This is a genomic window from Afipia sp. GW821-FHT14H12, from assembly GCF_058803465.1.
Genome location: NZ_JBXAOZ010000003.1, coordinates 55,429 through 169,295, shown reverse-complemented (window position 1 = coordinate 169,295; position 113,867 = coordinate 55,429). Strand labels below are relative to the sequence as shown.

Here is a 113,867-nt window from a genome sequence, read left to right as displayed (position 1 = left end):
CCTTGCGTGTCGGAGCAGACAGGCGATGTTCGGGCGCTTCACAATGCTGATAGGCGCCGTATCCGTCGGCTACGATCAATCCAGTATCGGACGGGAAAAGATCGCAGGGCAATTCAGCTGGAAAAGCAAAAAACAGCCGGTCGCAATGTGCCCGGTAGATCTGCCATTTTCGGTCCGCGCGCAAATCCTCGCGAGAGGATTTGATTTCAACGATCCAGATATCGCCTTGCGCGTTCATCGACACTAGATCGGCACGGCCACCAGAAGGCAACGGCAATTCCTCAACGCAAAAAAAACCGAGCGAGGCGAGGAAGCGCGACGTACCCCGCGCCACCAGACGCGCAGTTTCGGATTGGCGGCCATCGACGAGAGGCACCACAGCATTGAAAGGGGGTTGGGACATTTCGCCATCATAAAGGCAGGCATCGCTGCGGCCCAGAGGGAACATCGGCGACATCACCACATTACTTTCCACCGCGAAGCACCTGCAAGCACAGCTTCGCGCTCGCTTGTTTGCCCAACCAACCTCCGGGACGCGAAAGCGGTTAGGTCAAACCGAGCCTGCCGTGGCTTCCTGATATCGCAAGCAGCATCGTCACCAGGGGCTCGCTGCAACGCGAAATTTAAACACAGTGGCAGACATTTCGCGCGGGACCGTGAGCGCCTTCTAAACTCCTTACGGAACCATCACACAGAAGAAAGGTTAACTCGCCGAAATCTACCAGCCTACTGCGAACAGTTTTACGGGAACGATCATGTCAATTTTAAAATGGGCACTGATTTTTTTAGTTGTATCTATTATAGCCGGATTGCTCGGCTTTACTGGAGTATCAGCTGCGAGCGCTGATATTGCGAGAATCCTGTTCTACGTTTTTGTGGTCATTTTCCTGGTATTGCTGATTTTAGGTCTTACGATATTTAAAGCGTGAGCCTTGCGAATCGAGACACCCGGACTCGGGATCGCTTTCCTGACAAGACCAATTTTCAAAAACAATCGTCGAGACTCCGGTCGCCGAATCTCATTCCTTGGCTTGATGATTGAGAGTCGACTTTCAGGGATAGATGATCAAGCGCCTCGCATCCGAGGGCTGATCGTTGTCATGCTTGCAACCGCTATTGCAACAAACACCCTTTGCTTGCTGGCTTACCTTTAACCCGTCAAGCAGGCATATCCGGATCAACGCTGAGCATCCTGAAAACAAAGATAGAAGAACAGACAGCCTAGCTGTGCTTGCCAAAGCAGAGCGATTTCCAGAGCCGATGGCTGGGGCCGCAGTGCTGATCAAACCGGGCTCCGCTGGAATTGCCTGCTAACAGGGAATTTTACAGGCAAATTCGCAAGTTTTGGCCCAAGCCAAAGGGGCCCTACCTATAGGAAAGCTCCATTGCATGGGTCTACTCGATGTTTCCCGAAGGAAGTTAACAGGGAAAATCTTTTCTAGATCAGGGATCTTCCGCAAGCTTTCAGAGGATCATTTTCCGCTTTCAGTGAAAATCCCGGGAAGCGGGAAGAACAGAAAATCCCTGCTCCCGACATAAGTAATGCCGATCTAGTCGCGTTACGCGTGCGGGTCATCGCGCTTGAGAATTTGTTGATTTCGTTACTCGCCACTGCATCGGACCAGCAACTTGATCTCGCGCGCGGAACGGCCGGTTACATATCGCCGAGGCCCGGCTTTACCAATCATCCGCTGACCGTACATGCCGCAGCCCACATGAGTGATCTCATCGAGCGATCTTCCCGTTTCCAATGATGCGAAAGCCCGGCGATCCAGTGTAACGGACGGTGTTGCACGCCGAACATAAAAGCTTTGACCACCGACAAAAGCGGTGCTCGCGATTCATGGCTAATTATCATTATCGACGCGGGCGTCTCGAAATTCTGTAGGCCCATCTATCAGTTGGCTCTTCCGGTCCTTGATAGCGGCACCGCTTGCGCCATGTTCACTCAGCTCGTCGATCACGTTTCTGGCCAACTCGCTCGCACGCTCGGTTTGTGTCGAGTATCCTTCGAGCCAATCTTGCTCACAGGCCAGGGAATTCCACGCCTTAGCCATACGCGTATATCGCGCTGCGGCTGGACCGGTGGTCGTTTCGGCGAGAACCAAACAGTTCTCTGCATTTTCACGGAAAGTTTCTGAAGTTTTTGCCATGTTGGACAACGAGCACCCCAGCAAGGCCGTTCCACTTTCGGCGCCCATAATTCGTCCGCCCACGAATGTTCCGACACGGAACAACATCGGGAGAGCTCATTAAGATCGTCGAATTAGTTCGCTTTAGTTTAGGAAGAAGCGCACTGTTCAACTACCATTCTCTTTTGGAGATTTAGTCATGGTTGAGCCAGAAAAGTTTCACCTTGGCGATTGGATTGTTCCTCCGGTGATTATTCCGGCTACGCTGGTCTTGATAATTACTGTATTCATGGCATTGCCGTGGCTGAGGTGAATGAGAACAGTCCACGTTGCGAAAGATTCTTCCAGATCACACTTGTGTGCAGCCGACTTTCCCAAGGCAAGTAACCCGTGTGCGCACCTGGCGATAGCGACAAAGGCAAGAGGACGGCTTCAGGAAAGAAATCCCCAGCGGACCGCTAAAGCCATCCCAACGAGGCAAAAGCCTACGCTTAGTCCAAAAATCACGCCGTGCAACCGTGCGCCAAACCCAGCGTCTTCCGACATACCGAGGACGGTACTCCCATGCTGCGGACAAAACCAACTTAAATGAGGAGAATTAATTCGAGCCGTTAGCCCTCACTTCGGCAATCAAGGCCATGCATGGCCACTGTTGGCGTCCTACGCCACCAACACCGAAGGACTGATGTCCATGCGCAATGTGAAAATGAAATGCGCTTGCTCGTTCAGGATCGCCAATTCCCACTCACGATCTTCTGAAATAGCCCGTCGATCATAGGCTGGGTTCCATTAAGATCGAAGGCATATGCCAAGATCACACTGGCGATGAAGATAGCCAGGCCTGTACTAACGCCAATCAGGAAGCCCTTCCCGAACCGGGCATTGTTGTTGATTGCATGTGAATAGACCTCCATTTTCATTTTAGGCCTCACAGGCATTCCGGAATCCTGTTGGGTCATGACCTGCTTCTAGCGTTTGGAGCGGGAGAATTTTGATTGTGCATTTCACCCGAACCATCCTGAACATATGAAACGGGTCAACCAGGATCGCGATTGTTGAAATAAAATCGTGCACGTCTGCACCGTGCCAACCTCTTATGCGACATGCAATTTGTCTGACGTCCGAAAATCAATGCTGCGCAGGATAATCCCTGGAGGCTTACCCTCGAACTCGGCATCGAGGATCTTCCGCGCGGCTCGCTCCTCGATGCGTGGACGCAATCGCATGAACTGAGCTTCGCGCTGGCTTTCGCTTACTTTTGTCGGCGAATCGAGATTGTCCATCGCCGAAGTGCTGATAGCGCAAGGCACCTCGGCGTCTCCATTCTTCATGGTGAACCGTACGACGTCTCGATCTGAATCGTAAGTTTTGAATTCGCCTTGAGCGAGTACCATGGCAACAATCCTCTTCTGCCGGCTCCCCTGCTCAGAGTCGATATCGGAGTGCCGTAACAGGGGCTCCGCAGGATTTAAGCTCACCTAATGGTGGCCGTGACTGCCACCACCGTGACCGCCGCCGCTATGACCTCCACCGCCACGAGCCCCGCCGCCACGTCCAACGGCACCGCGGTTCACACTTCCGCTACGCGATCCGCGTGTAACAGCACCGGCACCGACGCGCCCCGGAGACCCTCTATGCATGCTGGATGGATGTCGACCGCCGTGTCCGCCAATATGACCGCCTCCCCGATGGTGCCAGCCATGCCAACCTACGCCACCACCCCAACCTAGTCCCCGGCGGAATGCGTAGCCGCACCAATAGAACCCAGGGCCGTGCCAGCCATCGTCATACCAACAGTAATTTCTTCCACCGAAAAAGAACTGAATCTGCTGAGTATCGCTTGGCAGCGGCATCGACGCCGGACCGCTGGCAGGAATCGCCATCGCTGGACCCGAAAGGAGCGAAGCACCTAAAACAAGCGAGGCTGCGAATATGATCTTTCTCATGCAATCTCCATGCGAATTCTCGAAGCCAATGCGAGGCTTCACAAGAAGTTCCATCCGCGGCTTCAAATATCGAAATGATCCAGTATCGGGAGCGGCCTCTTCTGAAAAAGCCCTTCACCGAGCACGATCAGGCTGAGGTCCTTAAGGGCCTTCTGCCATACTGATTCACGAGCACTCAGGAAAACTTCGACCGAGTCTGCTTCTCGCCGTCATAGATTTCGATTAGCAGCATCGGGTATCGACCCAATAGCTCAGTTGCCGCGATTTTCGCCGCCGCTTCATCCGGGTACTCGTTTTTGTAATGGCCATCTACGACCAGGGAAAAACCACTGGCGGGTGCCCGATCGGCGCGCTGGGCTTTGCGCGGCTGCTCTTCAGGCAGCAGGAGAGGCTTTTTCATTTTGGGTTCCCTATGCCGGCGGAATCCGTATTCGCCGAAGATGCGGCCTAGAGGCCGATGTCGCGATGCTACTTTTGCGGGAGAGCAACCTCACGTCTTGTATATGGGTTCTTTTGTTGGAAAAGCTACTCAACGCCTTATCTCATTATGGATGTCCGGTGTGGCTTTTGGGCGCGGATTGCCGCTTATGGCAGTGTCGCTAAGTCGTGAAGGCGATGGTTCGGAACATTCAGGTCCATCGGGGAGTTGCTCCCGTTAACAACCGAAAGCACAAAATGAAAATCGCACAGATCGCGCCGCTTATGGAAAGCGTGCCGCCGCTCCTTTATGGAGGCACAGAGCGGATCGTGTCCTATCTGACCGAAGAGCTAGTGAATCTCGGTCATGATGTCACTTTATTCGCAAGCGGCGATTCGATCAGCGCGGCGAACTTGGTGCCCTGCGTACCGACGGCGCTCCGGTTGGATAGCAGGATACGTGACACTATTCCATATTACATGCTGATGCTGGATCGCGTCAGGCAGCTTGCGGACGATTTTGATATTCTACATTTCCATATCGATCAGTTTCAATTTCCGTTGTTCAGGTCGATTGCGGGACGAACAGTCACCACTCTGCACGGCCGTCAGGACTTGCCCGACCTGCTGCCACTTTATATCGGCTTCGACGATATGCCGCTGGTCTCGATATCCAATGACCAGCGCCGCCCGGTGCCGAAGGCTAATTTCGCGGCGACCATCTATCACGGATTGCCGATCAACGCGCATACACCGACCTTCCAGCCAAAAGGTGGATATTTGGCCTTCCTTGGTCGGATCTCACCTGAGAAACGCGTCGATCGCGCAATCCAGATTGCGCAGGCACTTGGTATTCCGCTCAAGATCGCAGCCAAAGTGGACCGTGTAGATGAAGTGTATTACCGGACAGAAATAGAGCCCCTCCTCAAAGAACCTGGTGTGGAATTCATCGGCGAGATTAATGAGCAGGAAAAGACTCGATTTCTTGGTGACGCGCTGGCGTTGCTGTTTCCCGTTGACTGGCCGGAGCCGTTCGGTCTTTCGATGATCGAGGCGATGGCTTGCGGGACGCCGGTTCTGGCATTTCGTTGCGGCTCGGTGCCGGAAATCATCGACGAAGGAGTAACCGGCATTGTTGTCGAGACGATGGAGGATGCAATTGCAGCGTTGCCTCGGGTCGTTGCACTTGACCGGCAAAAGGTGCGCCAGCGTTTCGAACGCCGCTTCTCCTCCACGCGGATGGCGGAAGATTATGTAGACCTCTACCGCACTCTGCTCCACAAGCCGAAATCGGCGAGTGAGTTCGGACGCCTCCTGCCGTTGCAGACCGATGACACTGTAGCGGAAAAGTTGGGACTTCACCTTGCATAGGCAAAAATCGGCTGAACCGCTCGTCGAGGAAGCCCAAGAGACGCCGTTTTATATTCCGGGGACGGACGCTTCCACGCGGCCTCGGCGCACTCTCAAGCACGGCGACTGTTTCGCGGTGCTGGATAGCCATGCCGACATCGGGACTGCCTTGGGAAGTCCCGATGGGATTTTCTATCGCGACACGCGTCACCTCTCGCGACTCGAGCTTTTGATAAACGATAGCCAGCCGTTGTTGCTTGGCTCCAGCGTTCGCGACGATAACTCCGTCCTCACTGTCGATCTCACCAATCCCGACATCGAGTTGAACGGACAGCTCGTGCAACCGAGGGACGTACTGCATGTGGTGCGCACATTCTTTCTCTGGGGCGGCAAGGCCTACCAGCGGCTGCGCATGCAAAACCATGACGACCGGCCTTTCGACGTGCGGCTCTCGCTCGCATTTGACAGCGATTTTGCCGACTTGTTCGAAGTTCGCGGGATGAAGCGGCCGCATCGCGGCATCGCTCGTGCGGTAGTCCATGGGATGACCGAGGTTTCATTGAACTATCTCGGCCTTGATGACCATCGTCGCCGTACTGTCCTGTTCTTCGAGCCCGCGCCGGAAAGTCTGTCCGGCAACAAAGCCTCTTATCGTTTCCAGCTTCTGCCTCAAGAATCCCGGTCGGTCTACCTGACGGTGAAATGCGATGACCCTATTGAAGCTGGGCCTCCCCTTCCCTTCCGGAAAGGTTTGCGCGCAGCGTTTCAGGAGCGGAAAAATGCGAGCCGCGGGGTGGCAACCATCACATCGTCGAATTCAATTTTCAACGAGATGATATGCCGGTCAATGTCGGATCTTGCGATGCTCACCACCGAGACGCCGCAGGGTTCCTATCCCTATGCCGGCATTCCCTGGTACTCGACCACGTTCGGACGTGACGGGGTTATCACCGCTTTGCAGATGTTGTGGTGCCATCCGAGTATCGCCAGAGGCGTATTGCAGCGGCTCGCCGCCTATCAAGCCAAAGATCACGATTTACTCGCGGATGCCCAGCCGGGGAAAATCCTGCATGAGATGCGTGGCGGTGAAATGGCCGCCTTGAACGAGGTGCCGTTCGGCCTCTATTACGGCAGCGCCGATTCCACGCCGCTGTTTGTGCTGCTGGCGGGACTCTACGTCGCGCACACCGGCGACATCGAAACCTTGCGTCATCTCTGGCCAAACGTGGAGGCCGCGCTCGGCTGGATTGATGGGCCGGGCGATCCCGACGGTGACGGCTTCGTTGAATACTATCGGACAAACGAAAACGGACTCGCGAACCAAGGCTGGAAAGATTCGCAGGATGCAATTTTTCATGCCGATGGATCGCTCGCCGAAGGGCCGATTGCACTGTGCGAAGTGCAGGGCTATGTCTACGCGGCAAAACGCTTGATAGCACAGGGCGCACGTCAGCTTGGCAAGCACGCCATCGCCGATACGCTCGATGCTCAGGCGACAGAGCTTGCCGAAAAATTTGATCAGGCGTTCTGGTGCGAGGAAATCGGCACCTATGCACTCGCCCTTGACGGCAACAAGCAGCCGTGCCGCGTGCGCACCTCGAATGCAGGCCAGGTATTGTTCAGTGGCATCGCGCCGCCGGAACGGGCCGAAAGGATCGTGGGCGGACTGATGAGCCCCTCATCCTTTTCGGGATGGGGCATTCGCACGGTCGCGCGCGAAGAGCACCGCTATAATCCGATGTCCTATCATAACGGTTCGATCTGGCCGCACGACAATTCTATCATCGCAGCCGGTTTTGCGCGTTACGGGCACAAGGGCGCGGTGGAGCGCATCTTCAAGAGTCTGTTTGACGCTGCGAGCTACATGGACTTGCGGCGGTTACCTGAATTGTATTGCGGTTTTCAGCGCGGCCGGCAGCGTGGCCCGACGCTTTATCCGGTTGCCTGTTCGCCCCAAGCCTGGGCGGCCGGCACACCACTTCTTCTTTTGCAGGCTTCGCTCGGACTCGAGTTCGACCCCGGGCGCAACGAAATCCTTCTCCAAAATCCCCGATTGCCGCACTTTCTCGAAGATGTGACCCTGCGCAATCTGCAGCTGGGACAGTCGTCGGTGGACCTGTTGGTGCGCCGTCACGGTACGGAGGTGTCGCTTCAGGTGTTGCGTAACGATGGCCAGATTAGGGTCGCAGCCGTGTACGCCTCATGCAGCACGCCAGGTTAAACAGTTCGGCTTTCTCATCCCTTTACTTGTTGATGCAAATAATGTCGTGATCGCCGGCATCCTGCTTCAATGACAAGCGCCCTCGTCTTGCATCTCTAGCCATTCGCCAATTCAAGAAGGCTATGATTATCCAATTTCTTATGACCGTTCGCCATCAGGTCGTCGACCAGCTTCATCGCACGCCATCTGAAACATCTCCTGAACATGTTAAGCGAGCCGAGGAATTCATCGAGGCGAACTGGGATCAGCCGATCACTATGGAAAGCCTGACCCAAGTAACCGGGGTCAGCGCCCGTACCTTATTCCGGACATTCGAGAAGCTTCGCGGTTATTCGCCAATGGCCTTCGCTAAGAAAGTCAGAATCGATCGCGCCCTCGCCATTCTCAGGAAACCGAATGCGTCTACCACGGTGACAGGCGTGGCTCTTGCGCATGGATTTCTTAACCCGGGACGTTTCGCGCACGATTACTGGACTATGTTCGGAGAGTTGCCATCGGAAACGCTCAATCGAATCTATCGGACCGATATCAAACTGGCGGTCCGAAAACCCTGACCGTGAGCTTCGCCCAAGTGCGGAGGGCACTAAATGAAAGTTAGATACGTAAACGATAAAGCGCTCCCTGATTGATATGGATCAATCAGTAGCCGAATCGACACGCTTTTATTTTCGGCGCGGAGAACTTGGCTATGAAATGCTCAAATTCAACTCGAGGACCGTTCGGGGTTGATGAGCTTAGGCGAGCGCTTGATGGTCTCGTCGATAGTCTCCCGCTCTCGCAACGAACTCCGTCCATAAAGGCTTGCCTAGCACAACAGCTTGCGTCACTGGCTATGGCCAACAAGATTCGTAGCATTGAAGATCTCTCGGAAGTGGCCCTTCGAGATATTGCTAATAAGTGCCAAGATTGCCACGGGTGCGATGGCATCAACGTCCAACGACCCGCTCCAGAAAATAGGAAAAAATAGATACGCTACGGGTAGAATGCGGAGCTTTTCACCTTCTAGGGGTAGAGAATTAACTTGAGAGGCCAGCTTCTTTCACGCAGTCGTTATTGGGGAGGTTTTTAAGTACCGATATCGTCCATCCTATCTCCTGAGCGGGTATGGGAGGTTTCGATGGATCAGTTCATTCACTTCGAGAACATCCGCCACTACCGAAAGCTGCTGGAAGAAGAGCGAAACGAGGAAAAGCGAAACATCCTCCATAAGCTTCTGGCAGAAGAAGAAGCCAAAGCTATTGCCGGTCATCCTGCGGACTCTGCCGATAAATCTGTGATGCCTTGATTGCGCGCAAGTAACGTAATCGCCCCATCGGCGCTGGCGCATAGTCTGGGTACGCGGTGTGACGCGTGCGTGTTTGAATATCAATACAGCGCAGATAAACGCGAGCATCGCGACAATCGCGCCTTTCATTAACATACCTCAATTTTGATGGTTGGAAGGTCGGTAACCTGGGCTCGCCGCTTGGGCATATGATGGCGGCTAGAGCCCGGCCGGGATTTAAAGGGTACCCCTGCTCGGCCGGGCTGACCTATCGCAGTTGCCGCGATTCGCATGGCTCCGACGGTGGCGATCCAATCCCGAAGCGCCTCGGCGACGAATTCAGGGCCATTGTCTGAACGTATGTGCGCAGGGATGCCCCGCGAGACGAACAACTCGCAGAATGCCTCGATGACGTCGGTGGCCTTGAGCTTCCGTGCCACACGGATGGCCAGGCTCTCACGACTGAACTTGTCGATGATGCACAACATCTGGAGCGCCTAACCATCGTCGGTGCGGTCAGCGACGAAGTCATAGGACTAGACATGGTTGGGCTGCAGATCCGACACCGCTCGTCGGAGACGATTGTTCTCAGTCTCCAGCTCTTTGAGTCGCTTCACCTGATCGCCCTTCAGGCCACCGTACTCGTTTCGTCATCGATAGTACGTGACTTCCGTCACGCCTATCGCTCAGACCGCGTCTGCGACCTGCCGGCCCTGTGCCATCAACACATCAACCTGCCGAAGCTTCGCAACGATCTCTTCAGCCGTATGCCTCTTTCTTGCCATCTATCTATCTTCCATCCGAAAATCATACTTCAGGGAGAACCACTTGATGATCCATGTCAGCTACGACTTCGATACCGCAACCTTACTTGGAATATCGACGCCTCACCTTTCATACCTCACTCGTTTCGAATAGAGCGCGGCGTCGACTATAGTTGCTTTCTCGTAACCCTAAGCTCAATCTGAGCTGCCAGCAGGTGCCTTGATTCTAGTCTACTATCGCCATCGAGGTTATTTCCGAGTTCGTTGCGCCAAGACCGTGCTCGTTCCAGTAAAAATAACGCAATAATGAGAATTCCCGCTAAGCTTAGCGCGCCTTGCCAGTAAGATAGGCCCGCGAGATCAGTAAAGATCAGCTTTGGTCCCGAACCGATCAGTTCGCGGTCAAGCCACGGTTGCATGTAGGAGAAAGCGACCGCGCCAAACAGTCCTCCCAGAAGCGTAAACAACGCGTCCTTGTAACCCGCACCTACTTGAGCGAGTGTTGTCCCAGGACAAGCACCTGACAGCGCAATTCCCGCACCGAGCAACAATCCTCCCACCAAATCTGCTGCATATAGCGTTGCTTTAGGTTGAAGCTTGACAAAGCCAAAACCATTGAGGACCGCGAGCACGACGGCTCCGGTGGCAACGGCGGAGAGGAATACCTTAAGCATGATGAAATTGCGGAGCTGCATTTGGCCGACAATCATCCCTGGTTCAAATACGCGCGATTTCTCCAAGGCAAATCCGAATACTATCCCCATTAAAATGCCAACCATGATAGCTGCTGTGATCGACATAATTGCCTCCTTTTTTCAAATGCGCCGAAGCGCGACCGATGCTGTCGCAATTCCGCCGACAAACATGGCAAACACTGCGATAGTTGATCCAACGGACAGCTGCGCAATTCCCGATAAGCCGTGGCCGCTAGTACAACCATCTGCTATGCGGGCGCCGAACAACATCAAAAATCCTCCCGAAAAGGCGACCGCGTAGCGCACGGCGCAAGACGACGAACCCAACGCACGTGTCCAAATTGGAGAAATTGGTTCTCGCTGTGCTCCTGACATCTTCATTGAAATAAAAGCACCGATCGCAATGCCGCCAACCATCGCAACTTGCCAAAGATTTTTGGCGGTAATGGCAACGTGCTTGGAAACGTAATCGTTCACCAGTAACGACGGATCGATCAGGCTGACAGCCGCTCCTCCCACTGTCACATAAGCCGACGAAGCGCCAAGCGCCGTTTCAATCAACAGAAATGCGGGGATTTGCAGCAGACCAATTATCAGTCCGGCTGCGTATGGCGACCAAGCCTTGGAAGTGAGCGCATACATATTTATGTCTCCCATTTGATCGATAAAAGCTAGGATGAATGCAGCGCCGCATGTTGACATAACTCAAATCAGAGCACCCCTAAACCTGTTGGTGTCCGGTGCCAAGTTTGCTGCAGGTTACGGCAGGCGCAATCGTATGGAATTTCAGTCCATCATGCTCTTGCAGAGCCTCGCGCGCGTCTCAGCCGTCAGCGAGCGAACTTTGGTGGCACGAAGCGGATATTGCTCTCTCCGCCATATATTAGGAGGCGACTGATCCAATTGAAGCAAGGTGGCGGGCCTACACTCCGAAGGGATAAGTATCTGGCAGGTCCTTGACGGCTTCTGTATCCAAAGCTGTTACAGCGTGCGTATTGTCGAACCAGACATATTCGTCGAACTGCAGCGGCAAATTTGCCCGGAAATAATGACTCTCCCGTTCTGTTTCAGGCCGATAGATTACGCCAATTGCACGCTCAAGGCGTTCCTTGCCAAGAGCTGTTGATCCACGCAAGTAACCCTCGTTACGCAGGCCCAGTGTAAACCGCGCTAGGCCGGTCGCATGACACAAGCGTTCGTAACTTTCAGGAATCGACGGTCGGATCGTTTTAATCTCCATCGGCCCATTCCAATCGGATGCCGCGGTCACCATCCCACTATGGGTACCGAATCCAATCAAGTAGGCCCGCGATCCAAACTTCTTGCGGCAGAGTTGCCCCAAATTATACTCGCCACGAGCGGCCATTTCAGTCGCTGCAGCATTGCCGATATGAGAGTTGTGCGCCCACACAACCACCTTGCTATCAGGGCCGTGAAATGAGAGTAAATTGGTTAGTGTTTCGAACATGTGGCTGTCGCGCAGATTCCAGGATGCCCGCGAGCCATAATACATAATGCGATAGTAGCGCTCCGCGTTTGCCACAAGGCGCGCATTCTGTTCAGCGTCGAGAAACCGCTCTCCATCATGTTCTGCGTATGCCCGGCGTTTTGCCAAAAGATCGGTAAGCGCGCGGACAACATGAGGTTCGCATAGCGGATAAGAGCCGGTTAGGGCTGCATGGCCATATGTTGCCGGATCATGCTGCCAAGGCGTCAAGCAACCATAGCGTTCGCGGGCAATCCGTGCCGAATCCGGATCGACCTCGTCGAGATAGTTCAGCACCGACCTAATCGAATCATAGAGGCTATAAAGATCTAGACCATGAAAAGCGATGCGCTTTTCATGGTCTAGCGTTCCGTTGTATTTCCGTAGCCAGCTGACGAAGTCGCGAACCTCAGTATTTCGCCACATCCAGGTGGGGAATCTGGCGAAAGCGGTCCATTCGGAAGGTGGGTACTGGAAGTGCCGCACATAATGATCGACGCGGGCGGCATCCGGCCAATCCGCCTCGACGGCGATAAAGCGAAATCCCTTCTTAATAATAAGATCGCGCGTGATTCTGTCGCGCATCCGATAAAATTCAGACGTGCCGTGAGTTGACTCGCCAAGCAGAACAATTCGCGCAGAACCAATTCTGCTCAGCATGGAGTTGAGATCGGCCGCCTCAATGGATGGAAATGATTCTGCTGCTTCCCCAATATGTCGGACCAGCATTTCGACTTCGGACGTTAGGGGCTTTGTTACGCCACCACGCAAACCTGCTGGTCTCTGTTCTTGCGCGCTTGTCCATCCTTCGTCACCGATCAATGGGACGAAACGGACATCCGCGATATCTTCGCTCAGGTATTCGTTTGCCGAAACGCGCGTAACCCGTACAAGCTCCTGGCCGGATCGGTCGCTGCCAACCGGCATCACAAGCCGGCCTCCTATTTTCAACTGATGTTTAAGCGATTCCGGAACTCTCGGCCCACCGGCAGCCACGACGATCGCATCAAAGGGAGCATGCTTTGGCCATCCTTTAGTTCCGTCCCCATGCAATACATGGACATTATGATAGCCTAACTCCGCGAGCAGTATGGCAGCCCTCTCAGCAAGCGGCCCAAGTCGCTCGACGGTGTAAACAGCCCCCGCGATCTCCGACAATACGGCTGCGGCATAGCCGGATCCAGCACCGATCTCGAGGACTCGCTCGCCGCCTTTGAGCAGCAATGCTTCTGCCATGAAGGCTACGATGTAAGGCTGCGAGATTGTCTGCTCTTCAGCAATCGGCAGCGGAGCATCTTCATAAGCAAATTCACGCAGCTTTTCTGGCAAAAACAGCTCACGCGGCACCCGCTCCATAGCTTCGAGCACCAATTTATCGCGAACGCCTCGAGCAGCAATATGGTGTTCGACCATCCATTTACGACGAGACTGAAATGAATCGCTGCCAGCATAAGCTTCAGTGGAGTCCGGGTGATTCATGGCGGTGCTCTTTGTGATTTGTGGAAGACTCAAAAAGTAATCCAGTAACCCCTGCCCTATTTCGTAGTGCGCCGCCAACGGCGGTACATTCGACATCCCGAATGAAGAATCAAAGAGCCAATCGGCATGAGACCAGTACTAGCTATAATTTCCCCATCAGCGGCCGAATGGCTTGATCGATATCAAGACAAGCCAGCCCGCGGTGCGCTTTATATTTATGTTGGATCGGAGACGACGATGGATATCAGCGAAGCCATTCGCGGCCGGCGAGCTGTTCGCGAATTCATGACTCAGCCCATGGACGACTCTACTCTACGCGAATTGGTCGACGCCGCGATTCAGGCTCCTAGTGCCATCAATCAACAACCGTGGTTGTTTACAATTATCCGCAACAAGGAATTGCTGGCGCGGATTTCCACTGAAGCAAAATCCTATATGCTTCAAAGATCTTCTACTGCGCTGGCTTCGCATCACTTCTTGAATATTCTCAATGACGAGACTTTCGATATCTTCTATGGCGCACCCACGCTGATCGTTATCTCTGCACCTAAAGGTCCATGGGCTGTCGAGGATTGTTCCTTGGCCGCAGAAAACTTGATGCTGGCGGCGCATGCGGCGGGGATGGGGACATGCTGGATCGGTTTTGCGCAGGGCTGGCTCGGAACTCGGAACGGAAATTCGGCAATAAAACTTCCGGACGGATATGCGCCTGTTGCTCCAATCATTGTGGGCCATCCGAAATCAGCCCCACCTGCAGTATTGAGAAAGACTCCGAGAATTGATTGGATATCATAACGAAACGCCACCATGCGCTTCGCCTGATCAATATATGGAGGGCTACTACCTTGCCCTATGCATCGGTCGACAAACTGCCCGCATCCATACAAGCGCATTTACCGTTCCATGCTCAGGAGATTTACCTGGCTGCCTTCAATAATGCCTGGGAGGAATACCAAGTGGGCAGTCTTAGGCAGCGCGAGCAAACAGCTCACCGGGTCGCGTGGGCGGCGGTAAAACACAAATATTTCAAGGACGATGACAACTGGGTTCCACGCGAATTCGGCTGAAGCGCACTTGAGGCAAGTGACAATGAACCGCACCAGCCGTCTTCCCCGCAATACTCAAAGGATCGAGCTCTCCGCCGCCCATCTCCTTTCGCCCGCGGCGAGCAACCGACTCATTGGGCAATGATCAAGCACTTCGAGTAAGACCGTGCGAATGATGCTTCGTCCAAATTCAGTTAGTGCACTAAAAATATGGAATACGAGCTTCCCGTCGGGCTCATCGTGCCGATGGCTTCCGTCAAAGAACGAAAACCGCATTCAGTGCGAATCTGCTCACTCTGTGCCATCAACGTGTATCGAGAGAGCGGATTGTTATTTTCCCCGCAGATCAACGAGCCAATGCAACCGATACTTGTCGAGACCACTTTCAACCCCGCCCCGCCTCCGATAATCTGATCAATTCATAAAGCGGGTGCAACCACACTACGGGAAATCGCTGAAGCCTTGAACACTCGCGATGTCCACACGGCCCGCGGGGGCCGGTGGTTCCCCACGACTGTCAAGAACGTCCTAGAGCGCTCAGTCTAGAGACGGAGGCATCTCGGCGTACTGATTGGGTGAAGTCGGTCGAGCGGAATTTGTCCTGTCTGCCCAGTACTCAGTGCTACCAACTTGTCTCCAGCCAAGTTTCGGCAAAACGGGAGTTTTTTGGGATCCGGCTGGAGATTTTCTAGAGATTTGGCGGCGAAAGTTGAGCATTGCAAGTGCGGAGACTTCACGACCTTCAGAAAGCCCGCCATTGGCGGGCCTTTCTCATTAAAAAAACAATATTCTCCAGAATCGATACTGTCTGGCTGGGGCCGCAGTGTCGTTCGAACCATTCTCCAGCTGAAATCGCCGATAACAGGGAATAAAAGCGAACTTTACGTAAGAATGCCCACTCGAGCGCATGTTGTCTGCGAAAAATGGGTGTTTATGGAGATATGCTAGAAAAATGGTCGACTGAAAACAGGGAACTACCTTTCACAAACAGCGATTTCCTCGCTCCCATTCAGGGATTTAGTTTGCGCCAAGCCTTTTTCTTCTCATCCCACACCATCATAGCCACTGCGCTGGCGTCGAACCGTTCAAGCGAAATTTGAGATTGATGGCCTCACCGCCGGTATCGCGACTTTTCAGAATCGTCCCGCTAGCGTTAAGCGAACCGCCAGCGGTTCAACGGGATGAAGCACGCGATCCATCACACCGTTACTGCAAACTGCCGCCGGCGGTGCACCTGACTTGCACATCGCGAACAGGTTGTCAGTCTTCAACATGGAGCCATAAGCATAGGTGATCTGGTCAGCTTTGGTATCAAACAGATTGAGGACATCTAACTGGATGCGCCAGCCATTCTCGAAACGATAACCGATCCGGCCATTGAACAAACTTGTCGCTGGCGAGCGAAACACATTGTCTTCTGTCAGTGGCCGCTCACCCAGATAGCGCCAGCGCAATCCACCAAACCACCCGGTCGCTTCTCCTAATGTGATCCCCGCCGAAGCAATCAATGTCGGAGATCCCGGAACACGATTTCCCGGCATGTTGCCGATTTGCGCTTCGGGATAACCCGCAAGTGAGATGTAAGGATGATGGCAAGTTTGCCTTACGTCGCGAGTGCCCGAAGATACCTCACCGTCCTTCCGTTCGATGCAGCTTGCGCCGCATGAACGATCGCATTCGTATCAATGCCGTAGTGATGATAGAGGTCGGAGATCGTCCCGGTCTGACCGAAATGCTCCACCCCGAGCGCCTTGACCCGATGCCCCTGCACGCTGCCCAACCATGATAGCGTCAGCGGATGCCCGTCGATGACGGTGATGATGCCGCAATTCCGGTCTAGTTTCGACAGCATGCGCTCGATGTGGCTCGCCGCACCGGCGTTCCCGCGCTGCCGCGCACGCTCCGCGGCCTGAGCGCCTGCATTAAGCCGGTCTGCGGACGTCACCGCGAGAATCGCCACGTCACGGCGGTCTTCCGCCAGCAGGCCTACCGCTGCGATGGCTTCCGGCGCGACGACGCCTTGATAGGCAATCATCACCGATGTATTCGGCGTCGGCGGCCGCATCCAGTACGCACCGCGAATAATGTCGTTCGCGAGCTCGTCTGTCATCTCCCGCACAGGCTGCTCCAATGGCCGGGTGGAGAGACGCAGATAGACCGAGCCGCCGGTCTGATCGCGCAGCCATGTCCTCTCGTCCGGATCGCCGTCGCCATTGCGCTGCATGTAGTCGAAGCCGAACCGCATGATGACCGCAAGTTCGTCGATGAACGCTGGCTCGAACGCACACAGGCCGTCCTGCGCCATGCCGATCAGCGGCGTGCCGATGGACTGGTGTGCGCCGCCTTCCGGCGCCAGCGCAATCCCCGACGGCGTTGCCACCAGCATGAAGCGCGCATCCTGATAACAGGCATAATTCAACTGGTCGGCCGAACGATAGATGAAAGGATCATAGACAGTGCCTATAGGCAGCAGCCGCACGCCATTAATGAAGTGCGACAGCCCGAGCGCCGACAGCATAATCATCAAATTCGATTCCGCAATTCCGAGTTCGAGATGCTGGCCGACGGGACCGAACTCCCAATTATAAGTCGATGGAATTCGCTCCGCCTTGAAGGTGTCGGCAAGCGCAGCACGCGCAAACAAGCCGCGACGGTTTACCCAGGGACCGAGGTTGGTCGAAACGGTAACGTCAGGCGACGTGGTGACAATATGCGACGCGAATTCACTATCCTCGCGCGCGATCTCGTTCAGGATCTGGCCGAAGCCCATTTGCGTCGAAACGACCTTCCCGGCATTGGCCGGGATCGCAAGCTTGTCCGGGACAGGAACATTGGGCGCAGAATGCCGTCGCCGCCCTTTGGCGAAGAATGGCGCGGCGCGCACGAAGGATTCCAGTTTCGCCGCATCCAGCGTCGCGCCTTCCCATTTGTCCCATTCATGGCCGAAGCGGACGCCCGCGCTTTGCTGGAAAGTCGCCAGCTGCGCAGGCGTCATCAATCCTGCATGGTTGTCCTTGTGGCCCGCGAGCGGCAGGCTGAAGCCTTTAATAGTATAGCAGATGAAGCATGTCGGCCGGTCATGCGATGATGCCTTCTCGAACGCGTCGAGAAGGCTAGGCATGTCGTGCCCGCCGAGATTGTTCATCAGCGCCGCCAGTTCGGCATCGCTGCGGCGCTCTATCAAGGCACTGACAGGCCCCTGATCGCCGATCTCGTCGAGCAATTTCTTCCGCCACGCCGCACCGCCCTGAAAGGTCAACGCCGAATAAAGCTGATTGGGACAACGGTCGATCCAGTTGCGCAGCACTTCGCCACCAGGCTCCGCAAACGCCTGCTGCTGCAGATCGCCATGCTTGAGAATGACGACATCCCAGCCGAAATTCGCGAACATCTGTTCAAATTTCTGCCACAACCCTTCGCGGATAACGGCATCGAGCGACTGGCGGTTGTAATCGACAACCCACCAGCAATTCCGCAGGCCATGCTTCCAGCCCTCGATCAGGGCCTCATAGATATTGCCCTCGTCCATTTCGGCATCGCCGACGAGCGCGACCATCCGCCCCTCGGGGCGATCCTTCATCCAGCCATGAGCCCGGACATAATCCTGCACAAGTGACGAGAACAACGTCTGCGCCACCCCAAGACCGACAGAGCCTGTGGAGAAGTCGACATCGTCGGTATCCTTGGTCCTCGATGGATAGCTTTGCGCGCCCTTGAAACCGCGAAAATTCTGCAGCTTCTCCAGCGACTGGTTGCCGGCGAGATACTGGATGGCATGAAAGATCGGCGAAGCGTGCGGCTTGACCGCAACGCGATCCTGCGGCCGCAACACATCGAAATAGAGTGCAGTCATGATGGTCGCGAGCGAGGCCGACGATGCCTGATGGCCCCCGACCTTCACCTCGCCAGGCTCCCGGACATGGTTGGCCTGATGAATAGTCCACGAAGCCAGCCACAGAACGCGTCGCTCAAGCTCGGCGAGAACTGCCAGTCGATCATCGTGGGCTGCCATCTGCCGCGTCCTATAATTTTACATCATGGCACTCAGCCTAATCCCATAGCGGGCTTCAAATATTTCAAAATATTACAATAAAACTCACAATATTGGGATATAATAATACTTTGACCATAAATATTATGGATATATTCCAATGTCGAAACTCGATGCGATCGACCGCAAAATCCTTTCAATTCTCCAAACAGACAGTCGGATTACAATGCAGGATCTCGCCGAGCGCGTGGGCCTATCGGTTTCGCCTTGCCATCGCCGCGTGAAGCTGCTCGAAGAAAACGGAATCATCACGCGCTATGGCGCGATGGTCGATCAGAAATCGCTCGGCCTGCACGTGAGCGTTTTCATCTCGATCAAGCTTGAGCGCCAGAAGGAGGAAGACCTCAATCGCTTCGCCAAGGCGATTTCGGGATGGAGCGAGGTGCTCGAGTGCTATCTGATGACCGGAAACCGCGATTATTTACTGCGCGTGGTTGCGGCCGATCTGGCCTCGTACGAGACATTCCTCAAAACCAAGCTGACACGGCTCGATGGAATTGCATCGATCGAATCGAGCTTTGCCCTCAGTCAGGTAAAATATTCGATCGCGCTACCGGTGTGAGATGAATCCCGCCTGAAAGAATTCGTCGACAGCATTCCAAAGCACGTGGCGATTTTTGCCGAGCGTGGCAACATGAGCGAGATGCGGTAGAACCGCAAACCTCTTATCGTTTGTCGACAAGCGATCGAAAAACGCCAGAAGATCGCTCATGGTGGCCAGACTGTCGTGCTCACCGCGCACGACGAAGGTAGGCGAGGAAATTTTCGCGGGATCGACCAGCGGCAGTTTGGTCGTCATGTCCAGATAGGTTCCTGTTGGAACGGAATTGTCGTACTTGAGTTGCGCAAGCGCACACGCCTCGGCGACGGCAGGATGGGTTGTCCCCGGCCCGTCACGCAGAAAAATTCCAACAAGATAATCCAGATCGATCGCGCGTCGGTTGGACGCCCTGAATTGCGCGACTCCCTCCTTGCGCTTCTCCAGCGTCGGCGAGCCCTCGCCCGTCCACACGAACGCATCCAGCACGATCCGCGCAGCGCGATCGGGCGCGGACTGTGCGAAGGCTGCAACCCGCAGCGAACCCGACGACAGACCGTACAAATTGAATGCCGTAGTACCTGTCTCGGCCGCAATCACGTTGCCCATCGCCTTGAGGTCTTCGACACTGGTCGCAATATCCGAATTGCCGGACGTAACGGTGGAACGGCCATATCCCTCATGGTCCATCGCCCAGACATCCCATCCGCGCAACGCCAGCCAGTCCATTAGCGAATAGTCAGGATGTCCGGGCACGGTGAGGTCGAACGTCGGCAGCGCCGAATTCGACGAACCATGCACCAGAATCACGGGGAGACGCTGTCTCTGATCCGCAGAGCGCTCGCGCAACCGCTTGCGCGCCACGAACAGCGACACATCCCCCTTCTGCGCCCAATGCTCTTCGCTGACGAGGTGCGGATCGGCGGTCATGTTGACCTACTTTGCAGGAAGGAAATCGTTGGTGAACGTCTTCTCGAACTCGATCTTCTTGTCGCCATTTGGCTGCAGGAAGTCGTAGACCTTTTTGCCGCCAGCAACGCTCATCCGTCCATCCTTGCTCCAGATCTGAGACAGAATTTCGTAAGACCGCTCATTGGTAGCAGCCTCCATCTGCGGAAATTCCTGAGCCATGATCTTCTTGCCCCGCGACGGATCAAGCAGGATCTGCTGGGCCTCGGCGAACACAGCCACCACTTTCTTCACGAGTGCCGGATTGCTCTTGATGAGATCGGGGCTTGTCGCCACGCCCATGAAATTCAGATCGCGGAACTGCTCGACGTCACCGCTCATCAGGTTGACGAGAATACCGCCGAGCTTCTTCTGTTCGAGCATGGCGCCCGCCGGTTCGAACGGCATCGCCGCGTCGATCATCTTGGCCTGAAACGCACCGACATAGCCGCCGGCATCCGCACCAAGATAGACAAGCTGGATGTCTCCCGGCAGATTCAATCCATACTTCTTGGCGAGAACGCCGAGCATCTTTTCTCCGGACCCGCCGGCCGAAGGCGTACCGACACGTTTGCCTTTCAAGGACAGAATCTTGTCCTTTAATGACATTTTGGCGTCAGACTTCAGCATATCGTTGTTGGCGATCACATTGTTGATCGGCCGCGTCGTAATATTGAAGACCTCCACGAGGTCCTTGCCCTGCGCTGCAGCCGTAATGACGTGCTCATAACTCAACACGCCGAAATCGGCATCCTTGCTGAGCAGCGACTGCAGCACGAGCGCACCACCCTTAACGAAGGTAACGTTGGCCTTCAACCCATGCTTCTCGAACAGCTTCTCGCGCATCGCCACGTAAAGCGGCCCTGCATAATAGCCGTGCCCGATATTGGTGATACGAACAGCTTCCTGGGCATTGGCACATGTCGCACCGATAACCGCAAACATGGCTAGGACCGCACACTTGATAATTCTCATCTTAGCGCCTCCTCCTGTTTCCACCCTTGAGGTGCTTTCTGTTTTATCGACTTACGATCTTCCAGCGTTCCAGCCGCGACTGCGCCGCCTGAACAAGTTCATTGAGAACAGCAGCGATCACCGCGATAATCGTCAGGGCGGCAAAAGCACCCGCCGTATCAAACTCGCTGCCCGCGCGTTGAACGAGGTATCCAAGCCCCTTGTTGGAAGCGATCATCTCTCCAATGATCACGCCAATCAGCGCGAAAGGCAGGGCCGACTTCAAACCAACAAAAATCCACGACATCGCCGAGGGCAGAATGACCTTCATCAGGATTTGCGAGCGGTTCGCCTTCATCAGCCGGACGCCGTCGATCAAATCTCGGTCGACCTCACGCACGCCGGAAAACGTGTTGACGAAAACCAAAAACACGACAAGTACCGCCGCGAGCGCGACCTTTGACTGGATGCCAAGGCCGAACCACAAGATCAGGAGCGGCGCCAGTGCCACCTTCGGAAGAGCGTTGAAGGCCCAGATATAAGGGTTTAGCAACCGACTGACGAACGGCGACATGCCGAGCCAGATTCCGCCGATCACACCGGCCACAGACCCAATGATGAAGCCGAGAAATGTCGCATACAGTGTCGCCCAGATATGAACGAAAATGCTGCCGTCGCGAGTCCAGGCCCATAGCCGTGCCAGCACCTCGGTCGGGCTGCTGATGAAGAACGGATCGATCAGCCAGGTGGATGCGGCTTGCCAGATCACCAGCAAAACAATGCCGAAGACAATCTGGCAGGCCGCCATCACCGGTGTACTGACAGCCGCGAGCCCGTCGCTCTGATCGGCATCAGTAGCCCCGGCTTGAACCTCGACGTTCTCAAGTGCGGCTTGCTCGCTCAAACCTTGTCCTCGTCATATTCCTCGCGAAGGCGATCCCAGATCGAATTGTGGATGTCGTGAAATGACTTGGTGAAACGAACCTCGCGAACATCGCGTGGGCGCGGCAGATCGACCGCCTGATCCATCGCCACCATCGCGGGCCGCTTGGTGAATACCACGACGCGATCCGCGAGCGTCACGGCTTCCACCAGATCGTGCGTAACGAGAATGATGGTCTGTTGCTGTTCCGACCACAGCTTGAGAAGAAGATCATGCATCGCGAGCCGGAGCTGCGCATCAAGCGCGGCGAAAGGCTCATCCAGCAGCAACGTCTTTGGCCGGTACAGCAGCATCCGTGCCAGAGAGACACGCTTGCGCATGCCGCCCGAAAGACTGCTGGGGAATTTGTCCTCGAAGCCTTCGAGGCCGACTTGGCGGATCAGTTCACTCGCCTGCTCGTACCGTGCCTCGCGTGCGGTGCCAATCAATTCAAGAGGTAGCGAAATGTTGTCGAGAACATTGCGCCAAGGCAGAAGGTTGTCTTTCTGCGTCATATACCCGACATCTGTGTTGACGTCGGATACGCTGCGGCCGTCGTATACAACCTGGCCGCTACTCGGCCTGTAAAGGCCCGCGACCATGTTGAGGAGCGTGGACTTGCCGCAACCGGACGGACCGATCAGAGCGACGATCGAACGCGGCTTGATCTTTAGGTTGACGTCGGCAACCGCCAGCGTCCTGCTTGCGCCGGCGCCGAACGTTTTCCCGATGCCCTGCAGTTCGATCATCTCACCGCTCGCCTCGCTTGATCAGGATAGACGGCCCGCTCACGGACCACCCACAAAAGCCTCTTACCAGAGCCCCTTCAACCGGCCTCCATCGACGTTGAGCGAAACGCCGGTGATGTAGCTTGCACGCTCCGAGCACAAAAACGCAATCGCGCTTGCAAGCTCTTCCGGCTTGCCGAAGCGTCCAAGCGCGTTTTTCTTCGCGGCCAAACGCCGCGCTTCTTCCTCGTCTTTGACGCCAAGCTCTCTCTGCAGGCCGTCCGCATGCTGCCGCCATAACGCGGTCGCCACCCAACCCGGACATACGGCGTTCACCATCACGTTGTCGGGACCGAATTCGGTGGAAAGCGACTTCGTCATGTTGAGCAACGCGCTGTTGGTAATAGCCGATCCGAACATGTACGGATCCGGCTCCTTGCCCGCCCCGCCGATCATGCTGATGATGCGGCCCCATTTCTTCTTCCGCATGATCGGGGCGACGGTGCGGATCATCCGCATGAAACCGAACAGCTTGGTGTCGAGCTGTTTCTGCAGGCCCTCATCGGTCATTTCCTCGAAACGGCCGGAATACATCGTGCCGGCGCAGTTGACGAGAATATCGATCGTCCCGAACGTCTTGACTGTTTCATCCACGACCCGCGCGATGTCGGCAGGCTTCGTGGTGTCCGCAACAATGCACTTGATCTCGCCGCCGGTCTGCTTGGCGAGTTCGTCACGGGTTTTCTCCAGCTCGTCCCTGGTGCGCGAGCAGATCATTACCTTGGCCCCGGCCTGCAGAAACTCGCGGGCACTTTCCCGGCCGATGCCGCGACTTCCGCCGGTGACGATGGCGACGCGATCCTTAATTCCTAAATCCATCGATGGCTCCTGATCTTTGACATTGCGTTCCGCCCGAGCGCTGGCCCAAGCGATCACGATCGGCTTTCGCTGGATCAGCAGCGCAAAACCGGCACGTGGATTCTCAAAGTGAATTGCGAGCAGTCAGAGGAGTTAGCCGCTGTCGGCGAGGCCATCCTTTCCTTGGTGTTTCGCTTCCCCGCGCAGGATCGAGCCTGCGTCTATTTTGTTCTACAAGATTGCCCTACACTATTTTCGGACCTTCCAGAGAGTCAAGCATTGGATATAGTCTTCACAACGCGACCCAAGGACCGGACCCATGCAGAGCGCGGATATCATCGTGAAGGAGGAACCCAATCAACGGCGCGGGCAAACCGTCGACGACATTATTGAGCGTGTCCGCAATGCCATTCTCGCGGGCCGCATCGTCCCCGGCCAACGGCTGGTCGCAAACGATCTGGTGGAGCAACTCGGTGTTAGCCGTGGCTCGATCCGCGAAGCGTTTCAACGCCTGTCAGCGGAAGGATTGGTCGACATCACACCCAACCGCGGCGCAATGGTGCGCCGGCTATCTCGCGAGCAGGTGCGCGACCTGTTTCAAATCCGCATCAATCTTGAAGGGCTCGGCGCAAGGCTCGCCGCGGAGCGCATCCATGATGCGGATCATCGCGAGCAGTTTCTCGCCGTCTGGGATGAAGTGAAGCCCGATGGATCTGCACGCGCCTGGCCGCTCTTCATGCGGCAGAACAGGCTCTATCATCGCACGATCGTAAGCCTCGGCGGCAATAAACAACTGACGCAGCTGATCGACAACCTGCAACTTCCCATCGTAATGTTTCAGGTGGGGCAATCGATGCAGCCGGAAAATTCCGCGCGTTCGCATCACGATCATGCTCAGATCGCGGAAGCTATTTTGGCCGGAGACGCCAAGGCCGCGCAAGCCGCTATGGAAAACCACCTCAAGGGTTCGGCGGACTGGATTCTTCAACTGCCCAACACGGCTTTTGGGTTGAACGCCTGACGCTGCATCCGCATTAAGAACGATAATCTGTTCGCTGACCCGGGGGCATTTAAACCAATTCGCCCGCTCTGGCCTTGGTAGAAACCCAGCCGCCATCGACCTTTAGTTCGGCGCCCGTGATGTAGCTCGATTCATCGAGTGCCAGAAAAACTGCGGCATTCGCGATATCTTCCGCTGTTCCCCAGCGGCCCATAGGCGTTTCCTTGCCCCAATCGTTCTCGGCGTCAGCTGCTTGACTGGCGTTCATTGGCGAGTTGATCGAACCAGGAGCAATGGCATTACAGGTAATGCCCATCGGGCCGAGATCAATCGCCATTGCTCGCGTCATGCCGAGAAGACCGGCCTTCGCCGAAACGTAGGCGACGCGGTTCGGTCGTCCGACGAAGCTCGCGATTGAAGCGGTATTGATGATCCGGCCCTTCCCCGCACGTTTCATGAACGGCACTACCGCGCGGGAGCAGAGAAATGGCCCGGTGAGATTGGTCTGGATCATCGTATTCCAGTCGGCATCGGTGTGATCCAGAAACGGCTTGGTAATGCGGACGCCAACATTATTAATGAGAATGTCGATACGTCCGAACTGACTCTCGACTTCTTCCGCCATCTTGTTCATGGAAGCGGAGCTGGTCACATCAGCCTGCAGACTGATGCTCTTTCCGCCGATTTCCTTCGCGGCCTCTTTACCCTTCTGTCCGTCAAGATCAACCACGACAACGTTCGCACCTTCTCCCCCGAGCGCCTTGCACATCGCTTTGCCAATTCCGCTGGCGCCACCGGTGACGATTGCTACCTTATCTTTTAGACGCATCTTCTATATCCTTCTTGTGTTGATTTTTATTGGTTGACTTGGAGTAAGAGCTTTCCGCGGGTCTTTCCGTCTTCGATGTAACGATGGGCAGCGGCCACATCGGCCAACGGGAAGACGGTATCGATCGCCATCGACAACCGCTTCTCTTTCACCATCCTGAAGAGATCTCCGGCCCGCCCACGGATTTCCTCGGCGGTCGCCATGTAGTCTGCTAGATGGGGGCGCGTAAAAAACACTGAGCCGGTTTCTGCAAGCGCAAGCGGTTCGATCGCATCCACAACACCCGAACTCGCTCCGAACAACACGCAAAGGCCTCTACGGCGGATACACCGGATACTATCGGTAATTGTCGTTTTGCCGACCGAGTCGTAGACCACATCGACACCCTTGCCGGATGTCAGCTTCATAATTTCTTCGCGGAAGTCCGTATCGCGGTAGAGAATGCAGTGGTCGGCGCCCCGGCTTCGGGCGATATCAGCCTTTTCCCGCGTGCTCACAGTTGTAAACACTGTGGCACCTAGATTTTTCGCGAGCTGGATTAGCAATTGTCCGACACCACCCGCTCCGGCGTGAACCAGACAGCTTTGCCCGTGCTGCAAAGGAAAGGCAGAGTGACTCAGATAATGCGCCGTACACCCTTGCAGCATGACAGCTGCGCCAAGCTCGAAGGAGATGTCATCAGGTAGCGGGACCAGTTTCCATGCGGGCACCGCGACATATTCAGCATACGAACCGCGCGACAAACAAAACGCGACGCGCTGCCCCACCTTCAAGTCGGCTACGCCCCTGCCAACCGCCTCGATGGTGCCGGACGCCTCCATACCGATGACCATCGGCAGAGGCGTTTTGTATGTATGAGATCGGGCATACGTCCCGTTCCGCATATAGATATCGATAAAGTTGACGCCGGCATAGGCCACGCGGACAAGCGCCTCGCCCTCGGCAGGTGTCGGAATGGCTATCTCCTGAATTTCACAAACCTCGGGACCGCCAAACTGATGGATATTGATTGCTCTCATTACTCCAAGCCTTCTCAAAAAAGCGACATCAGACCGCGCACGACGACCATGAACCCCGCTGCCGCAACACAAAACGTTGAAACACTCCGGTATCGTTTGCCATCAATGCGTACGAAGAGATGCGTACCGATCGCCTGGCCCAACAAAAGCCCGGGCACTGTAATGGTCGCGATCACCACACTCTCCCTGTTCACGATGCCGTGGATGGTTCCGAACGCCAGACTTGCCGTGCCAAGGAGAAGAAAAATAAAGGATAGCGTGGCGCGGCAACGCGCAGCATTCCATGATGATGACAGGATGAGCAGGATGATCGGCGGACCCGCCATTGCCACCGCACCCTGCATTAATCCGCTAAGGGCTCCTGCTCCTACCAGTTCATATGATTTTGGATCGCGTTCAAGTTTAGGAGCAAAGGCGAGCGCTACGGTCGAGAAAACAACTGCACCACCTACAATCAACCTCATAATGTCGGCCGGAACGACGCCGAGAAGAAAGACGCCCGGAATCAGAGCAGGCATGCCACCGATCCATGCGATCGTCGCCGCGCGAAAATTCGTGTCGCACCAGTCACGCAGAACGGTCGGCAAGCCGGAGGGAATTTGAAGCAGCGTGGCAACAGGGACTGCTACAACCGGCGGATAAACAAGTGCGAGCAGCGGCATCGCGACAATGGCAAAGCCAAACCCCGTCAGTCCGCGCACAAAGGATGCGACGGTGACCGCCAATACCGCCCCTGATACGGCCAGCCAGTCCATCTCGCTCGCCTTACGGCTTCCCGATCGCGACGTAAGTTTTGAACCCCAGCCGATCAGCCAACGCCCTGTGATAAGCTATCACCCGGTCGGCAAGTCCCGACGCCCCCAGCAACGAAACATAACGATGCAGCATGACCCCGACACAAACGTCGCCGGCCGTGACCTTGGAACCAGTAAGAAAGCCTTGATCAGGCAAGCTCTTTGCGAGAACTTCATTCAGTAACTTGTTTATCGTTGTCGTATTGTCCTCGACGACCTTTTCGTTTCGTTTGTCGCCGAGCTTGACGATCTGGGCGAACAGGACCTGCATGTGAGGATTGAGAGACGTCAGCTGCCAATCCATCCACTGCGAAATTTGCGCGGTGCTCGCGGCATCCCGACCGAAAAACCCGTCATTTGGCGTAACTGCTGCCAGATAGCGAATGATCGTATTGGATTCCCAGATCGCGGTTTCGCCATCGACGAGAGTTGGTACGAGTCCATTCGGATTCATTTTCAGATATTCCGGCGTATCGTTTTTTCCGAATGGGCCGCCGTAATCTTCCCGGTCAATACTCGTCCCAAGTTCGGATACAGCCCAGAGCACCTTGCGCACGTTCAGCGAGTCTGCCCGCCCCAATAACTTCATCGTCGTTTCCCTGTTCTTCCGCCCTTCTGATCAAGAGCGGTGTTATTTAAGCGCGAACGAACCACTCGCCGTTGTCATAGCGAATCTCGAAAATCTCCAGCGGAAGCTCTGCGAGGCCGATCTCCTCGCCCGTTCGGATATCCCACTGCCAAAAGTGCAGCGGACAGGTCAGGATCGTCCCATCGACGGAGCCTTCTGCGAGCGGCGTCTCTTGATGAGGGCAATCGGCGCAGACCGCATGGATTTTTCCTTCTGCCCTTATCAGTAGGATGATCTTTCCGGTCGGCAGCGTGACTTCTCGCCGTTCACCGTCCTCCATGTCATCGAGAGGCCCCAAGGGCAACCATATCTCAGCCGAAACGGTCATAACGAATCTCTGTTGGACTAATCTTGCACTCGGTGATCAACGCACGCATGGTTGCGTCCACCATTGGCGGCGGACCGCCCACGAAGAACAGAGGTTTCTGCACGTCGCTCGCCTTGACCACGCCTCGAACATAATCGCGCGCGACTTCATGAACCGGGCCAAAACTAAACCCGAGTGCCGGATATCGCGAAGTGACGGATTCGGCACTCAAAGCATCCGAAAACGCCACGGTAACCTGCAGTTTCCCGGACGATCTTTCGACAAACTCCGAAAGCTCATCGAGCAAATAGCTCGCATCGGGATGACGCAGACCAAAAAACAAATGCGAGGGATATCCATCAAAGTGACCGTCGGCGAGCGCATGTCGAATGATCGCCATCATCCCCGCGATGCCGGAACCTCCGGCTACCGCGATAAACGGCCGCTGTTCAGAGGTTGTAAAAGTCGCGCGGCCAAGCGGACCGAAAACCTCGACGTCCTCATCGCATTCGCCCTCGAATATTCGCGACGTAAACATGCCATCCGGGCTGCGTCGAATGAGCAGGCTCAAGCGCGCCTCATTCGGCTCATGGCTGATCATGGAGTAAGCGCGCGGCCCCTCAACGCCCGGAATAGACAGAAGAACGAATTGCCCCGGCTGGTATTTTATAGGGGACTCGTTAAGCGAGACATCGAACAAACCAACGTCAGGCGTCAGCATGCGCTTGAGTGTCAGGCGCCCGCTTCTGGTTGCGCAAGGTGGCTGACAGGGGGCGAGAAATGCCGAACTCAGCTTGACCTGCAGCGGACTGGTTGCCGCTGTCTGGCACAACAGAACCTCTCCCGAGCGGCGGCAAACCTTCGTGCCGGGCGCTTGCGGCCAGAGATTGCTGACCATACCAGTCACGACCGATGCCTTGCAGTTGCCGCAGGTCCCCGTTCCGCATTCATGCGGCAGACCGATCCCCTTCATCAGGCCGGCATGAAGTAGCCGTTGACCAGGTTCGGCTGTGAAGGCAGTTCGTTCGCCTTTCCCATCAACCACCTCAACCAACATCATGTGGTGACCACAACTTGATTGCCTTCGACGTGAACGTCGTAGATGCGCAGCTTCATCGGCAACTGGGTTGTGTCCCTCACTGTAGGTAGGCCATCGACGAGTGAGAACTCAAACCCATGCCACGGGCAGCGCAGCGTCTCGCCGTAGTTGCAGAATGTCATTTCATTCACAGCATCGCTTTCGGTCATCCCGGAGATGCAGCCGTGCTCTAGCTCGGCTCCCTGATGCGGGCAGCGCCCTCCGACAACCCGGATTTCTCCGGACGGCAGCTTGGAGACGATGATCGGCGAACGGCCAATTTTGGCTGGAACAATCTTTCCGATCTCGAGGTCCGATACCTCACAAACAACATGCTTAGCCATAAATCACTCTGCCGCCTGATTTGGAATTGCCGGCTCGCGGACGTCGAGACCATAAAAGTCTGCCGCATTTTTCCAAAGAATCTTGTCGCGCGTGCCAGTCGGCAGCGATTTCGGAATCGCCGCATTCGGATCGTCGAAATCGAAGTGTGGATAGTCGGTCGAGAACACCAGGATGTCATCGGTGCCCATCAGATCGATCAACTTCATCCAGTCCTCACCGTTTATGTCCTCGGTAGGCTGGGTTGAGAGCCGCAACCGCTCACGGCAATGCTGGCTCGGCAGCTTCTTGACCCACGGAATCTCGACGCGGCCCTGACGATATTCGCGATCCATGCGCCACATCACATGCGGCAGCCAGCTGAATCCGCCCTCCAAAATCATGAAGCGGAGATTCGGATAGGCATCGAACACGCCGTTAGCGATCAAGCTGATCACCTGCGGCATCAGCGAAATCGGAATCAGACAGTGCCGTTCCATGTAATGCAGGCCCATGCCGTAAGGCCCCTGAGCAAACGTCGTGTGATGGAAAGCGACCATCATCTTGTTGCGCTCCGCCGCGGCGAAGATCGGGCGATACATCGGATGGCCGTAAGCGATGTCATCCACCACCGGCAACATCACCTGCCGAATCTGCGGATGCGCGGCCATACGGTCGATCTCGCGCGCAGCCGCTTCGGGGTCACGCGCATTGATCTGTACACTGCCGAGAAAGCGTTTGTCCTTGGATATCCAGTGCTCAAGAACGTAGTCGTTGTAGGCGCTCGCCAATGCACTGGCGAGGCCATACTGCAGCTTCAGCCCGGTTGGGTAGAAGTAACCGGTCAGCACCGCATAGGTCAGCTTGTATGAATCGAGCAACTGATCGCGCATTAACCTGTAATCCGAGACAGAAGCAGATCCGTCGGCGCTCTTGACGTCAGCGCGATTGCCGTTGCCCGGCGATGTGTAGGCGAACGGTTGGCTAAAACCGCGCCACGCACCATTCGCAATCCAGCTTTTGTATGGCTCCGGAAGATACGGCACCAAGTCCTTTAAGCTGGCAAAGCTCTCGTGAACATCGGTATCAATGATGGGCATTATCGTCCTCGTTAGTTTATCGAATGCGCTTCAATCAGTTGGAATTCGCCGCTGCGGCCGCTTCAGCTATCTTCATGTCAGGACGCGTCTCTTTTGGAGAACGGAAAATCATCTTCTTCAGCGTCGGGAACACGAGCGATAGCAACGCCAGGAACATCAGCGTTGCGCTAATTGGCGACCGGAAGAACATCGTCCAGTCGTCGTGATAGGTGATCATGCTGCGCGTGAACGAGTCCTCGGCAATGGGTCCGAGAATGGCGCCGAGCACCATCGGAGCCACTGGCAGTTTGACCCGTTCCATGATCCAGGCGAGCACGCCGAAGATCACCACTACCCACAGATCTGACATGGCGTTGCGGTCGGCGAACGCACCAATCAGCGCGAACATAGCGATGATGGCGATCAGGATTCCCGGCGGGACCTTGAGCACCTTGATCACAAGCCGTATCCAGACAAAGCCGAGCAGGCACATGCCAATCACCGACACGAACATGGATGCCAGGATGGTGTAAACGGTGAGCGCCGATTCCGGATTCTTCAGCATGAACGGTCCGGGCTGCACGCCATGCAGCAGGAACGCCGCAAGGATCACCGCAGTCGCACCGCTACCCGGCAGGCCGAGCGTCAACAGCGGCACCATATGCCCGGCCACCGATGCAGTAGACGCGATTTGCGGAGCGACAATACCTTCCGGAATGCCGGTGCCAATCTGGCGGCCCCGCTTGCCGTACTGCCGTTCGACGCCGTAGGACACGAAAGAAGAGATCGTCGCGCCCGCCCCTGGAATGAGACCAAGCAACGTGCCGATGGTCGTGCTCCGCAGCAGGGTCGCACGCAGTCCCCACAATTCCTTCCACGACGGCAGGCTGGTCGCTGTGCTGCTGTTGCCCGGCAAAGAGACGGACTTCGAGCCTTGCCCGATCTTGTCGAGGATTTCGCCAAAACCGTACATGCCGACCAGCACCATCACGAACGGCACGCCATTGATGAGCACATCGGAGCCGAAGGTGAAGCGTTCCGAGCCGTAGGTGGCATCGATGCCGACCGTGGATACCAGCAGGCCAATGCACATGCTGATCAGCGCATTCGGCAAGGACTTTCCTGCCAGCGCGACCACGGTCGTCAATCCGAAGAAGACGGCCGCGAAATATTCCGGCGCACCGAAGCTCAAAGCAACTTTGCTGAGCGGGCCGGCGAGACTAACCATCACCGCCGAGGACACGAGGCCTCCGGTGAGAGCCGCGACCAGCGCCCAGCCGAGGGCCTTCGCGGCATCACCACGCATCGTCATAGCCCAACCGTCCCAAAGCAGTGGAACGTCCATCGGCTCGCCTGGAATCTTGTAGAGGATCGCCGTGTAACAGCCGGCATAGGTGCCGGACATGTAGATGGCAGTGAGCAGGATGATCGAGGTCTCGAGACTCATCGAATAGGTAAAGGGCAGCGCGAGCACGACACCCATGACAAGGCCAAGCCCCGGCAGCACGGACACGGCCATGCCGACGCACAAGCCAATCACCAGGGCAACCATATCCTGCCATTTGAAAACTTCGGCGAAGCCTGCGATCAGAAGGTGAAAGGTATCCATTCCGCTGCCCTCAGTTAGCGCCGACGAGTTTCATGACGATCAGGGAAATCCGGGCGAATGGCCCCTCCCCGAGCGGCAGGGCGACGTAGATCAGTTTCATGAAGAAGAATGAGAATGCGAAGCTGATCGCCAGCGACAACAAGCCGAGAAACACGGGCCTGCGAACCCCACCGATCCACATCACAGCGACGAGGTACAGGGCCGTCGCGACGAAGAACCCGACAAGGTCGAACAGCAGCAGATAGCCGACCGTGGCGGCAGTCGCAGCAGCGACCAGAAGCGGATGGGCTTCCATCTGTTGCGAGAAGCCTTCATCCGCCTCGCTCGCAGCATCCGAAACGGGACGCGGCCTGACCGACACGAAAATCCGACGCACAACCTCGAATGCGCAAACGGCGATCAGCAAAGCGATGATGATCTTGGGCCATCGCTCCGGTCCCATTTGGCCGGGAATCTCCGTATAGGAAATCTCGGACGCGACGCGATAGAAATAGATAGCGGCGCCGATAATGAGAATATAAGGCCCGAGTTCGCGGAGCCATTTCAGCGGAGACACAGGAGCGCCGGACTCGGCGCCCCCATGCATTGGTTTACTGGACATTGCGTCACCAGACATGGTTACAGACGCAATTACTTGGCAGCCGCGGTGGCGGCGTTGGACTGTGAGAGGGCATCCGCCTCGCTCAGCCATTCCTTCATGAACTTCACACTGTTCTCAGAACCGATGAAGCTGTCGGATTCGGCATACTGCAGCTTGAGATAGTCGCGGTATTCTTTGGCCTGCGCGACTTTGGCCAACGCATCCGACAAGGTCTTGACGATCGCCGGATCTGTGCCGGAGCGAACAATAACGACACGGAACTGCGGAAGCAGAACCTTGTGGCCGAGCTTGCCCGAGTAAGCGACGTCCTCGAAGCCCTCGACCGGTTTCTTGCTGAAGAACAGCACCGGCTTGATCTGTTTGCCGTCAATGAAACTGCGGACGTCACCAGCCTGTTCGTAAAGCAGATCGCTCTGCCCGCCGACCACCGATGCGTAACGCATGCCGGGCTCGGCAAAGCCAACGCTCTGGAATTTCATGCCCATGTTTTTGAAGAAGTTAACCGACATATCGTCCGGGCTGCCATAGCCCGTCACCGCCACGCGCATCTCCTTGTCCTTCACCGCCTTTTGCACATCGTCCCAGGTCTGCAATGGGCCGGTTGCGTTCGAGAAGAAGCCAGATGGCTGCTGAATCATCACCGCAAGCGGCGTGATCTGCTCAAGCTTGAAGCGAGAATTCTTCGCAGCGAACAATGCAAAGGTATCGCCGGTCATTACCTCGATGGTGTAGCCGTCCGCCGGCGAGGTCACGAGCTTGGTCAGGCCGGTTTGCCCGGTCGCGCCCGGCATGTTCACCACTGGCACGGAGGCCTTCAGCTCCGGCTCAATCAGTTTGCTGATGATCCGCGCCACCTGATCAGCGCCGCCGCCCGGCCCCCAAGGCACAATGAAGGTAATTGGACGAGACGGAAAATCGGCCGCCACAGATGCAACTGGCGAAGCGGCCACAATACCGGCCAAGCCTGCAGCGAAAGCCCACAGAAGACCCCTCATTAGCGTACTCCCTGATTTATTTAGGTTTTTTGGAAAGGCGTTTTGCCTCTTTTGATCTGGATCAAAACTTGACAGCAAATCTCCGGCGAGTCTACAAAAAAATGGTACGTTATATATTATAAAATGGAACGCTTAACTCATGTCCTCCGTCCTTTCCAATTCCAAAATCACCCTCGCCGCCGCCCGGTTGCGGCTTCCCCTCACGGTCCCCTATCGACTGGCATTCGGTGAGCAGACACATTTCGACGTTCTGCTCGTGGCAATACTCAGCAATGGCGCTGTGAGCTGGGGTGAAGCGACCATCCTTCCCGGCTATACCGACGAAACGATCGAACAAGGCTGGTCGCTGGCGAAAGATCTGACAGATCGCTGTAAAACGACCCACGAACTTATGTCGGCATGCGATAAAATGCTGGACAGCGCCCCTTTCACTGCGACGGCATTTCTAACCGCGCTCGATTGGTTGGCAGGAAATCCAATCCTGCAGCGTCGTGGCCGCTTCGAATTGCTCGGCACTGTCAACGGCAAGGCCGACTATCGCGACAAGCTCGAGCACGAAGTCGAGACGTTGCTCAACCGCGGCTACAAAACGCTGAAGGTTAAAATCGGATGGGAGCCCGAGACAGATCTCAGGCAGGTCAATGTGGTCCGGGATATCGTGAGTGGGCGTGCAAAATTACGCGTCGACGGGAATCAGGGCTACAATCGCGAACAAGCAATTCATTTTCTGAGCCGGCTCGAACCGGAAGATATCGAACTGGTCGAACAGCCTTGTGCCGCGGAAGACTGGGACTCGGCTGCCGCCATCGCAGGTGTCAGCAAAGTGCCGTTGATGCTCGACGAATCGATCTACACTCTGCGTGACATAGATCGAGCAGCCGGTCTAAAATGCGCCAATTACATCAAACTCAAACTCATGAAATTGGGTCGATTGAATACTTTGGAGAACGGGCTTCGGCAGATTTCCGACCATGGTATGACCGCAGTTCTCGGAAACGGCGTCGCAACAGACCTCGGCTGCTGGATGGAGCTTTGCGTAGCACTCGGCAACATCACAACTGCCGGTGAAATGAATGGGTTTCTCAAGACCCCTATCCAGCTTCTTAAGCCAGCCCTGAAATGCGAAGGTGCGTCCGTCGTTATCGATGGCAGCATGCCAGAGATTGATCTAGACGCTGTGAGGCACAATGCTGTTGAACGCGCCGGCGACTGGAAAGAATTGGGCTGAAGCAAAACTCTGATCCCGGCGTTAGGTGAACGATGGTGACAAAAGCGAACGACGACGCAGACAGCAAGATGACCGCGGTTCAAAAAGCCGCGCGTCTGCTTCAAGCCATTGCCTCCGCCGAAGAATCGAAATCACTCGCTGATCTCGCTGAGCAGGCGAAGATGCCGAAGCCATCGGTTCATCGCCTGCTCCTGCAACTTGAAGATGTCGGGTTCGTCCAGCGCGATCTCAGCGGCAAGGGCTACACAGTCGGAGCATCATGGCTCCGTCTCTCGGTCGATGCGCTCGTCGCTCAGGCTCGTCAGCCAATCGTTCGCGGTATCATGCAGAAGCTCGTCGACCGCGTGAAAGAATCCTGCAACCTTTCGGTTCTGCAAAATCACGAAGTGCTCTATCTCGAGCGCGTGGAATGCGATTGGCCGTTGCGCATGCAATTGCAATCCGGTTCCCGCGTTCCTGTCCACGCGACTGCATCAGGCAAGCTACTGATCGCCCAGATGTCGGAGAAAAACCGGCGGGCGCTCCTCAACAGCATTCACCGTGAAAAATTTACCGACTCCACTATCGTCGACCTGGATGAGATGGAAGAGGAATGCCGCACCATCCGAAAAAATGACCTGTCGATGAACAAGGAAGAATATCATCGCGGACTGATAGGCGTTTCCGTTCCATTACGACGTTCGGACAACACGGTCATCGCCACTCTTTCGATCCACGCGCCAAGTTTCAGAATGTCCGTTGAAACAGCGCTCAGCTATGCGCCGCTCCTGAAAGAATCGGCGAAAGAAATTGTTACCGAGCTTGGGCTGTAGCGATGTCGGTTCGAGCCCTGAAAACACTTCTGGCGATTCACGACGAGGGCTCATTCCAGGCAGCCGCTAGGCGACTGAATCTGACGCTGTCCGCCGCCAGCATGCAGATGAAGCAACTCAAAGAGACTTATGCGACGGCCTTTGACCTGCGCCCTTTGAAGTGGTCCTCCCTGAAGTATGGTTTTCGGATGGAGGATAAGATCGATGGCAAGGAAGAGGCATACGGCTGAAGAGATCGTAGCGAAGCTTCGGCAGGTTAATGTGCTGATGGCACAGGGCCGCAAGTAGCAGACGCAGTCCGAGCGATAGGCGTGACGGAAGTAACCTATTATCGGTGGCGCAATGAGTACGGTGGTCTGAAGGGCGATCAGGTCAAGCGCTTGAAAGAGCTGGAGACTGAGAACACCCGGCTTCGTCGTGTGGTATCGGATCTGACGCTGGACAAGCTGATCCTTGCGGAGGCCGCAAAGGGAAACTTCTAAGCCCCTCCTGAGGCCGCGCGTGCGTCGATCACGTGATCCAGTGCCACCTTGGGAAGAGCATTGAATGCCCAGATATAAGGATTCAGCAGCCGGCTGAAGAATGGCGATATACCGAGCCAGATGCCGCCGATCACGCCTCCCACAGAGCCGATCACGAACCCGAGGAATGTCGCGTAAAGTGACCGAATCCCCGAGACTCCGGTCGCCAAATCTCATTCTTTGGCTTGATGATTGAGAGTCGACTTTCAGGGATAGATGATCAAGCGCCTCGCATCCGAGGACTGATCGTGGTCATGCTTGCAACCGCTATTGCAACAAACACCCTTTGCTTGCTGGCTTACCTTTAACCCGTCAAGCAGGCATATCCGGATCAACGCTGAGCATCCTGAAACAAAGATAGAAGAACAGACAGCCTAGCTGTGCTTGCCAAAGCAGAGCGATTTCCAGAGCCGATGGCTGGGGCGGGAGGGATCGAACCTCCGAATGGGGGAATCAAAATCCCCTGCCTTACCGCTTGGCTACGCCCCAACAGACCCGGCAGAGCGCTGTCTATAGGCACCGCGCCGTGGTTTCAACCGGCAAAGCGGATTTTACGCGCGAAATTGCGCTGAAACATCAGGGAAATGAGCGGTTTAGGCGGCCAAACGGCAATCCTGCCAAGGCACCTGGCCACGGCGGAAGAGGTCAAAAACAATTGGGCCGCCCATGCATGATGGACGGCCCATAATGGTCTTGCGACCCGTAGATCGGGTGTCTTCAGACACCCTTTAAGGCTTGAGAAACTTGAAGTCGCATCCCTCGTCCGCGCCGAGAATTTCCTGCGCGTAGAGTTTTCCGTAGCCCCGCTCCGGCACCGGCGGCTTGAACGGGCCTGCGGCTGCCTTGCGCTTGGCGAATTCTTCGGGAGAGATCAGAAGATCGATCGCGCGGTTCTTCACCGAAAGCCGGATCCGATCTCCATTGCGAACGAAAGCCAGCGGACCGCCCGATGCGGTGTCGGGCGTGATGTGCAGAATGACGGTGCCGAATGCCGTGCCGCTCATGCGGGCATCGGACAGGCGAACCATATCCTTGACGCCCTTGGACGCAAGCTTCTTCGGAATTGGAATGTAACCTGCTTCGGGCATGCAGCTTGCCGAAAACGGCCCCGCGTTCTGCAGCACGAGATAGTCGTCGGGATTGACGTCGAGATTAGGATCATCAATCCGGTTCGCCATGTCTTCAAGCGAATCGAACACCACCGCCCGCCCCTCGCCTTCGAACAGCTTTTCGTCGGCCGCAGAGCGCTTCAGGATCGCACCCTTCGGGGCGAGGCTGCCGAACAGAGCAACCAATCCGCCGACCGGCTCGATCGGCTTGGCTGCGCTGGCGACCACCTCATGATCGACCCATCCGTCATCGGCTGCCAGACGCTCCCCGAGGGTTTCGCCGGTGATCGTCAGACAATCCAGATGAAGGCTATTCTTGATCTCACGCAGCACCGCACCGACCCCGCCGGCCGCGAAGAAATCTTCCATGTAATTGGCGCCGGTCGGCTTCAGATTGACCAGCACCGGCGTCGAGTCGGACAATTCGTTCAGCCGCTTCAGCGAAATCGGAATGCCCGCACGCCCCGCGATGGCGGTAAGGTGAATAATCGCATTGGTCGAACCGCCGACGGCGAGCAGCACGCGCAGCGCATTCTCGACCGACTTTGCGGTGATGATCTTGTCGGGCGTCCGTCCGCTGCCGATCAATCCCACGGCGGCGATGCCGGTCGCCTCCGCCGCGCGCAGGCGATCGGCATGCACGGCCGGGATCGCGGCCGTGCCCGGAATCATCATTCCGAGCGCTTCGGCGATACAGGCCATGGTCGAGGCCGTCCCCATCACCGCGCAGGTGCCGCTGGTGGTGGAAAGGCGGCCCTCGATCTGGTTGATCTCACGGTCGTCAACCGTGCCCGCGCGATACTGCGCCCAGAAGCGGCGGCAATCCGTGCAAGCACCAAGCCGCTCGCCCTTATGGCGGCCGGTCATCATCGGCCCGCCGACGAGCTGGATTGCGGGTCGGCCCGCCGACAGCGCACCCATCAACTGCGCGGGCACCGTCTTGTCGCAACCGCCCATCAGCACGACGGAGTCCATCGGCTGGGCACGGATCATTTCCTCGGTGTCCATCGACATCAGGTTGCGGAAGCGCAGGCTGGTCGGGTTGAGAAACACTTCGCCGAGCGAAACCGTGGGAAATTCGAGCGGCAGGCCGCCCGCCGCGATCACGCCCCGCTTCACGGCGTCGAGCATCTCGGGAAAATGCCGGTGGCAATTGTTGAAGCCGGATTGCGTGTAGGCGATGCCGACCGTCGGTCGCGCCAGCATCGCATCTGAATATCCCATCGATCGGGCAAACGACTTGCGGAGGTAAAGTGCAAAGTCCTTGTCGCCGTAATTCGTCAATCCGTTGGCCAGGCCACGGACGGTCTCGTCACTCATTGTCTTTTATATCCTAGATCAAGCGCGTCTTGATGAACTTGGCTTCGAGATAATCCTTGATGCCAATGCTGCCACCTTCACGCCCCATGCCACTTTCCTTGATGCCGCCGAACGGCGATTCCGCAGAAGCGATGCCGACCTCGTTCACACCCACCATGCCGACTTCCAGCGCTTCCGCAGCCAGAGTCGCCGTTCGCAGGTTTCGCGAGAAAACGTAGCCGGTCAGGCCGAAAGGTGTTGCATTGGCGCGTTCTATCACCTCTTCAAGAGTCTTGAAACGCGCAATTGGAGCGATCGGCGAGAACGGTTCGTCCTGCATGATCCGCGCTTCATCCGGCACTTCGCCGAGCACGGTCGGCTCATAGAAGTAGCCCCGCAGAAATCCCACAGGCACCCTGCCCCCGGTCAACAGCTTGGCGCCCTTCTCGACCGCATCCGCGACGAGCTTCTTGGCGTGATCCAGCCCGCGCGCATTCGCCATCGGGCCGAGCGTCACGCCGGCCTGATCGAAGCGGCCGATCTTAAGCTGCTTGGCGACATCGACGAACACCTTGGCAAAGCGATCATAGGCCGCATCCTGAACATAGAAGCGGCTCGGCGAAGCGCAGACCTGCCCGCAATTGCGGAATTTACCGCGCGCGCAGGCTTCGGCGGCGGCCTCGACGTCCGCATCCTCGAACACCAGAACCGGCGCGTGCCCGCCAAGCTCCATCGTCGCCTTCTTCACGCCGTCCGCGCACAGATGCAGCAACTGCTTGCCGACCGGAGTCGAGCCGGTGAGCGACACCTTCCGCACGATCGGCGACGCGATCAACTGCTGCGCGATCCGCGCCGAATTTCCGGTCACCATGTTGACCACGCCGGGCGGAATGCCTGCCTCGTGGCAGGCGCGCAGGATCGCCGCTGCACTCGCGGGCGTTTCACCGGCGGGCTTGAGGATCACCGAACATCCAGCCGCCAGCGCCGCTGCGATCTTGCGAGCGGGTAGAAGTGCCGGGAAATTCCAGGCCGAGAATGCCGCGACCACGCCGACCGGCTGGTAGATCACCGCCATGCGCGTGGCCGCATCGCGGCCATTGTAGGCCTGGCCGAAGATGCGCTTGGCTTCCTCGCCATACCATTCGAACTGTTCGGCACAGGCGAGCCATTCGCCCTTGGCTTCCGCGAGCGGCTTGCCCGCCTCGGTCGCCATCACGATGCAGAGTTCGTCGATCCGCTCGAGAAGCAGGTCCGAGACCTTGCGCAGCTTCACCGCGCGCTCCCATGGCGGGGTTTTCCGCCACGTCTCAAAACCTGCCTGTGCCGCCGCGAGCGCCTGATCGATGTCTTCCGGCGTTGCATCTGGAATGTGGCCGATGGTCTCGCCCGTTGCCGGATCGAGAACGCCCTTTTTCTGGGAGCCTGTTCCCCAGGTCCACCTGCCGCCGATGTAAAGTCCGTAATTGCGCTCGTGATACATGTTCGCTTCCGTCGAGTTATAAATCCTGCTGGAGCCACTGGTCCTGAACGTTCTCGCACCAGTTGCCGACATTCCATTCGCCCCACGCGCCAAGCTCGCCCAGCGGATCTTCACCCGCATAAACCGGCACATGCAGGACACTGAGACCCTGATGCGCGTGAGCCTTTTCGAGAGCTGCCTTGAGTTCATCCACCGTCCAGCCGCCGTGGATCGCCTTCACGCCCGTCACCGCCGATGCAAGCTGGACGTAATCGACCGCCACCGCATCGTTGGTGCGGAATTCCTTGCCGTACTGCGCGAGCTGCAAGCTGGTGATCGCCGCCATCCTGCGATTGTCGAAGATCACGACCATGCCGTGCACGCCATGCTCCACGGCATCGATCAGGATCTGCGGATTCATCATGAAGGAGCCGTCGCCCGTGAACGCAATTCCGTATCGCGGAGAGGACGCGCCGGCGGCGGCGAGCAGCGCGCTGGTCGCAAAGCCCATGTAGGACGCACCGCTTTCGGTGAAAGTGTCGCCGGTCCTGTCGTCCTCGACGATCTGGAAGCCGTTCGCCTGGACATTGCCCGCGTCGAAATACTTCGCAGCATTGATGCGCTTGGCGAAATCCGCGACCACCTTGATCGCAGCCGGCTGCGCCAGCGCAGGCCGCTGCCAGACGGCGTCCTTGATCGGCGCCGCCGCATAACGCTCTGCCTTGTAATCCGCCCATTCCTTCTTCTTGGCGGCGCACGCCTTCAGCCAGTTCTGCTTGGCGGCTGCATTGGCGGACGTGCGGCCTTCGAGGCGTTCGGACAGCGCATTGGAGATAACCGAGATGTCGCCGATCAGGGCCGTTGTGTGATTATAGTGCGTGGCGTCGGCGATATCGCCGTTGATGTTGATAACATGGCGCGCGGATTTGTAGCCAGTGCCCGAGCAATCGGCCTGGCACACCGCGCGTGACCCGATCACGATCACAAGGTCCGCATTCCGCATCGCGTGATTGCCGGAGATCGATCCCTTCGAGCCACCGACATGCATGTTCTTCGGATCATTGTCCGCCAGCACACCGGTCGAGCCCGGCGACACCACGACGACCGCACCCGCCGCCTCGGCAAGGCGACGGATCGCTGCATCGTGCCCGCGCGTGCCGCCGCCCGCCTTGATCATGACGCGGGCGTGCCCGTCAATAAGATCGCAAGCCTCGTCATAGGCGCGCGCATCCGTCGGCGCGACAAGCGGCAGCACCGGCCGTTCCGGCAACGAGGCAAGATTGACCTCCGTCTGCACAGGCTGCGTGTTGATCGGCAGCATCAGGTAGAACGGACCGGCCTTGTAAGGGTGGAACACGCGGTTCGCGCCCCGCCGCAAAGCCTCCCGCAACGCCTGCGGCGTATGCAGGGTGTAGGACTCACCCATATCCGCCGTCATGCGCCCGAACACGCCCTGCGCAGGCTTCGGCACCTGCTGCATGTTGTAGCCTTCGCCGTAAGTCGTCTCGTCACCATAGATGTGATAGACGCCCACGCCGTTCGACGCGGCGGCGAGCGATCCGGCCATCGCCTGCAACGCGCCCGGACCGATGGACGTGATGACGGCGGGCATCTCGCCATAGGTCCAGCGCAACGCGGTGGCCGCGTGCGCCATCTCGACCTCATTGCGGCAATTGATGGTGCGCGTGACGCCTTCCGCATCGTAGATCGCAAGGACGTTCGCGATATCGGTCGAACCATGACCGAAGATCGCGAAAAACGTCCGGACACCCTGCTTCAGAAGCCCCAGAACGAGGGCCTCGGACAGCGACAATACAGCCGACTTTTCGAGCGTGCCGTCAGCCAACGCATCGCTTAACGATCCGGCCTTCGCGATCGCGCGGGCGCGCATATGCGTGGCCGCTTCCTTCGACGATCCACCGCCGGTCTTCGCTGTTTCCGCGATACGTTCTGGCGTCACTACCGCAACGTTGCTCATGTTGCCGTCCTTTCACTTCCTGGCGCGCACTTATTCGGCCGCCTGCATCTCTGCATGAGGATTTTCCCAAGCACGCGTCTCGTCGGTCTCGACAAAGCCGGTGGCAAATTCGGCTTTCGCCACGTCCATATCGATGGCCCCAACCCAGCGGCCGACAACCAGCGTTGCGATGATGTTGGAGGTCAGGTTGGTCGCTGCGCGGATTTCGGCCATGAACCGATCGACACCCAGCAGCAGCGCGAGACCCGCTACAGGCACCGCGTTGACGACCGGCAGCGTCGCCGCCAGCGCAACAAAACCACCACCCGTCACGCCCGCTGCACCCTTTGAGGTGAAGAGCATCACGAAGAGTACGGCAAGCTGATGCCAGATGGTCAGTTCGACATTGAACGCATGAGCCAGGAAAAGAACGGACATTGTCATGTAGATAGCCGTACCATCCATATTGAACGAGAACCCGCCCGGCATCACCAGACCGACAACCTCGCGCGAGACGCCGAGCTTTTCCAGCTTCTGCATTGAACGTGGCATCATCGTTTCGGCGGACGTTGCCGCGAAGACGAACAGGATTTCATCCTTGAAATAGCTCAGTACGCGGAAAATGTTGAAACCGCATAACTTCAGAAAACCGCCGAGCACGATCGCCACGAACAGGATGCTGACGATATAGATCGAGACAACAAGCTCGCCGAGGTCGACAAGTGTTTTCGAGCCGTACTTGCCGATAGTGAATGCCATCGCGCAACCGGCTGCGATCGGTGCAAAGTACATGATGATCCGCACCATGCCGAACAGGGCGACGGACGCGGAATCGAGGAACGAGACGATCGGCTTGCCACGCTCACCTGCGAAGCTGAGAGCCACACCCAGCAGAATCGCAATGAACAGAACCGGAAGAATATCGCCGTGAACGAACGGATCGAGGAACGACTTCGGAATGATCGACATGAAGAAGTCGGTCAGCGTCAGGTTGTGGGCGACCTTGGCATAGGCCGCAACGGTACTCGGATCGAAAGATGAAGGATCGGCATTGATGCCCTGCCCGACCTTCCAGACGTTGCCGACGACCATGCCGATGATGAGCGCGATCGTCGAGGCAACCTCGAAATAGATCAATGCCTTCAGGCCAACATTCGCCACCTTGCGGATGTCGCCCATCTTGGCGATGCCGACGACGATGGTAGTAAAGATGATCGGCGCGACAACGACCTTGATGGCGCGAATGAATGCGTCGCCATATGGCTTCAGCGGCACCGCGAAAGACGGGTAGTAATGACCGAGCGCCGCGCCAAGAGCGACGGCGATCAGAACCTGAACATAGAGTTTGCGATAAAAAGGACGTTTTTCCGCCGCTTTCTTCGCAGCAAGCGCTTTTGTCATTGCGACGTTGTTATTTTCACTTTCAGCGAATGTTGCCGTCATCGACTTTCCTCCAATTCCCCAATCAGAGCGTTACGCACCGAACGGTGCTGCCTGGCGCTTCTTTGCGAGCGCTTCGAGTATTTTCTCCGGCGTTGCCGGGAGAGACGTGATCCGGACGCCGACAGCGTCGTAAATGGCGTTCATCACCGCTGGGATCGTCGGCACCATCGCGGGTTCACCGATGCCCTTGACCCCAAGCGGCCCGATCGGATCCGGGTCTTCGACGATGACGGACGTGACATGCGGCACATCGAGCGATGTCGGAAGGATGTATTTGGCGAAGCCGGGCGTCGTCGTGTGGCCCTGCGCCAGTTGGTAATGCTCCATCAGGCCCTGCCCGAGCGCCTGAACGATGCCGCCTTCGATCTGACCTTCGACGCCGCGCGGATTGACAGCGCGGCCGACATCGTGCGCGGCCCATATGCCGAGCACCTGGACTTCGCCGGTGAGCGTATCGACCTCGACCTCTGCGACCTGACAGCCGAACACATAAGACTGCCACGGCCTCCCGCTGCCATCGACTGGATCGAGGCCGGTGTGATGCGCGGTGAAATTGGCCGAGCCCACCACCACCACGCCGCGCTTCTTGATGTGCTCGACGGCTTCCGCCATCGTTTCGCGCAGGTTCGTCTCCGTCGCCCAGACGTAGCCATTGCCCGTCTCGATCGTCTCAGGCGGAACGTCCCACATCTCGGCCATCGCGCCGACGAAACGGCCTTTCGCCTCGCGGCACGCCATCGCCACCGAATTTCCGATCATGTAGGTCTGGCGGGTCGCACCCGCATGCGCCGCTTCCGGCGAGCGCGCGGTGTCGTTGTCACCGATCACTACGTTTTCGGGCTTGACGCCGATTTCTTCCGCCGCGATCTGCGCCAGTACGGTAAGGATACCTTCGCCGATTTCGGTGACGCCGGTCACGATTTTCACCGTGCCGCCGTCGTCGATCTCGACCCATGTCCCAGCCCGGTCAACCGCCGCGGTTCGCGCGATGCCATACCAGCCGCCGGCCATGCCGCGGCCGCGTTTCTTCACGCTCATGCTGCACCTCGCTGTTTCAGAGGCTCAGCTTCGGCAGGCACAGGTTCGCGTGGAGTCACGGTGCATGGACGGCGCGTTCCTTCGCCGCCGAGATCGGCGCGCTTGCCGCCGCGAACGGACGGCGTGCCCGCCTCCCAATGCGACGCATCACGCGCCGCCGTCAGCACGCGCTCCATACTGCAGGAGTTGAGAACCTGCTTGGTATGCGTGCGATCCCCCGCATGCATCGCATTCTTCAGGCGCAGCTCGAACGGGTCCATTCCCAGCCGCTCGGCGCAGATATCGAGATGCGTTTCGGTCGCGAACTGCGACTGCAACGAACCGAATGAGCGGAAGGCACCGGAGGGCGTGTTGTTGGTGTAGACGCCGTAACCATCGATCCGGAAATTCGGCACGTTGTACGGCCCGCCACCCAGGATCACACCCTTGCGGACCACACCTTCGGTCGACATGCCGTAAGCACCGCCGTCGTAGATGATGCTGATCTGAGACGCGAGAATCCTGCCGTCCTTCGTCAGGCCCATCTTGTAGGTGGTGCGGGACGGATGGCGCTTGGCGGTCGTCGCCATCGATTCTTCGCGCGTGAACACCAGTTTCACAGGACGGCGCGTCTTCATCGCGAGCAGCGCCAGCATGCCCTGATAGATCATGTCTTCCTTCCCGCCGAAACCGCCGCCGACCGGGCTCATGATCATGCGGACCTTGTTGATCGGCAGATTGAGAATGCGCGACAGCATGTGGCGGTGGTGCGTCACGTTCTGGCTCGGCGAATGCACCGTGACGACGCCGTCATGATCGACATAGGCGACGCCCGCCTCAGTCTCGAGGTAGGCATGCTCGACCTGCTGCGTCTCGTAGGTCTGCTCGACGATCAGGTCAGATTTGGCAAACCCCTCCTCGACGTTGCCGTTGCAGATCGGGATATGCTTGACCAGATTGTCGGGCGCGTAGTCGTGCAGCACCGGCGCACCGGAAACCAGCGCCTCCTCCGGATCGAACACCGCTGGAAGCAACTCGTATTCGATCTTGATCTTCTTGACCGCCTCACGGGCAGCAGCAAGCGTCTCCGCCGCGACGGCCGCGATCGCTTCGCCAACATAACGCACCTTGTCGCGCGCCATGATCGGCTGATCGGCGACGAACACGCCGAACCCATCCTGCCCCGGCACATCGGCGCAGGTGACGATCCCCTCCACACCCGGAACCGCCTCGGCGTCAGCCGTATCAATTGAAACTATCCGCGCATGAGGATGCGGGCTGCGCAAGACCTGCACATGCAGCATGCCCGGCAACACCATGTCGCCGGCATAGCGCAGCGCGCCGGTCACCTTGGACGGCGCATCGATGCGGCGAATATTGACGCCGATATACTTGCCGTCTTCCTTGTCCAGATCGTCGAACGCCGCCGCCGACAATTTTCCGTTGAGGAAGTCGCGCGCCATTTCCACGGCGTCGAAAATCTTCTGATAGCCGGTGCAGCGGCAGATATTGCCGCCGAGCCGTTCCCTGATCTCGTCGCGGTCGGCATCCGGGTTGAGGCGCAGCGCCGCGGTGGCCGCCATCACCATGCCGGGGATGCAGTAGCCACACTGGCTGGCGCCGGCCTTGTGAAAGGCTTTCTGCACGGCCGACATTTCGCCGGACTTCGCAAGGCCTTCGACCGTATCGACCGTCTTGCCTTTGAGCTTCGCCGCGGGCAGCAGACACGACTTCACCAGCGCCCCATCGACGAAAATAGAGCACGTTCCGCACTCACCGGCGCCGCAGCCTTCCTTGGTGCCGGTCATGTTCAAATCGTCGCGCAGGAAATCCAGCGCGCGCTGCGACGGATCGACATTCTTTTTGACGCGGCGGCCGTTGACGGTCGCCTCGATGGATAACAGGTCAGCCATTGGCGACCTCCTCTGCAATCGCGCAGGCGTTCTCGTCGGCGCCTGCTTTCTTCATTGCCTTCGCAAGCGCCCGCACCAGGAAGCCGGGCGTCACCTGCTTTCGATATTCCTGACGGCTGCGCGACTGAATGAATTCGTCACACATCGCCATGACGGCACGCAGCAGTTCGACCGACACTGCCTGCCCCTTCAACCGCTCCTCGATCGCGGTCATCCGCCGGGCCATCGGGCCGACGCCGCCGATCGCAAGCCGGACGTCCTGAAACGAGCGGCGCGAAGCGTCCATGCGGACCAGCGCGGAGAGACAGACCACCGAAATCACCAATGAGCGCCGGTGCCCGACCTTTTCAAAAGCGCCGCCATAACCGGGCAGCGCGTCGCACTCGACACCGAGCAAAATCTCGTCGTGCTCGGCCGACGTCAGACCGGGGCCTTGCAGGAATTCCGACAGCGGCATCCGGCGACGGCGAATCCCGCCGTCGCGCAAAGCAGCCAACTCGACGATCGCGTTGGCGGCGAGCAGCGGCGGAATGCCATCGGCCGCCGGAGAGGCATTGATGACGTTGCCGCCAATCGTCGCCGATTCACGAATCTGGCTGTCCGCGAACCAGATCGCGCAGTCGGGCATGCCCGGCGCCATCTCGATCAATTCGGCGCGATCGAGAAAACGCTGGAACGGCGTCGCCGCCCCCAGCCAAAGGCGATCGCCCTGCACCTTGATGGTCTTCAATTCCGGCACGCCGGCGATGTCGATCATCAAAGGCACATGAACGTCACCCGCGCGGCCTTCCCTCGCCCACGGCAAGAGATCGGTCGCACCGGCCACAAAACGGAACTGACCGGCACTGGCGGCAGCAGCCGCCAATGCTTCGTTCAGCGAACCGGGGCTAAGGTAGGTATCGCAGGTCAACATGACCGTCTCCGCTTGGCCTTACTCCGCAGCGATGCTGTTGAGCGCGGCATGTCCGCGGGTCTTCACCACAACCTTGATGGCATCCTCGACGCGCTCGCGGGCGTAACGCAGCGCCTCGGGAAGATCCTCGAGCGCGAAAGTGTGCGTATGCACCTTGGTCGCATCGAAACGCTTCTGCGCCATAAACGCTTCCGCGCGGTGCGTGGCACTCTTGCCTTCGCCGCGAATGCCGAAGACGTAGATGTTGTTGCGGACGAGGTGCGCGATATCGACTTCGGCCGGCTTGCCAGGGAAAGCCGCGAGGCAGATACGGCCGCCACGGTTGACCATGCGCGCCGCCTCGTTGATCGCGTTCGGCGCACCCGAGCACTCGACCACATAATCGACGCCCTTGCCGCCGTTCAGCTCGCGCACCTTGCCGACAACGTCAGATTCCTTGTTGACGTTGATGACGTAGTCCGCGCCCAGTTCCTTGCCGATCTGCAGGCGATTATCGCGCGTGCCGGTGAGAATGACCGGCTGCGCACCCAGCGCCTTGGCAACCGCGACGCCGAGCAGGCCGATCGGCCCCGGTCCCGTGACGACGACGCTCTCGCCCGCGATCAAGCCGCCAAGTTCGGTCAGGCCATACATCGCGGTGCCTGCCGTCACCACTAGCGTGGCTTCTTCATCCGACATCGCGTCGGAGACGCGCACCAGCGTGTTGATGTTGTTGACTGCGTATTCAGCGAAGCCGCCGTCGGTCGTGAAACCGTTAGCGCGATGTCCCTTGTCGAGATCGCCGTAGTTCAGGCCGTAGTTGTGGCACGAGGTGTACATGCCCTCGCGGCAGCGCTTGCACTGGCCGCAGCCCGCATGGATTTCCACCGTGACGCGCTCGCCGATCTTGTACTCGTCAACGCCCGGCCCGAGCGCCACGACCGTTCCCATGTACTCATGGCCCGGCGTGAAGTTCTTGTTGTACGGCAGGCCGCCCTGGATCATCGCAGGCGGACCGTGATGGATGATTTCAAGATCGGTCGCGCAGATCGCCACCGCGTCGATGCGCACCAGAACTTCCGCCCTCTTCGGCACCGGCACCGGCTTGGTGCCAAGCGAGAGCTGATCGGGGTCGCCGAGAATCCATGCGCGCATGGTGTCCGGGATCGGAAAATCGGGCGAGGTTTTGACCTTGTCGTGCTGATACATCGTTTTCTCCCTGAGATTGTTGTTGCTATTCGGCGGCGGCCGGTTTCGCGCCGCCATGAAGGATCGCACCCGGCGCGCCCAGTTCCATCGACAATTCATCGGTCACTGCGATGAGGTGGGTCCGGATCTGGTCAAGATATTCCGGTGTGGCGCGGAAGATCGGAGATGACACGCTGATCGATCCAACCACCGCGCCGGCATGGTCGCGGACGGCGGCACCGATGCAGATCACGCCCGGCTGGAATTCCTCACGATCGACGGCAAAGCCGTTGCGACGCGTCAGCCGCAATTCTTCCGTGAGATTTTCAACGCTGGTGATCGTGTTCGGCGTGAACGCCGTCAGTCCGTGAGTCGCAACGATGCGCTCGACTTCCGTCGGCGGCAGCCAGGCGAGAATGGCCTTGCCGGTGGCGGTCGCATGGGCGGCGTTGGTCTTTCCACCCATGCCTGCATCGACACGCACCGCATAACGGGAATCGCGGCGCAGCACGTTCATCAGATCCGTGCCCTGCATCACCGCGAGTTGCACTGCTTCGCGCGTCTCGTCGTTGAGGCGATCGACGTAAAGCTGCGCGCGGCGCGGCAGATCGACCTGGCGCAGACAGGCGGCGCTGAGATGCAGAATGCGAGAACCGAGCGTGTAGGTCCGGCTGCCGATCCCGCGCGCGACATAGCCCCAGTTGTAGAGCGTCGAGATCAGGTGGTGGCAGGTCGAGACGTTCAGACCTGCGGTCGCGGCGATGTCGGTGAGTTTTGCCTCGCCGCCGGCATCCGCGATGATGTCCAAAATCAGGAAGGCGCGGTCCAGTGCCTGGATGCCGCCCTTGTCCCGCCCGATGGGCGGACGGGCGGGCATGATCCCGCGAACTTCGGCGCGCTCCTCGTTCATGTGCTTCCCCGATTGCCTAGTTTGTTTTTTCTATTCAGGCCTCCGATAGCGCTGAGGGTCAAACAAATTTTCACATAGCAGAGCATGTTTTTATTAGATGAAATTTTTTGCTGAAAAGTTCCTTTGATGTTCGATTTTGGTGCATCGCAAAGATGCAATCGTTGGCGGTTCCCGGAAGCGCGTATACTCCCTCGGCAAATCATCAGGTGACGACATGCCCCAACTGCCCACCGCGGAAATTATTGAGCTCGCAATAGCTTTGATCGCGGGGGGGGCGCTGGCGGGATTTCTGGCAGGCCTGTTCGGCGTCGGCGGCGGCGCCATCCTCGTGCCGGTGCTCTACGAGCTGTTTCGAATCATGGACGTGCCGCTCGAAACGCGGATGCCGCTCTGCGTGGGAACCTCGCTCGCGATCATCATTCCAACCGCCGTCCGCTCCTATCTGGAGCATCGCCGCCACGGCAGCGTCGACATGAATATCTTGCGAACATGGACGATCCCGATTCTGATCGGCGTTACCGCCGGATCGCTCATTGCCCGTTACGCACCTGAGCAGGTCTTCAAATATGTGTTCGTCGCCGTGGCATGGTCGGCGGCCGTACGCCTGATTCTGGGCAAGGATAGCTGGAAGATCGGCGACGCATTCCCAACAGGCCCGTTGATGCGCATCTACGGATTCATCATCGGCATTCTCTCCACCCTGATGGGTATCGGGGGCGGCCTGTTCTCGAATTTGTTGATGACGATGTACGGCAGATCAATCCACCAGTCCGTTGCGACATCATCGGGCATCGCCGTCCTGATCTCGATTCCCGGCACGATCGGATACATCTACGCAGGCTGGCCGGCGGCCGCGAAATTCCCTGCGACCACCATCCTGCAGTTTCCGCTGGCGATCGGCTACATCTCGCTGATCGGAGCCATCATGGTGATGCCGAGCAGCCTGTTGACCGCACCCTTTGGCGCGAAGGCCGCGCATCTGATGTCGAAGCGGGCGCTGGAGATCGCCTTCGGCCTCTACCTTTTCATCATGGGCTCACGCTTCGCGATCGCGCTCGTTTACAAATAAGCCTGTGGCAATGGCACGGCATCAACTCGCGTCAAACAGGACAGCATAAAAAAAGCCGCCCAACCGGGCGGCTTTTTAAATCGCATCGAGAGCTTTTACTCTGCGGCAGTCCGGATATCGATCTTTTCCACGCGCGCGGCGCAGAACTTGAATTCCGGAATCTTGCCATACGGGTCGAGCGCCGGGTTGGTGAGCAGGTTGGCCGCCGCTTCCGCGTAACAGAACGGCATGAACACCATGTTCTCTGGCACGTCACGGTCGGAGCGCGTCTTCACCTCGATCGCGCCACGGCGCGTTTCAAGCCGGATGAAATCGCCCGGCCAGATCTTGAGGCGACGCATGTCCTTCGGCGACAGGAAGGCTGTCGCCTCCGGCTCGATGCTGTCGAGCACGCCGGCACGGCGCGTCATCGAGCCGGTATGCCAATGCTCGAGGATACGACCGGTGGACAGCACCATCGGATAGTGCTCGTCCGGAACTTCGTCCGGCGCCGTGACGCGTGCGGGCACGATCTTGGCGCGGCCGCTCGCGGTCGGGAATCCCGTGGTGAAGATGATCTCGTTGCCCGGCTTGTGCGGATCGTCCACCGGATAAGTGACCGCGCCTTCCCGCTCAAGGCGCTCCCACGTGATGTTCTTCAGCGACGGCATCAGTTGCGCCATCTCGTTGAAGACATCAGCCGCGCCGGAGTAAGTCCAGCCGCAGCCCATGCGGTTCGCGATTTCCTGGATGATCCACAAATCCTGACGCGCATCACCCGGCGGCTTCACCACCTGACGCGATATCTGGACACGGCGGTCGGTGTTGGTGAACGAACCGACCTTCTCCGCGAATGCGGATGCCGGCAGGATCACGTCGGCGTGGAAGGCCGTTTCCGTCACAAACAGATCCTGCACCACGAGATGATCGAGCTTGGCAAGCGCCTCACGGGCGTGCTGGAGGTCGGGGTCCGACATCGCCGGGTTTTCACCCTCGATATACATGCCGGTGATCGTGCCCGCATGGATCGCGTTCATGATCTCCACGACGGTGAGGCCCGGAACAGGATCGATCTCCTGATCCCAGACCTTCTCGAAGGCGCCACGCAGATCGGCGCGGCCGACCGGCTGGTAGTCCGGCAGCAGCATCGGGATGAGGCCTGCGTCGGAGGCGCCCTGCACGTTGTTCTGGCCGCGCAGTGGGTGCAGGCCCGTGCCCGGACGGCCGATCTGGCCAGTGATAAGCGCCAGCGCGATCAGGCAGCGCGAGTTGTCGGTGCCGTGAACATGCTGGCTGACGCCCATGCCCCAGAAGATGATCGACGACTTCGCCTTGGCGTAAAGCCTGGCAACTTCCTTCAGGGTCTCGGCCGGAATGCCGCAGATTTTTTCCATCTTCTCCGGCGGGAATTCCTGGATCTTCGCCTTCAGCTCCTCGAAGCCCTCGGTATAACCGGCGATATACTGCTTGTCCGTCAGGTCTTCGTTGATGATGGTGTGGAGCATGCCGTTCAGCATCGCCACGTCAGCACCCGGCTTGAACTGCAGATGCTTGTAGGCATGGCGCGACAGCGGCTGCTTGCGCGGGTCCATGATAATCATCTTCGCGCCCTTCTTGGCGGCGTTCTTGAAGAACGTCGCCGCGACCGGATGATTGGCGGTCGGGTTCGCACCGATGACAATAATGACTTCCGCATCGAGGGCAGCCGAGAACGGCGCCGACACAGCACCTGAATTGACGCCTTCCATCAGCGCCGCCACCGACGAAGCGTGGCACAGCCGCGTGCAGTGATCGACGTTGTTGGAGCCGAAGCCAGTGCGCACCAGCTTCTGGAACAAGTACGCTTCCTCGTTCGATCCCTTGGCCGAACCAAAACCGGCAAGCGCCTTGACGCCCTTCTCGTCGCGGATCTTCACAAGACCCTTGGCGGCGACGTCCAGCGCCTCCTCCCACGTGGCCTCACGGAAGTGAGTGAACGGATTGGCCGGATCGACCTGATCCATCGCATCCTTCTTCGCGTTCGGCAGCCGGATCAGCGGCTTGGTGATGCGATGGGGGTGATGGATGTAATCATAGCCAAAGCGTCCCTTGACGCAGAGGCGGTTATGGTTGGCAGGACCGTTGCGGCCTTCCGCGTAGATGATCTTCTCGTCCTTGACCTGATAGGTGACCTGACAGCCGACGCCGCAGAACGGGCACAGCGAGTCCACCTTCTTGTCCGCATAAACGGTACGGGTGATCTGCTGCTCATCGAGCAGCGCCGACGGCATCAGTGCGCCTGTCGGGCACGCCTGCACGCACTCGCCGCACGCCACGCAGGTGGATTCGCCCATCGGATCGTCGAAATCGAACACGATCTTGGCGTCATGGTTGCGATACGCCATGCCGATAACGTCGTTGACCTGGACCTCGCGGCAGGCGCGAACGCACAGGCCGCACTGGATGCAGGCATCGAGATTGACGCTCATCGCCGGATGGCTGTGATCGCCACTCCAGCGCTCAGCCGCCGGGAAGCGGCTCTCCGTCACCTCGACCTTGTCGGCCCAGTGCCAGAACTTGGAGTCCGGATCGTGCGAGGTTTCGCGCTCCGGCTGGTCGGCGACGAGAAGCTCCATCACCATCTTGCGCGCGGACTTTGCGCGTTCGCTGGCCGACTTCACCTTCATGCCAACCGTCGGCATCCGCATGCAGGACGCCGCGAGCACGCGCTCGCCCTCGATCTCCACCATGCAGGCGCGGCAATTGCCGTCGGCGCGATAGTCCGGCTCCGGCGAGTAACACAGATGCGGAATTTCGGTGCCTTCCCGTTTCGCCACCTGCCAGATGGATTCGCCGGGCGCTGCTTCGACCTGACGGCCGTCGAGTTCGAATTGAATCTTGTTCATTCTGCAGCCTCCTGAGGCGCGAATTCTTCAGGGAAGTACTTAATGACTGACGTGAGAGGATTCGAGGCCGCCTGGCCCAATCCGCAGATCGAGGCATCGCGCATGGTCTGGCTCAGTTCGTTGAGCAGATCGCGGTTCCAAGCGCGGGTTTCCATCAGAGCCGCAGCCTTCTGGGTTCCGACTCGGCATGGCGTGCATTGTCCGCAGCTCTCGTCCTCGAAGAACTTCATCAGGTTGAGCGCCGCATCTTTCACGTCGTCCTTATCGGACAACACGACGACGGCGGCGGAGCCGATGAAGCAGCCGTATTTTTCGAGCGTGCCGAAATCGAGCGGGATGTCATTCATCGAAGCCGGCAGAATGCCGCCCGATGCACCGCCCGGCAGATAGGCACGGAATTTGTGACCATCGGCCATGCCACCGCAGAACTCCTCGATCAGTTCCGTGATGGTGACCCCGGCCGGAGCCAGCTTCACGCCCGGATTCTTCACACGGCCGGATACCGAATAGCTGCGCAGCCCATGGCGGTCATTGCGGCCCTGCGCTTGCCACCATTCGCCACCCTTCTCGACGATGTCGCGCACCCACCACAGAGTCTCGACATTGTTGATGAGCGTCGGCAGTCCGAACAGGCCGACCTGGAACGGATACGGCGGCTTGTGACGCGGCATGCCGCGCTTGCCCTCGATGCTTTCCAGCAGCGCGGATTCCTCGCCGCAGATATAGGCACCGGCGCCGCGCCGCAGGTGCAGCGTCGGGCCGCCTGCCGGGAGCCTGGCAATTTCACGCGCCAGAATTTCACGGCTCGCCGGATATTCGTCACGCAGATAGATGTAGACTTCGGCCGCCTCGACGATATGCGCGCCGATCAGCATGCCTTCGATGAAGCGATGCGGATCGGTTTCGAGATAGAAGCGGTCCTTGAACGTGCCGGGCTCGCCCTCATCACCGTTGATCGCCATCAGGCGCGGGCCGGGTTCGCCGAGCACGGCGCGCCACTTGCGGCCGGTCGGGAAGCCTGCGCCGCCGAGGCCACGCAGCGAAGCGCTTTCAAGCGCCTTGAGGATGTCTTCCTTGGACGTTTTGCCGGAACGCAGGGAGTTCAGCAGCGTATAGCCACCCTGCGCGATATAGGATTCGTACTCGACATAGTCGGGCACATGAACATGGGTGTCGTGCTGCTTGAGCGCGGCCAGCACGTTATCGACCGTCGCGTGATCAACGAAGTTGTGTCCGACCTCCGCGGCCGGCGCCGTGTCGCAGCGGCCAACGCACGGCGCGCGAACCACGCGCACGCCGGGACCTGCCTTGTTCTTCAGCTCCTTCATCAGGGCTTCCGCACCAAGCATCGCGCAGGTCAGCGAATCGCAAACCCGGATGGTGACCGGCGCGATATCCGGCGCGCCTTCCTTCACCACATCGAAATGCGCGTAGAAGGTCGCGACCTCGAACACTTCCGCGAACGCGAGCTTCATCTCGTCCGCCAGAGCGGCAAGATGGGCTGCGGAAATCTGGCCCCACTTGTCCTGAATGAGATGGAGGTACTCGATCAGCATGTCGCGGCGGCGCGACTTGCCTTCAAGCAGGAATTCGATTTCCTCGCTCGCCTTCGGATCGATCTGGCGACCTTTTGGCGTTGGCTTTGCTCGCCGCCTTCCCTCACCGGGATGCTCGAACGGGATGACTTTCTGGGGTCCTTGGTCGTGGCTCATTAGAATGCCTCTATCTTTCAACAAGTCATACCGCTGCTGGGATACGATATGCAAGGAACTGTTGAGTTCCTCAGCTGTAAAATCGGCTGACAGAATGCCGCTACTGACGGCATCGCTAACCGGCGCGTTCAAAAGCGGCAGCACGCTATCCGGCGGCCGACACACCCTGACCCCCTTCGGGGTTTCGACGATCGGGTAAACCAACAACTCAGGTGCGCGGGACATGAAGTCGAGCAGCGCATCGTCGGTCCACTTCGGGTTGCTGAGGTTGAAGTCCGCGAACCGCACGGATTTGCGGAATAACCGTCGCACCGGCACGCCCATCTTGCGCGCCAGATATTTCAGGCGAGCGGGACTCGGCGGCGTCTTCAGATATTCGACGACAATCGGCGCTTCTCCGCTCGCAAGAAGCAACGCCAGAACCTGCCGCGAGATGCCGGACGCCGGATTGTGATAAATAGTCACAACCTTTGGCCGCCGACTGCCTTTTGTTTTTAAATTGACAACGTTACCGCCGGGCATGGAACCCTCAGGGAAGCCGACCCGGTCAGCATGCCAAACAGTTGATGTACCATCAATAACTTGCTCTACCGCGGACTCAAGAAAACGAGCCTTATTATTTGAATTGGCTATCGTAGACCCATCAATCTATCTTCGTTTATTCTGTTTTATGATCGACCCTATCTTCCCCCCCTTGTGGTGCGGATCGCGGTCGCGTTTATCTGGTTACGATGGCGGCTTTGGACCGTCTTTTGAGCCGCCGTGTTTGCCACCATGAACCCATGCGCCGGGAAGATCGTTTTCTCTTTCGTCATTCGTCATTTCTCTCACTCCGTGTGAACCGACGGCTGCGCCGCCAGGTTCCGTTTCAGTGTGCCAATGTCCAATCTCGCCTCCGCCTTTGAACTTGTCAGCTCGTTTGACGCCGGCCTGTTCCAGATTATCGGGCTGTCGCTGTTCGTGAGCCTGTCGGCGGTTGCATGGGCCGCGTTGATCGGCGTGCCGCTCGGAGCTGTCATCGCCCTCAACGCTTTCCCCGGCCGCACGTTCATTATCGTCGTCATCAATGCGTTGATGGGTCTGCCGCCGGTCGTCGCGGGTCTCGTCGTGTATCTCGGCCTATCCCGCTCGGGTCCGCTTGGCTCATGGGGACTTCTGTTCACACCCACAGCCATGATCGTTGCGCAGACTTTGCTGGTGACTCCGATCATTGCGGCGCTGACACGGCAAACCATCGAAGACGCATGGATCGAGTATCGGGACGAACTGATGGCAATGAATATCGGCGTCGCGTCTCGCGCGGCAACGCTGATCTGGGATTGCCGATTCAGCTTGACGACGGCGCTGCTCGCCGGGTTTGGCCGCGCCGCCGCCGAAGTCGGCGCCATCATCATCGTCGGCGGCAACATCGACGGCTTCACCCGCACCATGACGACGACGATCGCGCTTGAAACCTCGAAGGGCGACCTTCCACGCGCCATCGCATTGGGCGCGGTGCTGGTCGGCATCATCATTCTGGTCAACGCGCTTGCGTGGAGCACACAGCGGCTCGGCGCACGCTTCTCGGGTGTATGACGATGCTTGCCATGACATCCGATCTTCCCATCGCGCTGGAGCATGTCAGCGTCGTCGCGGGTGGCGTCCCGATCCTGACGGATATCACGCTGCAATTCTCCAACGGCGCCCCGACGGTACTGATCGGCCCGAACGGGTCGGGCAAGACAACACTCCTGCGCGTGGCGATGGGACTTCTGCAGCCTTCCAGCGGAGCCGTGACCTGGGGTGGACAGGAACGCGTCGCACCGCAACGCCGCGCCATCGTGTTTCAGCGCCCAGCCATGCTGCGGCGAACCGCCGCCGCCAATATCGAATATGCACTGGCAAGCGCAAATATCAGCCGCGATCTCTGGAAGCAGCGTACAGCGGAGCTTCTTGCAATGGTCGGGCTGTCCGGGCTTGGCGAGCGGCCCGCGCGCAAGCTGTCAGGCGGCGAACAACAACGGCTTGCCCTCGCCCGCGCGCTGGCGCGCAATCCCGAGGTGCTGTTTCTCGACGAGCCGACGGCCGCGCTCGATCCCTATTCCACCAAAGCCATCGAAGATGTTCTCGAAGCGATAGCGGCAAAGAATATCAAGATCGTCATGTCCACTCACGATCTCGGTGAAGCGCGCAGACTCGCGGGCGACATCGTCTTCCTCAATCACGGACGCATCGTCGAAACCGGATCTTCGGCAAATTTCTTCAACGCCCCGGTAACCAGCGATGGGCAGCGGTTTATCGCTGGAGAGCTTTTGATCTAGAAAAGGAAACCACATGAAACGATTGCATACGCTCGCTGCGTTGGCCGTCCTCGGCATTCTGTCGATGACGGTGGCTTCGGCCGAGGACAAGTCGATTGTCGTCGCGTCGACCACATCGACGCAGGATTCCGGCCTGTTTGGCCACCTGCTGCCCGCCTTCAAGCAGAAGACCGGCATCGACGTGAAAGTGATCGCACAGGGCACCGGTCAAGCGCTCGACACCGGCCGGCGCGGCGATGCCGACGTGGTCTTCGTGCACGCTAAATCCGCGGAAGAAAAATTCCTCGCCGAAGGACAGAGCACCAAGCGTTACCCGGTGATGTACAACGACTTCGTCCTCATCGGACCCAAGAGCGATCCGGCTGGCATCAAGGGCACCAAAGACATCGTCGCCGCGCTGAAGACGATCAAGGAAAAGGGCGCGCCGTTCATCTCGCGCGGCGATCGCTCCGGCACCAACATCGCCGAACTGAAGCTCTGGAAGGTCGCGGGCATCGACATCGCGAAGGACAAGGGCCCCTGGTATAAGGACATCGGCCAGGGCATGGGTGCGGCGCTCAACACCGCCTCGGCCTCGAACGCCTATGTAATTTCCGATCGCGGCACATGGCTATCGTTCAAGAACCGTGGCGATCTCGTCATCGCGGTTGAGGGCGACAAGCGGCTGTTCAACCAGTACGGCGTGATGCTGGTCAATCCGGCGAAGCATCCGAACGTCAAGGCCGATCTCGGGCAGCAGTTCATCGACTGGCTGGTTTCGCCGGAAGGCCAGAAGACCATTGCCGACTACAAGATCAACGGTCAGCAGTTGTTCTATCCGAACGCCAACGACCCGAACGCTTAAGATACGAATCACATCGCCCGAACAACAAACGGCGCCACCGGATCGTCCGGTGGTGCCGTTTTCTAGACCGGATGAAAACCCGCCTGTTCGAGTGCCGCCCTCGTCTCCTTGGCGCGGAGCGATTCCAGAAAAGCTGCGACGCCCGGCCGGTTCTTCCGGGCCGTGACCAGTGCGAAATCGTAGTGTTCCTCCGCGAACGGAATGAAGCCTAGTCCGGCGGCATACGCGACAGGCGCGATGGTCATGCCCCAGTCCGCGCGATGCTGCGCGACGGCGGCGGCAACCGCATTGTGTGATTTCGGCTGATTCCAGTAACCATCAGGTCGCGCGCCGCCCAACAGACGATCGATCAGGATGCGCGTTCCCGCGCCCTGATTGCGATTGACCATCATGCATGCGGGATCGGCGAGTGCGGCTTTCACCGCAGCCCTAGCATCAAGTCCCTCAAAACGGGAATCGCCCCGCCGGAACACGATGCCCTGCATGCGCCGATACCCCGGCACCAGTTCGAGACCGGGCTTGAGGAACGGCGCGTTGTAAACATCGGTCTTTTCATCCAGCAGATGGATCGGCGCCATGTCGCATTCGCCGCGGCTTGCCGCAGCGAGACCCCCGAGGCTGCCGACGGAAATCGAACGCACCGACAGATCGGCGCGCGCCAGCGGCGCCGTGACAATATCGAGGCCGGTGCAGTGGCTGCCGATAATCACCAGATCCGGCACGCGGACATGCGGCGTGAACAGCGTCACTTCCGCTTCGGTCCCAGCGGCCATCTGATCCGCAAGCGCATCGATCCGCAGGAAGCCATCGGCCTGCGCGAAGGCCGTGATCGCGCCGGAACCCTTGCCCGAAGGATAGGCGATCAATCCATCGTCGCCTTCCACCAGCGACACCATCACGAATTCGGTGCGGCCAAGCTCGGATGCGATCCGAACCGGCACGCGCGCCTGCACCTTGGCGTCCGCGCGCGGCGGAAGACCCGCCATGCGCCGCAGCACCGGTACAATCATGTCGTGGAAGGTGAACATCGCGGAAGTCGGAAAACCCGGCAGAACCACGACCGGCTTGCCGTCGCAGACCGCAAGACACAGCGGCTTGCCCGGCTTCAAGGCCACGCCGTGAGCGATGACGCCGGGCGGGCCGAGCCGCGACACGATACGATGCGAGACGTCGCCGGAGCCCTTCGACGTGCCTCCCGACAGCACCAGCATGTCACTGTTGGCAAGCGCCGCGCGCATACCCGCTTCGAGCTTAGCCTCGTTGTCGGGAAATGAGCCGGCGAACCACGGGATGCCGCCATTCTCGCTCACGGCAGCCGAGACGATCGGGCCGTTGGTGTCGTAGATCGCGGCAGGCCGCAGACTCTGCCCGGGCGCGACGAGTTCATCGCCGGTCGACACGACCGCCACCTTCGGCTTGCGCACGACAGAGATCTGCGGGATGCCGCAGGCCGCGAGCATGCCGATTTCGCGCGAGCCGATGATCGTTCCCGCGCGCAACAGCACTTCGCCGCGTGCGATGTCCGACCCCGCATAGGAGACGAACTGTCCCGGCGACGCCGTGCGGTCGATGTGGATCGCGCCTTCACCAGCAGGCTGGGTATGCTCGATCATCACCACGGCGTCCGCACCGCGCGGCACCGGCCCGCCGGTCGCAATCGGCGTCGCGGTGCCGGATGTGACGATCAATTGTGGCGCCACGCCACAAGCAATCACCTCGCCGTTCAGCGCGAGACGCGCAGGCCGGTTGCCCGTGGCGTCTTTCAGATCGGAAGAACGAACGGCAAATCCGTCGACATTCGAACGGTCGAAAGGCGGCACATCGATCGGCGCAGCGACGTCGTGCGCAAGCGCGCAGCCAATGGCATCCGCCAGAGCGCGTTGCTCCGTCACTGGACGCCGCGGGAAAAGTGCGGCCTCGAAGCGAGCCAACGCATCCTCGCGAGACAACACGGTCAGAAACTGTTCCTGGTCAACGCTCACGGCGCATACCTCGTCTGGCGGAAATCGTTATGCTGCATATCGGCTATATATGTCTTAGCCTAGCGGATAGGCAGGGCAAAGCGCTCCTGCAGGAAATCCTTCGCTGTTGCCGGGCACGAGCATCCACGCATCCGCGTTCGCAAGCGCCTGCAACGGCAGTTCCCCGACAGACAGCGGCATCCACGCTTCTTCTTCGCTTCCGAGCAAGACGATGTCGGCGACACCCGGCGCGGAGGCGATCTTTCGCGCGATGGGCCGGGCCGTGGTCGGCCGCTGCCGCATCGTTAACCGGTCCAGCACCGGCAGAGCCAATGTCCACCAGGCAGCCAGAGCATCTTCCAGCATTCCCGGCAGCGCGATGAGTGGCACGCTCCTCAAATAGCCGATCGCGGCGGTTCGTCCCGGCATCATGGCAATGCCGTGCGTGATGGCGACACCGGCGCTCTGAAGCGCATCGATCGTTGCGTCCGTCTTTCCCGTGCCCGTACCGCCGACAGTCACGATCAGGTCGGCTTCCGACGCATTCAACACTGAAGTGATCGCCGGCGCGGTTCGCGCATCGGAATCCGTTCTCGTCACAGCCGCGCCGGCCTGCTCCGCAAGATACGCGATGTACTGCGCCGTGGACGATTGACCGCTTGCGCTCGTCACATTGACGAGTTGCAGGCGCGGCGTCCGCACCGATAACGAACGCAGGCCCAGTCTGGTTGCAATCAGGAGATCGAGGGACCGGATCCTCTGTCCGGGCTTTATGACGAGTGACTTCGCGGCAATTTCGTCTCCCGCGCGGCGCACGCCCTGCCCCGGCCGCGCTTCGGCGACAGCCTGAAAAATCCCGCTCTCCCGATTGAGAGATTGGGGTTCAACCAAACTGTCGCATCCCTCAGGAAGCGGTTGTCCAGTCTCGACCCAGACAGGCGGCTCGGCCAAGAACGCCGGTGAGTAGGAAGACGCGCCGACAATATCCAGCGAGCGGACAGCCCAGCCATCGATCATTGCAACGGCGCCGACCGGCAGCGGACCCGGCGCCGTCAGCCCGGCGGAAATCCGGCCCAGAGCCTCATCAATGGGCTTGTCGAGGACAGGAACGGCCTCAAGTCCCTCAAGCAAACGCTTCAGCGCATCGTCGAGCGAAGTGAGAGAAGTGATGACGCCCATTGTATTCCTGATTGAGGTCGCGGCCCGTGACATGACCCGACCGCCGGTATCGGATACAGGCCGTTATACACACTGAAGCGCAGTCCATCCATCCGGGGCCGCCCCCGCAAAAGCAGGGCCCCAGTTTTCAGGCATGGATCAAGCTCACTTACAGGATCGTGTTGAACTCAGGTCGCGCGCAGCGCGGCCTTGACCTTTTCGGGCTTGAACGGCACCGACCGCACTCGCGCCCCGGTCGCATCGAAAATCGCGTTGGAGATCGCCGATGAAACCAGAGCGGCTGTCGGTTCACCCGCGCCCCACGGCTTTTCCGTCGGCCGGTCGATCAACTCGATCACGAGTTCCGGCAGTTCAGAGAAACGCAGGATCGGATAACTCGCCCAATCGAGGCTCGTGATCATGCCGCGGTCGAACATGACTTCTTCCTTCAGCGTGCGGCTGACGGTCTGAATCACGTTGCCTTCGATCTGCGCGCGGACGCCGTTCGGATTGATGATCTGGCCGCAGTCGTGAACCACATAGACCTTCTTGACGCGGACATCGCCGGAGGTGCGATCCACCTCGACATCGGCCACCAGACCGACGTAGGTCCGCACCAGTTCGTATTTGACGTAACTGACGCCGCGCCCCTGCACCACGTCACCCTTGATGTCCTTGCGGGGCGAGGCGCGCTTCTCCCACTTCGCAACTTTCGCCAGCCGGTCGAGCACTTCGAGGCCGCGTTTGTCGGCAGGATCGGTGTACTTAACGCGAAGCTCCAGCGGATCCGCATTCAGCGCAGCGGCGACTTCGTCGAAGAAGCTCTCATTGGCGAAGGTGTTCTGCATGCGTCCCGGCGTCCTGATCCAGGACGGGCGGAACGGCGTCGTCTCCAGTCGGTGACAGACGGTCTTGATGTTCGGAAATTTGTACCCGATCGCGGAGTCGTTGACGATGCCGCCCGGCGCCAGCTTGCCCACGACAGGACGGTCACTCAACGTCGCGGCAACCAGATCGACCATGCCGGCCGCGCCCTGCGGGATGAAGAACTCGCTTTCCCAGGCAGTGACATTTCCGGACGCATCGATATTTGCCCGTAGATCAATCAAGGTCGGTGGCCCCTTCGGATCCCAGCCGTGTTCGTCGGCACGCGACCACTGCACGCGGACGGGCTTGTCCATGATCTTCGCGAGCAATGTAGCGTCAGCCGCAGCATCTTCATGCCCGTTCCGGCCGTAGCAACCCGCACCATCGACATAGATGCAGCGTACGTCCTCGTCCGGCATCTTCATCATCATCGCAAGCTGCTTGCGCAGATTATGGGTCGCCTGCGACGCGGACCAGCAAGTCAGTTTGCCGTCCTTGAATTCGGCAATCGCACAGGACGGCCCGATCGAGCCATGGGTGTGGATGGCGAAGTCATAGGACGCCTTGACGGTCTTGCCCCCGGCAGCCATCGCGGCGGCGCTGTCGCCGATATTGCTGGTGACGTCGTCCTTCACAATCTTGGTCGAACGCACATGCTCCCAGAGCTTCGCCTGATCCGGCAAGGTTTCGGACTTCGACCACGTCGCCTTGATCTCGCGCGCGGCCCGCACCGCCGCCCATTCCGTCTCCGTCACGACAGCGAGGAAATTCCCGTCGCGAATGACTTTGACGATACCCGGAATGTCCTTGACCGAATTTTCATCGACGCTTTGCAAGGTCGCCCCGATAGTCGGCGGCCGCACCACGCTTCCATGCAGCATTCCCGGTACGCGGAAATCCTGCATATAGGTGAACTTGCCGGTGAGCTTCTCCGGAATATCGCGTCGCGCGATCGGCTTGCCGACGATCTTGTAGTCGGCAGGATTTTTCGCAGGCGCCGCCGGATCGACCTTCAGCATGAAGGCCTTGCCGCCGATCAGCTCAGCATAGGCAACCTTTCCACCACCGGATTTCGCCGTGACCACGCCATCGGCAACGGTCAGATCGTCCTTGGCGACGCCGAGCCGTTGCGCGGCCTGATCGAGCAGCACGCTTCGTGCCGTCGCGGCAGCCTGCCTGATCTGCATGCCCCCCGCCTGAATCGACAGACTGCCATAGGTCGGTCCTTGATCGGGCGTGAGAGCCGTGTCGCCCTCGATAGTGTTGACGTTCGCCAGAGGCACATCGAGTTCTTCGGCGAGGATCTGCTGCAAGCCGATCCGGATGCCGGTGCCGAGATCGACCTTCCCCGAATAAAGCGTCACCATGCCCTTGTCGTCGATGGCCAGGAACGTATCGACCTGATCGAGCGCGACCGGCTTGGCCGTCGCAGCATCGCCCGCCAGCGCAAACGCCTCGGACGGAGGCGCGAGCGAGAAAGCCACGACCAGCGCACCGGTCCCCTTCAGAACATCGCGGCGGGACGGCTTGAGATGCAGAGTCATGACAGCCTCCTCAAGCAATGGCGGCGCGCTTGATCGCGCGCATGATCGCGGCGTGCGTGCCGCAGCGGCAGAGGTTCGGCTCCATATGGCGCCGGATATCCTCATCCGTCGGATTTGGTGTCTTGTTGAGAAGCGCCTGCGCCTGCATCACCATGCCGGAGATGCAGTAGCCGCACTGCGCCGCCTCTTCATCAATGAAGGCCTGCTGCAGCTTGTTCGGCTTACCGCCTTCCATCAGGCCTTCAAGCGTGGTGACCTTGCGGTCGCCGACCGCCGTGACCGGCAGTACGCAGGAAAACGTCGCGCGTCCGTCGATGTGGACCATGCAAGCGCCACACTGTCCAAGACCACAACCGAAGCGCGGACCGTGCAGCCCGAGATTGTCGCGCAAAACATATAGAAGCGGCGTCGAGGGATCGGCGACATCGATCTCCTGCGACTTGCCATTGACATGCAGCGAAACCTTCATGGCTGGGCTCCTTCCTGCCGGGCTTTGGCGATCTGGGACTTCACGTCGGTCCATTGCGGCTGATCGGTGTAGCGTGCACGTACATATTGAACGACCGAAGCAATCTGCGCGTCCGTCAGGACTCCTGCGAATGCAGGCATGTAAGGTCCGCCGTCGGTGCGGTAGGATTCGATGCCGTGCATGACGACGCGAACGGCATTGGCGGATTGCGGTTGCTGAACGGCCGTGCTGTAGGACAATGAGATCGCCTGCGACGGGCCGACATCGTGCCTGTCGTTGTGGCACTTGGCGCAGGCGCCGTTGTAGATCGCCACCACATCGGCCGACTGGTCCGTCAGAACCTTGCCGCCGACGGGGACTGCCGCCTTCGCGTCTTCCGCCCCCGGCGAAAGGCTAGCGATGTAGGTCGCAATCGCTCGGACATCACCCTGCGATGCGCGGCCGAGATTCTTGGCGACATCGGCCATCGGTCCGGCGGCCGCGCCATGCAGCCTGTGCCAGCCGGTGGAGAGATATTCGGCCAACTGATCGACGGTCCATTTGTGTGCCGTGACAAGCGAGGCGTTCAAAGGCGGCGCATTCCATCCCTCCGCAGCGCCACCGGCATAGGCGCTACCTCTCTTCTCGCCGCCGAGTGCGTTGCGCGGCGTGTGGCAGGAGCCGCAATGGCCAAGACCCTCGACCAGATAACGCCCGCGATTCCACTCGGCGCTCTTGGTGGCATCAGGCTCCAGCCCATCGCGGTGCAGGAACAGAAGCTTCCAGCCCGCGACGATGGGGCGGAAGCTGAACGGGAAAGCGAGATCGTTGGCCAGCACGGCGTTGCGCACCGCGGGCTTGCTCATCAGGAACGCATAAATCGCGTGGATATCCGCATCCGTTGCATGCGTGAAATGATCGTAGGGAAACGCCGGATAAAGCTGCCGCCCTTCACGATCCACGCCGTCACGCATCGCGCGTTTGAATGCCTCCTCCGACCACGAGCCGATACCGGTCTCGCCATCGGGCGTCAGGTTGCTGGCGTAGATCGTGCCGAAAGGAGTGGGAATGGGCCGGCCGCCTGCATAGGCAGCACCGTTTGCGGATGTGTGGCAATCGGCGCAATTTCCGATCGCGGCAAGCTCTGCTCCGTGATCGATCGCTTTCCGATCCATTTGGGCTTTTGCGCTGGTAGCGGCCGGTGCAATGGCAGGGCGCCACATCAGCGCGTAGCCACCCAGCACAACCAGAATTCCGACAGCCACCACTGTCAGAAGAACACGACGTAGCGTCATCAGTTTCTACCCCACGGCATATCCAGGAAGTAGTCGGACGAAACTTACATGAGTTCTAAACTCATGGCTATGACGCAACGTACAAGTTTTTGTGCTGCACACGATTCATGACCGCCAGCAGGTATGCTCTCACCTGCGACGGTCCGCATTTTATCAAAAACCGGAATGTACGACGCCGCCTTGATGCGGCGGCGTTCTGGTAAGGAATCATTTCGCGCATGCGGGAGGGCTCGGACAAGCCGAACCCTCCTCACAAGCGTCAGGTCAGAATGTAGACGATCTCGTGGGTCTCAGGCGCTACGATCACGTAACGGCCTCCCACCAGAATGAACTCGTAGCCTCGCCATTCCGGATAGATCGCAATCACGCTTGCCGGGACCGGATAGAAGTGTACCGATGCCGGGACACGCGCTCCGACGGAGACGTTGAAGTTCACGTTGGTCACCGCCGTCACCTTCTCCTGCTTGATAGCGGTGGTGATCTGGGTGCGTTTCGCAGCAGGCGGCGCCGCCTTCGCGGCCGTGGCCGCGTTGCCGGTCGTCTTGCTCTCCGCGCCGGACTTCGAATCCGAGGCGGTGTTCTTGTTCATCTGTTCGCTGTTCTTACTGTCGGTTGCCGTGTGCGAGTTGGGCGACTTGCCCATCTTGTTGTCCTGCGCTTCTCGCGCATGGCCCTTGGCACTGCCTTCACCCTGCGCGCTCATGCCGCTCTTCTGCGAGCCGTGCGACTCGACAGCACCGGACGCGCCGCCTTCTGCAGCACCCTTCGCGGACGGCGCGGACATGCCGCCACCCGATGCCGCGCCTCCGACAGACGCGCCTCCGCTTGTGCCCGCTGCCGGGCTTTCACCACGGGCACCGCCCGGACTCTGCGCATTCGCCACGCCGCCAGCCATCAACACCGCGATGGCCGCCGCCGACATCAGTAATTTCGTTTTCATAATTCCCTACTCCCTTTGCTGGTCTATATGGGAAATGGGCCGCACGCAGGCGTCAGGAACGACAAAGCCCAAGCTCCGTCGCACGCTGCCGCCCACATTGAAATGGTTTAGCCTCTCGCAACCCTGTCCCTGACTTGCGGCATGAGTGTCCTCATGCAGGGAGACAAGCGGAAGAAATCATGCACGTTCCGGGTTGCAGGAAAAAAGCCGATACGCTTTACGCGGAACTTGCACAAATATCGTCCCACAGCGCCTAATGCCGGGCCGGCGCATTCATGTCGATCGATCGCAGCGTGAGAGCCAGCGGCGCCATGATTGCGCCAATGAGAGCGAGCGCCCAGAACACATCGATATAGGCCAGCAGATTGACCTGGGTTTGCAACGTCTGCGCGATGTAACCGAAAGCCTGAGCTGCTGCATCCGTCGCGCTCGATCCCTGCGCCTGAAAGAAGCGGGTCACCGCAGAAAGAGTCTGCTGATAGCCGACATCGGAAGGCACGATATGCTCGATCAAACGGCTTTGATGAAACTGCTGGCGCTGCGCCAGCAGCGTCTGGACCAGCGCCACGCCCAAGGAACCTCCAAGATTCCGGGCAACATTGATCAGGGCTGACGCCTGATTTGTCTTCTCGGGCGGCAGGCCTTCATAAGACGCTGTGGTGATGGGAAGAAACAACAGCGGCAAGCCCAGTGCGAGATAAATGCGCGACATGGCAGCATAGCCGTAGGTAATATTGCCGTTGAGGCCAGTGAGATTCCACATCGACAGTGCGGCGATCGTGGCGCCAGCAGCGATGAGGTATTTGGCCTGCACCAAGCCAATAAGCCGTCCGGTCACCGGCATCATGAAAAGCGTGACAACGCCGCCGGGCGAGAGCACCAATCCCGCCAGCATAGCCGTGTAGCCCAATTCGGTTTGCAGGAGTTGCGGAAGAATCTGCGTGGTCGCGACCACGATGGCGCCGGTGCCGAGCATCGCCAGAAAACAGGTGCCGAACTGACGCTGGCCCAACAGCCGAATGTCGATGATCGGATCATCGCATATCAACTCCCAGATCACGAGCGCGACGAGACAGGCTGCGGACACAACCGCGAACATCACGATCGTGTTCGATCCGAACCAATCGTTGCGCTGGCCTTCGTCGAGAACCAATTCCAGCGAGCCCAATCCGACGGCGACGAGAGCGAAGCCCACATAATCGACGCGCAGACCTTTACTGAGAAGCTTAACCCGCTCCGTTTCCGCGCCTGACGGCTCCTTCACCAGCGTTCCGACCAGAAATAATGACAGCAGCCCCATCGGCACGTTGATGAGAAAAATCCAGTGCCAGGAATAGGTATCGCTGATCCATCCGCCGAGCGTCGGTCCCACGATCGGCGCAACCACAACCGCGACGCCATAGATGGCAAAGGCCTGCCCCCGCTCCGCCGGCGGAAATGAATCGGCGAGGATCGCCTGCTCGCTCGTCGCCATTCCGCCACCACCCAGCCCCTGAAGAATGCGAAACAGCACGAGCGATTGCAAATTCCAGGCGAATCCGCATAACAGGGACGCCAGCGTAAAGACAGCGACGCAACTCATATAGAAACGCTTGCGTCCGATCACCGTCGACAGCCAGCCCGAGATCGACAGGACGATCGCGTTGGCGACGAGATAGCTCGTGATGACGTAGGTGCTTTCATCGATGCCGACCGCCAGCCCGCCCGCGATATAACGGAGGGAGACGTTGGCAATCGTGGTGTCGAGCACCTCCATGAAGGTGGCGATCGAAACTACGAAAGCGATCAGATAAGGATCGTGCCCTCCCGCGGCCGAACGCTCCGGCGACCAGCCGCCCGCCGATCCGTCATGAACGGCATCACTCATCGCACCTTCGTCCAGGGCACCACCGACATGCCCGGACCGATCGGAATATCTTCCGGCCAATGATCGACGACGATCTTCACCGGCACCCGCTGCACCACCTTCACATAATTGCCCGTCGCATTCTCGGCCGGCAGCAGGCTGAACGCCGTGCCCGAACCGGGCTGCACCGACGCCACGTGGCCCGTGAGCTTGCGGTCCGGATAAGCGTCAATGGTGAATTCAACATGTTGTCCCGGCCGCATGTATTTGAGTTGGGTTTCCTTGTAGTTCGCGACGATCCACACTTCATCCGGCACGAACATCATCAGGCTCTGACCTGCGGTCACGAACGAGCCGACCGCGCCGGACAGCTTCACCACGCGCCCTGCCTGCGCGGCGGTGACGCGCGTGTACTGCAGATTGAGGTTCGCCTGATTGAGTTGAGCCTGCGCCTGCTGAAGCGAGGCACGCGCGCCTTCGAGTTGTGCCTCAAGCGTTTTGACGCCGAGCTTCGCCGCGCTCAAGGCCGCGCTGCTCCGTGTCATGTTGGCTTGCTGGGACTGAAGGTTCGAGTGCGTCTGCTGCTCGTGCTGGACGGTCCCCGCTCCTTTCTGAACCAGATCTTTCGCGCGGCTTTCCTCCTGCTGAGCAAATTCAAGTTGCGCCTTGGCCTGCTCGACCTGCGCTTGGGCCTGATCGATCTGCTCGTGCTGGCTGGCGATCTGCGCCTTGATGTTATCGATATTGGCCTGCGCAACGGCGACCTGTGCCTTTGCCTGATCGACCGCATTCCGATAATCGCGATCGTCGATCCTGGCCAACAGGTCGCCCGCTTTCACATGCTGGTTGTCCGTCACCGGAACCTCGGTGACGTAACCGCCAACTTTCGCAGCAACGGAAAAGCTGCGCGCGGCAACGAACGCATCGTCGGTGGATTCGTAATCCCGGATATCGAGCCAATAGGCCAGCCCCGCAACGAGCACGATGAGAAGAAGGCCGGCGACCAGGGCCGTCAGCTTCCAATGCTCCCGCAGCCGTTCCGTCAATGACGGCACCGCCTTGTTCTTCGCTCCGTCTTCGGGGTGCCTGGCTGCTTCGCGGTCGTTCGGTGGATCCTCTGGATGCGCCTCAGGCCGCTGAGGCTTTTCCGCACGGGGCTGCTGTTCTGAGGTTCGCGCGTCCAATGAAGGCCTCGGTTTTATGGCTCCGGGAATGGACGAATGAAGCAGAACTTGGTTCCCGGCATCACCAGCCTTCCCCCATCAAGAAACTGCGTGTGGCCTTCAGGCCGTCAAGGCAAACAGCCGTGATTGACACGCCGATGGCTGCTTGCATGCATCGGCCGGGCGTTCTGCCAAAGTGAGCGGAAAACGGGGTTTTTGGACCTGAAGCCTAGGGAACGATTTTCTACGCGTTGTGAGGTTATTAGAGCATTCTTCTATTTTTTAACTTCGCTATACAATTTCATTTTTAATTTCATCGACTTATAGACCCGGCAGCATTGCATGCATAGAAAGATATTCTCCTCATCAATAATAATGGCTCGTGGATCGTCATGATCGACCTCTCGGTGGCTTCCGGCTTTGTGATCGGACTGGTGTTTGGTGTTGTCGGCCTGCTCAGCGGCTTCTGCCTGATGAGCAGCCTGCGCGACCTGTGGACCACGAACGACACCCGCAAGATCCGCAGTTACGCGACCGCGCTGGCCGTTGCGATCCTCGGCACGCAGATTCTCGCCGGTGTCGGCTTCGTCAATATCGGCACTTCAATCTACCTGCAGCCGTCGTTCTCGGCGCCGCTGATCTTCTTCGGCGGCCTGCTGTTCGGCCTCGGCATGGTGCTCGCCAATGGCTGCGCCTCGCGCGCTTTGGTGCTGCTCGGCAAGGGCAATCTGCGCTCTCTCGTCGTGATTACGATCATCGGCATTACCGCGCAGATGACGCTGAAGGGGCTGATCGCGCCGGCGCGCATCGCGTTCCTCGACTGGACCAAGACCACGCCCACCGCCGTCTCCGCTCCTGCCCTCCTGACAACGATGGGCCTCGACGACATTTCGGCACGGCTGATCGCTACGCTGATCGCGAGCGGCGCGCTGTTGATCTACGCTTTCTCGGACAAGACTTTCCGCCGGTCCTACGGTCAGGTTGCCGCAGGCCTCATCATCGGCCTCCTGGTGGTCGCTGGCTGGGCCGCGACGGGCTGGTTCGCGGCGGATGATTTCAATCCGGTGCCGGTGGCATCGCTAACATTCGTGTCGCCGATGGCGGACTCGGTGCAGTACGTCATGTTGTCCACGGGTCTCACGCTGAACTTCGGTATCGCGCTTGTGGCCGGCGTTCTGGCCGGAAGCCTCACTACCGCGACGCTGACTGGCCGTTTCGAATTTGAAGGTTATACGTCAGTCACCCATACCGGCCGCTCGATCGCGGGCGCGGCCTTCATGGGCATCGGCGGCGCGATGGCCTATGGCTGCTCGATCGGTCAGGGCCTCACCGGCGTCTCGACGCTCGCGATGCCTTCCTTCATCGCACTCGCGGGCATCCTCTCCGGCGCCGCGTTCGCGATCCACAGCAAGACCCGGCTGCTCGCGTTCGCATTCCGCTGAACGTTTACCCAGGGGCTGTCATGCGCGGGCTTGACCCGCGTATCCATCAAAAAGATTTACTTCATAAAGAAGGATTGCCGGGTCAAGCCCGGCAATGACGAATCTCGTTTTCTAAAAATCCAGCTTGTCGCGGATGGCGTCGAGGCCGGCGCGCGCGCATTTCTCGTCCTTGTCGCCGCCCGGCGCGCCCGACACGCCGATCGCGCCCAGCAGCGTACCAGCCGCTTCGATCTTCAGCGCGCCGCCCAGCATTGCGATACGCGGACGGGTTGCGAGACGCGGATCGAGCGTGCCGTCCTTGACCGAGGCCGCCAGTTGCGAGGTGTCGGCCCGGAATCCGACCGACGTCCAGGCTTTATCAACAGCTGTCTGATTGGCGGGAAGTCCCGCATAGCGATCCCGCAGCAGGACCTGGGTCTCGCCGAAGCGGTCAACCACGGCAACCGAGATCTGATAGCCATCGGCGCGGCACTGCTGGAGCGCCGCGCGCGCAGCTTCCAGCGCCACCTCAGGTGTCAGCGACTTGTACGTCACGGTCGTCTCCTCCGCCCGCGCCGCGGTCGAGACCGCAGCCGCGCAGAAGAGAGCACACACCAGACCTCGCAGCACGATACGCATTTCGACCACCCTGTTTGAGGAGCGTTACGGCTTGATGTAAGTCCAGCCCTGTTCCTGCAACTCGCTCAACCGCACCACGCCCGACGGAACGAGGCTCGCCTCCGGCACGATCGTGATGGGGTGCCCTTCCTTCTTTTCCATGCCCTGCTTGGTGTTGTTGCAGGCGGAAAATTTCACCTTGGAAGGAAATGCCATCTCGGAGATCTGCTTCAGGCGGTCCTTCACCGGCGACTTGTCGTCACGGTACATGTTCAGGCCCGGCCCGTAGGCCACTACCTCAACCTCGACCGTCTCGCCCTTGTCGCCATAGTGCTTCATGATGTTGGTGACATTGTTGAGCGCCAGATTCATCGTGGCCGGATCGGCCTGATCGACCTGGATGGCGATGCGATGCGGCTTGGCATCCGCCGCAAACGCCGCCGACGAGATTGAAAAGACGACCGCGAAGGCCGCAACCAGTTTCCAGAAAATCCGCATATCGGAGTCTCCTTTTAAGGACGAACGATGGTGTAATTCTTCTCGGCAAGAGACAGCAAGAACGGCACGCCTGCCGGAACCAGCTTGGCCTTGGGATTCATCTCCGGCCGTTTTCCGGTTTTACGCTCGATCGTCTCGAGCGTGTAACCGCAGATATTGAAGGTCACGCCTTGCGCGATGAGGCTGTCGATCTGCTGCCGTCGCGGGTTGTCGGCATTCAGCAGATCGATGCCGGGACCGAACGCCACAACCTGGACATCGATCGAATCCGGCCCGTACACTTCGAGCAGCTTGTAGGAGATACTGACGATCAGCCCCTGCTTCACCGGATCGCTGTCCGAAATCTGCAAGGCGATGCGGTGTTCGACAAAGGGCCGCTCGACCGCTTTCTCGGTGGCCGATTCAGGCCCCTTGGCATCCTGAGCATGAGCGGCACCTGCCCCGGCCATGACCGACACGCCCCAGATCAGGGCGGCCGCGATCAGAGCAAGTCCGCTTCGCCTCATCATGTCTGGCCTGCAAATCCCGGATTGTCGTCCACGCCCACGATCTTCACCTGAGAATTAGCAGATTTCGGCTTCGATTTTCCATCGCGCAGATAACTCGCGACCGTCTCCCAGACCGGCGCGCCCTTTTGCTCGTTGACCGATGCCCAGCCTGCAACCTTGTAGGACTTGGCGGGATCGAGCGCCACACCGCCGAGCTTCATGTCTGAGATGCGTTTGCCCGTCACCTCGTTCGGCGCGCAAGTGTAGGACATGCCGCCGATCCGCACCATATCCCCGCCCTGCTGGTAATATGGGTCGAGGTTGAACAGGTTGTCGCAGATGTCTTCCAGCACGGTCTTGATCTGCTCGCCGCTCATCGACTGCACGTAGACTTCTGGATAGGTCATCGCGGTCTGCGACAGGATATCGTCCATCGTGATCGGCTGACCGCTTAGCACGGTCGTGCCCCAGCGGAAGCCGGGAGACAGCGCGATTTCGGCATCGAGCTGGTGCCGCAACGCATCGCAGATCATCTCGTCCATCGTGCCGTTGAAATTGCCGCGACGATACAGAAGCCGGTCGGCGCTGGCGATGTTCTCGTCCAGCATCTTCGCATGAGGCGCGCGCAGCTTATCCACCAGAGCCGCCATCTCCGCGTCGGCCTTCAGCTCATTCGTGAACACTGGCAGCAGCCAATAGTTCACATTCTTGACGAAGCCCTTGCCGAGTTCGAGATCGAGCACGCCGAGATATTTGCCGTTCGAACCGGCATTGGTCACAAGCGTCTTGCCACCCGCATTGGCGATACTGACGGGCTGCGGCACGGCGTCATGGGTGTGGCCGCCGAGAATAACATCGATGCCGGTCACACGGCTCGCCATCTTGAGATCGACGTCCATGCCGTTGTGCGACAGCACCACCACCGCATCGACCTTCTCGGCGGTGCGCAGGCGATTGACGACCTTCTGCATCTCGTCGTCGCGGACGCCGAACGTCCAGTCCGGCGTGAAACGCTTGGGATGCGCGATCGGCACGTAAGGGAACGCCTGACCGACGATGCCGATCCGGTAATCGCCCATCTTCTTGATGATGTAGGGCTTGAACACCCGCCCGGTGTCGCGGTCGAACGCCTTGGCGTCGTTGAAAGCCGCCTCCTCCGTGAGAAAGACGTTCTGCGCGATGAACTCGCCCTTGAAGTCGGCGAGATTCTTGCGAAGCGTCTCCTCGCCATAGGTGAATTCCCAATGGCCGGTCATCGCATCGATGCCAAGCAGGTTCGCAGCCTGCACCATATCCGCACCGCGATAGAGATTGGACAGGCTGGAGCCCTGCCACAGATCGCCACCGTCGAGCAGAATGGAATGCCCGTCCGGCACCGCGCTGCGCAGCATCTTAACCAGCGTCCGCAAATGCGCGAACCCGCCCATCTTGCCGTAACGATGCGCCGCGTTCTCGAAATCGAGGAACGTGAAAGCGTACGCCTCCGGCGTGCCCGGCTTCAGCCCGAACTTCTTGAGGAAATGCTCGCCGACCAGATGCGGCGGATGCCCCTTCATCGAGCCGATGCCGATGTTGACGCTCGGCTCCCGGAAGAATACCGGGCTCAACTGCGCATGCGTATCCGTCATGTGAAGGACGCGCGCGTTACCTGACGGCTTGAAGTCGTACAGTGACGCGCCGGCGCCGCGGCCGGCACGTGGCAGCGATAGGACAGCCGGCATCGCTACCGCTAATTTTAGCAGTTCTCGTCGGTGAATCGGCATTTTAACTCTCGAAAAAAGTCAGCGAATGACCGCGTCGGGCCAGAGTTTATTTTCGCGTTCGGTTTGCGCGATGGAGGCGTTCGCCAGTGCTTCGGCCTTCTTCGCAAGGTCGGTCGCGACATCGAAGTTGCCTTCGTCCGCGGCCTTCTTCGCACCCTTCAGGGCGGCGACGGTGGTGGTCCACTGATTTCTCAGTTCGCCGGCCTTCTTGTTGGCCGCCTCGGCTTTTTCATAGGCGGCCTTGAACGTGTCGGCGGTTTCCGCGGCATGCGCGGAGGTCAGCGCCATCAAAACGGCCGCACCCGCCACGATCGATGTCATGATACGCATGGTCATCTCCTACGGCCGCGCGCCCGGGCCCGAAATGGGCAATCCGTTGGCCATGTACGACAGATAATATTCAACGTTGCGGTATTCGGGGTCCTGCGGCTTCAGCGGCACGCCACGAACCTGGCTGTTGCAGGAGGTGAAGCGGCGGCTGATCGTGCCCATCCCGCCCCATTCGGAGCGATAGATCGGCATCGCGTTCAGGATACCCAGTGCAGGCGCGAGAACTTCAGCCCGGATGTGTTCGCCCGGAGCCTGAACATGACAGCTCGCACAGGAAAAGTTGAACTGCCCGCGCCGCTGAAAGAAGTACTGCTTGCCCTTTTCATAGGCTTCCAGCGCCTTCGGATTGTTCTTCGGAATCTTGATGTCGAACGGTTTGCCGCGCGACGTGAAAGCCATATAGGCCGTCACCGCCGCCATATCGTCCTTCATGTAGTTGTAGGGCTTCTCGCCATTCTTCTCGAGACACTGATTGACGGCGACCTCGAGTGTGATGACTTCGTTCGTCTTCTCGTCGAAGTAAGGATAGTTCTGACGAACGCCGATGCCCTTGTTCTCGAAGCAGTCGGCGAACGTCTTGCCGTTCTTGAAGGGCTTCTCGAAAAGCTCCTTACCCTTGTCCAGCGCGAAATCGTAGGGCGGGAAGACTTCCTTTTCGATCCACTGCTTCCGCAATCCTTCATTCATCGAATAAGGACCGTTGACGAAGTCGTTGAGCTCGACCTTCGGAAACTTGTCCGTGAAGTATTTGCGGAATGCCTTGAAATCCTGTTCAGGCGACGTAGTCGTCGTCTCTGCCAAAAGCGGCGGCGCAAAAGCACACGTCATAACCGTCGCAAGAACCACAAGATGACGCATCGTTCGATCCTTCCCGTTCAACGATCAAGCAATCTTGGCCGTCGTGGTGTCCGTCTCACCCTTGTTGTCGACCCAGGTGATCTTGAGATCATCACCCTTCTTGCCCCCCTTGAAGGAGAACTTGATGAAAGGGTCCTTGGAGACAGCCGGGCCCCACAGCGCGGTGAAAACGACCTTGCCGCCGGTCTCGAACTGAACCGTCTCGATATGATGAGGCGGAATGAGCTGCCCTTTGGAGTCCTTAACGAAGCCGGAATCCATCGGATGCTGGACAAGCGCCTGAACTTCGGTGGTGTCGGCGCCAGCGATGGCGCGTACGCGAATAGTCGATGCCATGACCTGTTTCCTCCTCAGCCGCCGCAGCCGCCGACAGTGACTTTAACTTCCTTGCTGGCGCTATAGAGCTTGCCGTCCGACTCCACGACGGCGATGACCTTGCTGGTCTTGGCCATCTTCAGGCGGTTGGACACAGCCGGGATCGTGCCTTCGGGAATCTTGTAGGAGGCCGCGAGTGCGTTGGGATTCTCGGCGACCATCAACGAAATCGACGTCACCTTCGGCAGCGTGGTGCTGACGCTGATCGGCACGACCGCGCCGTTCTCGGCGATCTCCGGGGCGTCGAGCTTGACCTTGTCCGAAGCTTCGGCGGTCTTGCCATACAGCGCCTTGAGGGTGTCGTCCTGGCTCTTCAGCTTGAAGGCTTCAGCCGGCCAGCCCGCGGCATCGGCCGCGAAAGCCGCAACCGAGCGCATGACGTTGAGGCTCGCGCCCAGCACGGTCGCAAGCGCGGCTCCCTTCAACAGACCTCTGCGCGAGGTGCGCAAGGCGGGCAGTTTTGCGATAAACATTCGATCTCCTCCGGGGTTTTCTCAGAGCTGATAGAGAAAGTCGACGATCGCCGAGATTTCTTTATCGGTCAGGATAAGGTTGCGGCCGAAAGGCGGCATCACGGTCTCCGGGTTGCGCTTGGTTTCGTCCGCGATGATCGCGGTCAATTCCTTGCGGTCCAGAAAGCGCGCCTTCATGTCGTTGAGCGCCGGTCCGATGGAGCCCGGAAAATCGCCGCCCTTGAACTCGTGACAGGTGATGCAATTGCCCTTGCTGCGATTGAGCGCCAGCGCCTTCCCGTCCAACGGCTCCGTCGGCTGGGCGTAGGCCGCAACAGGCATAGCCAGGGCAATCAGGGTTGCTGCAGTTGCGAAATGAAGGCGATTAAAGTGCATCCTGCGCGCTCCAATTTACTTCGGTTGCATAGTATCGAGCGGACCGGAGGTCCTTGGCGTCAGGTCCTTCCCCTCAGCCGTCGAGACAATCTTCAATGTTGATGGATCAACACACTTCGTCATGCAAGGCTTCATTGCGGTGTCCGGACGAGGATCCTGCCACGTAAAACTATCATGGTTAGGCATTTTTACCTTTGGCAAGGACTCTTTGTCTGCGACAAAGTCCGCTGGGACAATATTATTCAGATTCAGGATGTAGGCCGTCAGCGCATACACATCGTCCGCCGACAGCGTACGAGGCGTCGGGAACGGCATCGCACGGTTGATGTAGTCCCAAAGTGTTACGGCAAACGGCCAATAGCTGCCGACCGTCGGCTCGGGACGGTCCGCGGTGAGCGAACCGTTGCCGCCCGCGAGCTTGGGATAACGTCCCTCGCCCTCACCGAACGTGCCGTGACAGGAGGCGCACTGATCGGCGAACACTTCGGCGCCATGGTTCACGTCGCCCTTGCCTGGCGGCAATCCCTTGCCGTCCTCGGCGCGCGCGTCGATATCCCAGCCCTTGATCTGCTCGGGCGTCGCGGGCGTGCCATAACCGAAACGCTGATGCGTCTCGGCCGCCATGACAGAAGCAGGCACGGCATTCACCGCCAGCAAGGCGACGGCAAACATCGCAGGCCGCAGACTAGCCAAGCTGGACATCGTAAACGCTCCCATCGGGCTTGACCTGCCAGGTCTGAATTGAGTTGTTGTGGTAGACGGAGCTGGTGCCACGCACTTTTCGCAACGCAGCGAGCGTCGGCTGCACAAAGCCGGTTTCGTCCACTGCGCGCGACTCCAGGAATGCGGGCTTGCCGTCCCACCGCCACGGAATCGTAAAGCGCGTCAGCGCCTTCGACAGCACAGGCTCTTTCAACTCGGCCTGCCGCCAGTTCGCGCCGCCATCGGTGGAGACGTGAACCTCCTTGATCCTGCCGTTGCCGGTCCAGGCAAGGCCGCGGATTTCATAAAGTCCGGGTCCGCTGAGCGGCACTTCCGGGCACGGGAACGTAATCACCGACTTGGCGTCGATCAGCCAGGTGAAGCCGCGCGATTTTCCGTCCGGCATCAGGTCGGTGTATTTCGAGGTCTCCTCGCGGGTGTACCAGGGCTTGTCGCCGACCTTGATGCGCCGCAGCCACTTCACGCTGACATTGCCTTCCCAGCCGGGAACGATCAGCCGCAGCGGATAGCCCTGCTCCGGCCGCAGAGCTTCACCGTTCTGCGCATAGACCACGAGGCAATCGTCAAGACATTTGTCGAGCGGCAGGCTTCGCGCCATGTGGGCACCGTCCGCGCCCTCGACCAGAATCCACTTCGCATCCTTCTTCAGCCCGACCTCTTCGAGCAGCGTCGAGAGCTTCACGCCGGTCCACTCCGCGCAACTCACCATGCCATGGGTGAACTGCAGCGAATTAAGCTGCGCGCCGCGCCATTCCATGCCGCCATTGGCGGGACACTCGATGAAATGAATGCGGGACGTCGAAGGAAATCGCATGATGTCCTTCATCGTCAGGATGATCGGACGATCGACCAACCCGTGGATCATCAGTCGATGCTTGTCGGCTTCAACATCGGGACGGCCCGCGTGATAGCGCTCGAAAAACAAGCTGTTGGGCGTGATGATGCCGTGCAGGCTCTGCAGTGGCGAGAAGCTGATCGAGGATTCGGTGCCGGCCGTGAGCCAGGGCACGTTGCGGCGGATGACGCCGGCCTGCTCGGGCGAGGGCTTGCCATAAGGCTGATCGACGACACCGGCGCCGATGGACTGCGACCATTCGTTCTCGGCCGGTGGCGCTGCATCATCGGCGCGTGCGCCGGTGCTGTCGAGCATCGCCGCGCCTGCGGCAACGCCTGCCATTTTCAGCAACAGCCGCCTGGGAATCTGGACACGCTCCGACCCGGCAGCCAGAGACGCCTTACGGGCGTCTCTCAATAAAGAGAAAGACACTCCATCTCCTCCCTGACCGGTCAACCATTCGATGGGACCATTGTTTTACTTATTGTTCTAGATCAAATATCATCCATGCCTAATTTAGTCAACGCTAAACTAATAAATTGGCGTTCTGCCCACAAAATTGGTAGGATGAATCACAGAAAAATTTTCAGGACCGATTTCGATGAACACGGCTCTCGCTGCGAAGACGCGCGCGAATAAGTTACGTCCGGATCAATTGCTGGAACAACAGGCACGAGAGGTCTCCCGCCTCCTGAGCGTGCTTGCGAACGAAAACCGCCTGCTGATCGTTTGCTATCTCATGATGCGAAGCGAAATGAAGGTCGGCGAACTGGTCGATGCATTGCATCTCAGCCAGTCCGCGCTCTCGCAACACTTGACCAAGCTGCGCGAAGAAGGGCTCGTCGAATTCCGGCGCGAGTCGCAAACGCTCCACTACAAGATCGCCGACGAGCGCGTGACGAAGCTCGTCAAGGTTCTCAAGAAACTCTACTGCGACGACGCCATATGAAAAATCTGCTGCGCGTATCCGTACTAGCGTGGGCGATGCTCCCCGCCACCCTCCTCGCTCAAAACAAGGTGCCGGATTACGCGCCGCTCGACCGCCCCATCACGGTGGATCAGGTCCCCGGCAAGGATATTTTCTACAGCATCGGCAGCCCCGGCATTCCGGGCAAGGCCAATGAAGGCAACACCTCCAATGCCGGCTATGTGATCACGTCCGAAGGCGTCGTTGTTTTCGATGCGCTCGGCACGCCATCGCTCGGCTGGGCGCTTTTGCAGGACATCCGCAAGCGGACGGACAAGGACATCCGCTACATCGTCGCGAGCCACTACCACGCCGACCATATCTACGGCCTGCAGGCGTTCCGCGATCACAGCCGCGCGGTCATCATCGCGCAGGATCACTCCGGCGATTACAACGAGAACAAGGAAACCGCCGACGAGCGTGCCGGAGCACGCCTCGACCAGCGCCGCGAAGCCCTTGCGCCGTGGGTTGACGAGCATACGCGCGTCATCTCCCCCGACATCACCTTCGACGACAAGCTCACCATCGTGCTGGGCGGCAAGCGTTTCTCGCTGATTTCCGCAGGGCCCGCCCATTCCAGCAGCGACATCATGATGATGGTCGAGCCGGACGGCGTGCTGTTCGCGGGCGACATCGTGCAGAATAGCCGTATTCCGTTCATGAACAGCGACGACGTCAGCACCACGCACTGGCTCAAGGGACTCGACGAGGTGCTGGCGCTCGATCCGAAATACATCATTCCCGGCCATGGCAAGCCATCGGCCGCCGCGAAGGAAGCGATTGCATTCACCCGCGATTACATTCTGTATGTGCGTAAAGCGATGAGTGAAGCGGTCGCCAACTGGGTCGATTTTGACACCGCCTACAATGGGACAGACTGGTCCAAGTATAAGGACTACCCTGCTTTCGAGAGCAACAACCGGGGCAATGCGTATCGCATTTTCCTGGAGCTTGAAGCGTCGCAGTTCAAGAAATAAGACAGTCGCCTTCGAGGATTTCGCGCCAGAGGATATTGATGACGTCGACCATCCGGATACAGGCTCATCTGATCGGTGATGTGACCGAGGTTCAGGCCTTGATCAAGCATCCCATGGATTCCGGATTCGCCAAGGATGGCGACGGTAAGCTCATTCCCGCGCACTACATCGAAACCCTCAGCTTCGCGCATGATGGCAAGGTCGTTTTCTCCGCCGACTGGGGACCGATGGTGGCGCGTCAGCCCTACGTCAAATTCTCCTTCAAGGGAGGAAAGGCCGGCGACACTGTCACGGCCCAGTGGACCGACAACAAGCACACGGTCGACAGCACGAAGACGCAGATCAAGGCCGACTAGGTTTTCACGCAGAGCTTAAGCATAGCGACTGCTCCCGTCATTCCGGGGCGCAAGCATCGCGAACCCGGAATCCCACCCGTCATATCAGGATTCCGGATCAGTCCGCCTTCGGCAGCCTGCCCGGAATGGCAAACTCATGTTCTAATCCGCGAAATAAAAATGGCTGGCGGAACGGAATGAAAGAAATCCGTGTCCACCAGCCACTTTTGAGAAAACAGAGGCTTACTTCTTGTTACCGCTGGCGTCGAATTGCTTGAGGAACGCGATCACGTCGGCGCGCTTGCCGGCCTGCGAAATTCCCGGGAACGACATCTTGCCGTGCGGCGCGAGGTGCTTCGGATTGGTCAGATAGTCGTCGAGCGTCGCCTCGTCCCAGACCTTGTTCGCGCCATTGCCGGCTTTGAGGTCCGCCGAATAGCTGTAGCCCTCGACCGAACCCCACTTGCGGCCGACGATGCCGTTCAACTCAGGGCCGACCTTGGTCTTGGCTCCGGGGCCAACCGCATGACAGGCCATGCAGACCTTGAAAGCCTGCTCGCCCTTGGCCGGGTCACCGGCTTCGGCGTGAGCGGCGCCTGCAAAGGCAACAAGAGTGACAGCAGCAACGATCCAACGCATCTTCTTCTCCTTGGCTTGCTTGTATAGCTGGCTGCAGCCGCGCGAGAGGCGACCGCGACGGCATCACCTATATCACGCTGTGCTCAACGCGCAGCAAGAACCAAGGCGGGATGAATCAATCTTTTGGTGATGACGCAGCGCGACCTAGAGGCCGATCGCCAATCCATCGCTGCGCGGATCGTGCGCACCCTCCATCAGCCCATCGTCATGAATGACGATGGCTCCGGCCTGCCCTCCCAAGGGACTGTTCGCCGAAATCATGCTGGTTTCATGGCCACGCGCCGATAATTCCTGCGCCGTTGCCATACCGACGCTTTCTTCCAGCTTCAGCGTGTCCCGGCTATCGGAAAACGTCTTGCCGAGCAGGAAGCGCGGTTGCGTCAGAGCGGTGAGCGGATCGAGGCCGTAATCGAGCAGACGGGTCAACAGCACCGTCAGGGTCTGCGGCTGGCCGTCCGCGCCCTGCGTGCCATACAGCACATGCGGCTTGCCGTTCTTCATCGCGAGGCCGGGATTGAGCGTGTAGAACGGCCGCTTGCCGGGCGCGATGGCATTCGGGCTCTTCGGATCAATGCTGAACGCGGCTCCACGGTTCTGCCAGAGCACGCCGGTGTCGCCTGCGACAACGCCGCTACCCCAATCGAAATAGGTGCTTTGCAGAATGCTGACGCTGCGCCCCTGTGCGTCGGTCGCGGCAAAGTAGACGGTGTCGCCGGTCCGGAACAGATGCGGCCAAGGCATCGCCCGCGCCTTGATCGCTGCCGCCTTGCTTTCAAGCCGCGACGGCGCAAGCCTCTGCGCGATGTCGGCAGCGGCGAAATCCGGGTCGGCAATGCCGCCGCGATCGAGGAAAGCCTGCTTCACCGCTTCGACGCAGCGGTGATAATACTCCGCGCTCCCCTCCTCGACACCGGCGAAGCCAAGCCGGTTCAGGATGCCCATGATTTCCAGCGTGGTGATGCCCTGCGTCGGCGGCGGTGGCGCCAGCAGCGTCACATCCCGGTAATCCACCGACACCGCCTGCTCCTGACGGCTGAATGTTTTCGCGAGATCGGCAGCCGTGAGCGGCGAACCAACCGCCTCTAATCCCTTGCCGATGCGCGCGGCCAGTTCGCCTTCGTAGAATTCGCGAGCGCCATGCCGCGCGATCTGCTTCAGGCTATGCGCGAGATCTTTCTGCACGAACAGGTCACCGGGCTTCGGTGCCTTGCCGTCCGGCAAGAACAGCCTGGAAAATCCCGGCCAATTGGCCAGTTCCTTTTCACGGAAGGATGTCCAGAACAGTTGCGAGCCCGTGACCGGAAAACCGCGCTCCGCATAAACGATTGCAGGCTCCAGCAGCGAGGCGAAGCTTCTGGTTTCACCTTTATCGCTCGCCCAATGCTCGCGGGCATAGTCGTAAGCCTGACGCCAGGAATCCACCGCGCCTGCGCTGACGACCGTCGATTGCGGGCCACGCGCCGCGATCGACTCTTTATAGTTTGGCAGCTTCTCAGCGGCCTGCCCCAACCCGAGCAGAACCGTGTTGCGGCCCTGTGCGTCCGCGATCATCCAGATCGCGTCGCCGCCGATGCCGCAGAAGTGCGGATAGGTCACGGCGATCACCGCACCCATCGCAATCGCAGCCTCGATCGCGTTACCGCCCTCGCGGAGGACTTTGGCGCCTGCTTCGCTCGCAAGCGTGTGCGGGCTCGTCACCATTCCGGTCCGCGATTGCGCCAACCGCGGATCGTTGGAAGTCGAGGATGGCGGCAATGGGCTTCCCGGCACGCGCCGAGCGCTGTCTGCTTTCAACGCCTGCTGGGAAAGCCTTGTCATTGCCTTATCCTTTCAGTTGCCGGGCCGCTTACGACACGGCTTCCTTGACTTGAGAGGAAGAGTGTTCCTCCGCAGCATGGTGATGGTGGGCGCCGAAGGTCGCGGTGAGCCACGCATAGATCGGGCCAAGCGCGTTCATCGCCAGCGATGCGAAAAGCGCCGCATAGGGATCGCCAGGGATCGGGCCGAACTTGCCAAAATAGGTGGCGAAGAACGACGCGAAGCCGAAGAACATGCCCGGGATGAAGCTGAACGTCGAAATACGTCCCAGCGACATCATCGTTGCGTTAAGCGTGAACAGGATCACGCATTCCGCCGCGATATAGGCGTTGCCGGTGAAGTACTGCGAGGCGATCTTGAAGCACACCACGATGGCGCAGGCGAAGAAGCCGCCAATCGCCATGGTCGGATAGAATTTCTTCATCACCGCCGGCGTCGGGCCACCGGCTGCGAAGGTCGCGGCCCAGGTGATGAAGATCGCCCACGGCGGGAAGTGGAACGAGGTCATGGCGATAAAGATGGTGGTCACTGCGAGCAGCGACGCGACAATTTCGGCTGGTAGCTTGTTCATGTTGGGTTCCTCCTGATTAGTGTGTTGCTGAAGCCGTCTTCTTGGTTTTGGCGTGAGCGTGCGGCTCCGCATGGGCGTGACCGCAAGTGCGGCAGATCTTGGTATCGAGCTTGGTCATCGCGGCGACGCGGCCGCGCTTGAACACCCAGGAACGCGCCGGGATGTCGAGAAGCGCATCGGCAACGACCTGCGTGTCGAGGATCATCAGATCCGCGGGCTTGCCGACGGCGAGGCCGTAATCCTTGCCGATGCCGACCGCGCGGGCAGCGTCGGTCGTGCTCATCTTCAGGATTTCCGCCTGATGGTCCGGCGTGCCGAACTGGATCAGGTGCGCGAGCATGTTGCCGATCACCAGCGGGTCGGCCTTGCCGAACGGCGTGAAGGCGTTGCGCACATTGTTCGATGCATAGGCGACGTTGACGCCGCCTGCCCGCAACGCGCGCACCGGCGTGAGGCCGCGGCGCTGATTCACCACATCCTTGCGGCCACCGAGATAAACATCGGTCGCCGGCAGGGTGACGATGGTGATGTCGGCTTCGCGCAGCAGATCGATCAGCGGCTTCAGCTTTTCCGGTTCGAGGGAACCGGGGCTCGTCACATGGCCCAGCGCGACACGGCCCTGATAGCCGGTCTCGATGGTCTTACGGGCAATGTATTCCGCCGACATGAAGCGCTGGTCGGTCGCATCGTCCGAGAAGTCGGCATGCATGTCGACCGGCAGGTCATGCTTGATCGCCATCGCGAACACCGTGTCGATGTGCTTCTTGGTGTCTTCCCAGGAAATCTCGTTATAGGGGCAGCCGCCGACTACATCGGCGCCGAGTGCAATCGCCTTCTCCATCAATTCGACGACGCCGGGCGTCTTGAGGATACCCTCCTGCGGGAAAGCGACGATCTGCAGATCGATCAGATCGCGATATTCCTCGCGCAGTTCAACCGCCGTCTCGACACCGATCAGGTTCTGGATCGGATCGACATCCGGATGCGCGCGGATCAGCGTCGTGCCGCTCGTGATCGCCATGTCGAGCACCTTGCGCGAGCGCTCCAGCACGTCCTTACGCTCCTGCTTGGATTTCAGGATGCCGGTGACGCGGATCGCCTCGTCCAGCGTGCCGAGACGCGCCGGCATGCGGCGGTGGAGAAATGCTTTTTCGAGGTGCAGATGGGCCTCGATGAAACCGGGCAGCGCAACGCGGCCTTCCGCATCGATTTCCTCGGTTCCGGTTCGGTCGAGTTGTTCCTCAATGGCCGCGATTCGGCCGTCCTTGATTCCGATATCGACGAGCGGCTTATCGTCTTCGATCCGGACCCTGCGGATAATCATATCCATGTTGGTCGCGCTCCCTATGAAACGCCGGTTTTCCGGCTTTTGCCGTGCCTGTGCGGATCCGTGGATTCGTTGGCATCTTGCTAACCATGACGTTAGCGGGCCGCCGCCCTGACGGTAATCGGCGGTGTCCTAAGCGGGTCTAGGAATTTTCCTAGACCGGACCCGGCCCCAGGCCGTGGCGCATGGCGTAGTGGACAAGATCCACCACCGTCGCGGCATCGAATTTGAGCAGGATGTTGGTCTTGTGCGTGCTCACCGTCTTGACGCTGAGGTCGAGCTTGCGCGCGATGTCGGAAATCTTGCGGCCGTCGACCAGCAGATCGAAAATCTCCCTCTCGCGAGGTGTGAGGCGACGGTGCGGCTCATCCTCGGGCTGCACTTTCAGAGCCGCCGACTGCGCCGCCGTGGCGCTGATGAACATCTCATCGTTCGCGACCTTGCGGATCGCCTGAATCAATTGCTGGCTGGCGCTGCTCTTGGTGACATAACCGGCTGCCCCCGCCTTGAGAGATTCGATCACATATTGATGCTCGTCATGCATGCTGAGCACGATCACCCGGCCGCTGCCGATCTTCGCGACCACGTCGGTCAATAGCGCAATGCCGCTGCGCCCCGGCATCGACAAATCGAGCAGGACGACGTCGCAGGGCGACGACAACAGAGCGAGAAGCTCCTGACCGTTGGTGGCCTCACCGACGATCGCAAGATCGTCGTGCTCGGCCAGAATTTGTTTCAGGCCCTCGCGGAAGATCGCATGGTCGTCGGCGAGTACAAGTCGGATCATGACGGCAGTTTGTCCTGCAAGGCCGGATCATTCAATGGCAAACGGACGGATACAATCGTGCCGCCCTGCGGATTGTCGCTGATGACGACGGCCCCGCCGAGCGCCCGGGCCCGCTCACGCATGCCGACAAGCCCGAGCTTGTTGAGTTGAGGGGCACCCTGATCGATCCCGCGTCCATTGTCGGTGATCTCGATATGCAATTCTTTCCCTTCATGGGAAACGACGACGCTCGCGCGCTTCGCCTTGCCGTGACGCATCACGTTGGTCAACGCCTCCTGCACGATACGAAATGCGGCGGTCGAAACCGCGCTGTCGTAGCTGACATTCTCCTTGTCGAACGACAGCGAGATATCAAGACCGCCGAGTTCGGCGGAGTTCTGCGTGAGCCATTTCATCGCCGCGACCAGACCCAATTCGTCCAGAATCATCGGCCGCAGATTGACGGCGATGCGACGCAGGTCGGTCACCGAACGGTCCACGATCGACACCAGCCGGTCGACGCGCGCCTGAAGCACATCCTGCGATGCGAGCCGCTCGCGCAGCCATATCAATTCGATCTTCAGCGCGGTCAGGGTCTGGCCCAGTTCGTCATGCAGCTCACGCGAAATCCTGGCCTGCTCCTCCTCCCGCACCGATTGTAGAAAGGAGGACAGTTCGCGCAACTGCGCGCGCGAGCGGATCAGTTCATCGGCTGCCGCCTTGCGTTCGGAAATGTCGCGCGAAATCCCGACGGTGCCGATGATGTGCCCATTATTATCGCGGATCGGCGATTTGATGGTTTCGAACCACAAGACGCGACCATCGGGATCGGAGCGGCTTTCTTCATAACGTCGCCGCCGTCCGCTTTTTACCACGGCCCGGTCGGTCTGCATGTAAATGTCGGCAAGATCGGACGGCCAGATATCGTATGGCGTCTTCCCGATCACTTCGTCTTCCCGCAGCCCGATGATCGAAAGATAGGCCGAATTGACGGCCAGATAGCGGGAATCGCGATCCTTCAGCCACGCCATGTCGGGAATGTTGTCGAGCAGCGCGCGCTGCTGTTGTTGCTCAAGGTCACGCACCTGAAACCACCGAAAATCCCGCAAGGCTCCTGCAACAGGTTACACCGGCTCTGGTCCCACGCAAATAAAGTGCAATCGGATATCAGACGGCTCCGCGGATGACTCGCCGAATGCAATCGGATAGGTTCCGGCACCTTACGACGGCAAGTCCCTTCCGCACCCATTCCATCATGCGCATTCTTGTTTTTCAGCACCTCGCTATCGAACACCCGGGTATCTTCCGCCAGTTCTGGCGCGAGGACGGCTATCATCCGACCACCATCGAGATCGATGAAGGCGAACCCATCCCCTCGTTCGATAACTTCGATCTTCTGGTGGTGATGGGCGGCCCGCAGGATGTCTGGCAGGAAGATCGCTTTCCCTGGCTCGTGCAGGAAAAGGCCGCGATCCGCCGCTGGGTTGTCGAGATTGGAAAGCCCTATCTCGGTATCTGCCTTGGCCATCAGCTGCTGGCGTCGGCGCTTGGCGGCAAGGTCGGCAAGATGCCCGTCCCGGAGGTCGGACTCGCGCCCGTGACGCTGACGCGGGACGGAATGTCAGACCCCGCTCTGACGGGCTTTCCGCAGACCGTCGACAGTTTCCACTGGCATGGCGCGGAAGTCTCCGAGCCACCCGCAGGCGCCACGGTCCTTGCATCGAGCTCTCTCTGCGCGGTGCAGGCCATGCGATGGGGCAAGCACGCCTATGGCTTTCAGTATCACTGCGAAATCGAGCCTTCGACGGTCGATGACTGGGGCCAGATTCCGGCTTACAGGGCCAGCCTCATCAAGGCGCTCGGCGAAGATGGGGCTGCCCGCCTGCCCGGCGAAGTACTGCCTCGCCTGCCCGGCTTTCGTGCCTCGGCGCTTCAGCTCCATCGCAATTTGATGACGATGATCGGCCCCGGCCGCCCGTGACGGGCGCGCCTTGCCTCAATTCGCTTCGGCGAACTGAGCGGGCAGCACCAGCCGGCTCAGCTTTTCTTCGGTCAAAGCCGGGCTGAAGAAAAAGCCCTGCATCTGGTCGCAGCCAAGTTTTCTCAGCACCGCCAACTGCTCCGCCGTCTCCACACCTTCCGCAGTCGTCGTCATATTGCGGGCGGCGGCGATGTCGACCACCGCCTTCACGATATGCGAAGCCCCCTCGGGCTCGGTGATATTCTGGATGAAGCAGCGGTCGATCTTGATCTTGTTGAACGGGAAAAGCTGCAAATAGCGAAGCGACGAGTAGCCGGTGCCGAAATCGTCGAGTGCGATGCGCACGCCGAGACCGCGCAACTCATGAAGAATCGCCAGCGCCTCCTCATCGTCGCGGATCAGCACGGCTTCGGTGATCTCGAGCTCGAGCCGGTTTGCAGGCAACCCGGATGAGCCAAGCGCGCTTGCGACGTTGAGCGCCAGCGTATGACCCTTGAACTGCACCGGCGACACGTTCACCGCAAGGCGGATATCGTCCGGCCAGTTCGCAGCCGCATGGCACGCCGTCTTCAACACCCATGAGCCGAGCTGGTCGATCAGGCCGGTTTCCTCCGCGATCGGAATGAAGTCGGCCGGCGACACCAGACCATGGCGCGGATGACGCCAGCGCACCAGTGCCTCGCAGCCGAGGATCTTCCGGGTCTTGACGTCGATGAACGGCTGATAGTGGACTTCGAACTGCTGATGGAAAAGCGCGTTGCGGATTTCCATTTCCATATCGTGCCGCTTCTGCGCCCGGACCTTCATTTCAGGCTCAAAGAAACGATAAGTCCGCCGCCCGCTGCCCTTCGCGGCATAAAGCGCAAGGTCGGCATTACGAAGCAGGCCTTCAAGCTCGGAGCCATCGCATGGCGACATCGCAATGCCAATGCTCGCATCCGCATTGAGATGATGCCCGGTGCAATCGTAAGGCACCCGGATCGCGGCATGAACCCGCTCGATCAGCGGAATGAGCTCCGAGCGTTCCTGAACGCCATGCCGGATAATGGCAAACTCGTCTCCGCCAAGGCGCGCGACGATATCGTCCCGCTCCATGCAGCCGCTGAGACGATTCGCAATCGACACCAGCAATTCGTCGCCGACAAAATGACCCAGCGTGTCGTTGACCTGTTTGAACTCGTCGATATCGATCGAAAGAACCGCGAGGTTTTCTTCCTTCTTCAACATCTTATCGAGATGATCGCGGAACATCGTACGGTTCGGCAGATCAGTCAGTGCGTCATAACGCGCCATATGGGCGATACGATCTTCCGCGCGCTGCCGCTCCGTGATGTCTTCCAGCGTCAAAACCCAGCCGCCGCCGGAGATCGACTGGAGCGCCGTATGAATCACGCGCCCGTCCGGAATATTGATCGTGAGCGTGCCATTGGTCGACACCAGCTTGAACACCTTGACGCAATAGGCGTCGATATCCCCGTCGAACATTCCATGCTTCTTCCGAAGCGCCATGATCTCGCGCAGGCTATAGCCGGGCTTGATGGAGTCATTCGGCAGGCCGAACATCTCCATATACCGGCGATTGAAAATCACCAGCCGGTGATTGGCATCGAACAACAACAGACCCTGCTTGAGGTTGTTGACCGCCGTATCGAGACGCTTCTTCTCCAGCATCAATCGTTGCTGGGCAGCATTGTGCTGGGAGATAAATCGCCGGACGATGAACAGAACGATCAGGGCCACCGCGATTGACGCTGCGAGCGCAATCAGGACCAAGACACGGGTCTGCTCGTGCCAATCCGCCAGCGCCGAATCCACGGTCCTGGTGGCGATCATGACAATCGGAAAATCCTGCAGCTTCCGTATCGAGCCGATCTGCTGCTGGCCGGTGACCGGGCTCGTTATCATCAGCGAGCCGTGATCGGTAACTTTCAAGACACCCTCGAATAGCGGTCCGCTCTTGAAATTCTTGCCGATCATCGATTCGACATGCGGATAGCGCGCGATCATCGTCCCATCTTCATGGAACATGGAGATCGCTGCATCTGACCCCAGCGAAAGTGACGCGAAGAACGACTCGAACCGCGCAGGCTCGACGCCACGGCTGACCATGCCAAGGAATTCGCCCTTCGGCGAAACCAGCTTACGCGCGAAGATCGTGGTCCATGTGCCGGTGACACGACTGTGGACGGGATTCACGACCAGCTTGAGCGAAGGCGGACCGAACTTCAATTCCTTGAAGTGCTTTCGGTCGGCGACGCTAAGGTTAGGGACCGGCCAGGTTTCGGAGGAATTGATCAACTGGCCATCCGCACCAAAGAAGTTCACTGCGCCGACATACGGCATCGAGCGAATCTTGGTCGCGAGCTTCTGGTGAAAATCCTCGCTGGAAATCGTCCGCAGAAATTCCCTGGGCGACTTGGCTTCGAGCGAGCGCGCCTGGGCAACGGCATCCTCCTGGATTACCTGCCAGTCCTGCAATTGCTGATCGAAATGGCGCGTCAGAAGCTGCAACGTATTTTCCAGATCGCGCTTGCTGCTCGCCAGCGTGCGATCGCGAAAATTATTGATGGTCAAAGCGGTGCCAAGCACGATCGCGGCCACGAGCACGACGCCGCTGACGATCAGCCAGAAAATCGGGCTGCGCTGCTGTGGCTTGACGGCGCGCTCGATCGCATCAGCGATCTCGGGCGCGTCGAGGCTGCCATCATGATATGAAATGCGTTCTGCCATCATCCCTCTCGGGGGTGATGGCATACCGAACCCAAGTGGAAATCACGTTAGCAGGAGCGGTTAGCGAGCCGTTAAACCGTACCCAAAAACAGGCATTGCCGATGACGGTTAAGGCTTTCCCTCTAATGAGGGTTGAAGTGTATGTAAAGTTGGCTGCTCTACAGGCCGGTTAAAGCACTTCCGCGGCGTAACGGCAGCGGCGGGTGTCGCAGCGGCTGATGCGCAATTCCACCGGCTGGCCACCAACATCGGTCGCGATGCGATGGACTTCCAGCAACGGCGTCCCGGCCTTCAGGCCTAGCCTCTTTGCCTCCTCCGCAGTCGCCGCGACAGCGGCCAGCCGCTCGATGACGCGGACAATGCTGATGCCGAATCTCTCCTGATAGATGACGTACATTTCCTCATCCATCTGGGTATGCGCCTCGACGGAGAGATCGGGCATTACATCCACCGGCACGTAGATCCGTTCGAAAATCGCAGGCTTGCCGTTGAGACTGCGCACGCGGGTAATCGCGTGAAGCATGGCCGATGAATCGACGCCCAGATCCGCTGCCTGATCGCGCGTCGCGCGCTGGATGCGCTGCGACAGCACCACGCTCGCGGGAATGATCCGGCTGCCGTCCGGCTCGACCATGCGGAAGAATTGATACAGCGCGCGATCACGGGAATGGCGCGCGACGAAAGTGCCGACGCCTTGCCGCCGCACGATCATGCGATCGGCTTCCAGCGCGTTCAGCGCCTTGCGCACGGTGCCCTGGCTGACATTGTACTCGGCGGCGAGTTCATACTCGCTCGGAAGCATCTGACCCGGCTTCCAGCTTCCGGCGCCGATACGCTTGACAAGCAGCGTCTTCACCTGCGCGTACAGGGGAAGGTATTCGGTATGACCGCCTGACACTGTCGTTTCGTTGCTCACCAGATCCTTCGCCGTTACAAACGATTCAAGACGATAAGTAACAGAAGCCGTCGCGGGACCGAAGCCCTTCCCGCCCGCTCGAGCGGCTACGCACAACCAAATAACCCATCAAGCCTTGACGGATGCCGTCTCCTTCAAAACCGATTCGATTTCCGGCGAAACAGCCAGCCCGTCACGGGCGGCCTTGGCCCGATTCGCAAGCCGCCGCCCGCCCGAGATGCGCGCCCCCTGCTGACGCTCGATCGCCGCGACCAGCGTCGCCATCCGTTCTCCGAACCGTCCGTGCCCGAATCCCGCAGGATCGATGGCGAGCAACAACTGTCCGGTGAGCGGCGGGCCGCCCTTGTCGTCGAGGAAAGAGGAAGCTTCGAATGCCAGATTGGCTCCGGGGATACAGGCCGCCAGAACTTCAACCATGAAGGCCAGCGCCGCACCCTTGGCATCGCCCAGCGGGATCATCGTGCCTTGCAGCGCCTTGACCGGATCGGTTGTCACCTGTCCGTCGGCATCGAGCGCCCAGCCTTCAGGGATACTCTCGCCCTTCTGCTTGGCGGCGACGATCGGTCCGCGCGCGACCTTCGACAGTGCAAGATCCACCACCGCCGGTTCACGGCCATCGATCGGTGCTGCGAAGGCAATCGGGTTGGTGCCGAACACCGGCTCGCGCCCGCCCCAAGGAGCCATGGCGCTCGGCGTATTCGCAAACAGGAGCGCGACCAGTCCCTTCTTCGCCAGCGCCTCGCACGGCAGACCGGCGGCACCGCAATGATTGGAATTGCCGATGGCCGCGACTGCGATGCCTTGCTTTGTCGCAAGCGCAGGCAATTCCGCGAGTGCGAGGTCGATGGCAGGATAGGCAAATCCCTTCGCCGCATCGATCGCCAGAATGCTGGGGCGCGGATTCGAAGATTTCGGCTTCGCCTTGCCGTCAATCTTGCCGCTTTTCACCATGGCGAGATACGTGGGCACGCGTGACAGGCCATGGCCCTTGAGGCCGTCGGCTTCCGCAGTCACCAGCGCACGCGCCACCGACGCGGCCGCCTCGTCACTGCAGCCATGGGCGATGAACGTGCCCGCGACGCGCTTGGTGAGATCGGCGAGAGACTGCGTGCTCATGCGTTCAGAACCTTCTTGACGTTCTCGACCGTGACCCAGGACACCCGCGTGTTGGATTCCACAGTGACGCCGGCAATGTGCGGCGTCAGGATCAGATTCGGCACATCCGCAAAGATGCCGCCCGACTTGAGCGGTTCTTCCACGAACACATCGAGCGCGGCGCCGCCGAGTTTCTTCGCCTTAAGCGCTGCCGCCACGGCCGCTTCGTCCACCACACCGCCCCGGGCGGCATTGATCAGGATGGCATCCGAGCGCATCCGCGACAGCGCGGACGTATCAATCATGTTGCGGGTCTTGTCGTTGAGCGGCACATGCAGGCTGACGACATCGGACAGCGCCAGCAAACTCTCCAGCGTCTGGCGTTGCACACCGGCCTGGGTAAACGCCGCATCGTCCACCAGTGGATCGAACGCGACCACCTTCATGCCCATCGCCGCCGCAAGTTTCGCGGTGAGGCGCGCGATGGAGCCGAACCCGACGAGCCCCATCACCTTGTCGGAAATCTCGCGGCCGATCAGCGTATTGCGCGGCCACTTGCCGGCGACGACGCTTCCCGTCGCCATATAGGCGCCGCGCAACAGCATCATCGCACTCGTGATGACATATTCGGCCACCGAAAGATCGTTCGCGCCCGAAGCCGGCAACACCGCGATGTTGCGCTTCGCACAGGCTTCCAGATCGATATTATCGAGCCCGACGCCAAGCCGGCCGACGGCCTTCAGCTTCGGCGCTGCATCCAGCAGTGCGCCGCGCACCTGCGTGCGGTTGCGCACGATGATCGCGCGTGCATCCTTGAGGCGGGCATTCAAGTCATTCGGATGATCGACGAGATTGGGGTCGTAGAAATAATCGAAACCGCGCAACCCTTCGGTGATTGCCGCCTCGTCCATGAATTCGCAAATAACGATGTCAGACACGCGGCCCTCATTCCAAAAATAAAAAAACAGCGGACGGCGCAATCGCGCCGCCCGCCTGTGCCGTTTAGGCGCTGCGATACAGCTTGGTCAGCACGAATTCGCGATGACCGAGCGATTCCGACGCCGTGAGGCGGCCGTTCGCGGTGCGCGAGATCATGTCGATGAGCGCGTCACCGGCCTGATCCAGCGTCATGTCCCGGCGCAGCACGCCGCTCACATCGACGTCGATGTGCTCGCCCATGGTGCGCACGGTCTTCGGATTACCGCTGATCTTGATGACCGGCACGATCGGATTACCGATGACATTGCCTTGGCCCGTCGGGAACGTGTGGATCACGTAACCCGCTGCAGCCATCAGCGTCACGCATTCGGCAGCCGCCGAGGACGTGTCCATGTAATAGAGGCCGGGGCCCTTGGCCGGGGCTTCAGCGGGTTCCAGCGCATCGATGAATTTCGACTTGTGGCCGATCTTCTCGAGGTTGCCGAGCGCCTTCTCCTCGATGCTCGACAGACCGCCAGCGATGTTGCCCTTGGTCGGCTGAGAATCGGAGAGGTCGTCGGTCTTGTGCGCTTCGATCACGTCGTCCTGGTACGCCTTCCACATCTTGTACCATTTGTCCGCGATCTCCGGAGACGCCGCGCGCTCCTTGCACAGATGCTCGGCGCCGGTGATTTCCGACGTTTCACCGAACACGCCGTAGATGCCCTGCGGGATCAGCTTGTCGTACATGTTACCGACGGTGGGGCACGACGACAGACCCGTGGTAGTGTCGGACTCGCCGCACTTGGTCGAGACCCACAGTTCCGAAATCGAGCATTCCTCACGCCGCAGCTCGGTCGCCCACTGCACGAAGCGCTTCGCCTGATAGCTCGCCTTCGCGATGGTGGCGATGTCGCCATGGGTTTCGATGCCGAAGCCGACGACCGGCTTGCCGGTCTTGGCAATGCCTTCGACCACGCGGCTGGTCCAGCCTTCCTCGATGCCGATCACGACCACGGCCGCGACGTTCGGATTCGAGCCGGTGCCGATCAGGGTACGGAAGTGCAATTCGAGATCTTCACCGAATTGCAGACGGCCGTAGGAGTGCGGGATCGCGATGGTGCCCTTGATGTTGTTGGCGACCGCTTCGCACGATGCGTTCGACAGATCGTCGAGCGGCAGGATGAGAACGTGGTTGCGGACGCCGACGCGACCGTTTTCACGCCGCCAGCCCCAGAACTTCGCGTTCTTGAAATCCTTCGAAGCGCGAGTGTTGGGCGAAATCTTCGTCGTCAACTGATCCGTCGCGGTGCCCGGAAAAGGCGACTTCATTTCAACGATATTACCGAGTGACATGTTCTCGCCCTCACCAACGCTTGGTCTTGTGATTGTGAATATGGACGTGACGGCCCTTCGGCCCATCGCCGACCATCTTGCCGACGTCCTGACCGTACTTGATGACGGTGTCGCCCTTCTTGAGGTCGACCAGCGCCACCTTATGGCCAATCGGAATATCGTCCTTCACGTCGATGGTGAACGTCGTGTCGTTCTCGGTGATGACGCCGAATGCCTTGGTGCCGGCCTTCAGGTCCTCGACGACAACGACCGCAACATTGTCCTTCGGGCTGTGGGCCAGCACGTGCGGCATGTTCGGTTTGTCTTTGGCGGCTGACGCCGCTACCGGAGCATTCATTCTTCTTTCTCCCTGCTCGTCTGAATGGGTCTCAGGTCCCAAGTCTTGTATAAGATAACAAATATCTAGGTCAAGCAGAACCGCTCTATTCCGCCGCCTCCGAAAGCAGGGTTTCGCCCGGTTTTACGCGGGTAAACGCCACTGGCGCGGTGGAAATGTCGATCTCGCCGCCCTTCATCCGCACCACGGTGTAGTGGGAGGTCGTAAGGTCGGACGTGGACGGATAATCTTCACGGAAATGTGCACCGCGACTGTCGGTGCGCGCCGTCGCCGCCGCACAGATTCCGCGACTGACCTGCACGAGGTTTTCCAGATTAAGCCGGTCCATCCACGTCAGGTTGTAGCGGCGGTCGCCATCGGCCACGCCGACCCGCGCCACCTGCCCCGCGAGATCTTCCAGCGCCGCAGCGCCGCGTGCGAGTCCTTCGCCCGTGCGCAGGATGCCGACATCGTTCCACATGATGTCCATCAGCGCCTCCCGCATCTCGGCGAGATCGCCTGACGGCTTGCCGAGCGGCGAGAATGCGCGATCGAGCGATGCGTCGATCACGGACTGATCCGGATCGGCAAAGGCGCCTTCCTTCGCGACCGCGCGCGCCATCGCATCGCCGGCCACGCCGCCGAACACCGTGGAGTTGGCAACGCCATTGCCGCCGAGACGGTTGGCGCCGTGCACGCCGCCGGTGTCTTCACCGGCCGCGAACAAACGCGGCATCGCGGTGCTGCAATCGAGATCGAACACCACGCCGCCCATCATATAATGAGCGGTCGGAATTACCTCGACCAGACCGCCCGCGAGATCGAAGCCGCAATCGGCGCAACGCTCGACCATGCCCTTGAAGGTGCGGCGCACGTGATCCGGTCCGAGATGGCTCATCTTGATGTGCACGCCGCCGTGCTTGGTCGCGTGACCCTTGCGGATCTGGTACATGATCGAGCGGCTGACGATGTCGCGCGTGGCGCGTTCGCCGCGCTCGTCGTAATCGAACATGAAGCGTTCGCCGCGCGAATCCAGCAACTGCCCGCCTGCGCCGCGCAGGCCTTCCTCCAGTACCGTGCCGGTCATGCGCGTGCCCGCGCCCGCAAGGAGGCCGGTGGGATGGAATTGCACCATTTCGAGATCGCGCAGCGACAGCCCCGCGCGCATCGCCATCGCCAGGCCATCGCAGGTCTTGTCGCCGGACGGCGTATGGTACTTGTACATCGTCGGCCCGCCGCCGGTCGCAAGCAGCGTTGCCTTGGCGCGAACAAGCAACGGCTCGCCACTGCGCATGTCGAGCATCAGCACCCCCGCGAGGCCCGAACCATCCGCCGACGGAATGAGATCCAGCGCGCGATGGTCTTCCATGCGCTTCACATCGCGCCGCCAGATCTGCTCGGACAGGCGGTTAATGATCTCGATGCCGGTGAGGTCGCCCTTGTGCACGGTGCGGTCGAAGGTCTGCCCCGCGAACGCCTTCTGATGAACGCTGCCGTCGGGATTGCGGTCGAAGAAGCAGCCGAGTTCGTTCTCAAGCTCGCGGATGCGGATTTGCGCTTCGACGACGAGTTTCCAGGCGAGATCCTGATTGTTAAGCCACTTGCCGCCCTCGATCGTGTCCATGAAATGACGTTCGACCGAGTCGCCCGGCGCGAGCGCGACGTTGTAGCCGCCCTGCACCATGCGGGTGCAACCGCATTTGCCGAGCAACCCCTTCACCGCCACCGTCACATCGAGATGCGGCGCGGCTTTCTTGGCGTGAAGTGCTGCAAAAAGCCCAGCTCCGCCGGAGCCGAGGATCAGGATGTCGGTATCGACCGTGCGTAGCGTCATGGTTCACACCGCTCCGATGCTTTTGAGAACCGCATCGCGGCGGCTGGCCACATCCTTCTGCAAATCGGCGTAGAGCGAGCCGCCATGCGAATCCATGCCGACCAGCAACGGGCCGAAATTCCTGATCTGGAATTTCCAGAGGCTCTCGGGATGCAGATCATCCATGTCGATATCGACGATCTGCTCAATCCATGTCGTCTCCAGCGCCGCGGCACCACCGACGATGGCAAGATAGGCGCCGCCGAACTCGGCAAAGGCCGCGAGCGTGTCCGGCCCCATGCCGCCCTTGCCGACGATGATGCGCACGCCTTCGCGGTCCATCAGGTCGTGGGTGAAACGCTCCATGCGCATCGACGTGGTGGTGCCGATGCAGAACGGCTTGTAGCCGACCGGAGCCTCGTTCGAGACCGGCACACGATGCACGTTCGGCGCGGTGTGGATGACCGCGTGACCGTGAAGATCGAATTTGACCTTGCGGCCTTTGTCGAACATGTGGATCAGCGTCGCGTCGCGGATGCCGAACAGCGTCTGCTCGAGGGTCACGGTGTCGCCGATCTTCAGGCTGCGGGCCTTTTCCTCGGTGATCGGCATTTCAAGAATATGATGTGCCATGGTCCTGCCCTCACGCCGAGAACGCGATGCCGCCGGGCGTGATCGTCGCCCGCGCGCGCCGCGCCGAATGGCACTGGATGTTCACCGCAACCGGATTTTGCGTGATGTGGGTGGCGGCGACCTCCACATGCACGGCGAAGCTGGTCGAACGCCCGCCCAGCCCCTGCGGACCGATGCCAAGTTCATTCACCGCTTTCGAGAGTTCGGCCTCGATCTTGGCGCCCTCCTCGTCGCTGCATTTTGAGCCGAGCGGGCGTGTCGCCGCGATTTTGGCCAGATGCATGCAGAGGTCGGAGGTGCCGCCCATGCCAACACCGACAATGGTCGGCGGGCAGACACGACCACCTAGTTCGATGACACGATCGATCACGAACGCCTTCACCGCCTTGATGCCGTCAGACGGCAGCAGCATTTTCAGGAACGAACCGTTCTCCGAACCCGATCCCTTGGGAATCATCTCGATCGACGCCGTCTCCGGCCGCTCGTCGAAATCGACATGGATGATCGGCACGCGGATGCCGCTCGATGTCTGGTTGTTCTTGCGGGTGATCGGATGCACCACGGAGGACCGCAGCGAGCATTCCGTGGTGGCGCGTTCACAGCCCCGGCGGATCGCCGCCTTCAGCTCTGCCCCATCGAACTGCACGTCCCGGCCGATCGTCACGTTGTAGATCGGAATGCCGGTGTCCTGGCACAAGATGTTGTTGGTGCGCTCGGCGACCGCAATATTCTCCACCATGGTGTCGAGCACTGTTTTGCCGATGGTGCTGGTCTCGTTGCGCACCAGCGTCTTGAAACCCGCCTTGATGTCGTCCGGCAGCATCTTGAGAGCCTGCACATAGAGTGTTTTGCAGACTTCTTCGACTTCTTTCATATCAATCTGCATGGCTCTACATCCCGTTCAACAGAAACAACACACCAACCGCCAATGAGGCGGCGACACAACTTGAAACCAGCACCGCGCTTCGGTCGCGCATCGCAAACCATTCGATCGCGAGCACCCGCAGGCCAAGCGCCATGTGCACCGCGAGCGCGGAAACAAGGCCCCACTCCGCGATCAAGGCGATCCGCGAGTGGGTCAGTGCGAGAAAACTGTCCAGCGCGCCTGCGCCATTGAGCGCGGTGCTGAGCGCGAGAAAGTGCATCGGCAAAAAGATTGCCAGCGCCACGCCGGACAGGCGATGCAGCATCGCCGCGATGAAACCCGGCTTCAGATGTGAGCCCCGTATCACGCTCATGCGCCATACACCGCAAACGCGGCCCTCACTCCGAGGATAACGAGCGAAACCGAAAATAGTGCCAGCACCACGTCGAGCGAGCGGCCCCGCCAGTGCAGCCATTCGCGCAGCACCGAGCGCAGCCCGATTGGCGCATGGATCGCAGCCGCCGCCACGAATGTCAGGTAGAACGCGAGAAACGCGCGGTTGCCATGGGTGCGCGCCAGAATATCGCCCGCCGTCAGCCCGCCGCGCACGGCATAGATGATGGTGATGAGGTGAACCGTCACCGCGAAGGCGAGAATGAACGCCGTGCCACGCTGGGCGAGATAGAGAACCGGGTTCATCGCCGCCTCCAGAGTTTGTTCGAGGTCGCCCGCTTCAAACCGGCGATTGAGAACGTTGGAGACAGATGCTTGGGGCAGAATTCAGTGCAGCTCATGTGGCTGTGGCAGGAATGGCAACCGGCATCGCCGGTCACGGCAGTGAGGCGCGCGTCCTGTCCGCGATCACGAACGTCGTTGACGAGCGTCCATGCCCGATTCAGCGCCGCCGGCCCGAGATAGTCCTCGTTCCACGACACCACGTCGCAGGCTGAGTAGCACACGCCGCAATTGATGCATTCGATGCCTTCATCGACGGCCTGCCGTTCCGGCGAAGACGGCTCGACGACGGCGAAGTCCGCAGGCGGGTTCTCGCCCGGCTCGAAATAGCCGTGCGCGTCGCGCCATTTGTTGAAGAAGGGCTCCATGTCCACCGTCAGATCCTTGACGACAGGCAGGTTGCGCAGCGGCTCCAGCTTCAGCGGGCCGCCTTCAATCTCGTCGACGCGGGTCCGGCAGGTCCAGCGCGGCCGCTCATTCACGACCATGGCGCAGGAACCGCACATTCCGACGCGGCAGGCGAAACGATAGGACAACGTTTCGTCCTGCGTGCGCTGGATCTCGGTGACGACATCCAGCACGGTTTGATTGGCACGCGCCGGGACTTCGAAGGTCTGAAAGGCGCCGTCTTTATCACCCCGCCAGACCTGCACGATCAGTACAGGGGCCGGCGAGGTGTCGTCGTTGCTTTTTACTTGAACACTCATGACTAGGGTCAAGAGCCTCCGTTGGTTTTAGCTGCCGTTGGCGCTGTGGATGCCCGGGAAGTAGATGTCTTTCCAGTCCTTGGTCTTGGCAGTGATGAGACCAGCACGATTCATGTAGTCGAGATAGGACAGCACCTTCTTGGGGGTGGTGGTCCATTCGTTCACCGGATCGCGGATGATCTTTTCAGCATCGGCGACGGAAATCTTCGAGTTCTCGGCCTTCACCCAGATGGCTGCCGCCTTCGCGGGATCGGCCTTGATGTTGGCCATCGCCTCATCAAGCGCACCGAGGAAAGCCTTCATGACCTTCGGATTGGACTCAGCGAACTTGGTGGTCGCCCAAACCGAGTTGAAGGTGTGCGGGCCGCCCAGCACGTCGTAGCTGTTGAGGACGAGATGCGCCTTCGGGTCCTTCAGCTCCAGATTCTGGTATGGCGGCGAACCGAAATGAGCATCGACCTCGGAATGACCGCCGAGCATCGCCGTCATCGCATCGGGATGGCTCATGGACACCGTGAGCGCATCAAGCTTGTGGCTCTGACCCACTCCGAATGCCTTCTCTGCCGCCATCTGCAGCGTGATCGCCTGGATCGAGACCTTCACGGCCGGAAGACCGATCTTGTCCTTCTCGGTGAAGTCCTTGATCGTCTTCACGTTGGGATTGGTGGTGACGAGATAGAGCGGCATCGAATTGATCGCCGCGACACCCTTCACCTTGTAGTTGTTCTGGGTCTTGCCCCAGATCGTCAGCATCGGGCCGACACCGCCGCCGGCAAAGTCAAGATTGCCGGACAACAGCGCTTCATTCATGCCGCTGCCCGAGCTGAAGCGCAGCCACTCGACCTTAAGATCGCCGAGGCCTTCGGCCTTGGCGTGTTTCTCGAGGAGGTGCTGCTCCTCCATCATCGTCAGTGGCAGATACGAAACGCCGTACTGCTTGGCGATGCGAACGGTGTTCACTTCGGCATGAGCGCCGCTGGCAAATCCTGCACTCGTAAGTCCTGCGACCAGACCGATCGCCGCCATCGTCTTTACAACTGATTTCAACATCCTGTCCTTCTCCTCACAAAAAGCCGGATATTTATTATTGTTGTTCCGGCAAATGCCCTTTTTAGATTTAAGACTGCATGCCCCAACGATCGATGGTGTTGGCCTCGATCGCCCGGAAGATCACGTTCTCAACCACAAGACCGATGATGATGACGGTCAACAGACCGGCGAACACCGTCGGGATATCGAGACTGTTCTTGTTTTCGAAAATAAACCAGCCCAAACCGCCCGAGCCGGACGACACACCGAACACGAGTTCAGCCGCGATCAAAGTGCGCCAGGCGAACGCCCAGCCGATCTTCAGGCCGGTGAGGATGCTCGGGAACGCCGCCGGGATCAGGATCTTGCTGATGTAACGGAATCCGCCGAGACCATAATTACGCCCGACCATCTTGAGCGTACGGCTCACCGACAGGAAGCCGGAGTGCGTATTCAGCGCGATCGCCCACGTCACCGAGTGCACCAGCACGAACACCAGCGAGCCGTTGCCAAGGCCGAACCAGATCAGCGCCAGCGGCAACAGCGCGATGGCGGGCAGCGGGTTGAACATCGACGTCAGGGTTTCGAGGAAATCCGTGCCGATCCGCGTGGTGATCGCCAGCGCCGTCAGAACAGCCGCCAGCGTGACACCGGCCGCGTAACCCATCAACAGCACCTTGATGGACGACCATGCACGCGCCGGCAGAACGCCGTTCCCGATGTTGGTGAAGAACGCGCTCATGGTTTCGCTGAAGGTCGGGAACAACAGATTGTTGTTCAGGTAGCGGCCATAGATCTCCCACGCCAGTGCAAGAAACGCGAGGATAATGATCTTGCGCAGCCAGGTCTGGTTGTAGAGCCGGCCGATCAACGGCAACGGCTTCTCCACCACCAGCGGTACCTGCGATGTTTCAGATGCATCCCGCACGAATTCGGCGCGGTGAGGCGCCACGATCTTCTGCGCGGACAAGGTCACGTCAGACATTTTCCGCCTCCTCGATGGTGTCAGCAAACAGCATAGTCTGGATGCGATGCTCCAGTTCGGCGGCTTCCTCGCCGTGCACGCCGCCGTTCAGCTCGGCCTTCACCTGACCCGGATGCGGCGACAGCAACAGAATGCGGTTGCCGATCTTGATCGCTTCGGGAATCGAATGCGTAACGAACAGCACCGTGAAGCGCGTCTCGTCCCACAGCATCAGCAGTTCGTCCTGCATCTTGCGGCGCGTCAGCGCGTCGAGTGCGGCGAACGGCTCGTCCATCAACAGGATGTCCGGCTCCATCGCCATGCCGCGTGCGATTGCGACACGCTGCTTCATGCCGCCCGAGAGCATGTGCGGATAGCTTTCAGCGAACTTTTCCAGATTGACCTTGCGAATGTAGTGCATCGCCTTGTCTTCGGCTTCGCGCGCACCGAGCTTGTTGGTGCACAGCAAAGGAAACACGACGTTTTCCTTCACCGTCTTCCACGGCAGAAGCTGGTCGAACTCCTGAAACACCATCATCCGGTCTGGACCGGGATGACGGATCAGCTTGCCCTTCAGCTTCATCTCGCCTTCGGTCGGAGGCATGTAGCCTCCGACAGCCTTCAAAAGGGTCGATTTGCCGCAGCCGGAGGGCCCAAGCAAAATGAAACGGTCGCCCTGAAAGACGTCAAAGTCGATGCGATAAGTCGCGGTTACGAGATGATTAGGCGTCTTGTACTGGAGCGTGACGCCTTTCACCTCCAAAAGCGGTGCAGTGTTCAATCGTTCCTCCCGGCCAACGCGCGCGAGCATCTACGTGCCCTTGCCCTGTCGAAATTGAAAGAGATGGTCTCTCCAATGATGGAGTGCAGGAGGCAATGTTTCTCTCCATGAGAGGCCGCCCCTGAAAACAAATGGCCCGGCGTCGCCAAGCCGTAAGGCTTCGCGATTTCGTCGGACCATTTTGCAGGCTACGTGCCGTCTCATGCCGTTGCGCCTCTCCCGCTCAACCGGGGCTATCCGCCCTCTTGTTCTGGCTAGCGTGCCATCGTCCGGCCGTTCTGTAAAGATGTCATATGTCTGATATAAGACTTAAGCCTTCAATTTCTTCAGTTCCTGTCCCGTCATGCAGAACATGCCGCATCTGGCATGCCAGACTTTGCGCACCGACATAAAAAAACAGCCGGTAAAACCGGCTGTTTTTGATTTCTGGAATTTTCGTAATGTCAAAAACCGGAACGAACGAGATGTCCGATGGCTACGACATATTTGGAATGGAGAACTCCGCACCGGATGCAACGCCGACCGGCCACCGGCTCGTGATGGTCTTGAGCTTGGTGTAGAAACGGACACCTTCCGGCCCATGCATATCGTGATCGCCGAAGAACGATGCCTTCCAGCCACCGAACGAATGATAAGCCATCGGAATTGGGATCGGCACATTGATGCCGACCATGCCGACCTGAATGCGATGCGCGAACTCGCGTGCTGAATCGCCATCGCGGGTAAAGATCGCGGTACCGTTGCCGTATTCGTTCTCGTTGATCATCTTCGCCGCAGTGTCGTAGTCCGGCGCGCGCACCACGGACAGCACCGGCCCGAAAATCTCGTCCTTGTAGATCTTCATGTCGGTGGTGACGTTGTCGAACAGCGAGCCGCCGAGGAAGTAGCCGTTCTCGTAGCCCTGCATCTTGAAGTCGCGCCCGTCGACCACGAGCTTCGCGCCTTCCGACACGCCGGTGTCGATATAACCGTGGACGCGGTCGCGGTGCGCCTTGGTGACGAGCGGCCCCATCTCGGCCTCGAGATCCGGGCCGGGTCCGATCTTCAACCCCCTCACCCGCGGCGTCAGTTTCTCGATCAGCGTATCGGCCGTCTTCTTGCCGACCGGCACCGCAACCGAAATCGCCATGCACCGCTCGCCGGCCGCGCCATAGGCCGCGCCCATCAGCGCGTCGACCGCCTGATCCATATCCGCGTCGGGCATGATGACCATGTGGTTCTTCGCGCCGCCGAGGGCCTGGCAGCGTTTTCCTTCATGTGTCGCGGTCTGATAGATGTAACGCGCAATTGGCGTCGAACCGACGAAACTGATGGCGGACACATCCGGGTGTTTCAGCAAGGCGTCCACCGCCTCCTTGTCGCCCTGCACGACATTGAAGACGCCATCCGGCACGCCGGCTTCCTTGAGCCAGTCGGCCATCAGAAGCGAAGCGGACGGATCGCGCTCCGACGGCTTCAGCACGAAGGTGTTGCCGCAGACCAGCGCCACCGGAAACATCCACATCGGCACCATGACCGGGAAATTGAACGGGGTGATGCCTGCGACGACGCCGAGCGGCTGGCGAATGGCGTAGCTGTCGACACGGGTGCCGACGTCCTCGCTGTAATCACCCTTCAACAGATGCGGCGCGCCGGTGGCGAACTCCACCACTTCAAGGCCGCGCTGCACTTCGCCGCGCGCGTCGGTCAGCAGCTTGCCGTGTTCCTGCGAGACCGCCTTGGCCATTTCCTCGCTGCGCTCTTCAACGATGCGCTGAAACTTGGCGATGATCCGGGAGCGGCGCAGCGGCGTCACGGCAGCCCAGGCCGGAAACGCGCGGCGCGCGGCTGCAACCGCCTGATCGACTTCCGAGGCGCTGGCGAGCGCCACGTTCGTCACCTGCTGGCCGATCGCGGGATTGAAGATCGGCGCGACGCGGCCGCTTTTCCCGGCCACCCGCTGGCCGTTGATATAATGTGAGATGTCCGAAGCCATGATTGTTCTCCCGGGGCTGTTATTCGAGGCTGATTTTGCGCCTCGCGGCCCCCTGGACCAACCAACACTATTGTCCCACCGTTGTGCAAAAATTAAAGTACCTGATATGGCGGTGCACGAAAACCCGCATCAGCTTCAGGCACGGACACTGGCATGGATTGGGATCGCGTTCGGATTTTCCTTGAGGTGGCCAGGTCCGGCCAGATTCTCGGGGCCGCGAAAAAGCTCGGCCTCAATCACGCCACCGTGGCGCGACAACTCAGCGCACTCGAACGCGAGATGAAGACCCGCCTCGTCAAACGCGACACCACCGGTTGCACGCTGACGCGATCGGGCGAGGCTCTGATGGCGACCGCCGAGAAGGTCGAATCCGAATTCCTACGGGTCGGATCGCAGCTTGCCTCGACATCAGACCGGGTGACAGGGACCGTACGCGTGGGCGCGCCGGACGGGATCGGAAACTACCTTCTCGCCGAACAACTGGGCGCGCTCGCTGCCATGCATCCCGAACTGATCGTGCAACTCGTGCCGCTGCCGCGCACCTTTTCACTTTCGAAACGGGAAGCCGACATCGCGATCATGGTGGAGCGGCCGAAGGAAGGAAGGCTCATCACCACCAAGCTGACCGATTATTCGCTCAGCCTCTATGCGTCGAAGCAATATCTCGACCGCTATCCGCCGATCCAAAGCGAGGCCGATCTCGCGGGCCATCTGTTCATCACGCAGGTGAGCGATTTCGTTTACAGCCGCGCGCTCGACTATTCGTCCTACTTCGACACCGTGATGTCGCGCCGTTACGAATGCGGCAGCGTCGTCGGCCAGGTCGAAGCGGTGCGCGCGGGGCACGGCATCGGCATCTTGCATGACTACGCGACCCGGCGTTATCCCGAACTGCGGCGGCTGCTGCCGGAAATCCGCTTCGTGCGGACCTACTGGCTGGTGTCGCACCCCGACACGCACGCCACGCGACGCGTGCGCGAGGTCCATCGTTACATCGCAGCACGCGTCCGCGCCGAGCGCCGCCATTTCATGATCGAGTGAAGTTCACCACTTGTAGCGCAGCGTCGCGATCACCTCGCGTCGCAGGCCGTAATAGCAGCCGAAGTTCTGACAGACCGAGACATAGGTCTTGTCGAACAGGTTGGTCGCATTCACCTGCACCTTGTAGCCCTTGAACTGCGGCCCGAGCGCGGCGAGGTCGTAGTGGAGGCCTGCGTCGAACAGGGTCACGCCGGGCACTTTATAAGTATTGGCATTGTCGCCATACGTCTCGCCGAGATAGCGAACGCCGCCCGACAGGCCGAAGCCGTCAAGCTGGCCGCCATGGAAGGTGTAGTCCGCCCACGCGGCCGCCGAATTCGCGGGCATGCCGATCGGCCGGTGGCCCTGCGCCGGAGCAGCCGCCCGCGTGTTGAGAAGATCCATGTAAGTGTAGGACGCCAGCACCGAGAGGTTGCGGCTGATCTCGCTCTTGGCTTCAAGTTCGACGCCGCGCGAACGAATTTCCCCGGTCTGTATCTGATTTTGCGGATCGTTCGGATCCTGCATTTTGATATTTTGCTGCGTCAGGTTGTAGATTGCCGCAGTCAGCAGCGTCCTGGAATTCAGCTGATACTTGATGCCGACCTCTTCCTGCTGGCCCGTGGTCGGCTTGAACGGACTTGCCGTCCTCTGCGCAGTCCCGACGATCGGCTGGAATGATTCCGTGTACTGGATATAGGGCGAAACGCCGTTGTCGAATTTGTAGAGCAGTGCGGCACGCTTCGACGTCGCCTGGTCCGAGCTTGGCGTTACGACACCAGCCAGAGTTTGCGTACGCGAGTCCGCCCAGTCGTGACGCACGCCCAGCAGCGCAACCCAGCGGTCGAACTTGATCTGATCCTGCACATAGAGTCCGACCTGATCGAAATCCTGCTTGGCGCCAGTGGTCACCGGCATCACCGGGATATTGGCGGCACCATAAATGGGATTGAAGGCATTGATCGATCCGACATTGACACCGTTAGCGCTCGATCCGCCCCGGGTCTGGTCCGTCCCTATCGCATAATCGACGCCGAACAGCATGGTGTGCTGGAACAGCCCGGTGGAAAACTTGGCTTCGGCCTGATTATCAATCTGGAAGCTGCGCAGCTTCTCGGCGGTCCAGAACGCACTGCGCTGGATAGCATCGGGAGTGCCGACACCGCTCGGGTAAACCAGCTGCGTATAGGTATCGTTGTCGCTGTAACGCAGGTTCTGCCGCACGGTCCAGACATTATCGAAGCGATGCTCGGCGAGATAACCCACCGAGCCATATTCACGGCTGGTCTTGTCGAAATTCGGCTCGCCCGAATAGAAGCTGGTCGGGATGCGGCCAAGCGGCGTGCTGAAGACGGTGCCGACACCGCCCGGCAGCAACTGATTATAGAACCCGGCCTTCGGATCTTTCTGATAGGTGCCCTGGAAAGTGATCGTCGTGTCGTTGGTGGGCCGCCACGTCAGCGACGGTGCGATCGAGACTCGCTGATAGCCGGTATGATCGACCTGGCTGCCGACATCGAAGCCCGAGGCAGTGATGCGGTAGAGCCATTCCTTGTTCTTGTCGATCGGTCCGCTGAGGTCGACGCCGCCCTGAATGCGACCATAGCTGCCGGTCGACACGAACATCTCATGATACGGCTCGAGCGTCGGCCGCTTGCTGACCAGATCGACAAGGCCGCCCGGCGAGGCCTGCCCATACAAGATGGAGGCTGGTCCATGCAGCAATTCCACCCTCTCGAGGTTGAACGGATCGATGAGGTTGTAGGCAAAGCCGCCGCTGAAGAGCTTCAGCGAATCGAGATATTTGTCGGCGAGAAAACCGCGGATATAGACCTGATCGAAACGGACATCCGCACCTGCCGGGTCGACGCGGGCGCCGGACACGTAGCGCACCGCCTGCGCGATGCTCTGCGCGCCCTGCGCCTGAATCTGGTCCTGTGTCACCACCGAGATCGCCGCCGGTGTTTCGATCAACGCAGCATCCGTCTTGGTGCCGGTGGCGCTGCGGTTGGCGACGATGCCGTCGACATGCCCAAATGCGGATTCGGTCGGGCGGGCACCTGTTCCAGCATTGGCAGGCGTCACAACATCGCGTCCGTTGTTGCGCGCGCGTCCCGAGGAGCGGGCGCCTCGATTATTTTGTGCATCGCGTTTCTTGGCGCGTTTCGACGCGGCGCCCTGCACCACCACCGGACTGAGCATGGTGGGCGAACTGGAAGGCGCGCTTTGCGCCCATATCTGCGATTCAAAACCGAACGAAAACGTCAGTACGCTTGCCGCGCCCAGAAGTGTTGCGCGCGATATCTTCAATGCCGAAACAGTCACGAAAAACGCCCCCGAATTTTGCCGATATGTCTCGTCGGCACCCGGTGCGTTCCTTAATCTCCCGCATCGTAAAACTGCCTTAGAAGCCCTCGAAAAGCGCGGCTTTCGCGTTAGAATCCGTCAAGATCAGAACGGTTCAAAAGAGTGATCGGGCACGCCGAAGAATCGGCTACGCTGCTTGCCAACGAGTGGTAATGAATTTCCGAAACTAGATTTTTCAAAACGTTTTGCGTTTGTTGAGAGACGCTCCTGCTTACGAAAGATCTTGCCATGACCTATCGCGCGCCCGTCGAGGATATCCTGCTCGCACTCAACTACGGTGCCGCGCTGAATGAAGCGATCCGCGCCGGGCATTACCGCGATTACGATGCCGACACCGCCAGCGCCGTGATCGAGGAGGCCGGGAAATTCGCAAGCGAAGTACTCGCGCCGCTCAACCGTGTCGGCGACGAACACGGCGCGACGCTGAAGGACAATAAAGTCACCACGTCGCCGGGATGGCCTGACGCATATAAAGGCTGGACCGAGGCGGGCTGGAATTCCCTCACCGGCGCGGAGGAATTCGGCGGGCAAGGCCTGCCGATCGTGCTGCACGCCGCCTGCAGCGAAATCTGGAGCGCGGCGAACATGGCGTTCGGGCTGTGCCCGCTGCTCACCGCAGGCGCCATCGAGGCCATCAGCGTTCACGGCGCGGACGACCTCAAACATATCTATCTCGCCAAACTCGTGTCCGGCGAATGGACCGGCACCATGCAACTCACCGAGCCGCAGGCAGGCTCCGACGTCGGCGCGCTGCGCACCCGCGCCGAGAAACAGCCGGACGGAAGCTATCGTCTCTCGGGCACCAAGATCTTCATCACCTACGGCGATCACGACATGACCGGGAACATCGTGCATCTCGTGCTCGCCCGCCTGCCCGGCGCGCCGGAGGGCACCAAGGGTATTTCACTCTTCGTGGTGCCGAAATTTCTCGTCAACGCCGACGGCTCGCTCGGCGCGCGCAACGATATTTACGCCAGCGGCCTCGAACACAAGCTCGGCATCCACGGCTCGCCCACCTGCACCATGACGATGGGCGACAAAGGCGGCGCGGTCGGTTATCTGCTCGGCGAAGAAAACAACGGCATGGCCTGCATGTTCACGATGATGAACCAGGCCCGCCTTGGCGTCGGGTTAGAGGGCGTCGGCATCGCGGAGCGCGCGACGCAACAGGCGTTCGCTTATGCCCAAGTGCGCAAGCAAGGCCGCGCGCTCGGCCACAAAGGCGGCGAACCCGATCCCATCGCCGTGCATCCAGACGTAAAGCGCAACCTCCTGACCATGCGCGTCCTCACCGCCGCCGCGCGCACGATCTGCTACGCCACCGCGGTCGCGATCGACATTTCGCATGAAGCCAAGGACGAGACCGCGCGCGAAAAAGCCGATGCCCGCGCGGGGCTGCTGACGCCGCTGGCGAAAGCCTTCTCCACCGACATCGCCAACGAGGTCGCGGCATTGGGCGTGCAGGTGCATGGCGGCGCGGGCTTCATCGAGGAAACAGGCGCCGCGCAATACGTGCGCGATGCGCGCATTCTCACCATCTACGAAGGCACCAACGGCATTCAGGCCAACGACCTCGTGATGCGCAAGCTCGGCGCCGACAAGGGCGCGGCGGTGCGCGACCTGCTCGACGAACTCGAACAGATCGTCACGCGTGTCGAGGCGTCAAACGATCCTGCATTCGGCGCGACCGGCGCGATCCTGCGCGAGGCAATCGGATCAGCCGCGCGCGCCAGCGAGTGGCTGCTGGAGAAAATTATGAACTCCTCGGACGAGGCGCTGGCGGGGGCGACACCTTATCTTCGCCTGCTCTCGCTCGCGACCGGCGGCTGCATGTTGGCGCGGCAGGCTCTCGACGGGCGCACGGATGATGCGCTGCGCGACCATGCCCAGCGCCGCATGCCGCTGGTGCGTTTCCTTGCCGAAAACATGGTGGTGCAAGCTCCGGCGTTGGAGCAATCCATCATCCGGGGCGGCGGCGCGATCGATGACGCCGACATGACGCTCGCGGATTAGGCGGATTCTGCAATTTTCGCAGCCATTTATTGCCCCGGTCAGGGCATCGGTCTCCCCAGATCATTCGGCAAAGCCGACGCTTGCCCATATGGGCAGCCCTGCGGATCATGTAAGGTGAGTCCGATTGACCCGCCCGCAAGGCCAAGGATCTGCATGCCCGATCACGTCATCGTCACGGATGAAGAATCAACCCGCATCATCAAGCTGCGACGGCCGGAAAAAAAGAACGCGCTCACGCAAGGCATGTATGATGCGATGCGCAATGCCATCGACACCGCCCAGAATAATCCCGCGATCCGCTGTCTGATGATCACCGGCGGCCTTGGCGTGTTCACCGCCGGCAACGATCTCGAGGATTTCCAGAGGGCCGCCGGCGGCGAGCCGCGGCCGATCAGCGCCGTCAAGTTCATGTACTCGTTGGTGCAGAACGCCAAGCCCCTGATCGCCGCCGTCGACGGCATCGCGATCGGCATCGGCACCACGATGATGTTCCATTGCGATTACGTGGTCGCAAGCACCTCCGCTTCGTTCTCGACTCCCTTCATTCATCTCGGCCTCGTGCCCGAAGGCGCATCGAGTCTGCTCGCGCCGATGACGATGGGACATCAGCGCGCGTTCTCGATGCTGCTGATGGGGCGCCCCGTCAGCGCCGAGGAGGCCGAACAGGCAGGTTTCGTCAACGACGTGGTTGCGCCCGGTCACGCCGAGGTCGAGGCGCTCAAGGTTGCGCGCGAAATCTGCGCGCTGCCTGCCGAGGCCCTCGCGACCTCGCGAAAATTATTGCGGCCGCCGCCGGAAGAACTCTTGCGCCGGATCGACCAAGAGAGTCATCTGTTCGGCGAGCGGCTCTCCTCGCCCGAGGCGGTTGCCGCATTCGCAGCATTTTTTGCGCGTAAATAACCCTTAGGTTCGCACTCGTTAAGTTTGTACCCGTTCCATCTGCAAGGATTGTCCATGTCTACTCTTCTGCTGACGCATACCGCTTCCTCCCTCAATCACAAGGTGAGCGAAGGCCATCCGGAGCGTCCCGACCGCATCCGCGCGATGGAGAAGGCGCTGAGCCAGGACATCTTCAAGCCGCTGGTGCGCGAGGAAGCGCCAATGGGCGACATCGAGACCGTCAAGCTGTGCCACGACGAAAGCTACGTCGATGAGATCCGCGAGATGGCACCGAAGCAGGGCATCGTCTACATCGACGGGGATACGATGATGTCGCCCGGCACCTGGGAAGCCGCGATGCGCGGCGTCGGCGGCGCCAATGCGGGCGTCGACGCGGTGGTCAGCGGCAAAGCGCAGAACGTCTTTGTCGGCACCCGCCCCTGCGGCCATCATGCCGAGCGCAACCGCGCGATGGGCTTCTGCATTTTCGATCAGGCCGCGATTGCCGCGCGCTACGCGCAAAAAAAGCACGGCATCGGCCGCGTCGCGGTGGTCGATTTCGACGTGCACCACGGCAACGGCTCGCAGGACATTTTCTGGGCCGATCCGACCGTGATGTATTGCTCGACGCACCAGATGCCGCTGTTTCCCGGCACCGGCGCCACGCAGGAGCGCGGCGAGCACGACACCATCGTCAACGCGCCGATGCGTCCGGGCGAAGGCGGCCCGAAATTCCGCGAGGCGTTCGAGGGCGTGATCCTGCCGCAGCTTGAGAAATTCTCACCCGAACTCGTCATCATCTCGGCGGGCTTCGACGCGCACTGGCGCGATCCGCTCGCCAACATCCAGCTCGACGAGAAGGATTTCGGATGGGTGACGAAGAAGCTGATGGACGTCGCCGACAAGAGCGCGGGCGGACGTATCGTCTCGGTGCTCGAAGGCGGCTACGACCTGCAGGGCCTGCACGATTCGATCGTTGAGCATGTCAGCGCCCTGATGGGGCACTGAACCGCGCCACATTGCGTCCGCAAATCAGACCTACGCTTTGAGAAGCGCCACAGAATCGACCGGGGAACACTCTATGGCCAGTAACAGCCACGCCGACATCAAGACGATGACATTCGAGCGCGCGATCGAGGAACTTGAATCCATCGTCAAGCGTCTGGAAGACGGCAAGGTGCCGCTGGAAGAATCGGTCGCGATCTATGAGCGCGGCGAGACGCTGAAGCGGCGTTGCGAGGAACTGCTGCGGCTCGCGGAGGCACGGGTGGACAAGATCACCACCGACGCCACTGGCGCGCCCGCGGGCGTGGAGCCGCTCGACGTCCGCTGAGGTTTTCGGCCAGGCGCAGCCCCTGCCCGGCTTTCGGCTGCCACCGGATTGGCCGGTTTTGCAACGCCATTTTCCGGCGGTCCGGCACATTGGCATGACTTTGGAATTGGTATAAAGCCTCGGCACATACGGCGCGGCCACAGGCCAGACAGCCGTTTTTCCTTTATTTCTGCAAGGCTTGACCGTGTCTCAGACCAGCACGACCCCGTTGCTCGATACCATTCCGACCCCCGACAAGCTGCGTGCGCTTTCGCCCGAGCAGTTGCCGCAGGTCGCGGACGAACTGCGCCGCGAAATGGTCGATGCCGTCTCCGTCACCGGCGGCCATCTCGGCGCGGGCCTCGGCGTGGTCGAACTGACGGTCGCATTGCACTATGTGTTCAACACGCCCGACGACCGCATCATCTGGGACGTGGGCCATCAGGCCTACCCGCACAAGATTCTCACCGGACGCCGCGACCGTATCCGCACGCTGCGGCAGGGCGGCGGCCTATCCGGCTTTCCGAAGCGCGCCGAGAGTGAATACGATGCTTTCGGCACCGCGCATTCCTCGACCTCGATCTCCGCCGGTCTCGGCATGGCGGTTGCGCGCGACCTGCAACAGGGCAACAACAACGTCATCGCGGTGATCGGCGACGGCTCGATGTCGGCGGGCATGGCCTATGAGGCGATGAACAACGCGGGCGCGCTGAACTCACGCCTGATCGTCATCCTCAACGATAACGACATGTCGATCGCGCCGCCGGTGGGTGCGATGTCCGCCTACCTGGCGCGGCTGATCTCCAGCCAGACCTACGGCACCGCGCGCGAGATTTTGAAGAATATCGCTCACCGGATGCCGAAATTCTTCGAGGACCGCACCTTGCGCGCGGAGGAATATGCGCGCGGCATGGTGGCGGGCGGCATGCTGTTCGAAGAACTCGGCATGTTCTATGTCGGCCCGATCGACGGCCATAACCTCGACCACCTGCTGCCAGTGCTCACCAACGTGCGCGACAATGGCACCGGCCCGGTGCTCATCCATGTCGTCACCAAAAAGGGCAAGGGCTATGCGCCGGCGGAGGAATCCGACGACCGCTATCATGGCGTGGTGAAGTTCGATGTCGCCACCGGCAAGCAGTTCAAGACAAAGTCGAACGCGCCCTCCTACACTTCGGTGTTCGGCAACAGCCTCACCAAGGAAGCGCAGAAGGACGACAAGATCGTCGCCATCACCGGTGCGATGCCGGGCGGCACCGGCGTCGATATTTTCGCCAAGTCGTTTCCCGAGCGCACCTTCGATGTCGGCATCGCCGAACAGCATGCGGTGACGTTCGCGGCGGGCCTCGCCACCGAGGGCTACAAGCCGTTCTGCGCTCTGTATTCCACCTTCCTGCAACGCGGATACGATCAGGTCGTGCACGACGTCGCGATCCAGAATCTTCCGGTGCGCTTCGCCATTGACCGCGCGGGCCTTGTTGGCGCCG

General features: G+C 59.5%; 108 protein-coding genes, 1 tRNA gene and 4 pseudogenes (2 of these 113 only partly in view). 30 read left to right on the top strand and 83 right to left on the bottom strand.

Annotated features, from left to right (window positions below):
- Nucleotides 1-403: the 5' portion of an MmcB family DNA repair protein gene (locus tag AC1RNA_RS15315; RefSeq protein ID WP_492951686.1), read on the bottom strand. It extends 86 nt beyond the left edge of the window; 403 of the gene's 489 nt are visible here — the first part of the coding sequence; the start codon lies at nt 401-403; its stop codon lies off the left edge, out of view.
- A gap of 352 nt (nt 404-755) precedes the next feature.
- Here AC1RNA_RS15315 and AC1RNA_RS15310 point away from each other — a divergent pair, with 352 nt between their 5' ends.
- A complete protein-coding gene (locus tag AC1RNA_RS15310) occupies nt 756-929 on the top strand; it encodes a DUF1328 domain-containing protein (protein WP_040298549.1) in 174 nt (57 codons plus the stop codon).
- Nucleotides 930-1,847: 918 nt separating this feature from the next.
- On the opposite strand, the gene AC1RNA_RS15305 is transcribed toward AC1RNA_RS15310, so the two are convergent.
- The 4 genes from AC1RNA_RS15305 to AC1RNA_RS15290 all read right to left on the bottom strand — a co-directional run bounded on the left by AC1RNA_RS15305 (nt 1,848) and on the right by AC1RNA_RS15290 (nt 4,478).
- A complete protein-coding gene (locus AC1RNA_RS15305) occupies nt 1,848-2,240 on the bottom strand; it encodes a hypothetical protein (protein WP_492951643.1) in 393 nt (130 codons plus the stop codon).
- Between the two features lie 617 nt (nt 2,241-2,857).
- Nucleotides 2,858-3,091 carry a hypothetical protein gene (locus AC1RNA_RS15300; protein ID WP_244469106.1) on the bottom strand — a complete coding sequence of 78 codons (234 nt, stop codon included), beginning with the start codon at nt 3,089-3,091 and terminating at the stop codon, nt 2,858-2,860.
- 135 nt (nt 3,092-3,226) lie between these two features.
- Nucleotides 3,227-3,526 (bottom strand): DUF1488 family protein, encoded by a 300-nt coding sequence (locus AC1RNA_RS15295; protein ID WP_492951642.1) that lies wholly within the window; start codon nt 3,524-3,526, stop codon nt 3,227-3,229.
- A 727-nt stretch (nt 3,527-4,253) separates the two neighbouring features.
- Nucleotides 4,254-4,478 carry a hypothetical protein gene (locus AC1RNA_RS15290; protein WP_009340566.1) on the bottom strand — a complete coding sequence of 75 codons (225 nt, stop codon included), beginning with the start codon at nt 4,476-4,478 and terminating at the stop codon, nt 4,254-4,256.
- Nucleotides 4,479-4,753: 275 nt separating this feature from the next.
- On the opposite strand from AC1RNA_RS15290, the gene AC1RNA_RS15285 reads away from it, so the two are divergent.
- From AC1RNA_RS15285 to AC1RNA_RS15270, 4 genes are all read left to right on the top strand, one after another.
- The gene (locus AC1RNA_RS15285; RefSeq protein WP_492951641.1) at nt 4,754-5,866 is read left to right on the top strand and encodes a glycosyltransferase family 4 protein; all 1,113 of its coding nucleotides are present in this window, start codon (nt 4,754-4,756) and stop codon (nt 5,864-5,866) included.
- Entirely contained in the window at nt 5,859-8,066 is a 2,208-nt protein-coding gene (locus AC1RNA_RS15280) for an amylo-alpha-1,6-glucosidase (RefSeq protein WP_492951640.1), read from the top strand. The genes AC1RNA_RS15285 and AC1RNA_RS15280 overlap by 8 nt, the downstream gene beginning before the upstream one ends.
- Before the next feature lie 122 nt (nt 8,067-8,188).
- Nucleotides 8,189-8,620 (top strand): helix-turn-helix domain-containing protein, encoded by a 432-nt coding sequence (locus AC1RNA_RS15275; protein ID WP_009340563.1) that lies wholly within the window; start codon nt 8,189-8,191, stop codon nt 8,618-8,620.
- A gap of 563 nt (nt 8,621-9,183) precedes the next feature.
- Entirely contained in the window at nt 9,184-9,351 is a 168-nt protein-coding gene (locus AC1RNA_RS15270; RefSeq protein ID WP_492951639.1) for a hypothetical protein, read from the top strand.
- Nucleotides 9,352-9,623: 272 nt separating this feature from the next.
- Here the strand turns inward: AC1RNA_RS15270 and AC1RNA_RS15265 are convergent.
- The 4 genes and pseudogenes from AC1RNA_RS15265 to AC1RNA_RS15250 form a co-directional block, all read right to left on the bottom strand.
- Nucleotides 9,624-10,115: pseudogene (locus tag AC1RNA_RS15265) on the bottom strand (DDE-type integrase/transposase/recombinase); the annotation flags it as partial.
- A 146-nt stretch (nt 10,116-10,261) separates the two neighbouring features.
- Nucleotides 10,262-10,894, bottom strand: coding sequence for a YeeE/YedE thiosulfate transporter family protein (locus tag AC1RNA_RS15260; protein ID WP_492951638.1), 633 nt, complete (start codon nt 10,892-10,894; stop codon nt 10,262-10,264).
- Nucleotides 10,895-10,909: 15 nt separating this feature from the next.
- Nucleotides 10,910-11,431 (bottom strand): YeeE/YedE thiosulfate transporter family protein, encoded by a 522-nt coding sequence (locus tag AC1RNA_RS15255; protein WP_492951637.1) that lies wholly within the window; start codon nt 11,429-11,431, stop codon nt 10,910-10,912.
- Nucleotides 11,432-11,711: 280 nt separating this feature from the next.
- Nucleotides 11,712-13,754 carry a protein-L-isoaspartate(D-aspartate) O-methyltransferase gene (locus tag AC1RNA_RS15250; RefSeq protein ID WP_009340556.1) on the bottom strand — a complete coding sequence of 681 codons (2,043 nt, stop codon included), beginning with the start codon at nt 13,752-13,754 and terminating at the stop codon, nt 11,712-11,714.
- Nucleotides 13,755-13,991: 237 nt separating this feature from the next.
- Here AC1RNA_RS15250 and AC1RNA_RS15245 point away from each other — a divergent pair, with 237 nt between their 5' ends.
- Entirely contained in the window at nt 13,992-14,549 is a 558-nt protein-coding gene (locus tag AC1RNA_RS15245; protein ID WP_009340555.1) for a nitroreductase family protein, read from the top strand.
- On the top strand, nt 14,537-14,821 hold the full coding sequence (locus tag AC1RNA_RS15240) for a ChaB family protein (RefSeq protein ID WP_349509556.1): 285 nt from the start codon (nt 14,537-14,539) through the stop codon (nt 14,819-14,821). Before AC1RNA_RS15245 ends, AC1RNA_RS15240 begins: the two co-directional genes overlap by 13 nt.
- A gap of 173 nt (nt 14,822-14,994) precedes the next feature.
- On the opposite strand, the gene AC1RNA_RS15235 is transcribed toward AC1RNA_RS15240, so the two are convergent.
- Nucleotides 14,995-15,183, bottom strand: coding sequence for a hypothetical protein (locus AC1RNA_RS15235; protein WP_492951685.1), 189 nt, complete (start codon nt 15,181-15,183; stop codon nt 14,995-14,997).
- Nucleotides 15,184-15,217: 34 nt separating this feature from the next.
- On the opposite strand from AC1RNA_RS15235, the gene AC1RNA_RS15230 reads away from it, so the two are divergent.
- The gene (locus AC1RNA_RS15230; protein ID WP_492951684.1) at nt 15,218-15,346 is read left to right on the top strand and encodes a recombinase family protein; all 129 of its coding nucleotides are present in this window, start codon (nt 15,218-15,220) and stop codon (nt 15,344-15,346) included.
- Between the two features lie 587 nt (nt 15,347-15,933).
- Here the strand turns inward: AC1RNA_RS15230 and AC1RNA_RS15225 are convergent.
- Nucleotides 15,934-16,383, bottom strand: a pseudogene (locus tag AC1RNA_RS15225) (TonB-dependent receptor domain-containing protein); the annotation flags it as partial.
- 20 nt (nt 16,384-16,403) lie between these two features.
- Nucleotides 16,404-18,812, bottom strand: a complete 2,409-nt coding sequence (locus AC1RNA_RS15220; RefSeq protein ID WP_492951636.1) for a thiamine pyrophosphate-binding protein — start codon at nt 18,810-18,812, stop codon at nt 16,404-16,406.
- 139 nt (nt 18,813-18,951) lie between these two features.
- Between AC1RNA_RS15220 and AC1RNA_RS15215 the strand changes: the two genes are divergently transcribed.
- The gene (locus tag AC1RNA_RS15215; protein WP_492951635.1) at nt 18,952-19,413 is read left to right on the top strand and encodes an Lrp/AsnC family transcriptional regulator; all 462 of its coding nucleotides are present in this window, start codon (nt 18,952-18,954) and stop codon (nt 19,411-19,413) included.
- Here the strand turns inward: AC1RNA_RS15215 and AC1RNA_RS15210 are convergent.
- The 5 genes from AC1RNA_RS15210 to AC1RNA_RS15190 form a co-directional block, all read right to left on the bottom strand.
- Nucleotides 19,402-20,319 carry an alpha/beta hydrolase gene (locus AC1RNA_RS15210; RefSeq protein ID WP_492951634.1) on the bottom strand — a complete coding sequence of 306 codons (918 nt, stop codon included), beginning with the start codon at nt 20,317-20,319 and terminating at the stop codon, nt 19,402-19,404. The genes AC1RNA_RS15215 and AC1RNA_RS15210 overlap by 12 nt on opposite strands.
- Nucleotides 20,320-20,325: 6 nt before the next feature.
- Complete coding sequence (locus AC1RNA_RS15205; RefSeq protein WP_492951633.1) at nt 20,326-21,282, bottom strand: ABC transporter substrate-binding protein; 957 nt, start codon at nt 21,280-21,282, stop codon at nt 20,326-20,328.
- A 73-nt stretch (nt 21,283-21,355) separates the two neighbouring features.
- Nucleotides 21,356-22,195: an ABC transporter permease gene (locus tag AC1RNA_RS15200; protein ID WP_492951632.1), complete on the bottom strand. Its 840-nt coding sequence runs from the start codon at nt 22,193-22,195 to the stop codon at nt 21,356-21,358.
- Nucleotides 22,192-22,962 (bottom strand): ABC transporter ATP-binding protein, encoded by a 771-nt coding sequence (locus AC1RNA_RS15195; RefSeq protein ID WP_009340547.1) that lies wholly within the window; start codon nt 22,960-22,962, stop codon nt 22,192-22,194. The genes AC1RNA_RS15200 and AC1RNA_RS15195 overlap by 4 nt, the downstream gene beginning before the upstream one ends.
- Before the next feature lie 63 nt (nt 22,963-23,025).
- On the bottom strand, nt 23,026-23,820 hold the full coding sequence (locus AC1RNA_RS15190; RefSeq protein WP_492951631.1) for an SDR family NAD(P)-dependent oxidoreductase: 795 nt from the start codon (nt 23,818-23,820) through the stop codon (nt 23,026-23,028).
- 298 nt (nt 23,821-24,118) lie between these two features.
- Here AC1RNA_RS15190 and AC1RNA_RS15185 point away from each other — a divergent pair, with 298 nt between their 5' ends.
- Nucleotides 24,119-24,820: a GntR family transcriptional regulator gene (locus AC1RNA_RS15185; protein WP_048756535.1), complete on the top strand. Its 702-nt coding sequence runs from the start codon at nt 24,119-24,121 to the stop codon at nt 24,818-24,820.
- Nucleotides 24,821-24,869: 49 nt separating this feature from the next.
- On the opposite strand, the gene AC1RNA_RS15180 is transcribed toward AC1RNA_RS15185, so the two are convergent.
- From AC1RNA_RS15180 to AC1RNA_RS15130, 11 genes are read right to left on the bottom strand one after another with little or no spacing between them, the layout of a single operon-like run.
- Nucleotides 24,870-25,628: an SDR family NAD(P)-dependent oxidoreductase gene (locus AC1RNA_RS15180; protein WP_492951630.1), complete on the bottom strand. Its 759-nt coding sequence runs from the start codon at nt 25,626-25,628 to the stop codon at nt 24,870-24,872.
- 26 nt (nt 25,629-25,654) lie between these two features.
- Nucleotides 25,655-26,647 carry a quinone oxidoreductase family protein gene (locus AC1RNA_RS15175; RefSeq protein WP_492951629.1) on the bottom strand — a complete coding sequence of 331 codons (993 nt, stop codon included), beginning with the start codon at nt 26,645-26,647 and terminating at the stop codon, nt 25,655-25,657.
- Between the two features lie 14 nt (nt 26,648-26,661).
- Complete coding sequence (locus AC1RNA_RS15170) at nt 26,662-27,402, bottom strand: sulfite exporter TauE/SafE family protein (RefSeq protein WP_009340542.1); 741 nt, start codon at nt 27,400-27,402, stop codon at nt 26,662-26,664.
- A gap of 10 nt (nt 27,403-27,412) precedes the next feature.
- Nucleotides 27,413-28,030, bottom strand: a complete 618-nt coding sequence (locus tag AC1RNA_RS15165) for a glutathione S-transferase family protein (RefSeq protein ID WP_492951628.1) — start codon at nt 28,028-28,030, stop codon at nt 27,413-27,415.
- A 46-nt stretch (nt 28,031-28,076) separates the two neighbouring features.
- Nucleotides 28,077-28,397 (bottom strand): Rieske (2Fe-2S) protein, encoded by a 321-nt coding sequence (locus AC1RNA_RS15160; protein WP_009340540.1) that lies wholly within the window; start codon nt 28,395-28,397, stop codon nt 28,077-28,079.
- Nucleotides 28,381-29,436: a 2Fe-2S iron-sulfur cluster binding domain-containing protein gene (locus tag AC1RNA_RS15155; protein WP_492951627.1), complete on the bottom strand. Its 1,056-nt coding sequence runs from the start codon at nt 29,434-29,436 to the stop codon at nt 28,381-28,383. The genes AC1RNA_RS15160 and AC1RNA_RS15155 overlap by 17 nt, the downstream gene beginning before the upstream one ends.
- Nucleotides 29,433-29,798: a Rieske (2Fe-2S) protein gene (locus tag AC1RNA_RS15150; protein ID WP_492951626.1), complete on the bottom strand. Its 366-nt coding sequence runs from the start codon at nt 29,796-29,798 to the stop codon at nt 29,433-29,435. The genes AC1RNA_RS15155 and AC1RNA_RS15150 overlap by 4 nt, the downstream gene beginning before the upstream one ends.
- A gap of 3 nt (nt 29,799-29,801) precedes the next feature.
- Nucleotides 29,802-30,875, bottom strand: a complete 1,074-nt coding sequence (locus AC1RNA_RS15145; RefSeq protein WP_009340537.1) for an amidohydrolase family protein — start codon at nt 30,873-30,875, stop codon at nt 29,802-29,804.
- Nucleotides 30,876-30,909: 34 nt separating this feature from the next.
- On the bottom strand, nt 30,910-32,463 hold the full coding sequence (locus AC1RNA_RS15140; protein ID WP_048756545.1) for a tripartite tricarboxylate transporter permease: 1,554 nt from the start codon (nt 32,461-32,463) through the stop codon (nt 30,910-30,912).
- A 10-nt stretch (nt 32,464-32,473) separates the two neighbouring features.
- Nucleotides 32,474-33,064 carry a tripartite tricarboxylate transporter TctB family protein gene (locus AC1RNA_RS15135; RefSeq protein ID WP_048756546.1) on the bottom strand — a complete coding sequence of 197 codons (591 nt, stop codon included), beginning with the start codon at nt 33,062-33,064 and terminating at the stop codon, nt 32,474-32,476.
- Between the two features lie 29 nt (nt 33,065-33,093).
- Entirely contained in the window at nt 33,094-34,137 is a 1,044-nt protein-coding gene (locus tag AC1RNA_RS15130; protein WP_492951625.1) for a tripartite tricarboxylate transporter substrate binding protein, read from the bottom strand.
- A gap of 61 nt (nt 34,138-34,198) precedes the next feature.
- On the opposite strand from AC1RNA_RS15130, the gene AC1RNA_RS15125 reads away from it, so the two are divergent.
- The 4 genes and pseudogenes from AC1RNA_RS15125 to AC1RNA_RS15110 all read left to right on the top strand — a co-directional run.
- Nucleotides 34,199-35,287: a mandelate racemase/muconate lactonizing enzyme family protein gene (locus AC1RNA_RS15125; protein WP_492951624.1), complete on the top strand. Its 1,089-nt coding sequence runs from the start codon at nt 34,199-34,201 to the stop codon at nt 35,285-35,287.
- A gap of 32 nt (nt 35,288-35,319) precedes the next feature.
- A complete protein-coding gene (locus AC1RNA_RS15120) occupies nt 35,320-36,099 on the top strand; it encodes an IclR family transcriptional regulator (protein ID WP_009340532.1) in 780 nt (259 codons plus the stop codon).
- Between the two features lie 2 nt (nt 36,100-36,101).
- Entirely contained in the window at nt 36,102-36,329 is a 228-nt protein-coding gene (locus AC1RNA_RS15115; protein ID WP_009340531.1) for a LysR family transcriptional regulator, read from the top strand.
- Nucleotides 36,304-36,589, top strand: a pseudogene (locus tag AC1RNA_RS15110) (transposase); the annotation flags it as partial. The gene AC1RNA_RS15115 and the pseudogene AC1RNA_RS15110, both read left to right, overlap by 26 nt.
- A gap of 445 nt (nt 36,590-37,034) precedes the next feature.
- Here AC1RNA_RS15110 and AC1RNA_RS15105 read toward each other — a convergent pair.
- From AC1RNA_RS15105 to AC1RNA_RS15060, 10 genes are all read right to left on the bottom strand, one after another.
- Nucleotides 37,035-37,109: transfer RNA gene (locus AC1RNA_RS15105), tRNA-Gln, on the bottom strand.
- 239 nt (nt 37,110-37,348) lie between these two features.
- On the bottom strand, nt 37,349-39,049 hold the full coding sequence (locus AC1RNA_RS15100) for a dihydroxy-acid dehydratase (protein ID WP_492951623.1): 1,701 nt from the start codon (nt 39,047-39,049) through the stop codon (nt 37,349-37,351).
- A 13-nt stretch (nt 39,050-39,062) separates the two neighbouring features.
- A complete protein-coding gene (locus tag AC1RNA_RS15095) occupies nt 39,063-40,508 on the bottom strand; it encodes an NAD-dependent succinate-semialdehyde dehydrogenase (protein WP_048756629.1) in 1,446 nt (481 codons plus the stop codon).
- 16 nt (nt 40,509-40,524) lie between these two features.
- Nucleotides 40,525-42,465 (bottom strand): thiamine pyrophosphate-dependent enzyme, encoded by a 1,941-nt coding sequence (locus AC1RNA_RS15090; RefSeq protein WP_492951622.1) that lies wholly within the window; start codon nt 42,463-42,465, stop codon nt 40,525-40,527.
- Between the two features lie 30 nt (nt 42,466-42,495).
- Nucleotides 42,496-43,887 (bottom strand): C4-dicarboxylate transporter DctA, encoded by a 1,392-nt coding sequence (gene dctA / locus AC1RNA_RS15085; RefSeq protein WP_082156999.1) that lies wholly within the window; start codon nt 43,885-43,887, stop codon nt 42,496-42,498.
- 30 nt (nt 43,888-43,917) lie between these two features.
- Complete coding sequence (locus tag AC1RNA_RS15080; protein ID WP_492951621.1) at nt 43,918-44,925, bottom strand: xanthine dehydrogenase family protein molybdopterin-binding subunit; 1,008 nt, start codon at nt 44,923-44,925, stop codon at nt 43,918-43,920.
- Nucleotides 44,922-46,817 (bottom strand): molybdopterin-dependent oxidoreductase, encoded by a 1,896-nt coding sequence (locus AC1RNA_RS15075; RefSeq protein WP_492951620.1) that lies wholly within the window; start codon nt 46,815-46,817, stop codon nt 44,922-44,924. Before AC1RNA_RS15075 ends, AC1RNA_RS15080 begins: the two co-directional genes overlap by 4 nt.
- Entirely contained in the window at nt 46,810-47,730 is a 921-nt protein-coding gene (locus AC1RNA_RS15070) for an FAD binding domain-containing protein (protein WP_492951619.1), read from the bottom strand. Before AC1RNA_RS15070 ends, AC1RNA_RS15075 begins: the two co-directional genes overlap by 8 nt.
- A gap of 18 nt (nt 47,731-47,748) precedes the next feature.
- A complete protein-coding gene (locus AC1RNA_RS15065) occupies nt 47,749-48,918 on the bottom strand; it encodes a zinc-dependent alcohol dehydrogenase (protein WP_009340523.1) in 1,170 nt (389 codons plus the stop codon).
- Between the two features lie 25 nt (nt 48,919-48,943).
- Nucleotides 48,944-49,807 carry an IclR family transcriptional regulator gene (locus tag AC1RNA_RS15060; protein ID WP_492951618.1) on the bottom strand — a complete coding sequence of 288 codons (864 nt, stop codon included), beginning with the start codon at nt 49,805-49,807 and terminating at the stop codon, nt 48,944-48,946.
- Nucleotides 49,808-50,021: 214 nt separating this feature from the next.
- Between AC1RNA_RS15060 and AC1RNA_RS15055 the strand changes: the two genes are divergently transcribed.
- Nucleotides 50,022-50,876: a sulfite exporter TauE/SafE family protein gene (locus tag AC1RNA_RS15055; RefSeq protein WP_492951617.1), complete on the top strand. Its 855-nt coding sequence runs from the start codon at nt 50,022-50,024 to the stop codon at nt 50,874-50,876.
- Between the two features lie 95 nt (nt 50,877-50,971).
- Here the strand turns inward: AC1RNA_RS15055 and fdhF are convergent, their stop codons facing one another.
- From fdhF to AC1RNA_RS15040, 3 genes and pseudogenes are all read right to left on the bottom strand, one after another.
- Entirely contained in the window at nt 50,972-53,740 is a 2,769-nt protein-coding gene (gene fdhF, locus AC1RNA_RS15050; RefSeq protein WP_492951616.1) for a formate dehydrogenase subunit alpha, read from the bottom strand.
- Complete coding sequence (locus tag AC1RNA_RS15045) at nt 53,737-55,452, bottom strand: NADH-ubiquinone oxidoreductase-F iron-sulfur binding region domain-containing protein (RefSeq protein ID WP_048757033.1); 1,716 nt, start codon at nt 55,450-55,452, stop codon at nt 53,737-53,739. The genes fdhF and AC1RNA_RS15045 overlap by 4 nt, the downstream gene beginning before the upstream one ends.
- Before the next feature lie 150 nt (nt 55,453-55,602).
- Nucleotides 55,603-55,974: pseudogene (locus AC1RNA_RS15040) on the bottom strand (arsenate reductase family protein); the annotation flags it as partial.
- A 357-nt stretch (nt 55,975-56,331) separates the two neighbouring features.
- Between AC1RNA_RS15040 and AC1RNA_RS15035 the strand changes: the two are divergent.
- From AC1RNA_RS15035 to AC1RNA_RS15025, 3 genes are read left to right on the top strand one after another with little or no spacing between them, the layout of a single operon-like run.
- The gene (locus AC1RNA_RS15035) at nt 56,332-57,027 is read left to right on the top strand and encodes an ABC transporter permease (protein WP_048756636.1); all 696 of its coding nucleotides are present in this window, start codon (nt 56,332-56,334) and stop codon (nt 57,025-57,027) included.
- 2 nt (nt 57,028-57,029) lie between these two features.
- On the top strand, nt 57,030-57,752 hold the full coding sequence (locus tag AC1RNA_RS15030) for an energy-coupling factor ABC transporter ATP-binding protein (RefSeq protein ID WP_156786908.1): 723 nt from the start codon (nt 57,030-57,032) through the stop codon (nt 57,750-57,752).
- Between the two features lie 13 nt (nt 57,753-57,765).
- Nucleotides 57,766-58,596, top strand: coding sequence for an ABC transporter substrate-binding protein (locus AC1RNA_RS15025; RefSeq protein WP_009340510.1), 831 nt, complete (start codon nt 57,766-57,768; stop codon nt 58,594-58,596).
- A 62-nt stretch (nt 58,597-58,658) separates the two neighbouring features.
- Here the strand turns inward: AC1RNA_RS15025 and AC1RNA_RS15020 are convergent, their stop codons facing one another.
- The 8 genes from AC1RNA_RS15020 to AC1RNA_RS14985 form a co-directional block, all read right to left on the bottom strand.
- Nucleotides 58,659-60,578 carry a molybdopterin biosynthesis protein gene (locus AC1RNA_RS15020; RefSeq protein WP_492951615.1) on the bottom strand — a complete coding sequence of 640 codons (1,920 nt, stop codon included), beginning with the start codon at nt 60,576-60,578 and terminating at the stop codon, nt 58,659-58,661.
- A gap of 54 nt (nt 60,579-60,632) precedes the next feature.
- Nucleotides 60,633-61,736 (bottom strand): molybdopterin-binding protein, encoded by a 1,104-nt coding sequence (locus AC1RNA_RS15015; protein WP_492951614.1) that lies wholly within the window; start codon nt 61,734-61,736, stop codon nt 60,633-60,635.
- A 167-nt stretch (nt 61,737-61,903) separates the two neighbouring features.
- Nucleotides 61,904-64,126 (bottom strand): xanthine dehydrogenase family protein molybdopterin-binding subunit, encoded by a 2,223-nt coding sequence (locus tag AC1RNA_RS15010; RefSeq protein WP_492951613.1) that lies wholly within the window; start codon nt 64,124-64,126, stop codon nt 61,904-61,906.
- Between the two features lie 10 nt (nt 64,127-64,136).
- A complete protein-coding gene (locus AC1RNA_RS15005) occupies nt 64,137-64,595 on the bottom strand; it encodes a (2Fe-2S)-binding protein (RefSeq protein ID WP_009340502.1) in 459 nt (152 codons plus the stop codon).
- A complete protein-coding gene (locus AC1RNA_RS15000; protein ID WP_492951612.1) occupies nt 64,592-65,869 on the bottom strand; it encodes a c-type cytochrome in 1,278 nt (425 codons plus the stop codon). The genes AC1RNA_RS15005 and AC1RNA_RS15000 overlap by 4 nt, the downstream gene beginning before the upstream one ends.
- 259 nt (nt 65,870-66,128) lie before the next feature.
- Entirely contained in the window at nt 66,129-66,809 is a 681-nt protein-coding gene (locus AC1RNA_RS14995) for a DUF1236 domain-containing protein (RefSeq protein ID WP_492951611.1), read from the bottom strand.
- A 253-nt stretch (nt 66,810-67,062) separates the two neighbouring features.
- Nucleotides 67,063-68,676 (bottom strand): DHA2 family efflux MFS transporter permease subunit, encoded by a 1,614-nt coding sequence (locus AC1RNA_RS14990; RefSeq protein WP_492951610.1) that lies wholly within the window; start codon nt 68,674-68,676, stop codon nt 67,063-67,065.
- On the bottom strand, nt 68,673-69,710 hold the full coding sequence (locus AC1RNA_RS14985; RefSeq protein WP_492951609.1) for an HlyD family secretion protein: 1,038 nt from the start codon (nt 69,708-69,710) through the stop codon (nt 68,673-68,675). The genes AC1RNA_RS14990 and AC1RNA_RS14985 overlap by 4 nt, the downstream gene beginning before the upstream one ends.
- Nucleotides 69,711-70,210: 500 nt before the next feature.
- Here AC1RNA_RS14985 and AC1RNA_RS14980 point away from each other — a divergent pair, with 500 nt between their 5' ends.
- Complete coding sequence (locus tag AC1RNA_RS14980; RefSeq protein WP_492951608.1) at nt 70,211-71,260, top strand: YeeE/YedE family protein; 1,050 nt, start codon at nt 70,211-70,213, stop codon at nt 71,258-71,260.
- 111 nt (nt 71,261-71,371) lie between these two features.
- Here AC1RNA_RS14980 and AC1RNA_RS14975 read toward each other — a convergent pair whose 3' ends face one another.
- Genes AC1RNA_RS14975 through soxC form a run of 11 tightly spaced genes read right to left on the bottom strand, consistent with a single transcriptional unit; the run spans nt 71,372 to nt 78,917 of the window.
- Nucleotides 71,372-71,878 (bottom strand): GlcG/HbpS family heme-binding protein, encoded by a 507-nt coding sequence (locus AC1RNA_RS14975; protein WP_009340491.1) that lies wholly within the window; start codon nt 71,876-71,878, stop codon nt 71,372-71,374.
- Between the two features lie 24 nt (nt 71,879-71,902).
- A complete protein-coding gene (locus AC1RNA_RS14970) occupies nt 71,903-72,355 on the bottom strand; it encodes a DsrE family protein (RefSeq protein WP_492951607.1) in 453 nt (150 codons plus the stop codon).
- Between the two features lie 14 nt (nt 72,356-72,369).
- Nucleotides 72,370-72,864: a DsrE family protein gene (locus tag AC1RNA_RS14965; protein ID WP_492951606.1), complete on the bottom strand. Its 495-nt coding sequence runs from the start codon at nt 72,862-72,864 to the stop codon at nt 72,370-72,372.
- Nucleotides 72,861-74,606: a thiosulfohydrolase SoxB gene (soxB, locus tag AC1RNA_RS14960; RefSeq protein ID WP_492951605.1), complete on the bottom strand. Its 1,746-nt coding sequence runs from the start codon at nt 74,604-74,606 to the stop codon at nt 72,861-72,863. Before soxB ends, AC1RNA_RS14965 begins: the two co-directional genes overlap by 4 nt.
- An 18-nt stretch (nt 74,607-74,624) precedes the next feature.
- Complete coding sequence (locus AC1RNA_RS14955) at nt 74,625-74,936, bottom strand: hypothetical protein (RefSeq protein ID WP_492951604.1); 312 nt, start codon at nt 74,934-74,936, stop codon at nt 74,625-74,627.
- 9 nt (nt 74,937-74,945) lie between these two features.
- Nucleotides 74,946-75,764, bottom strand: a complete 819-nt coding sequence (soxA, locus tag AC1RNA_RS14950; RefSeq protein ID WP_048757036.1) for a sulfur oxidation c-type cytochrome SoxA — start codon at nt 75,762-75,764, stop codon at nt 74,946-74,948.
- A gap of 54 nt (nt 75,765-75,818) precedes the next feature.
- Nucleotides 75,819-76,130 carry a thiosulfate oxidation carrier complex protein SoxZ gene (soxZ, locus tag AC1RNA_RS14945; RefSeq protein ID WP_009340485.1) on the bottom strand — a complete coding sequence of 104 codons (312 nt, stop codon included), beginning with the start codon at nt 76,128-76,130 and terminating at the stop codon, nt 75,819-75,821.
- 14 nt (nt 76,131-76,144) lie between these two features.
- Nucleotides 76,145-76,642, bottom strand: coding sequence for a thiosulfate oxidation carrier protein SoxY (gene soxY / locus AC1RNA_RS14940; protein ID WP_048756650.1), 498 nt, complete (start codon nt 76,640-76,642; stop codon nt 76,145-76,147).
- 21 nt (nt 76,643-76,663) lie between these two features.
- Nucleotides 76,664-77,017, bottom strand: coding sequence for a sulfur oxidation c-type cytochrome SoxX (soxX, locus tag AC1RNA_RS14935; protein ID WP_492951603.1), 354 nt, complete (start codon nt 77,015-77,017; stop codon nt 76,664-76,666).
- A gap of 15 nt (nt 77,018-77,032) precedes the next feature.
- On the bottom strand, nt 77,033-77,719 hold the full coding sequence (locus tag AC1RNA_RS14930) for a c-type cytochrome (RefSeq protein ID WP_048756651.1): 687 nt from the start codon (nt 77,717-77,719) through the stop codon (nt 77,033-77,035).
- Nucleotides 77,703-78,917 (bottom strand): sulfite dehydrogenase, encoded by a 1,215-nt coding sequence (gene soxC, locus AC1RNA_RS14925; RefSeq protein WP_433994112.1) that lies wholly within the window; start codon nt 78,915-78,917, stop codon nt 77,703-77,705. Before soxC ends, AC1RNA_RS14930 begins: the two co-directional genes overlap by 17 nt.
- Before the next feature lie 259 nt (nt 78,918-79,176).
- Here soxC and AC1RNA_RS14920 point away from each other — a divergent pair, with 259 nt between their 5' ends.
- From AC1RNA_RS14920 to soxZ (AC1RNA_RS14910), 3 genes are read left to right on the top strand one after another with little or no spacing between them, the layout of a single operon-like run.
- Nucleotides 79,177-79,524 carry an ArsR/SmtB family transcription factor gene (locus AC1RNA_RS14920; protein WP_048756652.1) on the top strand — a complete coding sequence of 116 codons (348 nt, stop codon included), beginning with the start codon at nt 79,177-79,179 and terminating at the stop codon, nt 79,522-79,524.
- Nucleotides 79,521-80,519, top strand: a complete 999-nt coding sequence (locus tag AC1RNA_RS14915; protein ID WP_492951602.1) for an MBL fold metallo-hydrolase — start codon at nt 79,521-79,523, stop codon at nt 80,517-80,519. Before AC1RNA_RS14920 ends, AC1RNA_RS14915 begins: the two co-directional genes overlap by 4 nt.
- Nucleotides 80,520-80,557: 38 nt before the next feature.
- Nucleotides 80,558-80,875 (top strand): thiosulfate oxidation carrier complex protein SoxZ, encoded by a 318-nt coding sequence (gene soxZ, locus AC1RNA_RS14910; protein ID WP_492951601.1) that lies wholly within the window; start codon nt 80,558-80,560, stop codon nt 80,873-80,875.
- A gap of 222 nt (nt 80,876-81,097) precedes the next feature.
- Here the strand turns inward: soxZ (AC1RNA_RS14910) and AC1RNA_RS14905 are convergent, their stop codons facing one another.
- From AC1RNA_RS14905 to AC1RNA_RS14880, 6 genes are all read right to left on the bottom strand, one after another.
- Nucleotides 81,098-81,493, bottom strand: coding sequence for a c-type cytochrome (locus AC1RNA_RS14905; protein ID WP_009340477.1), 396 nt, complete (start codon nt 81,491-81,493; stop codon nt 81,098-81,100).
- Between the two features lie 144 nt (nt 81,494-81,637).
- Nucleotides 81,638-83,311, bottom strand: a complete 1,674-nt coding sequence (locus tag AC1RNA_RS14900) for a gamma-glutamyltransferase family protein (RefSeq protein WP_492951600.1) — start codon at nt 83,309-83,311, stop codon at nt 81,638-81,640.
- 28 nt (nt 83,312-83,339) lie between these two features.
- Entirely contained in the window at nt 83,340-83,882 is a 543-nt protein-coding gene (locus AC1RNA_RS14895) for a DUF1097 domain-containing protein (protein WP_009340475.1), read from the bottom strand.
- Nucleotides 83,883-83,898: 16 nt separating this feature from the next.
- Entirely contained in the window at nt 83,899-85,212 is a 1,314-nt protein-coding gene (locus AC1RNA_RS14890; protein WP_009340474.1) for an amidohydrolase family protein, read from the bottom strand.
- A gap of 151 nt (nt 85,213-85,363) precedes the next feature.
- Complete coding sequence (locus AC1RNA_RS14885) at nt 85,364-85,996, bottom strand: response regulator (RefSeq protein ID WP_492951599.1); 633 nt, start codon at nt 85,994-85,996, stop codon at nt 85,364-85,366.
- Entirely contained in the window at nt 85,993-87,060 is a 1,068-nt protein-coding gene (locus AC1RNA_RS14880) for a PAS domain-containing sensor histidine kinase (RefSeq protein WP_492951598.1), read from the bottom strand. Before AC1RNA_RS14880 ends, AC1RNA_RS14885 begins: the two co-directional genes overlap by 4 nt.
- Nucleotides 87,061-87,230: 170 nt before the next feature.
- Between AC1RNA_RS14880 and AC1RNA_RS14875 the strand changes: the two genes are divergently transcribed.
- Nucleotides 87,231-87,956 carry a type 1 glutamine amidotransferase gene (locus AC1RNA_RS14875; protein WP_492951597.1) on the top strand — a complete coding sequence of 242 codons (726 nt, stop codon included), beginning with the start codon at nt 87,231-87,233 and terminating at the stop codon, nt 87,954-87,956.
- Between the two features lie 15 nt (nt 87,957-87,971).
- On the opposite strand, the gene AC1RNA_RS14870 is transcribed toward AC1RNA_RS14875, so the two are convergent.
- From AC1RNA_RS14870 to AC1RNA_RS14795, 16 genes are all read right to left on the bottom strand, one after another.
- Complete coding sequence (locus tag AC1RNA_RS14870; protein WP_492951596.1) at nt 87,972-90,686, bottom strand: bifunctional diguanylate cyclase/phosphodiesterase; 2,715 nt, start codon at nt 90,684-90,686, stop codon at nt 87,972-87,974.
- 169 nt (nt 90,687-90,855) lie between these two features.
- Nucleotides 90,856-91,602 (bottom strand): GntR family transcriptional regulator, encoded by a 747-nt coding sequence (locus AC1RNA_RS14865; protein WP_492951595.1) that lies wholly within the window; start codon nt 91,600-91,602, stop codon nt 90,856-90,858.
- A gap of 108 nt (nt 91,603-91,710) precedes the next feature.
- The gene (locus tag AC1RNA_RS14860) at nt 91,711-92,718 is read right to left on the bottom strand and encodes an Ldh family oxidoreductase (RefSeq protein WP_048756659.1); all 1,008 of its coding nucleotides are present in this window, start codon (nt 92,716-92,718) and stop codon (nt 91,711-91,713) included.
- Nucleotides 92,715-93,635 (bottom strand): NAD(P)-dependent oxidoreductase, encoded by a 921-nt coding sequence (locus AC1RNA_RS14855; protein ID WP_009340467.1) that lies wholly within the window; start codon nt 93,633-93,635, stop codon nt 92,715-92,717. The genes AC1RNA_RS14860 and AC1RNA_RS14855 overlap by 4 nt, the downstream gene beginning before the upstream one ends.
- A 64-nt stretch (nt 93,636-93,699) precedes the next feature.
- Nucleotides 93,700-94,971 (bottom strand): UxaA family hydrolase, encoded by a 1,272-nt coding sequence (locus AC1RNA_RS14850; RefSeq protein WP_009340466.1) that lies wholly within the window; start codon nt 94,969-94,971, stop codon nt 93,700-93,702.
- 10 nt (nt 94,972-94,981) lie between these two features.
- A complete protein-coding gene (locus tag AC1RNA_RS14845) occupies nt 94,982-95,308 on the bottom strand; it encodes a UxaA family hydrolase (RefSeq protein WP_009340465.1) in 327 nt (108 codons plus the stop codon).
- Nucleotides 95,309-95,393: 85 nt separating this feature from the next.
- Nucleotides 95,394-97,121, bottom strand: a complete 1,728-nt coding sequence (locus tag AC1RNA_RS14840; RefSeq protein ID WP_492951594.1) for an L-aspartate oxidase — start codon at nt 97,119-97,121, stop codon at nt 95,394-95,396.
- Nucleotides 97,122-97,124: 3 nt separating this feature from the next.
- Nucleotides 97,125-97,733: a fumarate hydratase C-terminal domain-containing protein gene (locus tag AC1RNA_RS14835; RefSeq protein ID WP_009340463.1), complete on the bottom strand. Its 609-nt coding sequence runs from the start codon at nt 97,731-97,733 to the stop codon at nt 97,125-97,127.
- 10 nt (nt 97,734-97,743) lie between these two features.
- The gene (locus AC1RNA_RS14830; protein ID WP_009340462.1) at nt 97,744-98,619 is read right to left on the bottom strand and encodes a fumarate hydratase; all 876 of its coding nucleotides are present in this window, start codon (nt 98,617-98,619) and stop codon (nt 97,744-97,746) included.
- Nucleotides 98,620-98,623: 4 nt separating this feature from the next.
- Nucleotides 98,624-98,971: a succinate dehydrogenase, cytochrome b556 subunit gene (locus AC1RNA_RS14825; protein WP_492951593.1), complete on the bottom strand. Its 348-nt coding sequence runs from the start codon at nt 98,969-98,971 to the stop codon at nt 98,624-98,626.
- On the bottom strand, nt 98,968-99,297 hold the full coding sequence (locus AC1RNA_RS14820; protein WP_009340460.1) for a succinate dehydrogenase membrane anchor: 330 nt from the start codon (nt 99,295-99,297) through the stop codon (nt 98,968-98,970). Before AC1RNA_RS14820 ends, AC1RNA_RS14825 begins: the two co-directional genes overlap by 4 nt.
- On the bottom strand, nt 99,294-100,040 hold the full coding sequence (locus tag AC1RNA_RS14815) for a succinate dehydrogenase/fumarate reductase iron-sulfur subunit (RefSeq protein WP_492951592.1): 747 nt from the start codon (nt 100,038-100,040) through the stop codon (nt 99,294-99,296). The genes AC1RNA_RS14820 and AC1RNA_RS14815 overlap by 4 nt, the downstream gene beginning before the upstream one ends.
- Before the next feature lie 27 nt (nt 100,041-100,067).
- Entirely contained in the window at nt 100,068-101,090 is a 1,023-nt protein-coding gene (locus AC1RNA_RS14810; RefSeq protein WP_009340458.1) for an ABC transporter substrate-binding protein, read from the bottom strand.
- Between the two features lie 67 nt (nt 101,091-101,157).
- The gene (locus AC1RNA_RS14805) at nt 101,158-102,054 is read right to left on the bottom strand and encodes an ABC transporter permease (protein WP_009340457.1); all 897 of its coding nucleotides are present in this window, start codon (nt 102,052-102,054) and stop codon (nt 101,158-101,160) included.
- On the bottom strand, nt 102,047-102,844 hold the full coding sequence (locus tag AC1RNA_RS14800; RefSeq protein ID WP_009340456.1) for an ABC transporter ATP-binding protein: 798 nt from the start codon (nt 102,842-102,844) through the stop codon (nt 102,047-102,049). Before AC1RNA_RS14800 ends, AC1RNA_RS14805 begins: the two co-directional genes overlap by 8 nt.
- 445 nt (nt 102,845-103,289) lie before the next feature.
- Complete coding sequence (locus AC1RNA_RS14795; protein ID WP_009340455.1) at nt 103,290-104,789, bottom strand: CoA-acylating methylmalonate-semialdehyde dehydrogenase; 1,500 nt, start codon at nt 104,787-104,789, stop codon at nt 103,290-103,292.
- Nucleotides 104,790-104,942: 153 nt separating this feature from the next.
- On the opposite strand from AC1RNA_RS14795, the gene AC1RNA_RS14790 reads away from it, so the two are divergent.
- Nucleotides 104,943-105,830, top strand: a complete 888-nt coding sequence (locus AC1RNA_RS14790; protein WP_009340454.1) for a LysR family transcriptional regulator — start codon at nt 104,943-104,945, stop codon at nt 105,828-105,830.
- 3 nt (nt 105,831-105,833) lie between these two features.
- Here AC1RNA_RS14790 and AC1RNA_RS14785 read toward each other — a convergent pair whose 3' ends face one another.
- Nucleotides 105,834-108,011, bottom strand: a complete 2,178-nt coding sequence (locus tag AC1RNA_RS14785; protein ID WP_492951591.1) for a TonB-dependent siderophore receptor — start codon at nt 108,009-108,011, stop codon at nt 105,834-105,836.
- Here AC1RNA_RS14785 and AC1RNA_RS14780 point away from each other — a divergent pair.
- The 6 genes from AC1RNA_RS14780 to dxs all read left to right on the top strand — a co-directional run.
- Entirely contained in the window at nt 108,010-108,282 is a 273-nt protein-coding gene (locus AC1RNA_RS14780; protein WP_492951590.1) for a hypothetical protein, read from the top strand. The genes AC1RNA_RS14785 and AC1RNA_RS14780 overlap by 2 nt on opposite strands.
- Nucleotides 108,283-108,404: 122 nt before the next feature.
- Nucleotides 108,405-110,189, top strand: coding sequence for an acyl-CoA dehydrogenase family protein (locus tag AC1RNA_RS14775; protein ID WP_492951589.1), 1,785 nt, complete (start codon nt 108,405-108,407; stop codon nt 110,187-110,189).
- 153 nt (nt 110,190-110,342) lie between these two features.
- Nucleotides 110,343-111,089 carry an enoyl-CoA hydratase-related protein gene (locus AC1RNA_RS14770; RefSeq protein WP_009340451.1) on the top strand — a complete coding sequence of 249 codons (747 nt, stop codon included), beginning with the start codon at nt 110,343-110,345 and terminating at the stop codon, nt 111,087-111,089.
- Nucleotides 111,090-111,143: 54 nt separating this feature from the next.
- A complete protein-coding gene (locus tag AC1RNA_RS14765; RefSeq protein WP_009340450.1) occupies nt 111,144-112,076 on the top strand; it encodes a histone deacetylase family protein in 933 nt (310 codons plus the stop codon).
- Between the two features lie 73 nt (nt 112,077-112,149).
- On the top strand, nt 112,150-112,401 hold the full coding sequence (locus AC1RNA_RS14760) for an exodeoxyribonuclease VII small subunit (RefSeq protein ID WP_009340449.1): 252 nt from the start codon (nt 112,150-112,152) through the stop codon (nt 112,399-112,401).
- 184 nt (nt 112,402-112,585) lie between these two features.
- Nucleotides 112,586-113,867 carry the 5' portion of a 1-deoxy-D-xylulose-5-phosphate synthase gene (dxs, locus tag AC1RNA_RS14755; RefSeq protein WP_492951588.1) on the top strand. It continues 635 nt past the right edge of the window, so 1,282 of the gene's 1,917 nt are visible here — the first part of the coding sequence; it begins with the start codon at nt 112,586-112,588; the stop codon falls past the right edge of the window.

Excerpts from the sequence above, each read along its gene's own strand:
- AC1RNA_RS14835 (WP_009340463.1), bottom strand. The coding sequence starts at position 97,733 with ATGGCACATCATATTCTTGAAATGCCGATCACCGAGGAAAAGGCCCGC.
- AC1RNA_RS15095 (WP_048756629.1), bottom strand. The coding sequence starts at position 40,508 with ATGTATCACGAGCGCAATTACGGACTTTACATCGGCGGCAGGTGGACC.
- soxY (WP_048756650.1), bottom strand. The coding sequence starts at position 76,642 with ATGTTTATCGCAAAACTGCCCGCCTTGCGCACCTCGCGCAGAGGTCTG.
- soxC (WP_433994112.1), bottom strand. The coding sequence starts at position 78,917 with ATGGCAGGCGTTGCCGCAGGCGCGGCGATGCTCGACAGCACCGGCGCA.
- AC1RNA_RS15180 (WP_492951630.1), bottom strand. The coding sequence starts at position 25,628 with ATGCGTCTAAAAGATAAGGTAGCAATCGTCACCGGTGGCGCCAGCGGA.
- AC1RNA_RS14850 (WP_009340466.1), bottom strand. The coding sequence starts at position 94,971 with ATGTCACTCGGTAATATCGTTGAAATGAAGTCGCCTTTTCCGGGCACC.
- AC1RNA_RS15260 (WP_492951638.1), bottom strand. The coding sequence starts at position 10,894 with ATGTCGATCACAGCAGCTATCATGGTTGGCATTTTAATGGGGATAGTA.
- AC1RNA_RS15000 (WP_492951612.1), bottom strand. The coding sequence starts at position 65,869 with ATGACGCTACGTCGTGTTCTTCTGACAGTGGTGGCTGTCGGAATTCTG.
- AC1RNA_RS14975 (WP_009340491.1), bottom strand. The coding sequence starts at position 71,878 with ATGCGTATCGTGCTGCGAGGTCTGGTGTGTGCTCTCTTCTGCGCGGCT.
- AC1RNA_RS14805 (WP_009340457.1), bottom strand. The coding sequence starts at position 102,054 with ATGTCTGACGTGACCTTGTCCGCGCAGAAGATCGTGGCGCCTCACCGC.
- soxZ (WP_492951601.1), top strand. The coding sequence starts at position 80,558 with ATGACGTCGACCATCCGGATACAGGCTCATCTGATCGGTGATGTGACC.
- AC1RNA_RS15195 (WP_009340547.1), bottom strand. The coding sequence starts at position 22,962 with ATGATCGAACTGCAGGGCATCGGGAAAACGTTCGGCGCCGGCGCAAGC.
- AC1RNA_RS15125 (WP_492951624.1), top strand. The coding sequence starts at position 34,199 with ATGTCCTCCGTCCTTTCCAATTCCAAAATCACCCTCGCCGCCGCCCGG.
- AC1RNA_RS14875 (WP_492951597.1), top strand. The coding sequence starts at position 87,231 with ATGCGCATTCTTGTTTTTCAGCACCTCGCTATCGAACACCCGGGTATC.
- AC1RNA_RS15080 (WP_492951621.1), bottom strand. The coding sequence starts at position 44,925 with ATGAGCGTGAAGAAACGCGGCCGCGGCATGGCCGGCGGCTGGTATGGC.
- AC1RNA_RS15270 (WP_492951639.1), top strand. The coding sequence starts at position 9,184 with ATGGATCAGTTCATTCACTTCGAGAACATCCGCCACTACCGAAAGCTG.
- AC1RNA_RS15155 (WP_492951627.1), bottom strand. The coding sequence starts at position 29,436 with ATGATGTTGGTTGAGGTGGTTGATGGGAAAGGCGAACGAACTGCCTTC.
- AC1RNA_RS14905 (WP_009340477.1), bottom strand. The coding sequence starts at position 81,493 with ATGCGTTGGATCGTTGCTGCTGTCACTCTTGTTGCCTTTGCAGGCGCC.
- AC1RNA_RS15205 (WP_492951633.1), bottom strand. The coding sequence starts at position 21,282 with ATGTTTGCGGTTATCGGTGCGACATGTGCCAATGCCCAGGAAGCTGTT.
- AC1RNA_RS15290 (WP_009340566.1), bottom strand. The coding sequence starts at position 4,478 with ATGAAAAAGCCTCTCCTGCTGCCTGAAGAGCAGCCGCGCAAAGCCCAG.
- AC1RNA_RS14990 (WP_492951610.1), bottom strand. The coding sequence starts at position 68,676 with ATGAGTGATGCCGTTCATGACGGATCGGCGGGCGGCTGGTCGCCGGAG.
- AC1RNA_RS14790 (WP_009340454.1), top strand. The coding sequence starts at position 104,943 with ATGGATTGGGATCGCGTTCGGATTTTCCTTGAGGTGGCCAGGTCCGGC.
- AC1RNA_RS15210 (WP_492951634.1), bottom strand. The coding sequence starts at position 20,319 with ATGACCGCCGATCCGCACCTCGTCAGCGAAGAGCATTGGGCGCAGAAG.
- AC1RNA_RS14930 (WP_048756651.1), bottom strand. The coding sequence starts at position 77,719 with ATGTCCAGCTTGGCTAGTCTGCGGCCTGCGATGTTTGCCGTCGCCTTG.
- AC1RNA_RS14780 (WP_492951590.1), top strand. The coding sequence starts at position 108,010 with ATGGTGGGCGAACTGGAAGGCGCGCTTTGCGCCCATATCTGCGATTCA.
- AC1RNA_RS14760 (WP_009340449.1), top strand. The coding sequence starts at position 112,150 with ATGGCCAGTAACAGCCACGCCGACATCAAGACGATGACATTCGAGCGC.
- AC1RNA_RS14995 (WP_492951611.1), bottom strand. The coding sequence starts at position 66,809 with ATGAAAACGAAATTACTGATGTCGGCGGCGGCCATCGCGGTGTTGATG.
- AC1RNA_RS14965 (WP_492951606.1), bottom strand. The coding sequence starts at position 72,864 with ATGATGAGGCGAAGCGGACTTGCTCTGATCGCGGCCGCCCTGATCTGG.
- AC1RNA_RS15215 (WP_492951635.1), top strand. The coding sequence starts at position 18,952 with ATGTCGAAACTCGATGCGATCGACCGCAAAATCCTTTCAATTCTCCAA.
- AC1RNA_RS14895 (WP_009340475.1), bottom strand. The coding sequence starts at position 83,882 with ATGAACAAGCTACCAGCCGAAATTGTCGCGTCGCTGCTCGCAGTGACC.
- AC1RNA_RS15220 (WP_492951636.1), bottom strand. The coding sequence starts at position 18,812 with ATGGCAGCCCACGATGATCGACTGGCAGTTCTCGCCGAGCTTGAGCGA.
- AC1RNA_RS15120 (WP_009340532.1), top strand. The coding sequence starts at position 35,320 with ATGGTGACAAAAGCGAACGACGACGCAGACAGCAAGATGACCGCGGTT.
- AC1RNA_RS15175 (WP_492951629.1), bottom strand. The coding sequence starts at position 26,647 with ATGAGAGCAATCAATATCCATCAGTTTGGCGGTCCCGAGGTTTGTGAA.
- AC1RNA_RS15190 (WP_492951631.1), bottom strand. The coding sequence starts at position 23,820 with ATGGATTTAGGAATTAAGGATCGCGTCGCCATCGTCACCGGCGGAAGT.
- AC1RNA_RS14820 (WP_009340460.1), bottom strand. The coding sequence starts at position 99,297 with ATGAACCCGGTTCTCTATCTCGCCCAGCGTGGCACGGCGTTCATTCTC.
- AC1RNA_RS14980 (WP_492951608.1), top strand. The coding sequence starts at position 70,211 with ATGATCGACCTCTCGGTGGCTTCCGGCTTTGTGATCGGACTGGTGTTT.
- AC1RNA_RS15165 (WP_492951628.1), bottom strand. The coding sequence starts at position 28,030 with ATGAAGTTATTGGGGCGGGCAGACTCGCTGAACGTGCGCAAGGTGCTC.
- AC1RNA_RS15010 (WP_492951613.1), bottom strand. The coding sequence starts at position 64,126 with ATGACTCTGCATCTCAAGCCGTCCCGCCGCGATGTTCTGAAGGGGACC.
- AC1RNA_RS15005 (WP_009340502.1), bottom strand. The coding sequence starts at position 64,595 with ATGAAGGTTTCGCTGCATGTCAATGGCAAGTCGCAGGAGATCGATGTC.
- AC1RNA_RS14775 (WP_492951589.1), top strand. The coding sequence starts at position 108,405 with ATGACCTATCGCGCGCCCGTCGAGGATATCCTGCTCGCACTCAACTAC.
- AC1RNA_RS15115 (WP_009340531.1), top strand. The coding sequence starts at position 36,102 with ATGTCGGTTCGAGCCCTGAAAACACTTCTGGCGATTCACGACGAGGGC.
- AC1RNA_RS14870 (WP_492951596.1), bottom strand. The coding sequence starts at position 90,686 with ATGGCAGAACGCATTTCATATCATGATGGCAGCCTCGACGCGCCCGAG.
- AC1RNA_RS15070 (WP_492951619.1), bottom strand. The coding sequence starts at position 47,730 with ATGTTGACCTGCGATACCTACCTTAGCCCCGGTTCGCTGAACGAAGCA.
- AC1RNA_RS15135 (WP_048756546.1), bottom strand. The coding sequence starts at position 33,064 with ATGTCCAGTAAACCAATGCATGGGGGCGCCGAGTCCGGCGCTCCTGTG.
- AC1RNA_RS14970 (WP_492951607.1), bottom strand. The coding sequence starts at position 72,355 with ATGCGGATTTTCTGGAAACTGGTTGCGGCCTTCGCGGTCGTCTTTTCA.
- AC1RNA_RS15275 (WP_009340563.1), top strand. The coding sequence starts at position 8,189 with ATGATTATCCAATTTCTTATGACCGTTCGCCATCAGGTCGTCGACCAG.
- AC1RNA_RS14915 (WP_492951602.1), top strand. The coding sequence starts at position 79,521 with ATGAAAAATCTGCTGCGCGTATCCGTACTAGCGTGGGCGATGCTCCCC.
- AC1RNA_RS15295 (WP_492951642.1), bottom strand. The coding sequence starts at position 3,526 with ATGGTACTCGCTCAAGGCGAATTCAAAACTTACGATTCAGATCGAGAC.
- AC1RNA_RS15305 (WP_492951643.1), bottom strand. The coding sequence starts at position 2,240 with ATGTTGTTCCGTGTCGGAACATTCGTGGGCGGACGAATTATGGGCGCC.
- soxZ (WP_009340485.1), bottom strand. The coding sequence starts at position 76,130 with ATGGCATCGACTATTCGCGTACGCGCCATCGCTGGCGCCGACACCACC.
- AC1RNA_RS15075 (WP_492951620.1), bottom strand. The coding sequence starts at position 46,817 with ATGGCTGACCTGTTATCCATCGAGGCGACCGTCAACGGCCGCCGCGTC.
- AC1RNA_RS14765 (WP_009340450.1), top strand. The coding sequence starts at position 111,144 with ATGTCTACTCTTCTGCTGACGCATACCGCTTCCTCCCTCAATCACAAG.
- AC1RNA_RS14840 (WP_492951594.1), bottom strand. The coding sequence starts at position 97,121 with ATGACGCTACGCACGGTCGATACCGACATCCTGATCCTCGGCTCCGGC.
- AC1RNA_RS14810 (WP_009340458.1), bottom strand. The coding sequence starts at position 101,090 with ATGTTGAAATCAGTTGTAAAGACGATGGCGGCGATCGGTCTGGTCGCA.
- AC1RNA_RS15255 (WP_492951637.1), bottom strand. The coding sequence starts at position 11,431 with ATGTATGCGCTCACTTCCAAGGCTTGGTCGCCATACGCAGCCGGACTG.
- AC1RNA_RS15060 (WP_492951618.1), bottom strand. The coding sequence starts at position 49,807 with ATGAACGAGGAGCGCGCCGAAGTTCGCGGGATCATGCCCGCCCGTCCG.
- AC1RNA_RS15065 (WP_009340523.1), bottom strand. The coding sequence starts at position 48,918 with ATGTATCAGCACGACAAGGTCAAAACCTCGCCCGATTTTCCGATCCCG.
- AC1RNA_RS15055 (WP_492951617.1), top strand. The coding sequence starts at position 50,022 with ATGCCCCAACTGCCCACCGCGGAAATTATTGAGCTCGCAATAGCTTTG.
- AC1RNA_RS14845 (WP_009340465.1), bottom strand. The coding sequence starts at position 95,308 with ATGAATGCTCCGGTAGCGGCGTCAGCCGCCAAAGACAAACCGAACATG.
- soxB (WP_492951605.1), bottom strand. The coding sequence starts at position 74,606 with ATGCCGATTCACCGACGAGAACTGCTAAAATTAGCGGTAGCGATGCCG.
- fdhF (WP_492951616.1), bottom strand. The coding sequence starts at position 53,740 with ATGAACAAGATTCAATTCGAACTCGACGGCCGTCAGGTCGAAGCAGCG.
- AC1RNA_RS14860 (WP_048756659.1), bottom strand. The coding sequence starts at position 92,718 with ATGAGCACGCAGTCTCTCGCCGATCTCACCAAGCGCGTCGCGGGCACG.
- AC1RNA_RS14795 (WP_009340455.1), bottom strand. The coding sequence starts at position 104,789 with ATGGCTTCGGACATCTCACATTATATCAACGGCCAGCGGGTGGCCGGG.
- AC1RNA_RS15030 (WP_156786908.1), top strand. The coding sequence starts at position 57,030 with ATGCTTGCCATGACATCCGATCTTCCCATCGCGCTGGAGCATGTCAGC.
- AC1RNA_RS14955 (WP_492951604.1), bottom strand. The coding sequence starts at position 74,936 with ATGCGTATCATGACATCGATCGTGGCGGGTGCGGCCGTTTTGATGGCG.
- AC1RNA_RS14785 (WP_492951591.1), bottom strand. The coding sequence starts at position 108,011 with ATGCTCAGTCCGGTGGTGGTGCAGGGCGCCGCGTCGAAACGCGCCAAG.
- AC1RNA_RS14825 (WP_492951593.1), bottom strand. The coding sequence starts at position 98,971 with ATGAGCGTGATACGGGGCTCACATCTGAAGCCGGGTTTCATCGCGGCG.
- AC1RNA_RS14890 (WP_009340474.1), bottom strand. The coding sequence starts at position 85,212 with ATGGATATGATTATCCGCAGGGTCCGGATCGAAGACGATAAGCCGCTC.
- AC1RNA_RS15250 (WP_009340556.1), bottom strand. The coding sequence starts at position 13,754 with ATGAATCACCCGGACTCCACTGAAGCTTATGCTGGCAGCGATTCATTT.
- AC1RNA_RS15045 (WP_048757033.1), bottom strand. The coding sequence starts at position 55,452 with ATGAGCCACGACCAAGGACCCCAGAAAGTCATCCCGTTCGAGCATCCC.
- AC1RNA_RS14770 (WP_009340451.1), top strand. The coding sequence starts at position 110,343 with ATGCCCGATCACGTCATCGTCACGGATGAAGAATCAACCCGCATCATC.
- dctA (WP_082156999.1), bottom strand. The coding sequence starts at position 43,887 with ATGACGGCAACATTCGCTGAAAGTGAAAATAACAACGTCGCAATGACA.
- AC1RNA_RS15035 (WP_048756636.1), top strand. The coding sequence starts at position 56,332 with ATGTCCAATCTCGCCTCCGCCTTTGAACTTGTCAGCTCGTTTGACGCC.
- AC1RNA_RS15245 (WP_009340555.1), top strand. The coding sequence starts at position 13,992 with ATGGATATCAGCGAAGCCATTCGCGGCCGGCGAGCTGTTCGCGAATTC.
- soxA (WP_048757036.1), bottom strand. The coding sequence starts at position 75,764 with ATGACGTGTGCTTTTGCGCCGCCGCTTTTGGCAGAGACGACGACTACG.
- AC1RNA_RS15140 (WP_048756545.1), bottom strand. The coding sequence starts at position 32,463 with ATGGATACCTTTCACCTTCTGATCGCAGGCTTCGCCGAAGTTTTCAAA.
- AC1RNA_RS14815 (WP_492951592.1), bottom strand. The coding sequence starts at position 100,040 with ATGAGTGTTCAAGTAAAAAGCAACGACGACACCTCGCCGGCCCCTGTA.
- AC1RNA_RS14800 (WP_009340456.1), bottom strand. The coding sequence starts at position 102,844 with ATGCTCGCGCGCGTTGGCCGGGAGGAACGATTGAACACTGCACCGCTT.
- AC1RNA_RS15160 (WP_009340540.1), bottom strand. The coding sequence starts at position 28,397 with ATGACCGTTTCGGCTGAGATATGGTTGCCCTTGGGGCCTCTCGATGAC.
- AC1RNA_RS15185 (WP_048756535.1), top strand. The coding sequence starts at position 24,119 with ATGCAGAGCGCGGATATCATCGTGAAGGAGGAACCCAATCAACGGCGC.
- AC1RNA_RS15285 (WP_492951641.1), top strand. The coding sequence starts at position 4,754 with ATGAAAATCGCACAGATCGCGCCGCTTATGGAAAGCGTGCCGCCGCTC.
- AC1RNA_RS14920 (WP_048756652.1), top strand. The coding sequence starts at position 79,177 with ATGAACACGGCTCTCGCTGCGAAGACGCGCGCGAATAAGTTACGTCCG.
- AC1RNA_RS15145 (WP_009340537.1), bottom strand. The coding sequence starts at position 30,875 with ATGCCCATCATTGATACCGATGTTCACGAGAGCTTTGCCAGCTTAAAG.
- AC1RNA_RS15310 (WP_040298549.1), top strand. The coding sequence starts at position 756 with ATGTCAATTTTAAAATGGGCACTGATTTTTTTAGTTGTATCTATTATA.
- AC1RNA_RS14830 (WP_009340462.1), bottom strand. The coding sequence starts at position 98,619 with ATGCAGATTGATATGAAAGAAGTCGAAGAAGTCTGCAAAACACTCTAT.
- AC1RNA_RS15100 (WP_492951623.1), bottom strand. The coding sequence starts at position 39,049 with ATGAGTGACGAGACCGTCCGTGGCCTGGCCAACGGATTGACGAATTAC.
- AC1RNA_RS15090 (WP_492951622.1), bottom strand. The coding sequence starts at position 42,465 with ATGAGCAACGTTGCGGTAGTGACGCCAGAACGTATCGCGGAAACAGCG.
- AC1RNA_RS15015 (WP_492951614.1), bottom strand. The coding sequence starts at position 61,736 with ATGGGCGTCATCACTTCTCTCACTTCGCTCGACGATGCGCTGAAGCGT.
- soxX (WP_492951603.1), bottom strand. The coding sequence starts at position 77,017 with ATGCACTTTAATCGCCTTCATTTCGCAACTGCAGCAACCCTGATTGCC.
- AC1RNA_RS14900 (WP_492951600.1), bottom strand. The coding sequence starts at position 83,311 with ATGACAAGGCTTTCCCAGCAGGCGTTGAAAGCAGACAGCGCTCGGCGC.
- AC1RNA_RS14885 (WP_492951599.1), bottom strand. The coding sequence starts at position 85,996 with ATGATCCGACTTGTACTCGCCGACGACCATGCGATCTTCCGCGAGGGC.
- AC1RNA_RS15300 (WP_244469106.1), bottom strand. The coding sequence starts at position 3,091 with ATGACCCAACAGGATTCCGGAATGCCTGTGAGGCCTAAAATGAAAATG.
- AC1RNA_RS15025 (WP_009340510.1), top strand. The coding sequence starts at position 57,766 with ATGAAACGATTGCATACGCTCGCTGCGTTGGCCGTCCTCGGCATTCTG.
- AC1RNA_RS15150 (WP_492951626.1), bottom strand. The coding sequence starts at position 29,798 with ATGGCTAAGCATGTTGTTTGTGAGGTATCGGACCTCGAGATCGGAAAG.
- AC1RNA_RS15170 (WP_009340542.1), bottom strand. The coding sequence starts at position 27,402 with ATGGACTGGCTGGCCGTATCAGGGGCGGTATTGGCGGTCACCGTCGCA.